Annotated in this window: 109 protein-coding genes, 4 tRNA genes and 2 pseudogenes (2 of these 115 only partly in view); 30 read left to right on the top strand and 85 right to left on the bottom strand. The window is 41.1% G+C overall.

All coding sequences use genetic code 11. From position 1 onward, the window contains the following. The 9 genes from WKV44_04670 to WKV44_04710 all read left to right on the top strand — a co-directional run. Positions 1-281 carry the end of an ATP-binding cassette domain-containing protein gene (locus WKV44_04670; GenBank protein MEM5947832.1) on the top strand. 517 nt of this gene lie to the left of the window's left edge, so the window shows 281 of its 798 coding nt (coding positions 518-798); its start codon lies beyond the left edge, outside the window; its stop codon occupies positions 279-281. Between the two features lie 11 nt (positions 282-292). Next, on the top strand, positions 293-1,273 hold the full coding sequence (locus WKV44_04675; GenBank protein MEM5947833.1) for an MlaD family protein: 981 nt from the start codon (positions 293-295) through the stop codon (positions 1,271-1,273). Next, on the top strand, positions 1,274-2,221 hold the full coding sequence (locus WKV44_04680) for a tetratricopeptide repeat protein (protein MEM5947834.1): 948 nt from the start codon (positions 1,274-1,276) through the stop codon (positions 2,219-2,221). It begins immediately after the preceding gene. 3 nt (positions 2,222-2,224) lie between these two features. Further along, positions 2,225-2,449 carry a hypothetical protein gene (locus WKV44_04685; GenBank protein MEM5947835.1) on the top strand — a complete coding sequence of 75 codons (225 nt, stop codon included), beginning with the start codon at positions 2,225-2,227 and terminating at the stop codon, positions 2,447-2,449. Then, positions 2,446-3,348 (top strand): M23 family metallopeptidase, encoded by a 903-nt coding sequence (locus WKV44_04690; protein ID MEM5947836.1) that lies wholly within the window; start codon positions 2,446-2,448, stop codon positions 3,346-3,348. Before WKV44_04685 ends, WKV44_04690 begins: the two co-directional genes overlap by 4 nt. After that, positions 3,345-4,310 carry a hypothetical protein gene (locus WKV44_04695; protein ID MEM5947837.1) on the top strand — a complete coding sequence of 322 codons (966 nt, stop codon included), beginning with the start codon at positions 3,345-3,347 and terminating at the stop codon, positions 4,308-4,310. Before WKV44_04690 ends, WKV44_04695 begins: the two co-directional genes overlap by 4 nt. 179 nt (positions 4,311-4,489) lie before the next feature. Beyond that, a complete protein-coding gene (locus tag WKV44_04700) occupies positions 4,490-7,012 on the top strand; it encodes a PBP1A family penicillin-binding protein (protein MEM5947838.1) in 2,523 nt (840 codons plus the stop codon). 52 nt (positions 7,013-7,064) lie between these two features. Then, positions 7,065-7,463, top strand: coding sequence for a ParB N-terminal domain-containing protein (locus WKV44_04705; GenBank protein ID MEM5947839.1), 399 nt, complete (start codon positions 7,065-7,067; stop codon positions 7,461-7,463). A 137-nt stretch (positions 7,464-7,600) separates the two neighbouring features. Then, positions 7,601-8,104, top strand: a complete 504-nt coding sequence (locus WKV44_04710; protein MEM5947840.1) for a hypothetical protein — start codon at positions 7,601-7,603, stop codon at positions 8,102-8,104. Positions 8,105-8,247: 143 nt separating this feature from the next. On the opposite strand, the gene pyrB is transcribed toward WKV44_04710, so the two are convergent. After that, the gene (pyrB, locus tag WKV44_04715; GenBank protein MEM5947841.1) at positions 8,248-9,819 is read right to left on the bottom strand and encodes an aspartate carbamoyltransferase; all 1,572 of its coding nucleotides are present in this window, start codon (positions 9,817-9,819) and stop codon (positions 8,248-8,250) included. A 206-nt stretch (positions 9,820-10,025) separates the two neighbouring features. Between pyrB and WKV44_04720 the strand changes: the two genes are divergently transcribed. Genes WKV44_04720 through WKV44_04730 form a run of 3 tightly spaced genes read left to right on the top strand, consistent with a single transcriptional unit; the run spans position 10,026 to position 13,374 of the window. Continuing rightward, complete coding sequence (locus WKV44_04720; GenBank protein ID MEM5947842.1) at positions 10,026-10,862, top strand: RsmB/NOP family class I SAM-dependent RNA methyltransferase; 837 nt, start codon at positions 10,026-10,028, stop codon at positions 10,860-10,862. Positions 10,863-10,896: 34 nt separating this feature from the next. After that, on the top strand, positions 10,897-11,370 hold the full coding sequence (locus WKV44_04725) for a small multi-drug export protein (protein MEM5947843.1): 474 nt from the start codon (positions 10,897-10,899) through the stop codon (positions 11,368-11,370). A gap of 3 nt (positions 11,371-11,373) precedes the next feature. Next, positions 11,374-13,374, top strand: a complete 2,001-nt coding sequence (locus tag WKV44_04730; GenBank protein MEM5947844.1) for a UvrD-helicase domain-containing protein — start codon at positions 11,374-11,376, stop codon at positions 13,372-13,374. Between the two features lie 12 nt (positions 13,375-13,386). Here the strand turns inward: WKV44_04730 and WKV44_04735 are convergent, their stop codons facing one another. The 3 genes from WKV44_04735 to WKV44_04745 are packed head-to-tail and all read right to left on the bottom strand — an operon-like array spanning position 13,387 to position 16,066. Then, positions 13,387-14,298 (bottom strand): diguanylate cyclase, encoded by a 912-nt coding sequence (locus tag WKV44_04735; GenBank protein ID MEM5947845.1) that lies wholly within the window; start codon positions 14,296-14,298, stop codon positions 13,387-13,389. A 49-nt stretch (positions 14,299-14,347) separates the two neighbouring features. Further along, positions 14,348-14,785 carry a response regulator gene (locus WKV44_04740; protein MEM5947846.1) on the bottom strand — a complete coding sequence of 146 codons (438 nt, stop codon included), beginning with the start codon at positions 14,783-14,785 and terminating at the stop codon, positions 14,348-14,350. A 15-nt stretch (positions 14,786-14,800) separates the two neighbouring features. Then, the gene (locus WKV44_04745) at positions 14,801-16,066 is read right to left on the bottom strand and encodes an ATP-binding protein (protein ID MEM5947847.1); all 1,266 of its coding nucleotides are present in this window, start codon (positions 16,064-16,066) and stop codon (positions 14,801-14,803) included. A gap of 90 nt (positions 16,067-16,156) precedes the next feature. On the opposite strand from WKV44_04745, the gene WKV44_04750 reads away from it, so the two are divergent. Further along, positions 16,157-16,702, top strand: a complete 546-nt coding sequence (locus WKV44_04750) for an NUDIX domain-containing protein (protein ID MEM5947848.1) — start codon at positions 16,157-16,159, stop codon at positions 16,700-16,702. On the opposite strand, the gene WKV44_04755 is transcribed toward WKV44_04750, so the two are convergent. Beyond that, positions 16,684-16,769 (bottom strand) — tRNA-Leu (locus WKV44_04755). The two genes, WKV44_04750 and WKV44_04755, sit on opposite strands and share 19 nt — an antisense overlap. A gap of 55 nt (positions 16,770-16,824) precedes the next feature. On the opposite strand from WKV44_04755, the gene WKV44_04760 reads away from it, so the two are divergent. Next, positions 16,825-17,589: a TatD family hydrolase gene (locus WKV44_04760; GenBank protein ID MEM5947849.1), complete on the top strand. Its 765-nt coding sequence runs from the start codon at positions 16,825-16,827 to the stop codon at positions 17,587-17,589. 38 nt (positions 17,590-17,627) lie between these two features. On the opposite strand, the gene WKV44_04765 is transcribed toward WKV44_04760, so the two are convergent. From WKV44_04765 to WKV44_04780, 4 genes are all read right to left on the bottom strand, one after another. Further along, the gene (locus tag WKV44_04765; GenBank protein MEM5947850.1) at positions 17,628-18,329 is read right to left on the bottom strand and encodes a flagellar filament outer layer protein FlaA; all 702 of its coding nucleotides are present in this window, start codon (positions 18,327-18,329) and stop codon (positions 17,628-17,630) included. An 11-nt stretch (positions 18,330-18,340) separates the two neighbouring features. Then, a complete protein-coding gene (locus WKV44_04770) occupies positions 18,341-19,120 on the bottom strand; it encodes a flagellar filament outer layer protein FlaA (GenBank protein MEM5947851.1) in 780 nt (259 codons plus the stop codon). 341 nt (positions 19,121-19,461) lie between these two features. Beyond that, positions 19,462-19,534 (bottom strand) — tRNA-Pro (locus WKV44_04775). A gap of 29 nt (positions 19,535-19,563) precedes the next feature. Continuing rightward, a tRNA-Asp gene (locus WKV44_04780) sits at positions 19,564-19,637 on the bottom strand. Positions 19,638-19,770: 133 nt separating this feature from the next. Between WKV44_04780 and WKV44_04785 the strand changes: the two genes are divergently transcribed. Further along, the gene (locus WKV44_04785; protein MEM5947852.1) at positions 19,771-23,151 is read left to right on the top strand and encodes a hypothetical protein; all 3,381 of its coding nucleotides are present in this window, start codon (positions 19,771-19,773) and stop codon (positions 23,149-23,151) included. Between the two features lie 89 nt (positions 23,152-23,240). Here WKV44_04785 and miaA read toward each other — a convergent pair whose 3' ends face one another. From miaA to WKV44_04900, 23 genes are all read right to left on the bottom strand, one after another. Continuing rightward, positions 23,241-24,179: a tRNA (adenosine(37)-N6)-dimethylallyltransferase MiaA gene (miaA, locus tag WKV44_04790; GenBank protein MEM5947853.1), complete on the bottom strand. Its 939-nt coding sequence runs from the start codon at positions 24,177-24,179 to the stop codon at positions 23,241-23,243. Beyond that, on the bottom strand, positions 24,166-24,360 hold the full coding sequence (locus WKV44_04795) for a DNA-directed RNA polymerase subunit omega (GenBank protein ID MEM5947854.1): 195 nt from the start codon (positions 24,358-24,360) through the stop codon (positions 24,166-24,168). The genes miaA and WKV44_04795 overlap by 14 nt, the downstream gene beginning before the upstream one ends. A 161-nt stretch (positions 24,361-24,521) precedes the next feature. Further along, positions 24,522-25,046: a (d)CMP kinase gene (gene cmk, locus WKV44_04800; protein ID MEM5947855.1), complete on the bottom strand. Its 525-nt coding sequence runs from the start codon at positions 25,044-25,046 to the stop codon at positions 24,522-24,524. An 11-nt stretch (positions 25,047-25,057) separates the two neighbouring features. Next, a complete protein-coding gene (locus WKV44_04805; GenBank protein MEM5947856.1) occupies positions 25,058-25,924 on the bottom strand; it encodes a YicC/YloC family endoribonuclease in 867 nt (288 codons plus the stop codon). After that, on the bottom strand, positions 25,921-27,426 hold the full coding sequence (gene murC / locus WKV44_04810; GenBank protein ID MEM5947857.1) for a UDP-N-acetylmuramate--L-alanine ligase: 1,506 nt from the start codon (positions 27,424-27,426) through the stop codon (positions 25,921-25,923). Before murC ends, WKV44_04805 begins: the two co-directional genes overlap by 4 nt. Before the next feature lie 178 nt (positions 27,427-27,604). Beyond that, entirely contained in the window at positions 27,605-29,680 is a 2,076-nt protein-coding gene (fusA, locus tag WKV44_04815) for an elongation factor G (GenBank protein MEM5947858.1), read from the bottom strand. 273 nt (positions 29,681-29,953) lie between these two features. Beyond that, positions 29,954-30,415 (bottom strand): hypothetical protein, encoded by a 462-nt coding sequence (locus WKV44_04820; GenBank protein MEM5947859.1) that lies wholly within the window; start codon positions 30,413-30,415, stop codon positions 29,954-29,956. After that, positions 30,375-30,560 (bottom strand): hypothetical protein, encoded by a 186-nt coding sequence (locus WKV44_04825; GenBank protein MEM5947860.1) that lies wholly within the window; start codon positions 30,558-30,560, stop codon positions 30,375-30,377. Before WKV44_04825 ends, WKV44_04820 begins: the two co-directional genes overlap by 41 nt. Continuing rightward, entirely contained in the window at positions 30,520-30,918 is a 399-nt protein-coding gene (locus tag WKV44_04830) for a YraN family protein (GenBank protein ID MEM5947861.1), read from the bottom strand. Before WKV44_04830 ends, WKV44_04825 begins: the two co-directional genes overlap by 41 nt. Beyond that, entirely contained in the window at positions 30,915-32,054 is a 1,140-nt protein-coding gene (locus WKV44_04835; GenBank protein MEM5947862.1) for an HD-GYP domain-containing protein, read from the bottom strand. The genes WKV44_04830 and WKV44_04835 overlap by 4 nt, the downstream gene beginning before the upstream one ends. Beyond that, complete coding sequence (locus WKV44_04840; GenBank protein MEM5947863.1) at positions 32,051-32,323, bottom strand: EscU/YscU/HrcU family type III secretion system export apparatus switch protein; 273 nt, start codon at positions 32,321-32,323, stop codon at positions 32,051-32,053. Before WKV44_04840 ends, WKV44_04835 begins: the two co-directional genes overlap by 4 nt. A gap of 1 nt (position 32,324) precedes the next feature. Then, positions 32,325-33,236, bottom strand: a complete 912-nt coding sequence (locus tag WKV44_04845; GenBank protein ID MEM5947864.1) for a hypothetical protein — start codon at positions 33,234-33,236, stop codon at positions 32,325-32,327. Further along, a complete protein-coding gene (rplS, locus tag WKV44_04850; GenBank protein ID MEM5947865.1) occupies positions 33,237-33,596 on the bottom strand; it encodes a 50S ribosomal protein L19 in 360 nt (119 codons plus the stop codon). Then, positions 33,574-34,332 (bottom strand): tRNA (guanosine(37)-N1)-methyltransferase TrmD, encoded by a 759-nt coding sequence (trmD, locus tag WKV44_04855; GenBank protein ID MEM5947866.1) that lies wholly within the window; start codon positions 34,330-34,332, stop codon positions 33,574-33,576. The genes rplS and trmD overlap by 23 nt, the downstream gene beginning before the upstream one ends. Beyond that, entirely contained in the window at positions 34,332-34,844 is a 513-nt protein-coding gene (rimM, locus tag WKV44_04860) for a ribosome maturation factor RimM (protein MEM5947867.1), read from the bottom strand. The genes trmD and rimM overlap by 1 nt, the downstream gene beginning before the upstream one ends. Positions 34,845-34,848: 4 nt before the next feature. Continuing rightward, positions 34,849-35,082, bottom strand: coding sequence for a KH domain-containing protein (locus WKV44_04865; GenBank protein ID MEM5947868.1), 234 nt, complete (start codon positions 35,080-35,082; stop codon positions 34,849-34,851). A 9-nt stretch (positions 35,083-35,091) separates the two neighbouring features. After that, positions 35,092-35,346 carry a 30S ribosomal protein S16 gene (rpsP, locus tag WKV44_04870; GenBank protein MEM5947869.1) on the bottom strand — a complete coding sequence of 85 codons (255 nt, stop codon included), beginning with the start codon at positions 35,344-35,346 and terminating at the stop codon, positions 35,092-35,094. 20 nt (positions 35,347-35,366) lie between these two features. Next, entirely contained in the window at positions 35,367-36,698 is a 1,332-nt protein-coding gene (gene ffh / locus WKV44_04875) for a signal recognition particle protein (protein ID MEM5947870.1), read from the bottom strand. Between the two features lie 65 nt (positions 36,699-36,763). After that, entirely contained in the window at positions 36,764-38,158 is a 1,395-nt protein-coding gene (locus WKV44_04880) for a hypothetical protein (GenBank protein MEM5947871.1), read from the bottom strand. After that, on the bottom strand, positions 38,155-38,538 hold the full coding sequence (locus tag WKV44_04885) for a hypothetical protein (GenBank protein ID MEM5947872.1): 384 nt from the start codon (positions 38,536-38,538) through the stop codon (positions 38,155-38,157). Before WKV44_04885 ends, WKV44_04880 begins: the two co-directional genes overlap by 4 nt. Next, a complete protein-coding gene (locus tag WKV44_04890; GenBank protein ID MEM5947873.1) occupies positions 38,519-41,305 on the bottom strand; it encodes an AAA family ATPase in 2,787 nt (928 codons plus the stop codon). The genes WKV44_04885 and WKV44_04890 overlap by 20 nt, the downstream gene beginning before the upstream one ends. Before the next feature lie 204 nt (positions 41,306-41,509). Further along, complete coding sequence (locus WKV44_04895; protein MEM5947874.1) at positions 41,510-46,153, bottom strand: SpoIIE family protein phosphatase; 4,644 nt, start codon at positions 46,151-46,153, stop codon at positions 41,510-41,512. Then, positions 46,150-49,134 carry a hypothetical protein gene (locus tag WKV44_04900; GenBank protein ID MEM5947875.1) on the bottom strand — a complete coding sequence of 995 codons (2,985 nt, stop codon included), beginning with the start codon at positions 49,132-49,134 and terminating at the stop codon, positions 46,150-46,152. The genes WKV44_04895 and WKV44_04900 overlap by 4 nt, the downstream gene beginning before the upstream one ends. A gap of 126 nt (positions 49,135-49,260) precedes the next feature. Between WKV44_04900 and WKV44_04905 the strand changes: the two genes are divergently transcribed. After that, positions 49,261-50,508 (top strand): UPF0164 family protein, encoded by a 1,248-nt coding sequence (locus WKV44_04905; protein ID MEM5947876.1) that lies wholly within the window; start codon positions 49,261-49,263, stop codon positions 50,506-50,508. Here the strand turns inward: WKV44_04905 and WKV44_04910 are convergent. Beyond that, positions 50,505-51,290: a hypothetical protein gene (locus WKV44_04910; protein MEM5947877.1), complete on the bottom strand. Its 786-nt coding sequence runs from the start codon at positions 51,288-51,290 to the stop codon at positions 50,505-50,507. The two genes, WKV44_04905 and WKV44_04910, sit on opposite strands and share 4 nt — an antisense overlap. Continuing rightward, entirely contained in the window at positions 51,283-52,206 is a 924-nt protein-coding gene (locus WKV44_04915) for an ankyrin repeat domain-containing protein (protein ID MEM5947878.1), read from the bottom strand. The genes WKV44_04910 and WKV44_04915 overlap by 8 nt, the downstream gene beginning before the upstream one ends. 95 nt (positions 52,207-52,301) lie before the next feature. Here WKV44_04915 and WKV44_04920 point away from each other — a divergent pair, with 95 nt between their 5' ends. Further along, on the top strand, positions 52,302-53,837 hold the full coding sequence (locus WKV44_04920) for a hypothetical protein (GenBank protein ID MEM5947879.1): 1,536 nt from the start codon (positions 52,302-52,304) through the stop codon (positions 53,835-53,837). Positions 53,838-54,007: 170 nt separating this feature from the next. On the opposite strand, the gene WKV44_04925 is transcribed toward WKV44_04920, so the two are convergent. The 7 genes from WKV44_04925 to folD are packed head-to-tail and all read right to left on the bottom strand — an operon-like array spanning position 54,008 to position 60,139. Beyond that, positions 54,008-54,973 (bottom strand): SPOR domain-containing protein, encoded by a 966-nt coding sequence (locus tag WKV44_04925; GenBank protein MEM5947880.1) that lies wholly within the window; start codon positions 54,971-54,973, stop codon positions 54,008-54,010. Then, positions 54,909-55,196 carry a hypothetical protein gene (locus WKV44_04930; protein ID MEM5947881.1) on the bottom strand — a complete coding sequence of 96 codons (288 nt, stop codon included), beginning with the start codon at positions 55,194-55,196 and terminating at the stop codon, positions 54,909-54,911. Before WKV44_04930 ends, WKV44_04925 begins: the two co-directional genes overlap by 65 nt. Continuing rightward, positions 55,197-56,519 carry a tRNA (N6-isopentenyl adenosine(37)-C2)-methylthiotransferase MiaB gene (miaB, locus tag WKV44_04935; GenBank protein ID MEM5947882.1) on the bottom strand — a complete coding sequence of 441 codons (1,323 nt, stop codon included), beginning with the start codon at positions 56,517-56,519 and terminating at the stop codon, positions 55,197-55,199. Positions 56,520-56,527: 8 nt separating this feature from the next. Further along, positions 56,528-57,784: an IMP cyclohydrolase gene (locus WKV44_04940; GenBank protein ID MEM5947883.1), complete on the bottom strand. Its 1,257-nt coding sequence runs from the start codon at positions 57,782-57,784 to the stop codon at positions 56,528-56,530. Beyond that, positions 57,781-58,464, bottom strand: a complete 684-nt coding sequence (locus WKV44_04945; protein ID MEM5947884.1) for a hypothetical protein — start codon at positions 58,462-58,464, stop codon at positions 57,781-57,783. Before WKV44_04945 ends, WKV44_04940 begins: the two co-directional genes overlap by 4 nt. After that, the gene (folE2, locus tag WKV44_04950; GenBank protein ID MEM5947885.1) at positions 58,451-59,245 is read right to left on the bottom strand and encodes a GTP cyclohydrolase FolE2; all 795 of its coding nucleotides are present in this window, start codon (positions 59,243-59,245) and stop codon (positions 58,451-58,453) included. Before folE2 ends, WKV44_04945 begins: the two co-directional genes overlap by 14 nt. A 3-nt stretch (positions 59,246-59,248) precedes the next feature. After that, complete coding sequence (folD, locus tag WKV44_04955) at positions 59,249-60,139, bottom strand: bifunctional methylenetetrahydrofolate dehydrogenase/methenyltetrahydrofolate cyclohydrolase FolD (GenBank protein MEM5947886.1); 891 nt, start codon at positions 60,137-60,139, stop codon at positions 59,249-59,251. 109 nt (positions 60,140-60,248) lie between these two features. On the opposite strand from folD, the gene WKV44_04960 reads away from it, so the two are divergent. Together WKV44_04960 and WKV44_04965 are read left to right on the top strand one after the other, a co-directional pair. After that, entirely contained in the window at positions 60,249-60,887 is a 639-nt protein-coding gene (locus WKV44_04960) for a hypothetical protein (protein MEM5947887.1), read from the top strand. 11 nt (positions 60,888-60,898) lie between these two features. Continuing rightward, positions 60,899-61,966: a hypothetical protein gene (locus WKV44_04965; GenBank protein MEM5947888.1), complete on the top strand. Its 1,068-nt coding sequence runs from the start codon at positions 60,899-60,901 to the stop codon at positions 61,964-61,966. A gap of 107 nt (positions 61,967-62,073) precedes the next feature. Here the strand turns inward: WKV44_04965 and WKV44_04970 are convergent, their stop codons facing one another. Together WKV44_04970 and map are read right to left on the bottom strand one after the other, a co-directional pair. Beyond that, the gene (locus WKV44_04970) at positions 62,074-63,543 is read right to left on the bottom strand and encodes a Do family serine endopeptidase (protein MEM5947889.1); all 1,470 of its coding nucleotides are present in this window, start codon (positions 63,541-63,543) and stop codon (positions 62,074-62,076) included. A gap of 23 nt (positions 63,544-63,566) precedes the next feature. Next, the gene (gene map / locus WKV44_04975) at positions 63,567-64,310 is read right to left on the bottom strand and encodes a type I methionyl aminopeptidase (protein MEM5947890.1); all 744 of its coding nucleotides are present in this window, start codon (positions 64,308-64,310) and stop codon (positions 63,567-63,569) included. 356 nt (positions 64,311-64,666) lie between these two features. Between map and WKV44_04980 the strand changes: the two genes are divergently transcribed. Continuing rightward, positions 64,667-65,290 carry a histidine phosphatase family protein gene (locus WKV44_04980; GenBank protein ID MEM5947891.1) on the top strand — a complete coding sequence of 208 codons (624 nt, stop codon included), beginning with the start codon at positions 64,667-64,669 and terminating at the stop codon, positions 65,288-65,290. Continuing rightward, on the top strand, positions 65,274-66,125 hold the full coding sequence (locus WKV44_04985; protein MEM5947892.1) for an MBL fold metallo-hydrolase: 852 nt from the start codon (positions 65,274-65,276) through the stop codon (positions 66,123-66,125). Before WKV44_04980 ends, WKV44_04985 begins: the two co-directional genes overlap by 17 nt. 51 nt (positions 66,126-66,176) lie before the next feature. Here the strand turns inward: WKV44_04985 and WKV44_04990 are convergent, their stop codons facing one another. From WKV44_04990 to WKV44_05005, 4 genes are all read right to left on the bottom strand, one after another. After that, positions 66,177-67,190 carry a diacylglycerol kinase family protein gene (locus tag WKV44_04990; protein ID MEM5947893.1) on the bottom strand — a complete coding sequence of 338 codons (1,014 nt, stop codon included), beginning with the start codon at positions 67,188-67,190 and terminating at the stop codon, positions 66,177-66,179. A 282-nt stretch (positions 67,191-67,472) separates the two neighbouring features. Further along, positions 67,473-68,396 (bottom strand): ribosome small subunit-dependent GTPase A, encoded by a 924-nt coding sequence (gene rsgA, locus WKV44_04995; GenBank protein ID MEM5947894.1) that lies wholly within the window; start codon positions 68,394-68,396, stop codon positions 67,473-67,475. Next, positions 68,396-69,259, bottom strand: coding sequence for a glutamate racemase (gene murI, locus WKV44_05000; protein MEM5947895.1), 864 nt, complete (start codon positions 69,257-69,259; stop codon positions 68,396-68,398). Before murI ends, rsgA begins: the two co-directional genes overlap by 1 nt. Then, positions 69,195-69,473, bottom strand: coding sequence for a hypothetical protein (locus WKV44_05005; GenBank protein MEM5947896.1), 279 nt, complete (start codon positions 69,471-69,473; stop codon positions 69,195-69,197). The genes murI and WKV44_05005 overlap by 65 nt, the downstream gene beginning before the upstream one ends. Positions 69,474-69,522: 49 nt before the next feature. Between WKV44_05005 and WKV44_05010 the strand changes: the two genes are divergently transcribed. Then, positions 69,523-70,131 (top strand): pentapeptide repeat-containing protein, encoded by a 609-nt coding sequence (locus tag WKV44_05010; protein ID MEM5947897.1) that lies wholly within the window; start codon positions 69,523-69,525, stop codon positions 70,129-70,131. Beyond that, positions 70,128-70,697: an MBL fold metallo-hydrolase gene (locus WKV44_05015; GenBank protein ID MEM5947898.1), complete on the top strand. Its 570-nt coding sequence runs from the start codon at positions 70,128-70,130 to the stop codon at positions 70,695-70,697. Before WKV44_05010 ends, WKV44_05015 begins: the two co-directional genes overlap by 4 nt. 36 nt (positions 70,698-70,733) lie before the next feature. On the opposite strand, the gene WKV44_05020 is transcribed toward WKV44_05015, so the two are convergent. Genes WKV44_05020 through WKV44_05030 form a run of 3 tightly spaced genes read right to left on the bottom strand, consistent with a single transcriptional unit; the run spans position 70,734 to position 72,866 of the window. Beyond that, the gene (locus WKV44_05020; protein ID MEM5947899.1) at positions 70,734-71,678 is read right to left on the bottom strand and encodes an RluA family pseudouridine synthase; all 945 of its coding nucleotides are present in this window, start codon (positions 71,676-71,678) and stop codon (positions 70,734-70,736) included. Between the two features lie 4 nt (positions 71,679-71,682). Beyond that, positions 71,683-72,180, bottom strand: coding sequence for a hypothetical protein (locus tag WKV44_05025; GenBank protein ID MEM5947900.1), 498 nt, complete (start codon positions 72,178-72,180; stop codon positions 71,683-71,685). Continuing rightward, the gene (locus WKV44_05030; GenBank protein ID MEM5947901.1) at positions 72,177-72,866 is read right to left on the bottom strand and encodes a YggS family pyridoxal phosphate-dependent enzyme; all 690 of its coding nucleotides are present in this window, start codon (positions 72,864-72,866) and stop codon (positions 72,177-72,179) included. The genes WKV44_05025 and WKV44_05030 overlap by 4 nt, the downstream gene beginning before the upstream one ends. A gap of 348 nt (positions 72,867-73,214) precedes the next feature. Between WKV44_05030 and WKV44_05035 the strand changes: the two genes are divergently transcribed. Then, entirely contained in the window at positions 73,215-73,532 is a 318-nt protein-coding gene (locus tag WKV44_05035) for a hypothetical protein (GenBank protein ID MEM5947902.1), read from the top strand. 13 nt (positions 73,533-73,545) lie between these two features. Here WKV44_05035 and aat read toward each other — a convergent pair whose 3' ends face one another. From aat to WKV44_05085, 10 genes are all read right to left on the bottom strand, one after another. Beyond that, positions 73,546-74,286, bottom strand: coding sequence for a leucyl/phenylalanyl-tRNA--protein transferase (gene aat / locus WKV44_05040; GenBank protein ID MEM5947903.1), 741 nt, complete (start codon positions 74,284-74,286; stop codon positions 73,546-73,548). A 16-nt stretch (positions 74,287-74,302) separates the two neighbouring features. Then, positions 74,303-76,603 carry an AAA family ATPase gene (locus WKV44_05045; protein MEM5947904.1) on the bottom strand — a complete coding sequence of 767 codons (2,301 nt, stop codon included), beginning with the start codon at positions 76,601-76,603 and terminating at the stop codon, positions 74,303-74,305. 8 nt (positions 76,604-76,611) lie between these two features. Continuing rightward, a complete protein-coding gene (locus tag WKV44_05050) occupies positions 76,612-76,956 on the bottom strand; it encodes an ATP-dependent Clp protease adaptor ClpS (GenBank protein ID MEM5947905.1) in 345 nt (114 codons plus the stop codon). Beyond that, positions 76,937-77,257: a hypothetical protein gene (locus WKV44_05055; protein MEM5947906.1), complete on the bottom strand. Its 321-nt coding sequence runs from the start codon at positions 77,255-77,257 to the stop codon at positions 76,937-76,939. The genes WKV44_05050 and WKV44_05055 overlap by 20 nt, the downstream gene beginning before the upstream one ends. Positions 77,258-77,277: 20 nt before the next feature. Then, on the bottom strand, positions 77,278-79,296 hold the full coding sequence (locus WKV44_05060) for a tetratricopeptide repeat protein (protein MEM5947907.1): 2,019 nt from the start codon (positions 79,294-79,296) through the stop codon (positions 77,278-77,280). Continuing rightward, the gene (locus tag WKV44_05065) at positions 79,296-79,964 is read right to left on the bottom strand and encodes a tetratricopeptide repeat protein (protein MEM5947908.1); all 669 of its coding nucleotides are present in this window, start codon (positions 79,962-79,964) and stop codon (positions 79,296-79,298) included. Before WKV44_05065 ends, WKV44_05060 begins: the two co-directional genes overlap by 1 nt. Before the next feature lie 2 nt (positions 79,965-79,966). Continuing rightward, positions 79,967-80,725, bottom strand: a complete 759-nt coding sequence (surE, locus tag WKV44_05070) for a 5'/3'-nucleotidase SurE (GenBank protein ID MEM5947909.1) — start codon at positions 80,723-80,725, stop codon at positions 79,967-79,969. Next, positions 80,722-81,873, bottom strand: coding sequence for a galactokinase family protein (locus WKV44_05075; protein MEM5947910.1), 1,152 nt, complete (start codon positions 81,871-81,873; stop codon positions 80,722-80,724). The genes surE and WKV44_05075 overlap by 4 nt, the downstream gene beginning before the upstream one ends. A gap of 108 nt (positions 81,874-81,981) precedes the next feature. After that, on the bottom strand, positions 81,982-82,674 hold the full coding sequence (locus tag WKV44_05080; protein ID MEM5947911.1) for a 5'-methylthioadenosine/adenosylhomocysteine nucleosidase: 693 nt from the start codon (positions 82,672-82,674) through the stop codon (positions 81,982-81,984). Between the two features lie 126 nt (positions 82,675-82,800). Next, entirely contained in the window at positions 82,801-84,867 is a 2,067-nt protein-coding gene (locus WKV44_05085; protein ID MEM5947912.1) for an adenylate/guanylate cyclase domain-containing protein, read from the bottom strand. A gap of 170 nt (positions 84,868-85,037) precedes the next feature. On the opposite strand from WKV44_05085, the gene WKV44_05090 reads away from it, so the two are divergent. Genes WKV44_05090 through WKV44_05105 form a run of 4 tightly spaced genes read left to right on the top strand, consistent with a single transcriptional unit; the run spans position 85,038 to position 88,027 of the window. Continuing rightward, the gene (locus WKV44_05090; protein ID MEM5947913.1) at positions 85,038-86,003 is read left to right on the top strand and encodes an amino acid--tRNA ligase-related protein; all 966 of its coding nucleotides are present in this window, start codon (positions 85,038-85,040) and stop codon (positions 86,001-86,003) included. A gap of 52 nt (positions 86,004-86,055) precedes the next feature. After that, on the top strand, positions 86,056-86,619 hold the full coding sequence (gene efp / locus WKV44_05095; protein MEM5947914.1) for an elongation factor P: 564 nt from the start codon (positions 86,056-86,058) through the stop codon (positions 86,617-86,619). A 14-nt stretch (positions 86,620-86,633) separates the two neighbouring features. After that, positions 86,634-87,563 (top strand): cysteine synthase A, encoded by a 930-nt coding sequence (gene cysK, locus WKV44_05100; GenBank protein ID MEM5947915.1) that lies wholly within the window; start codon positions 86,634-86,636, stop codon positions 87,561-87,563. Continuing rightward, a complete protein-coding gene (locus WKV44_05105) occupies positions 87,560-88,027 on the top strand; it encodes an Rrf2 family transcriptional regulator (protein ID MEM5947916.1) in 468 nt (155 codons plus the stop codon). Before cysK ends, WKV44_05105 begins: the two co-directional genes overlap by 4 nt. Positions 88,028-88,142: 115 nt before the next feature. Here the strand turns inward: WKV44_05105 and WKV44_05110 are convergent, their stop codons facing one another. The 14 genes and pseudogenes from WKV44_05110 to WKV44_05175 all read right to left on the bottom strand — a co-directional run bounded on the left by WKV44_05110 (position 88,143) and on the right by WKV44_05175 (position 100,804). Then, positions 88,143-88,637, bottom strand: coding sequence for a hypothetical protein (locus WKV44_05110; protein MEM5947917.1), 495 nt, complete (start codon positions 88,635-88,637; stop codon positions 88,143-88,145). A gap of 283 nt (positions 88,638-88,920) precedes the next feature. Then, a pseudogene (locus tag WKV44_05115) lies at positions 88,921-89,095 on the bottom strand (helicase-related protein). Positions 89,096-89,114: 19 nt separating this feature from the next. Further along, entirely contained in the window at positions 89,115-90,746 is a 1,632-nt protein-coding gene (locus WKV44_05120) for a type I restriction-modification system subunit M (protein ID MEM5947918.1), read from the bottom strand. Next, entirely contained in the window at positions 90,743-91,885 is a 1,143-nt protein-coding gene (locus WKV44_05125; protein MEM5947919.1) for an AAA family ATPase, read from the bottom strand. The genes WKV44_05120 and WKV44_05125 overlap by 4 nt, the downstream gene beginning before the upstream one ends. Positions 91,886-91,888: 3 nt before the next feature. Further along, positions 91,889-93,160, bottom strand: a complete 1,272-nt coding sequence (locus WKV44_05130; protein MEM5947920.1) for a restriction endonuclease subunit S — start codon at positions 93,158-93,160, stop codon at positions 91,889-91,891. Beyond that, positions 93,153-96,119, bottom strand: coding sequence for a type I restriction endonuclease subunit R (locus WKV44_05135; GenBank protein MEM5947921.1), 2,967 nt, complete (start codon positions 96,117-96,119; stop codon positions 93,153-93,155). The genes WKV44_05130 and WKV44_05135 overlap by 8 nt, the downstream gene beginning before the upstream one ends. A gap of 26 nt (positions 96,120-96,145) precedes the next feature. Next, positions 96,146-96,355, bottom strand: a pseudogene (locus tag WKV44_05140) (DUF6079 family protein). Between the two features lie 20 nt (positions 96,356-96,375). Then, complete coding sequence (gene brxF, locus WKV44_05145) at positions 96,376-96,879, bottom strand: BREX-3 system P-loop-containing protein BrxF (GenBank protein ID MEM5947922.1); 504 nt, start codon at positions 96,877-96,879, stop codon at positions 96,376-96,378. 35 nt (positions 96,880-96,914) lie between these two features. After that, on the bottom strand, positions 96,915-97,145 hold the full coding sequence (locus WKV44_05150; protein ID MEM5947923.1) for a helix-turn-helix domain-containing protein: 231 nt from the start codon (positions 97,143-97,145) through the stop codon (positions 96,915-96,917). Positions 97,146-97,571: 426 nt separating this feature from the next. Next, a tRNA-Asn gene (locus WKV44_05155) sits at positions 97,572-97,644 on the bottom strand. Between the two features lie 63 nt (positions 97,645-97,707). After that, the gene (gene amrS / locus WKV44_05160) at positions 97,708-98,574 is read right to left on the bottom strand and encodes an AmmeMemoRadiSam system radical SAM enzyme (GenBank protein ID MEM5947924.1); all 867 of its coding nucleotides are present in this window, start codon (positions 98,572-98,574) and stop codon (positions 97,708-97,710) included. Next, positions 98,571-98,885 carry a hypothetical protein gene (locus WKV44_05165; GenBank protein MEM5947925.1) on the bottom strand — a complete coding sequence of 105 codons (315 nt, stop codon included), beginning with the start codon at positions 98,883-98,885 and terminating at the stop codon, positions 98,571-98,573. The genes amrS and WKV44_05165 overlap by 4 nt, the downstream gene beginning before the upstream one ends. Before the next feature lie 244 nt (positions 98,886-99,129). Continuing rightward, positions 99,130-99,858: a PilZ domain-containing protein gene (locus WKV44_05170; protein ID MEM5947926.1), complete on the bottom strand. Its 729-nt coding sequence runs from the start codon at positions 99,856-99,858 to the stop codon at positions 99,130-99,132. Between the two features lies 1 nt (position 99,859). Further along, positions 99,860-100,804 (bottom strand): hypothetical protein, encoded by a 945-nt coding sequence (locus WKV44_05175; protein ID MEM5947927.1) that lies wholly within the window; start codon positions 100,802-100,804, stop codon positions 99,860-99,862. A 36-nt stretch (positions 100,805-100,840) separates the two neighbouring features. Here WKV44_05175 and mfd point away from each other — a divergent pair, with 36 nt between their 5' ends. Next, positions 100,841-104,227 carry a transcription-repair coupling factor gene (mfd, locus tag WKV44_05180; GenBank protein MEM5947928.1) on the top strand — a complete coding sequence of 1,129 codons (3,387 nt, stop codon included), beginning with the start codon at positions 100,841-100,843 and terminating at the stop codon, positions 104,225-104,227. A gap of 171 nt (positions 104,228-104,398) precedes the next feature. Here the strand turns inward: mfd and WKV44_05185 are convergent, their stop codons facing one another. Beyond that, complete coding sequence (locus tag WKV44_05185; GenBank protein ID MEM5947929.1) at positions 104,399-105,667, bottom strand: FliG C-terminal domain-containing protein; 1,269 nt, start codon at positions 105,665-105,667, stop codon at positions 104,399-104,401. Positions 105,668-105,892: 225 nt separating this feature from the next. Between WKV44_05185 and WKV44_05190 the strand changes: the two genes are divergently transcribed. After that, positions 105,893-107,011: a TRAM domain-containing protein gene (locus WKV44_05190; protein MEM5947930.1), complete on the top strand. Its 1,119-nt coding sequence runs from the start codon at positions 105,893-105,895 to the stop codon at positions 107,009-107,011. 139 nt (positions 107,012-107,150) lie between these two features. On the opposite strand, the gene WKV44_05195 is transcribed toward WKV44_05190, so the two are convergent. The 10 genes from WKV44_05195 to WKV44_05240 all read right to left on the bottom strand — a co-directional run. Beyond that, positions 107,151-107,543: a hypothetical protein gene (locus WKV44_05195; protein MEM5947931.1), complete on the bottom strand. Its 393-nt coding sequence runs from the start codon at positions 107,541-107,543 to the stop codon at positions 107,151-107,153. 2 nt (positions 107,544-107,545) lie between these two features. After that, the gene (locus tag WKV44_05200; GenBank protein MEM5947932.1) at positions 107,546-108,172 is read right to left on the bottom strand and encodes a hypothetical protein; all 627 of its coding nucleotides are present in this window, start codon (positions 108,170-108,172) and stop codon (positions 107,546-107,548) included. Continuing rightward, positions 108,172-108,405, bottom strand: coding sequence for a hypothetical protein (locus WKV44_05205; protein MEM5947933.1), 234 nt, complete (start codon positions 108,403-108,405; stop codon positions 108,172-108,174). Before WKV44_05205 ends, WKV44_05200 begins: the two co-directional genes overlap by 1 nt. Positions 108,406-108,695: 290 nt before the next feature. Next, on the bottom strand, positions 108,696-109,223 hold the full coding sequence (locus WKV44_05210) for an adenine phosphoribosyltransferase (GenBank protein MEM5947934.1): 528 nt from the start codon (positions 109,221-109,223) through the stop codon (positions 108,696-108,698). 61 nt (positions 109,224-109,284) lie between these two features. Continuing rightward, the gene (gene tsaD, locus WKV44_05215; GenBank protein ID MEM5947935.1) at positions 109,285-110,307 is read right to left on the bottom strand and encodes a tRNA (adenosine(37)-N6)-threonylcarbamoyltransferase complex transferase subunit TsaD; all 1,023 of its coding nucleotides are present in this window, start codon (positions 110,305-110,307) and stop codon (positions 109,285-109,287) included. Then, positions 110,304-111,221, bottom strand: coding sequence for a divergent polysaccharide deacetylase family protein (locus WKV44_05220; GenBank protein MEM5947936.1), 918 nt, complete (start codon positions 111,219-111,221; stop codon positions 110,304-110,306). The genes tsaD and WKV44_05220 overlap by 4 nt, the downstream gene beginning before the upstream one ends. A 231-nt stretch (positions 111,222-111,452) precedes the next feature. Next, positions 111,453-112,925, bottom strand: coding sequence for an ATP-binding cassette domain-containing protein (locus WKV44_05225; protein ID MEM5947937.1), 1,473 nt, complete (start codon positions 112,923-112,925; stop codon positions 111,453-111,455). Further along, the gene (locus WKV44_05230; protein ID MEM5947938.1) at positions 112,925-113,713 is read right to left on the bottom strand and encodes a hypothetical protein; all 789 of its coding nucleotides are present in this window, start codon (positions 113,711-113,713) and stop codon (positions 112,925-112,927) included. The genes WKV44_05225 and WKV44_05230 overlap by 1 nt, the downstream gene beginning before the upstream one ends. Beyond that, positions 113,697-114,488, bottom strand: a complete 792-nt coding sequence (locus WKV44_05235; GenBank protein ID MEM5947939.1) for an ABC transporter permease subunit — start codon at positions 114,486-114,488, stop codon at positions 113,697-113,699. Before WKV44_05235 ends, WKV44_05230 begins: the two co-directional genes overlap by 17 nt. 102 nt (positions 114,489-114,590) lie before the next feature. After that, on the bottom strand, positions 114,591-115,343 hold the 3' end of the coding sequence (locus WKV44_05240; protein ID MEM5947940.1) for an ABC transporter substrate-binding protein. It continues 837 nt past the right edge of the window; 753 of the gene's 1,590 nt are visible here — the last part of the coding sequence; the start codon falls outside the window, past its right edge — the gene reads right to left on this strand; the stop codon is at positions 114,591-114,593.

Consider the following 115,343-nt stretch of genomic DNA (forward strand, 5'->3'; position numbering starts at 1 on the left):
CCGTTGATGCTGCAGTCTCCGAAAGAATTATCAACTATCTCAGGAACTATAAAAATAAAGCTACTATGGTTATTTCTACCAATGATCCGGCAATTTGCTCCAAGCTTGCGGATTTTCTTATAGTTTTAAAAGAAGGAAGGATAGTAGAAACAGGAGATTTTGATACTGTGATAAGAAGCGATAATCCGGATACAATAGAAGCGCTGTCCGACGTACTCAGCCTTGCATCTACTTATGATAAGGATATACTGTCCATGCTCGGAGATGACATAGATGACTGAAGGAGCTTATTATGAAGTTTAGAATAAGGTTTGCATCGCAGGTAGTAGGTTTTTTTCTCATAGCTGCACTGGCTGCAATGGTTGTAGTGGTTGTGTTCCTTGGCATCAATCAACGCTGGTTTGCCAAGAACTATAAGTTCTTTACCTATTTTGCAAGTGCAAACGGAATAAAAAACGGCATGGGCATAAACTTTAAAGGTTTTGCAATAGGCAAGGTCACAGATGTAACCCTAGACGAAGACAATCGTGTAAAGGTTTCTTTTTATATAGAAGACAGATTTTACAACAAAGTATATCAGCATTCCGTACTTGCTCTGCTAAGCAATCCTCTGGGATTGGGAGGCGGAATTGTTTTTTATCAGGGCAAAGAAGAAAGTCCACCTATCCCGGAAGGAAATTACATTCCTTCTCTTGATTTTGAAGATGGACAAAAACTGGTAGAAAGCGGATTGGTTGATGTACCGCCAGGCACGGATGCAATAAACAGACTGTTGGCACAGATAGAGCCAATACTAAAAAACCTGGACAAGGTTCTTGTATCCCTTAACAGCACGTTAAATACAGTTGACAGCGGACTCAAAGGCAATTCTCAAATCGCTCTTGGGCAGGCTTTAAAAAATGTCGCACTCATGTCGGAAAATCTTAAGACCCTATCGGACGACTTATCAAACGCATACGGAATTATTCCTCGGCTTCTTGGTGCAGAAGGCTCTCTTGCAAAAATTTTAAACGACAATATGGAACTATATAACAAGATAAATACAACTTTAAATAGCCTGCAGGAAAGCATGGAAAACATAAAAACCCTTACAGAATTTCTAAAGGATTCCAGACCCCAGATAAGTGGTATATTGGAAGAAGGTAAAGACGCAATAAAAAAGGGAAAAGAAGTTCTAGAAGGAGTTAGAAATAACCCTCTGATACGGGGTGGTGTGCCAGAAGAACAAACACAGGAAACACGGCTTGATGCGATAAGAGATGAGGAGTTTTAAATGAATATGATAAAAAAGGTATGTTTATCAGGATTTGTTTTTACTGTTATTTTACCTCTTATTTCCTGTTCTTCTACTCCTGATAAACCTGACGGTATATATGATACAAGAAATAGAGCAGCAGAATATCTGACTTACGGCTGGAAACATTATAACCAGGGATTTTATTCCAAAGCAGAGGATTTTTTTCTGCAGGCTTTAGAGAGTAATCTGCTCGTAGATAACATCTCGGGAGTGATAAAAAGCTATATTGCACTGATGCAAAACTCCATAGCTCAAGGCAAAAAAAATGCTGCAGAAGACTACCTTGCCAGAGCTGAAGAATGGCTGAGCCTTACAGAAGAAGCAGATGTTACTTTTGAGTACCGTGCGGCAAAAGGACAGCTACTCACATATCAGGGTAAGTATGAAGAGGCAAAAAAAATCCTCTTGGCAGCTTTAAGCTCTTATCCTGATGCAGAAAAGAAACTGCCGTTAAAAACCTCTATGGTTTTTAACACCCTAGCAATGATAGAAAAAAATACAGGCAACTACGAAAAAGCACTGGAATATGCAAATACATCGATAGAAATTGATAAGAAAGAAAAAAACTTTACAGGACTGGCATCTTCTTATTACATAATTGCCGCAGTCTATTCCAGAAAAGGAGACATAGCAGAGGCCATAGAAAATCTAAATATATCTCTTGATAACGATAAAAAGGCAGAAAACAGCCCTGGCATAGCCAATACACTCTTGGCTCTGGGCTCTCTCTACTATAAACAGGAAGATAAAGAAACTGCATATATATACTATAAAAGATCACTTATGATATATCTGCAGCTAGAAAATAATCTCCTTATATCAAAGGCTCTAGAAAGATGTATAAATACGGCAGAAGAAATAGACAGAAAAAAAGAGCTATCTTGGCTCATAAATCTAAGAGAAAAATATCCTACTTCGGAGTGACAGATGAAACAGCTAAAAAAATCTTTAAAAAGAATAAGCAAAACGGTTCTTGATGTTATAATGCTTGCCGTTGGACTTATAATCATAGCCTTTATAATATCCTACGGACTTTGGTTTGCAGCCTCTAAGTCTCCCAGGATATTTTCTGCCTCTGTAGTCATATTAACAACAGGTATTATAATATATATGTTTATAAAAAAAATAATAAGAAAAAAGCAGGAAAGGTGATAATCACAAAAAAGAATATTTATTATGCTGCTCTTTTTTCACTTACAATCATATGCAGTGCATATGCACAGTATCCTATTATAAAAGAACTTTCCTCAGAGGACCCTGTGTTTAAACAGTTGGAAGCAGATATTGAGCTTTTTTATAAGTCAATATATCAAAAAGCCGTCGATTCCCCTGCTCTTGTCTTCTTTACTTACACACCAAAGCCGGAAGAAAGCCTTATAGATATCTCATCCATAATAAACATAAGCTATGACACCATAGCCAGTCTCAACCATATACAGCATCCGGAAGAGTTGTCGAGTCTAGGAGAAATAATAATACCAAATAAGAACGGTTTATTTATACCGGAAAAGGAACAAAACGAATTGGAAAGATATCTTAAAAAACGAGAAAGAGAAACATCAGGAGAAGAAATAACCATAATCAGAAATAAGAATAAAGAAAAATTTGCTTTTTTCCCAAATGATATATTTACTCCTATGGAAAGGCTTTATTTCTTGGGAGTTTTCTTTAGATTTCCCATAGAAAACGCAAAGATAACAAGCTTTTTTGGCCATAGATTAGATCCTTTTACAGGAGGAAACTCTTTTCATCATGGGATTGATGTGGCAGCTCCCGTCGGCACAAAAGTGTATCCGGCTCAAAGAGGAATAGTGGAAACTACTGGAAAAGATTCTGTTTTAGGGTTATATATAATCATAGAACATCAAAACGGATATAAAACCCTATATGCACACCTTGGAGAAATATTTGTAAGGAGAAATCAAGAAGTAAAGACAGATACCGTAATAGGAACTGTCGGTATGACAGGTAAAACGACAGGTCCGCATTTACATTTCGGCATAAAAACCGGAATAGGATGGAAAGACCCTCTTCAGGTTATAAAAAAATGAAAAAAACATTGATTTTTATTCTTATGGCTATAGCATCTCTTAACATCTATGCTGATAGTCTAAGAACATTAAAAACTAATATAATCGTTATTGATAAAAATACTCCTGTTGAGACAATCATCAAACTGGAAGAAGCACTTGTTATAAGACTTCCTGATAACATAAACATGCTATCAGGAATAGAAATAAAAATAACCATGCCGTCTCTTTTGAGAAATATACAGGGTATTGCAGCGGCAATATATAATAACATAAAACCTGCTCCCCAAGAAAATATCCTCACCTATACGGCAGATAGATTTTTCTTTAAACTCCTTCCTGTCGGAGATGATATAACAATAATAATCCCTTTTGAAAGCGATCAGGAAAGCAGCAAAGGCTTGGGGATATTCCCCACTGCTGTAGTAGATACCAATTCTTTCCCTGTTGCACTTATTCTCTATCCTGCAACCAAGGGACTGCCTGCCAATATAGAAAAACAAAACTTTATAGTGCATATAAGACCGCTTATGGGAAACAAGGGATATCTAGACCTAAGGTTAAAAGGACTTTCTCCTGCAGAAAGGATTCATTCAATAATAGAAATCGATGGAAAACCTGTAAAGTATGATAATAATCCTATATTGTTGGAAGAAGGGCTGCATTCTGTAAGAATAACAGGTCCTTCTTTCTCTGATATAGAAAAAACCTTTGCAATAGAAAGCGGAAAAAGCACCACTTTGGATATAGAAATAAAAAAGGAATATCCAACCCTCTTTATACAGGCTCCTGATATAGCCATGATTATTTTGGACGGAAAACCTCTAGAAGATTTTTATAACAATCTTATTCCCATAAAAAAAGGCAAGCATTCTATTATTATAAAGCTCGGAGATTTCTCAATAACAAGAGAATTTGAAATAAGCGATAATAAGACTTATAATATCAATATGATAATGGATATAGTTATTCAAGAAGAATAATTTTTTGTAATTATTGTTAAACAAAATTGTTTTTATAACGATAATTACTGTGTCGGTAATGTCTATAGTTCCCCTCCCAGACACTATGATTTACCGACTAGCCGAAAGGTCAGCCACCATGGCTGACCTTTTTTTATATACTTGACAAAGACAGAGTATAAACATACTTTAATTTATCTATGGCTAAAATAAAAAAGACCGGACTACTCAAGATACTGCTTTATTTCTTAATTTTGTGGGCTATAGGAATCGGAACCGCACTCGGTATTTCTCTTGCTCAGACCATAAATATAGAAACATTTGAAGATGTAGGTAAAACAAATATTTCTTTATCTAGCAAGCTTCTGGATAAAAATGACAAGCTAATAACAGAATATTTCTCCGAGCAAAAAAGAGAACTTGTATCCATAGATAAATTACCCAAACATCTTATATATGCTCTTCTCACCAGAGAAGATCAGGAATTCTACCATCATAACGGATTTAGCTTTAAAAACACTATGCGTGCTCTTATAAATATCGTTCTGGGAAGATATGTATCAGGAGGAAGCACAATAACACAGCAGGTTGCTGGTACTCTATATGCAGATAGAAACGAGTTTAGCTTATCAAGAAAGCTCAGAGAGCTTTGGTGGGCCTTTCAGCTAGAAAGGAATTTGACCAAAGATGAAATATTGGAAATATATTTGAATACTGTATATCTTGGACATGGTACATATGGCGTTGAGGCTGCATCTCAGTTTTACTTTGGTCATTCCGCAAAAGATTTAACCCTAGCAGAGTCAGCTGTACTCGTAGTACAGTTATCAAGCCCTGGCTACAACTCTCCTATCAATCATCCGGAGAGAGCAAAACTACGACAATGGGCTGTCCTGGAAGAAATGGCAAAACTGGGATACATAACAAAAGAAGAAGCAAAACAATCGTATGATAATTTCTGGAAAAATTTCAATTACACCAGAACTCAGAACAGCTCTGTATTTGTAGAAAAACAGGATAAAGCTCCCTATTTTTCGGAATATGTGAGACAGCAACTAGAACAAAAGCTTCTGGGAACATTTAATATATACAAAGATGGTTTCACAATTCACACTACATTAAATTTGGATTACCAAAAACTTGCAGAAGAATATTTTACAGAAGGGCTGGAGCTAGCAAACAAGAAATTTAAAAGAAATCAATCTACTGCAAATATAAGCACAGAAGAGAAGTTTATCCCCATACTCGATATGCTTGCCATAAGTTTTGATATGCCAAAACTTTCCTCGGGAGAGACCAGAAGGCGTATCAAGGCAAAAAAATATGCTACTAAAGAATTATTGCCTCTCCTGGAGACAACCGCAGGATTATTTAATCTGGAAAACATGGGCAAGCTTATAGAAGACAAGAACCAGAAGATTCTGCAAGAACAGAAAAAAAATTCAGTAGAAGGTGCACTGATAACTCTAGAAAATGATACTGGTTATATAGTAGCTATGATAGGTGGAAGTAAATTCGGTCCTCTCAATCAGTTTAACAGAGCAGTACAGGCTAAAGTCCAGCCAGGATCATCTTTTAAACCTATATATTATTCCGCAGCTATCAGCAGTAAGAAATTTACACCAGCAACACTCATATATGACGGACCTGTAGTATTTTGGAACGATGACGGAACGCCTTACAAGCCTCTTAACTATCGTGGAGAATGGAAAGGTTATGTGACAGTAAGAACTGCTCTTTCTCATTCTATGAACGTCCCCTCTATAAAAGTACTGGATGCAGTGGGTTTTGATGCGGCTATAGATAGAGCAAGCAAACTTCTTGGTATCGATGACCCTGTAGAAATTGCAAAGACCTTCCCAAGAAAATATCCTCTTGGGCTTGGTATTATCAGTGTAAGTCCGATACAGATGGCAAGAGCATATGCAATTTTTGCAAATCAGGGAAAGGAAGTTAATCCTGTTGCAATAAGATATGTGGAGGACAGGTCAGGAAAGATAATCTGGGAACCAGAAAAAGAACTTAGAGAATCTCAGAAGAAAAAAGGTGATAGTATATATGTAATAAGCCCTCAAACTGCATATATAATGACAAGTTTGCTTCAGACCACCGTGGAATCTGGCACTCTCAGATATGCGAGAAGTCTGGTTGGCGGATTCAATATGCCTATGGCCGGTAAAACAGGTACTACACAGAACTGGTCGGATGTATGGACAGTTGGGTTCTCTCCGTACTATACGACTGCTGTATGGTTTGGCTTTGACCAGCAGGGACATTCTCTTGGAGTCAATCAGACAGGTGCAGTAACAACAGGTCCTGTTTGGGCAAAATACATGAAGGCAATACATGAAAATCTCCCTCCCAAGGATTTTAAGATGCCCACAAAAGGTATCGTAAAAGTAAAGGTTACGGAGCATGGTCTTTTACCTCCTCCCGGATATCCGGAAGATAAAATAAGAGAAGAGGTATTTATTGCTGGTACAGAACCTAAGGAATTCGATAAAATTGTAGAGTTTCAGAAAGAACGAAATGAGATAACAGAACAAAAGATTCTCAACTCTGTAATAGAAGAGGATTTGTCGCTTGATACAAGTCCGGATAGCCTCGGGCTTGAGCTGGATCCAGAATTAAAGGCTATATTAGAAGGAAGTGTTGAGGGCAAGGATAACGCGGGAAATACGTTACCGGATGATAATCCTGATTATAATCCTTTATTAGATTAAAATTTATGTTTTTTATCTTCACCAACAGCCTATAATTTTATATTATTAGAGTATGCAGGTTGATATAGAAAAGATATACATTCCAGCCAGGATAAGAAAGGATATCGGAGATATAACTCCTCTCAAAGAAAGTTTGCAGAGATTTGGCTTGTTGCATCCTATAATCATCAATCGCGATTTTGAACTCATTGCTGGCTATAGAAGGCTTATGGCTGCAAAAGAGCTGGGATGGAAAAAAATAGAGGTTAAGGTTCTTTCTCTGGAGGATGAGGCACAGAAGACTCAGCTTGAGATAGAAGAAAATACAACCAGAAAACAGCTCAACCTGCAGGAGGAAACTGACGGGTATCTACTTCTAAATTCTCTTCAAAATCCTTCTTTCTTCACTCGTCTAAAATTATGGTTTAAAAGGCTCTGGAAGAAAATAATACGCTGGTTTAGAAAGAGATAGACAGACAAAGTAATATTTCTATTTTTTCTCCACTTTATAGCAGTATAATGTTATAATTATATGTAGATTATGTTCCCGGAGGTGTTTATGAGACGGGAACTTTTTGTAATCCTATTTTTTTTACAGGGCTATCCGTAATGGCTAGTGATTTTTCTTCTGATGAGCTTTATAATGAGAGGCTAAGTAATGTGCGTTCTTCTTCCGCATGGGTAGGTGCTGCGGCAGGGACTGCGGCTGGTATGATTAATATGTGGCTTACTATCTATGACAGAGGATTTGACGGTGCCATTGCTCTAACGACAATCCCTCCTGTTTTTATCGCTGCTTTTGTGGGATATTTTTCTACTCAGTGGGCTGCTGTCAATGTCACAAAAAACTGTTCGTATCTTTTTATGGGTTTTCTACAGGGCATTTTCTGGGGTGCTGTGGATGGGGTTATTATTGCTTTTTCTGCTTATCTTCCGCTCTTTATTATTGGTGAGCTGACAGGTACGATTAATTTTAACTTTGATAATAGCACTTTTTATCCTCTGCAGCTTCTAGGAACCACTGTCCTTGGTTCTGTTCTGTATGGAGGAGTTTATGGTGCTGTCTGTGGAGCTGTAGGCGGTCCAGTGATAAGTCTCTATATGCGTATCTAGCTGCTCTTATAAATGTAGTCCTCGCAAAATAGTTATCTATATGGTCGCTTTTACGCTGTATTTTTATTATGTGCCACAGGCAGGCTTTGTCCGTGCTTTGCCCCTTGGGTTTACAGCAGAGAGCACGGACGAAGCCGTTCGGGCTATTTCCATATTGTGTCATAGCTGTGAGGTTTTTCGCAAAACTTACAGATAAAAAGGTCACTTGTAGAACGGTAAAACTCTGGTATTACGTGCTCGTGCAGAGCTGGATTGGATATGCAATCCTCGTTTTTACAGGAGATTTCGTCCAGGTTGTATATGCGCGGCGGCATCTTTATTCTGAATTTTTTTATGACTCGTGAGTCTGATATGATGTTTACTGTGCAGCCTGGTGCAATTGCACCTAGCATTTTTATGTGTTTTGCATCAAAGAAGTCCATGTCCGGCAGAGAGATTATGCCCTTGTGCTCGCCTGTCCGAAGTGACTGGTAAACGCCGTGGGAGCTTATACGGTTGAGGTTTAGAATACGTCTAATTTTGTCAATGTGGCTCCATATATCGGCCGGGCTTCTACCCATGCCAATGTGGTCGATAACAATGCCTTTTTCTACGGGTTTTATGCCTACTTTGTACTCCGGTTTTTTTCTTGCAACAACGGGCACTTCTACTACAAAATCATCGTCAAATCTAGGCAGCTCCCTTGTTTGTCCCTCAAAATCGTCACCCAGTTTGCCTGCAAGCATTGCCAGAAGGATTGTGCGGGTATAAAAGCCATTTATCGATTGGCGGTCCCAACCGTTGAGTGGAAGATGGTCAAGAAAGTGTGGTATCGTAGGTCTTTCTCTGTGTCTGGGGAGAGGATGATAAAAGCGGGTTCCAGGAGGAAGCAAATCAATATATTTTTCTGCAAAAGTAACTGCAGAGCGCAATTCTTCTTCTTTCTCAAGAACATGCTCCCCCATTCTTTCCAGCTGTAGGCGGGTAAAATACCAGATGGTAGCTACATCTTTCTGAGAAAGATAAGCATCTATAGAAGGAAACTGTCGCACATCAAAGCCGGCCTCGCACATGCGTTTTACATAATGTTCTGGCATAGCAATATCAGAAGGAGCAATCAAATCAACCTTAACGCTGTCAAAAACCCCAAGTCCATCCACTTTAGAATGCACTGTCCTTCCGTGGAACAAGTCGCCAACAAGCGCCACATGTATGTGCGATCTATCCCAGCCCTGATGCTCAAGAAAAGAAAACTCATCCAGAAACTCTTGTGTAGGATGCTCATGCTTACCATCTCCCCCATTAATGAAAACAGGCAAATCCCGGCCTACGGATGACGCATACTCGGACATAACCTGCTCAAGCCAACGACAAAGCCCCTCCTGCCTAGAACGAGTTACAATAATGCTGGAGCGATTATAACCCACGAGCATCTTAACAGTATCAGTTATACTCTCCTTCTTGTTAAAAGAAGAAGTCATTACATTAAAATCATTTACAACAATATCATGAAAAGAAGCAGCATTACGGAAAGACTCCTTTGTCCGCGTACTATCCTCAAGAAAAAGCAAATAAACATTCATACCCCTGTCAACAATCCTAAAATCGGACAAATCCTCTCCACTCTCAAAACGCCTCTTAAACTCCATAGCCTTGGAATACATATAAAACTGCTCATCTCTGCTCAAATCACGCACAGTAGCTACTGTCCTGCCCTTAAACGGATGAGGACTCATATACACCCCCTGTAAAAGTCACACAAATACAGTATGCCTTAACACACAACATAGGTCAAGTTAAATATCCCGATAATACCGAACGGCGAATCCGCAGATAACAAGTAAACAGCAACGGATTCGCCTGCCTTCGGCAAATAAATAAAGAAAACAGAAGCATTCACTAGCCTTGCAACAAAAGAGACAACACTATAAAATCAGCAAAAATGGCAAAAAACAAAAAGACAGCAGAACAAGAATTTTATACATATTACAGAGAACTATACCACCAGCGCTGGGAAAAATTAGAAAGCGCAATAAAAACACTGGAGAACTACTATCCTATAAAAATAGGGAAAAAAGAATATTACATTGACAAAGCATCGGCATACCCTGTGATAGCACTCAACATACAACAGGGAAACAACATTCTGGACATGTGCGCAGCACCTGGAGGGAAAACACTGCTCATAGCAGAAAGACTTAACGGAACAGGAACTCTGACCGCTAACGAAAAATCCCCCGCAAGAAAAGCAAGACTAGACAAAGTACTATCAGAACACCTCCCGGAAGAACTAAGGAAAAACATACACACAACATGCAGAGACGCAGAAAAATGGGGATTATATCAACAAAACACATATGACAGAATACTTGTGGACGTACCATGCTCATCGGAAGCCCACCTCATAAAGAATCCTAAAGAACTAAAGAAATGGACAAAGAGTCGAAGTAAAAACCTTGCAATAAAACAATACGCAATACTATCATCAGCATTTATGGCACTTGCAAAAGGCGGATACATAGTCTACTCTACATGTGCACTCTCACCATTGGAAAACGACAAAACAATAGAAAAACTAATAAAAAAACACGGAAAAAAACTCAGAATATTGGAGCTGCAGAATACAACAGACATACCAAAACAGATAAAACTGCAACTCATAGAAAAAACAGAATACGGATATCACATACTCCCTGATAAAAACAAAGGAGCAGGACCAATATATTTTTGCATAATAGAAAAGACAGAAGAGACACAGGCACCTGCAAAAAAAAGATAAAATACGTACACTTATATAAAACACAGGAGAAACAATGACAACAACACTTGTTATAACAGCGATTCTTGCTCTGGCACCCATATCAGAACTTAGAGGAGCAATCCCTTTTGCCATAGCACGAGGAATAACACCATGGACAGCATACATATACTGCGTTCTACTAAACTCCCTAGTTGCACCTATAACATTTATATTCTTATCTACAATACACAAACTAATGCTAAAACTGACCTTCTATAAAAACTTTGCAGAAAAAACACTGGAAAAAGCAAGAAAAAAACTTGCCCCAAAAGTAGAAAAATACGGAATGTGGGGAATAATGATATTTGTAGCAATACCCCTGCCAATAACAGGTGCATACACAGGCACACTAGGTGCTTGGGTACTGGGAATACCATTAAAAAAAACAATTCCTGCAACCACATTAGGAGTAACAATATCAGGAATAATAGTTACAGCAGTAACACTGAGCGGAATAGAAATCTTACAAATCTTTATAAAAAAATAGCATATGATAGACTATAAAAAAGAACTCAACCCAGAACAATATCAGGCAGTAACAACAATACAGGGCCCCGTACTCATAATAGCAGGTGCGGGAAGCGGGAAAACAAGAGTCATAACATACAGAATATCATACATGCTAGACTCCCACATACCGCAGAAAAACATACTTGCACTTACCTTTACCAACAAAGCCGCAAAAGAAATGTGGGAGAGAGTTAGACAACTTACGGGGAAAAAACTTACAAACCTCACAGTAAGCACGTTTCACAGCTTTGGTGCGCAAATACTGAGAGAAAAAATACATCATCTGGGATACAGACCCAATTTTAGCATATACGACACTCAAGACCAGACAGAACTCATAAAACAGTGTGCAAAAGAAACCAACCTGCATCCTGAGCTATTAAACATAGGCCTTATAAAAAATATAATATCAGGCATAAAAACAGACCGCATACAGTGGACAGAAGAAAACGAAGTATATCAACAAGTGTTTCTGGAGTATCAGGCACATCTCAAAGCATACCATGCCGTAGACTTTGATGACCTAATAGTACTACCCAACAAACTTTTTTCGGAACAACCCAATATACTGGAAGAATACAGAAACAGGTACAAATACATAATGATAGATGAGTTCCAGGATACATCAATTCTACAATACAACTTTATAAAACAGCTAGCAGAAAAGAACAGAAACATCTGTGTCGTAGGAGATGATGACCAATCGATATACTCATGGAGGGGAGCCAACTATCAAAACATAATGCTCTTTGAAAAAGACTTTCCCGAAAGAGTAGAAATAAAACTAGAACAAAACTACAGATCAGTACAGACAATATTGGAAGCAGCAAACCACCTTATATCACATAACACCAACAGGAAAGACAAAAAACTCTGGACAGGAAAAGAAGACAATAATAAAATTCAGCTGATATTTGTGGATGACGAAAAAAAAGAAGCCGAGTTTATAGCAGAACACATAAGAACAATAGTATTAAAAGAACGAGCAGCATATCATCAGATAGGTGTTCTTGTAAGAACCAACAACCTCATGGCAACACTTGAGAACACACTTCTTCAGAACAACGTACCCTATAAACTATCCGGTGGTAAAAGTTTTTTTGAAAGAAAAGAAGTAAAGGACATAATAGCATATTTGAGAGCTATATTAAATCCGGATGATGATATAAGCATCCTGAGAATAATAAACACACCAAAACGTGGTATTGGAAGACAAACCATACAACACATAGGAGACATCGCAACAGAACAAGGAATTTCCATATATTCCGCAATAAGTTCCATACGATATGCAGAGGACAGCCCGGTATCTAACACCATAAAGAAAACACTTGATGAGTTTATGGCAATAATAGAAGATTATAACTACAGACTCAACAATACAGGCTCAATTGCAGAAACAATAAGAGAACTCATAGATGACATCAATTATTTTGAATATTTACTGGGAGAATACAGAGACAACGATAACATAGCCAGATATAAATACCAGAACATAATGCTCTTTACAGACCTGATAGAACGCTGGGAAAAAGACCCAGACAATCTCAATCCAAACCTGTGGTCATATCTTACCAAGATTAGCCTCTCAAGCAGAGAGGATAATACAGAAGAATCCGAGAAAGGCAAGGTCAACCTGATGACAATCCATGCTGCAAAAGGCCTGGAATTTGACCATGTTTTTCTTGCCGGAGTAGAAGATGGCATAATACCACATCAGAGAGCAATAGAAGACGATCCTTCAAACATAGAAGAAGAAAGAAGATTGTTTTATGTTGCAATCACACGTGCAAAACAAAAACTGTACCTGACAACCTGTAAAAAAAGAAAAATAATGAGAGAAGAAAAAGAGCAAACGCCATCTCCATTTCTGGAAGAAATGCCTCAACACCTTATAACAAGCGAAGAACCATCACAAGAAATGACAGAAGAAGAAGTTGACAAGCTGTTTGCAGACCTTAAGAAAAGATTTTCTGAGTAATAAAACTGACTTTTATTTATCTCTTTCTCTTACGGATTTCATTTTTTTTCTTATCTTTTTATCGTTATACATACTGGAATCAGCAGCCTTCACAAGGCTGTCAAGATCCATATCATCCTCTGGTCTGCATATTGCTATTCCGGCGCTTACTTCCACAGGGATATGAAAACCTCTTTTTGCAGATTCCTTATGCAATTCTACTCTCAGAGTATTTATCTTGGAATCCGTTTTTGACATATCCCTTCCAACAGTCATAATAATAAATTCATCTCCCCCAAATCTGGCAATAAAATCAGAATCTCTAAAAACCCTCTGTAAAACGCCAGCAATAAGTTTTAAAGCCCTGTCCCCTTCTGAATGTCCATAAGTATCATTTATTACCTTGAGATTATCCATATCCATAAAAAATATGGAGAGGATTTCTCCTCTTCTTCTTGCAATTCTTCTCTGTGCATTAAAATGTATCTCAAAACCTCGTCGATTTAATAGCCCTGTAAGCGGATCTTCTATCGCAAGCTCCTGTATTTTTTTATAGAGAGAAAATCTCTGTATAGAATACCTTATTGTTTTTACAAGCTCTCCGGAAGTAAACTTACCCTTTACAAGATAATCTTGAGCACCTGCCCTCACTGCATCATCTCCTGTATTGTCGTCATCAAAACCAGTCATAACAATAACAGGGATATTAGGAAATCCTTCTATAATAGTTTTAAGCCCTGCCAATCCGGATGCATCAGGAAGATTTAAGTCAAGGATTATCACATCAGGATTCTTCTCCAGTATTAGAGCTTCTCCCTCTTCTATACTGCTGGCATTATAAAGCCTTGACTTAAAAGAAGGTTCTCGCTCGAGAAGTTTTTTTATAAGAATAATATCCTCGTCATCATCTTCTATATATAATATTTTTATCCTCTCTAATAACATACAAGCCTCATAACGCTACTGTTTATACTGTTTTTCTTTATTATATTATTCAAGGCAACTCCACAATCTCAAACCAGTAATTACTAAGATTTATTACTATCTCTACAAGTGAGGAAAAAGAAATCGGCTTTTTTATAAAAGAATTAACCCCCAGATCATAAGTACGCAGTATATCCTCCTCAGCTTTGGAAGTTGTAAGGACAACAACAGGAATACGCTTGAGATTAGCATCCTTCTTAATTATCTCCAATGCCTCTCTTCCGTCAAGTCTGGGCATATTAAGATCAAGAAGTATAAGTCCAGGTTTTTTTTTGCCTTTAAGATGCTCATACCTACCCTCACACCTTAAATATTCAAGCAACTCCTCACCATCACGTACTATATCTATAGGATTTGCAACTCGAGCTTTTTCCAAAGCCTTTTGCATAAGAAGTATATCCTCTTCATCATCATCGGCATAAACAATTCTGACAAGTTCCTCTTTCATAAAATCTCCCTTTAACTAATTTATTTTAAAAGGCAAATAAATGGAAAAAGTGGTTCCTCTACCTTCTTTGCTGATGACATCAATATAGCCGTTATGCCTTTCGACTATACGTTTACATACCGCAAGACCTATACCGGTTCCAGACTTATCCGATTTACTGCTCAACCTCTGAAAAATCTTAAAAATCCTATCTTTATATTTTTCGTCAAAGCCCATGCCATTATCAGAAAAATCAATCCTGAGCATATTTTTATCTTCCGAATTAGAGGTCTTTATTGTTATTACCGGATTTTTCTCAGGATTCTTGTATCTAATAGAATTGGCAATCAGATTCTGAAAAAGCTGCCTTAGTTGAGAAGGATCGGCTTCTATGACAGGCAACTCTTCTTCTACTGTTATGATAGCATTGGACTCTTTTATAAGCATAGAGAGGCTGTCCTGTACATCTGCCAAAATATCCATAAGATTGACAGCAACAAAATCTCCCCCTCGAGTGGTTATTCTAGAATATACGAGAAGATCCTCTATAAGAGTTTGCATCCTGTCCGTTGCGGATACTATTCTGTCAAGATAGAACTTTGCATCGTCTGGAAGCTTATCTCCGGCTTCCTCTACAAGGAGATCTGCAAAAGCGCTCACCTTTCTAAGAGGTTCTCTTAGATCATGAGAAGCAATATAGGCAAAGTACTCAAGGTCCTTATTGGAAGATTCTGCCATTCTTAGAGCGCTTTTAAGACGATTTTCTGTTTCCTTTCTGTAAGAGATATCTTCAAAAACAGCTCCTACCAATGCTTCATTGACAGGAAAGACAGAAATCTTTAGCCATTTATTTATCTTATCATAATATACCTCAGCATAAACAGCAGTCTGTCCTTCCCTAACCTCATGCAACAACCTGTAAAACTCTTTGAGCTCTCTTAGAGCACCTATTTCTCTATCCTTTATATCTATTCTTAGACTGTTTCTATCCTCAGAAGAAAACAGCTTGACAAAAGCACGATTATACCCTAGAAGCTCATCTCCTTCCTCTGAGGTTCTTATAAAAATGATAGCTTCATTAAGATGCTCAAAAATCTTCTTGGAAAACTGCCAGACTGTAGCGTTATTGATTTTACCGACACCGGAACTAGAAAGAACATCAATAACAGAATCAACGGCATCGGCAAGATCCTTATAATAGGGAGAAACTTCTCCACATCTGTAGCCAAACTCTCCTCTAGCTGCCATTGTGAGGACTTCTATTATTCTTTCTAGATCTTTTTTCTCGCATATATTTTCCATACTAATATAAGTTTAATAGATAGAAGAAAAAAATCAAATGTATACAAAGAATATTGACAATACATAACAAAATACCACATCATCGTGAAGATGATTTTTACACCTGTTATTTATATAGAAAATAAAAGATATACCTTAAAAAGTGGAGTAAGAAATATATGGGATTATGCTACTTTTAATAACAAAAAAATTGAAATTCATAACCTTTCTTGCAGCGGATGCAAGAAAGTAAGCGCTGCAATACTTATAGACCCGCAGGGTAGAATCCTAATAGCAAGAAGAAACTACGGAAAACATAAAGGAGTGTGGGAATTTCCCGGCGGAAAGCTAGAAGGAAAAGAAAATCCAGATATTGCCATAATAAGAGAGATAAAAGAAGAACTTGATATAGATGCAAACTATCCGCTTCTTTTTGATATAAGCATGCAGGGAAAAATCGTTTTATATTCTTTTTTTTTAAAACTGACAAAAAAAGATATTTCTAGCACGGATCATGATAAAACAAAACTGCTTTATCCCCATGAAATCTATAGATACCCTCTATTGGAACTGGACAAAAAAGTAACAGACCATATTATGGAAATCATAAAAGAAGGATATGATATAAAATGGAAACATGCCGAAGACCGGACTTGAACCGGTACGGTCCTTACGGACCAGGGGATTTTAAGTCCCCTGTGTCTACCAATTCCACCACTTCGGCATGTGTTATTTACTATACATACTTGACTTGAGTAAGTCAAGATAAAGGAGCAGATATGCTTATAGACTCACATTTCCATCCTGTTATCATGCAAGAAAAAGGATTAAATATGACAGCTATTTTCTCTGAGATGCAAAGGATGGATACAAAATATGCTATTGCCATTGCCACACATCCAACAGAAATACAAATTATAAAAAACATATGTAATACTCAACCATATATCTACTATGCAAGCGGGATATACCCGTCATTCTGTACGGAAAACTATGATATTATATTGGAAGAACTAGAAAACCAGCTATCAACAGAAAAAATCCTGGCCATTGGAGAAATAGGACTGGACTATTATCATAACTACGGAACAAAAGAAAAACAAAAAAAACTGTTTAAAAAGCAGCTTCTGCTGGCAGAAAAACATAGAAAGCCTGTAATATTACACATACGGGATTCCTTTGAAGATGTATTTATCTGCCTCAAAGAGGCAAAATTATCATCCGGGGGGATTGCCCACTGTTTTTCCGGCAATTATAAACAAGCAAAGACTCTTCTTGATATGGGTTTTTACATATCCTTTGCAGGAAACATAACCTATAAAAATAATACATATCTTACGGATGTGTTAAAGAAAATACCCCAAGACAGAATACTTATAGAAACAGACTCGCCTTTTCTTTCTCCCCTGCCCGTGAGGGGGAAACCAAACACCCCGTTAAATACAGCTTATATAATGGATTTTATATCTGATAAGCTAAAGATAAAAAGGACTTCTATTGAAACACAAATAATAAATAATTTTAAAACGCTATTCAAACTATAATAAAAAAGGGCTGCCAACGCAGCCCTGTAACAATCCAATCACCAATTATCAGCCATGTCATCCTCATCCCTTACTTCTATTGGGAAGAGATCTGTAATAGCCCGTAAATCATCAAAATATACATAATATCTTCCGTAAGTCTCCATCATATCAGCTTCTATTATAAAGCCCTTGATTCTTATCCCTGACTTTTGGCCATAGTGAGAATCCTGCTGTACAAGTGTTGTGGGCAAAGGAACAGTAAGGCGTTTCCAGCCAGTAAAATTAAGCTTACCCATCGTAAGGATAGCAGTATTGCCAAAGGCATCCTCAAGCCAAACCTTAAGAACATGATTAAAGTTTCTTCCTATTACCCATACAGAGAGAGTCTTAACGATACCCTCAACAGCTATGGGTCTGGACGGCTTTATAAGAATCTCTGCAGGACCTCTATGAAAGAAAGAGGCCTTTACACCAAGAACAAACTTATCAGGCTCCGAAATACCAGCGTCTTGCTCTGCCTGGATAGGCTGCTTGTCCTTGGGAGCGCCCTCAAACCTACGCATAGATACAAGCCCCTGGTCTAGAGGCATATAAACAGACCAGAACCCCGGATTCTCAAACTTATCAACAGAAATCTCCTGCAGCTTCTGCTGAGCAGTATCAGTACCAAGCTTGCTGGGATCAATCCCGTCAAGATTTTGAGCAAAAACAGGTATCACAAAACAAACAATAGCAAAAACTATGATTAATCTCTTCATCGTCTATCTCCTTATTTTCCCGGAGCCGGTGCATTCTGCCAGAGCTCCTTAACCTTATCAGGATTACCAAGAAGCTCACCGTCAAAACCGGACTCATAAAGGTCTGTAAGAATCTTTATATGATCGATGTACACATAAAAATCATCGACCTTTTCCTCGGGAGTAGTCCATATAACCAGCTTTAACAGGGAAAGCTGTTTGAGAGCAGGAACATACTGCACAGCCTGCTGAATATATCCCGGGAAAATAACCCTCAGATTCTTCCAACCCTTAAACTTGATAGACCCAAAATCGAGCACATGTACCCTTCCGGTGTAATCCTGGATATGAGCCTCAAGAGTATAATTATGATTGGAACCCCATACCCATAGATCCAACTGCTGAACTCTGCCAGGCAAAGTTATGGGAGAAGGAACAAACTGGCCATTCTCCTCTTTTACGGGAACAAGCTCGACATAATTATATCCCTTAAGATCAAACTTACCGTGCACACCCAGAGCCCTGAGAGTCTTCCCCTCCGGGGTATCTAACATCTTTGCCAGTTCTTCCGGAACAGTCTCTACAAAAGCAATCTGAGGATACTCAATAGTCCCCTGATCGGTCTCCTCAACAGTGGCATACTTACTACCAATTGCTATCCAGGCATGAGAATTGGGCTCCTGCCCGGTAGGATCATCAAAAGTCTCAATCACTCGTGCCTGAAGATTCTCTGTAATCTCGTCAGCCGCAACTCCCGCAATAAAAACCAGGAGAAGCAACATCATAATGGAGAGGTAAATCCCTCGTTTCATCCTTATGCTCCTTTTGCCAACGCTTATACTAGTTGAATTATATTTCTATCAATTTCCTTTGTCAAATACTTTTCCTTATCTTTACGGCAAATTTGGAAAATATGAGAAAATACGCAAAAAAATAATACCGAACGGCTTTCCCGCACACAAAGAAGCACAAAAAGACTGGTACGGGAAAGCCTGCCTTCGGCATATAAAGAGGAAACCCACCTGTCATGTTTGCTACTGCAAAAAGCAGCACGGGAAGAGCACAGCGAATCCCGTGCGTTCGGTATAAAATATAAAAAAACTAAGAAGAGATTTATATACAGTACTGTATAATCAAGAATAAAGACTTGGAGTCGGGCTGGCGGGATTTGAACCCGCGGCCTCTTGGTCCCGAACCAAGCGCGCTAGCCTCTGCGCTACAGCCCGATAAAAAAAAATCCCCCCATCTGGGGGGTCGGGAGCGACGGGACTTGAACCCGCGATCTCCGGCTTGACAGGCCGGCGCGATAACCAGCTTCGCTACGCCCCCTTAAGTTGAGCGTAATATAAACTATAATGTAAAACATGTCAATATAAAGCGGATTTTTTTTATGACAACTTGACAAACAGAGATAAAAGAACGATAATATTGTTATCGTTAACAAAAAGATACAGGAGTTACCATGACAAATTTGGTAAAAGGCAAATTTTGTAAAATTAATAACAAAGAATACTACGTGATAGAAAATTATAAGAACATGCAGCCTTTTTTTATGGCGTTGGCTTCCAGTAGCGACGTATGGTGCTTTTTGTCTACAGAAGGCGGACTTACTGCAGGTAGAAAAAACGCAGATAATGCGATTTTTCCATATTATACAGAAGATAAAATACGGGATAATAGTGAGAATACAGGCAGCATAACAGTCATACGGGATATTGAGTCAAAAAGGATATGGATGCCTTTTTCCTTAAGATATAACGATATATATAATTTGAGTTACAACTTGTACAAGGCTGCGGATAACACGGCAATATATTTTGAAACAATAAATCATGACCTTGAGCTTTCTTTTATGTACGGCTATACAAGCAGTGCAAAATATGGTTTTGTCAAACACAGCATTATACGGAACACAAGTAAAGGAAAACAAAGAGATATAGAAATTCTGGACGGACTGCAAAATATTCTTCCCGCAGGCGCAACTTCTCAAGTGCAGAATGAGTTTAGCTGTCTTCTTGATGCATATAAAAAATCAGAACTTGAGAGTCCTTATCTTGGTATATACTGCCTGAGCTCCATACTAACTGACAGAGCAGAACCTAGCGAAGCCCTTTTTGCTACAACCTGTTTTACCACACTTAAGCCAGAGCTGATTCTGTTGTCATCTGATAAGGTAGAAAATTTTATACAGGACAGTTCTATTACAGAAGAAACAGATATAAGAGGAAAACGCTGTGCATATATTGCAAAGAAACGCATAAGTCTTGAAGAAAGCAGCGAATGGTACTTTGCTCTGGATATCAATATGACCCACAGCAAAATAGTAACACTCCTAGAAGAGTTGGAAGATATTAGTTCAACAGAAGAAAAGCTCAAAGAGGATATAAAATCCACAGCAGACGAGCTTGTGCATATAGTAGCAATGGCAGACGGTATACAGATAGGAGAGGATAAAAAAGCAACAAGCCATCACTATGCAAACACGCTATACAATGTAATGAGAGGCGGAATATTTATGGATGGCTATGACATAGATAAAGACGACTTTAGCCACTATGTAGCAATTCATAATAAAAAAGAATATTCCATACACAAGGAGTTTCTTGCAGACCTGCCGCAAAGGATGAGCAGAACAGAACTCATAGATCGTATAAAAAATCTTAACAGCAAGGTTATGACAAGACTTGCTTCAAGCTATCTCCCTCTGTCTTTTAGCAGAAGGCATGGAGATCCATCAAGACCATGGAACAGATTTTCCATAGAGATCAAGGATAAAAACGGCAAACAGATAAAAAACTACCAGGGAAACTGGCGTGACATTTTTCAGAACTGGGAAGCACTTTCTCTATCATATCCAGAATATTTGGAGGCATTTATACACACATTTCTCAATGCTACAACAGCGGATGGGTATAACCCCTACAGAATAAGTTATGATGGCATAGACTGGGAAGTTCCTGAGCAGGACAATCCCTGGGCAAATATTGGATACTGGGGAGACCATCAGATAATATATCTCCTAAAACTTCTGGAATGGTATGACAAATACAATCCCGGAAAGCTCTCAACAATGCTCAATCAAAAACTATTTACTCACGCCAATGTACCCTACAGGATAAAACCCTATGCAGAAATATTAAAAAATCCTCAGGACACTATTGTTTTTGACTGGGATGTACAGAAAAAAACCATCCAAAAACAGCAAGAACTTGGAAGCGACGGAAGGCTTATACTTGACGAAACAGGAGAGCCAGTCACTACAAGCCTAGCAGAAAAACTTCTCATCTTGGCTCTTACAAAGCTAGCCAACCTTATCCCTGGCGGCGGTATATGGATGAACACGCAGCGTCCAGAATGGAACGACGCAAACAACGCACTTGTAGGAGCAGGAATATCCGTTGTAACTCTGGCATATCTAAGAAGATACCTGGTATTTTTAAAGAAAATATTTGCAGATACAAAAACAGAGTATAAGGTGTCATACGAGCTTGCGGTATTTATTAACAGGATAAAAGAAATATTTGGCACATATGATCCCGTAACAACGCAGGCAGAAAAAGAAAGAGCCCTTTTTATGCAGTTTGCAGGGACAGCAGGAGAAGCTTACAGAGAAAGCATATACAACGGCCTATCTGGCCAAAACAGTCTTGCAAAAACAACAGAAATACTAGAACTAATAGACAAAGCCCTGGAACATGTGGAATACAGCCTCAAAGTAAACAAGAGAGAAGACGGACTATACCATTCATATAATTTGCTTATAACAGAAAAAGATAGCGCAAGAATCAGACATCTCTACCCTATGTTAGAAGGACAAGTTGCAATACTTTCTTCCGGCATGTTAAGTCCCCAAGAGAGTATAGAAGTGCTGGAATCACTCAGAAACAGTGCACTTTTTAGAGAAGACCAGCACTCATACATGTTGTACCCAGATAGAGATCTACCGCGATTTATGCAGAAGAACAAACTCTCTCTAGAAGAAGCAAAAAAGATTCCAATCATAGAAAAGATGTTTGCCAACAATGACTACAGACTCATAGAACCGGACAAAAAAGGCTACGCTCATTTTAACCCAGAATTTAGAAACAGAGAATGTCTGGAAAAAACCTTTAAAGAAATACTGCGGGAAGAAACATACTCTGCTTACGCACAAGATCTGGAAATGCTAGAAAAACTATATGAGCAAACATTTGACCACAAATCATTTACAGGACGCTCAGGCACTTTTTTTGCATACGAAGGGCTTGGTAGCATATACTGGCATATGGTATCAAAACTCCTTTTGGCAGTACAGGAAAATATAGAAAAAGCAGAAGGCACAACAAGAAAAAAACTTGCGGATATCTATCACGACATAAGAGCAGGACTGGGCTTTTCAAAAGACCCGCAGACATATGGAGCCTTTCCAACAGAACCTTACTCACACACACCGGCACACAAAGGAGCACAACAACCAGGAATGACAGGGCAGGTAAAAGAAGAGCTTTTAACACGAGCAGGAGAACTCGGTATAAAGATAGAGAACAGACAGCTAACATTCTCCCCTTATTTGCTCCCTGCAAAAGAATTGCTCACAAAAGAAAAAAGCACTAGCATAATCTGTAACCAAGGAAGACTAACGATAAACATCCCAGAAGGAGGATTTGCCTTTACAATCTGCGGCACCCCTGTAATCTACTCGACAGGAGATATCCCGGCAATAACAATAGAATATGCGGATGGCAAGAAGACAATAATTGCAGGGACAACATTGGACACGGAAACAAGCAGTAAAATATTTATGCGAACAAATAGCATAAAAACAATTACATGCACGATACAGAAAGAAAAACTTTATCAATAAATTATACCGAACGGAGGGAGCGCATCACTTATACAGAGTAGTAAAAATTGCGCTCACTCCTGCCTGCGGCATTATGGTTGCCAAAAAAACTATGATAGATATGTGGTCAAAGCATGCTCTGCGAAATCCTTGATATCAGATACCACAGAGATATTCTCTGGATGGTACCATCTTACATCCCCAAAACGCTTAAAAAAAGTGAGCTGTCGTTTTGCAAAATGCCGAGTATTCTTCTTGATTTCTTCTTTTATAAAATCCAGGGGAGCACCTTTATTAATAAAAAACTCCCTGTATCCTATAGCCTTAAGAGCGGGGGAATCAGCTGTATAACCTTCTCTGGCAAGGGCTTCTACCTCTTCTGCCAGCCCGGATACAAACATATTATCCACCCTCAGGTTTATCCTCTGATACAACTCTTCTCTGGGACGCATAAGCCCCAAAACATAAAAAGAATATTGGGAACGTCTCTCTCCGCACACTCCAAAAGAAGAAAGCTTTTTTCCTGTCTGCTCGATAACCTCAAGAGCCCTGGATATTCTATAAACATCATTTTTTCCAATCTTTTCCGCAGCCTGTCTATCAATATCAAAAAGTTTTTCCCAAGCTAATTGTGCTCCATGTTCTTCTATAAAACGCTTTACCCTCTCTCTTACTGTAGGACTTGCCGTAGGTGTCTCCGGAAGACCATATATAAAATGACGCAAATAATAGGCAGTTCCTCCGGCAACAATAGGTATTTTGCCTCTTGCTGCAATTTCTTTGGCACAGTCGTCTGCAAGCTGCACAAAATTGCCTACCGTATATTGCTCATCCGGGAAAAGTATGTCTATGAGATGATGCTTGAGCTTTTTTTGCTCTGATAAAGAAGGCTTTGCGGTACCTATGTCCAAGCCTTTATAGACTTGGTATGCATCCGCACTTATTATTTCTGCTATATCATAAAGATTATCGATAAGAAGGGATGTCTTTCCTACACCGGTCGGGCCAAGAATGACCACGACCGGTATTGGCTTGTTATTTTTCTTCAAGCTGGAACTGTACTTCCTTGGTTAATACTTGTTTTAAACTGAGAGAAACTATCTTGGAACCAACTTCTTCTACTTCTTTGCCTTTAAGGGATGCTAGCTGAGAAGCTCTTTTTATCGCGGCAACGCTAAGCTCATAAGCATTGCCTTTATAATCTATAAGCTCTGACAATGGTATTATCATGTTATTACCTCTCCTATTGTGTGTTAGAATAACAAAAATGTGTCTTGCTGTAAATATGCTTATGTATGTTGAGTGCTGTCAAAGCTGATTATTATGCTTTTCTTCTGCCGGAGGCAGCGCAGCCTGCAACAGCGGGCTGCGCGTTCGGTATAAAAATGTTTTCAGACTTTCCAGCGTTTTTTTGCTTCTTGTGTAATGATGTCTTTTATCATTTTGGGTGTCATGTTCTCGGTGTCTATTATGATGTCCGCTACTTCTTGGTATTTTTCTATGTCTATACCGTACAGTTCTTTGTATCTTTTGCTATCGGATATATCGCGTTGCTTTGTTCTGTTAAACACGTCCTTAAAGTCTCCACCTTCTCTTTTGCGGATTCTCTGTGCACGTACCTCGGGGGAAGCATAGAGATATACTTTTAGGGCTTCTTTTGGAGCAAGCCATATCGCCAGTCTTGAGCCCAGTACGCAGTTTCCCTCCTCAAGAAAGTCTTTTTGCTTGTTGTCAAGGTAAATGTCCCAATCAAAGCTTTTGTTAGCTTCTTCCATTATTTGTTCAAGTGTTACGCCTTTTTCTGCTGCAATGTTCCTAAATGTATAGTTTATCCACTTGAGGGATAGTTCTTCTGCTACTAGTCTGCTCACAGTGGAGTTACCACAGCCGCTTTTCCCTGATATCGCTATTATCATATCTTCCTCCGCTATTCTATGTTTCTGAGCTGTTCTCTTATGTTTTCAACTGCGTCTTTCATGTCGACAACTTTCTGGCTTATTTCTACTATTGTGCTTTTTGAGCCTATTGTGTTTATTTCTCTGTTCATCTCCTGGCAAAGAAAATCAAGCTTTTTACCCACCGGGATGTCTGAATCCGCCAGTTCTTTAAAAAGTTTTATGTGTGCCTCAAGCCTGGATATTTCTTCGTTTACAGAATACTTGGTAAGGAGCACGGCCAATTCCGCAAGCATCCTCTGTTCGTCCACAGCACCGGATAAAAGCTCCTGCATTCTTATAGTAAGCTGCTCTTTAAACATGGCTTCCAGCTCTGCTGCTCTTGTTTTTATATTTGCAAGTCCGTCTTCTACATGAGTAAGCTGAGATAGTATATCTCCTTTTGTGGCTTTTCCCTCCCTTTCCTTGGTTTCTATAAAGTCATACATGGCCTTATCGAGAACAGGCGTAAGGAAATCCATAAACTCATCTGGTGACAGATCTTTTTCTGTCTTGAGAAAGCCACCTACGGTAATAAGATTGTCAAGAGTTATTTTACCAGAAAGCTTTCTCTTCTTTTTTATCTGATAAAAGGCAGAAAGATAGGCATCCAGAAGCTCATAATCCACATTAACGTTTATTTTTTCTTCCAATTCTTTTACTCTTATATAAACTTCTACCTTTCCTCTTTGTATTCTAGTGCTGACAAGTTTCCTTACCTCCGGCTCTATCATACTAAAATAGGAGGGAAGTCCTACAAAAAGCTCCATAAAGCGGTTGTTATAGCCTTTTATTTCTACAGAGACATTCCACCTGTTATTGGCTGCTTCTTTATATGCATAGCCTGTCATGCTTCTCATATATTTTTGTCCTCCAAGTTAGAATAATACTTGTAAAGTTCTCTTCCTAAAATCCAGTTGTTTCCTGCACCCATAGTGATAAAAACATCCCCTGGTTTCAAAAGCTCCCTGCAAAGTCCCATGGCATCCATAACCTCATGCGAGTAATAAACAGCATCCTGTCTTTCTTTTACTCTCTCATACAGGTCTTTTCCTGTTATGTCTCCGGATTTTTCCCTGGCCGAGGCATATATCTTATGAAGTATGACAATATCTGCGTCAGTAAAGGATGCAGCAAAGTCATCAAGCAGTGCCTTTGTCCTGGAATAAGTATGGGACATAAAATCAACGACAATTCTTCTGCCGGGATAAAAAGAACGATAACCTGCAATTGTAGAGCGTATTGCAGTGGGATGATGGCCATAGTCATCAATAAACAGAATTCCCCCAGTTTCCCCTACAACCTCGCTTCTTCTCCTGGTTCCGGAAAAAGCAAGAAAAGCTGCAGAAAGCTTGTCGTAGTAGTCTTCTATAAAGCTGTCAAAAGACTCAGAAAACCCAGCCTTGACAGCAAGGACACTGATAAGCGCAAGGGCACCAACAGCATTCTCAATCATATGTTCACCTGGTACCTTTAGAGAAAAAGAAAATCTGTCATTGACAGAAAAACGCTGCATACCTGCAAGTTGTTCTGTGCCACTGATTCTAAAAGAAGCATCCCCAATTTTACCGTAGGAAATGAGATTTATATCTGTCCTACTACCAGAAATATGTTTTGCTACAGAACATGCTCCAGCATTATCCGCACAATAAATGAAAAAACCGTTCTCAGGCAATTTCATAGTATAATCTATAAAAGCGGATTCTATGTCCTTATAATCCTTAAAATAATCGAGATGATCAGGCTCAACGCTTGTAAGAAGAACACAGGAGGGAGAAAAGTGCATAAAGTGCCTTCTATACTCACATGTCTCTGCAATAAAAAAACTTGCCTTCTTTTTGTCAAAATGGATTGACGGAGAAGAAAGAACATTATAAGAAGGTCCTATAGTAGCCCGACCTCCCCATAGAGGCACTGCGCTGCCTGTAAGCGAGAGCGCAGGCAGTCCAATGGCATTGGCAAGAGTACCGGAAATAGCCGTAGTACTTGTTTTACCGTGTACGCCAGAAATACCACAAGAAAAAAAACCCTGAGAAAATGCGCCTAAGGCTTCAGGATAAGAGACAAGCGGTAGCCCTAATTGAGCTGCTCTAACAAGCTGAGGATGAGAAGACTTGTCGTATGCTGCGGAAAAAACAATACAGTCCCATGAAGAATCAATCCACTCAGAAGAAAAATCACGTATACAGACACCGAGAGATGACAGTATCTCATCTGTATAAAAGGGCTCATCCACATCGGAGCCCTCCACAAAGGCACCGGAAGATACACACAACTCCGCAAGAGCCGTCATTCCGGTACCCTTAATACCTACAAAAAAAAGTCTGGAAGAAGCAAGTGATGACGGTAAAAACAAATCCATGCAAAATATTAAAAAAAACAGAAAGCTATTTCAAGTAACACATAAAAATAAAAAATACAAAAACACCTTTCTCTGCACAGCAAAACAGGCAAGAAATCCACATATCATTTTCTGGCAAGACTTTTATGCCCAAAAAACAAAAAGGGGATGCTAAGGCATCCCCCTGTCATTTTGCAACTTATCCTGCAACAGCAGCCTCTGCCTCCTTGGCCTTCTTTATGATATCTTCTGCAATTCTTCCCGATACAGGCTCATAATGGTCAAATTCAAGCTCAAAAGCACCCGTGCCAGAAGTCATGGACTTTAGATCAATTGCATAGCGCAGCAGCTCTGCCTGAGGAACAAGGGCATCAATCTCCACAATACCTCCACCAAGAGGCTCCTGTCCAAGCACTCTGCCACGCCTACCGCTGAGATCAGAAAGAATATCACCCACATACTGTTCTTCTATAAAAACCTTAAGCTTCATAACAGGTTCAAGCAAAACACAAGCAGCCTTGGAAAGAGCCTCCTTGAGAGCCTCTTTTGCGGCAATCTTAAATGCCATCTCGGAAGAATCCACAGGATGCTCCTTACCATCAACAACCTTCGCCTCAAGGTCAACCACAGGATAACCGGCAAGTATACCGGACTCCATGCCTTCCTTAACCCCCTTCTCCACACCAGGAATATATCCCTTGGAAATGGCACCACCGTGAATCGCATTGACAAAATTAAAATTCTCACCACGCGGCAAAGGAGCAATTTCAAGTACAACCCTAGCATACTGACCATGTCCACCTGTTTGTTTTTTGTGCGTATACTCCGCAGAAGCAGGCTTGGTAAGAGTCTCTCTGTATGCAACCTGAGGTGTCCTTGTGTGGACATCTATTTTATACTTTTCTTTAATTTTATTGAGAATAATATTGATATGCAGCTCACCCATACCAGAAATAACAGTTTCCTTAGTCTCGGGATTATAGCGCATAACAAAGGTTTTATCCTCCTCAGCCTCTCTGTGCAACAACTCACCCAGCTTATCCTGCTCTTTTTTGGAACCAGCCTCTATCGCAAGAGAAAAAATAGGCTGTGGCAGAGCAAGAGGAACAAAGGTAAAATCGATTTCCTTTTGAGAAACAGTATCGTTGGTCTGAAGAGATTCCATCTTGGTAAGCACAGCTATATCTCCGGCTCCCAAGCTATCTGTCTCTGTAAGCTTCTTTCCTAGAGCGGTAAAAACCTTGGCAACTCTTTCTTTTTTATGTTCCCGTTGATTAAAAATCTCCATACCAGGAGCAATAGAACCTCTAACAATTTTTATATAAGACAGCTTACCGGAAAATTGATCATAAAAAGTCTTAAAAACATAACCACAAAAATCTCCCTCAGAAGAAATAGCAAGACTATCTTGCTCACCATTTTTTAAAATAGGCTCCTCAATAGAAAGAGGAGAAGGAGCAATTTCACTCAATACATTAAAAAGGTCATTGATACCGGAGTGATTGATTGCAGAGCCACACATAACAGGAACAAACTTATTATCCTTAAGTCCCTCCATAAGACCTCGCTTGGCCTCCTCCAGACTCAGTTCCCCCTCTTCAAAATACTTCTCTGTAAGCTCATCATCACCCTCGGCAGCAGCCTCAATCATTCTAAAATGAGCCTCCTCGGCCATATCCTTGTATTCTTCGGGTATATCAATCTCTTTTTCCTTACCATTCTCCATAACGTGTGCCCTCATGGTAAGAAGATTGATAACACCCTTAAAATCTGATGCCTCACCCATAGGAATAGTTACTGGGATAAATGTCTTTTTAAACCTATCCTCAAGCATCTCCATGGTATCTGCATAGCTTGCATTATCTATATCCATCTTATTGATAAAAATCATTCTAGGCATATTTCTTTTATCAAGGCGCCTCCAGAGCTTTATAGTCTCAATCTGCACCCCGGCTTTAGCACCCACAACAACAAGAGCACAATCAGCAGTTCTAAAAGAGGAAACAACCTCACCAATAAAATCTCCCGACCCCGGAGTATCAAAAATATTAACCTTATGCCCGTGCCACATAAAACTGCAAAGACTGGTCTTTATGGAAAAACCATTGGCAATCTCCTCAGGCAAAAAATCGCTAACAGTCTTGCCGGACTCAACAGTCTCCGGCCGGTCAATAATACCGGCAGACTTAAGAATATGTTCCATCAGCGTAGTCTTGCCAGTACCACCATGCCCTACAATAGCGATGTTTCGGATAATATCCGTTGTCGTTCCCATAGCGTGCTCCTTTCTTGGAGAAGAATCCCCGTTGATAATATCTTTATCTACTATAGGAGTGTAAACTAAGAGTTGTCAAGGAAAATATTTTTTTGGGAAAAGAATAAGAAATTATATCGAACGTCGGGATTGCACCATCCCAAGTAAAGCAAACATGCAATGAGCAATCCCTCCTGCCTGCGGCATAAGTACAAAACAAAGAATTTACTGTTAGGCTCCTGCCGTAGGCAGCATGATGGCGCAAAGCGCTATCATGCGTTCGGCATAAAGATGTTAGGATTCTGTATCCAGAACAAGATTAACACTTATATCTTTTTTCCAAGCCCCTTTATCCTTGGGCTCAAACTCTATTCTTTTTTTTATAAAAAACCTCACAGGGCTTGGAGGCTGTTTCATTATTACTATGCCAAAAGCACCATTACCCAGATAACAAAGCTCTTCATCTTTGCCAAGAGTCTCGGTCTGTTTGATCATATTTACAGCACACTCAAAGTGTATGGGCTCACCACTATCCTTATGCGCTATAGTAGTATAAACATCATATATCAACTCTCCGCAGACAGAACACGTAAGACTGGGTATTGTTTTTTTTGTATTACTAGTTTTGACCTCTTTGTCCCGATCATCCACTTTTTTTGAATCTAAAACAGCAAAGTTATCTTTATTGTTTTTAGTATCTCGCTTTTCGGACGTATTACCTCTGTACTTCTGATGCGATTTCCTTCTCCTGCTCATTTATAAAACCCCTGTGTTCTATAAGCTCGACAGTTATAACTGCAGCTATCCTGTCTATAGCCTGATTGAGATATCTCTCATCATCTATCATTTTTTTGAGATGTTCAATCCTCTTGGGGTCTATTTTCCTTGCTATACGTACCATCTTCTAATATCCCGTCAAAAGCTCCGACAAGGTGCTCCACTTTGCCGTGTCTTATAAAAATGACATCAAAACGCAAATCCACATCTTCCTCGGAAAGCCCCTCGCTGTAAAGATACTCAAGAGCAGTATAACATATCCGTCTCATTTTCCCGGACGATATGGATAGACAGAGACTATCTTTATCGTAAGCACTCCATGATTTAACCTCGACAAAGACAAAACAATCTCCATCCTTAGCTATAATATCGACCTCTCCGCGAGAACCTATAAAATTTCTTTTAAGAATTTTAAGCCCTTTTGACCTAAGATAGACTTCCGCAGCATCTTCTCCGCTGTTTCCAAGTTCTCTAGTACTCATGCAGGAAGCTTGGAGCGTATCTCGGAAGGCTCAACTACCTTAACTATAAAGACAGACTTACTTTTCTGCAGATTAAGAACAGGACCATTATTGGAAAGGAAATCCTTGCCATTCTCATCTATCAGTATTCTAAGCTCTGGTCTCAGCGGGGACTCGGTACTGGTATCTACAACAACACCCACAGCACCATTATTAAGAAGTACAATACTGCCAAGAGGATAAATACCCATTGTTTTTATAAACTCTTTTACAATATCCGGGTCAAAGCGCCTTCCGTTATCTCCTAGAATTGTTCTCATAGCAGAATAACCTGTAAGAGGACTTCTATAAGGCCTCTCGCTTATCATAGCCTGAAAAGCATCTGCTATTGATACTATGCGCGCATACTCAGATATGGAAGCAGACTCCAAATTACGAGGATAACCATTACCATCCCATCTCTCGTGATGCTGTAGAGCAACAAGTGCAACATCCTCAGAATAAGAAAGCTCATTTCTTATAATCCTGTAAGAATATACTGTATGAGCCTTCATCTGCTTGTACTCCACATCTGATAAAGAAGAATCTTTGCTCAATATTGTGCCAGGCACCCTATACATACCTACATCATGCAGAAGAGCTCCTGTAGCAAGTGCAATCTTTTTATGCCTTGGATAATCCATAGTATCTGCCAGAAGAAGAGAAATGAGAGCAATGCTTACAGCATTGGCAGGAAGGTCGTAAGACTGTATACCACTATAAAGTACAAAGTGTATAACATCACGCTTATATACATCTATAACCTTTACCAAAGAATCTACAACAGTATCAATTTCTTCTCTCTCTACACGTTCTATCTTGGCAATCTTATCAAATATCTTTGCAGTCTTTGCAATATTGCTTTTTAAAAGCTCATATATTTCCTTCTGAAAATCAGTCTGGAACGAAGAAATCATAAGCAAAATATCACTTGCATTCTCAGGATCAAGGATTTCTCCGTCAGAAAAAACCTCCGATATACCCCACTTTATAAGCTTCTCTATATCCTTCTTTTTTAGAGGGATATCCTTGGGAAGAAAAAGGTTTTTTTCATCAAGATAAACAGGCTGTGTAAATCTTATACCGGGTTTAAGCTCAGACACCTTTATCTCTCTCATAGCATATCCTTTTTACTTTTTTCATTTATAGTATATACAAAAGCAAAAATGCTGGCTACTGCCTCATACACCTCCTCGGGGATATAAGAACCAGGCTTAAAAAGCTCATAAGCCTTGTCAGCTATATCATCTGACACAAGCTCAACATTCTCTCTCTTTGCTATATCTATTATCTTTTCTGCAAGCATTCCTTTACCCTTTGCAATGACAAAAGGAGCAGGCATTGTTTTATCATAAGAAATAGCAACAGCAATATTTTTTTCTGCCATATCATACCCTTATATCAACAGATGCAAAGGCATCCATACTTATAAAAGCCCCATCTACAAAGGTATAAGCTTCCGATTCATAAAAAAAGGAGTCATAACCATTCTTCAGAAGCTGCTCTTTTAAAACCGAGAGCTCCTGCCCGTATCTCTCTAACACCATTTTCGGCAGACTTGCTTCTATTTTTTTTACAGGTTTTAAAAAAATAGCAAACAAAAACTGACCGGCCACTGTGTCTATATCTATTATATAGTATTCCAGACCTTTTTTCTTTACACAGGCCATCTTTGCAGGATTGTTGTCATTGGAAACTCTTATAGGCACAGTCCAAAATATATCATCTCCCAAGCTAAGACTGTTAAATACAGCAATAATATTCTCATTATTGGAGTTATCAAAAGCAGGGAAAGAGATTTCGTACTTAGATTTTGACCTTGCACCTGCGGAAGAAAAATATTTTTTTAACTTTGCAATCATATGCCTTATATTCTCTGTATCCTGAGACAAGCCTTTCTTCATAAACATTAGAATAGCATTGAGGTCAAACAAATCCATCCGTCCAGAATCAAAAAGCTCGTAAAGAATAGAAACAACAGAAGAAGAAAGATTAATTTCCGATTTGTTAATAAGTTTTAATAGTAAAGATAAAGAGTATCCTACCTTATTATCAGAAGCAGGAAAAGTATCAAGAAGCCTGAGAAGAAGAACATTCTCTTTTTGCTCTACAACAGCCTTATAGCACTCGCCTGCAGACAGCCTGATACCGCTTTTTACGGAAAGTTTTTTTCCAAAAAGGTTTATTATATATTTTCCATTCTTGTTATCGGATAAAACAGAAAAGGATACGACACTACCCTGCCGTATCCTTTTGTTATCAAATAGAAGTCTGAGTTCAGGTGTAAACCTGATTTGCATTTACTTGGACTTTCTCTCAAGTTTTTCCTTAACCTTTGTTGCTTTTTTACCAATACGATTTCTGAGATAGTAAAGTTTTGCCCTTCTTACAAGGCCCCTTCTTACAACCTCTATCTTCTGAATTCTGGGAGAATTTATAGGAAAAATTCTCTCAACACCCACACCATAGGAAATCTTACGCACAGTAAAAGTCTTTCTTACACCACCATTTCTCTTGGCTATGACAATACCTTCAAAAATCTGGATTCTCTCTGTCTCTCCCTCTATTATGCGGAAATGAACACGTACTGTATCACCAACATTAAAATTCTCTCTATCCTCTTTTATCTGTGCAGCTTCAATTGCCTGAATCTCTTTCATTTCTGCGTCCTCTCTCCTCTAAAATGTTTTCTAAAATAGCCTTCTCTTCTTCTGATAATGCCTTATTATGTAACAAATCCGGCCTTCTGTCCAGTGTCCTCTCAATACTTTTTCTTAATCTCCACTGTCTTATATTTTCGTGGTGTCCGGATAGCAGTACATCTGGTACAGGTACCCCTTTAAAAACAGCAGGTCTTGTGTAATGCGGGTACTCAAGCAACCCGGAAGAAAAGCTTTCTTCTCTTAGAGACTCATTGGTAATTACTCCGTCTATAAGACGTATAACAGCATCCACTATTACCAAAGCAGCCAGCTCACCTGCAGATAGAACATAATCGCCTATGCTATACTCTTTTATATCATAATAATCGATAATCCTCTGATCTAATCCTTCGTACCTTCCACAGAGGAAAACAAGCTCTTTTTCCTTGGAAAGCTCATAAGCAGTACTCTGATCAAAGGGTATTCCTGCAGGAGAAGGATATATGATGACAGGCGTTTTAAGGTTTTCTGTTACTTTCTCCAGAGCCAAAGAAACTGGCTCCGGCTTCAATACCATTCCTGCTCCACCTCCATAAGGCTCGTCATCACAAGTCCTATGTTTATCCAGAGCAAAATCCCTTATGTTTACAATATCCACGGAAAAAATATCTTTTTCTATGGCCTTTGCAGGTATTGAGTTGGTAAAATAAGGCCTTACTATCTCAGGAAAAAGAGTAAGAATATTTATCTTCATCATTCCAAAATCCAGGGAGCCTTAAGTTCAATAAGCTTATTTTCTATATTTATATTACCTATAAAATGGTCCTGAAAAGGTATTATAACCTTATCTCCAGAAAGCCTGACAACCTCCATAAGATTTGTATTAGAAGTCTCAATGACCGATGATACAGTTCCTATTATGGAGTTTGTATCTCCCTCCAGATAAATCTTACAGCCTATAAGATCAGCTATATAATACTCATTTTCTCTACAAGGAGCAGCTTTTTCCCTGGGAACAAGCACCTCATAACCCTTATACCTTAAGGCATCTTCCCTGGTATTTAGTCCCTCTAATTTTATTATTATTACAGGATGAATCCCGGAAACTTTTTCTATCTTAAAGATGTATTCCCTTTTACCACGACGGAGAGTGAGCTCCGTCAAACCGTAAAAATGCTCACTCTCCCCCGAAAAACTGCAGACTCGGATATTTCCTCTTACCCCGTGGGCAGATTTTACATATCCTATAGCCAGAAAATTATTCATATCCTCAGTCAAGGATTTCTAGAAGTATCCTCTTTCCGGTCTTTGTGGCTGCAGCATTAAGAATAGTTCTCACGGCCTTTGCAATGCGTCCGTGCTTACCTATTACTTTACCAACATCGTTAGGGTCCACTTTGAGTTCCAAAATAGTGGACTTTTCTCCCTCAATAAGAGTTACTTCCACACTGTCAGGATTATCCACAAGGGATTTTGCAATGTACGCTACGAGTTCCTTTTCCATGTTGTACTCCTATTTCACAAAGATGTTCTTCTTATTGAGAAGGCGCTTTACCGTATCAGAAGGCTGAGCACCATTCTCAAGCCATTTTTTAACCTTGTCTTCTTTTACGACAATCTGTTTCTCTTCGTCCTTTTCGATAGGGTGGTACAGCCCTACCTCATCGAGGACACGACCATCACGAGGGGTCTGAGAATCCGCTACTACTATACGATAGTAGGGACGCTTCTTGGTACCAAACCTCTTGAGTCTGATTCTTACACTCACTGGAATCCTCCTGGTAATATCTATCCCATCCACTGGGACATCATTGATTGTTGTGCGTTCTTATTCTTGACCATCTTCTTCATCATAAGACGCATTTTTTCAAAATTTTTCAAGAGGCGGTTGACCTCATACACAGAGGTTCCGCTCCCTTTTGCTATTCTTTTTTTCCTGGAAGGTCCAATAATCCTAGGATTATTGCGCTCTGCCAGGGTCATTGACAATATTATAGCCTCTTCTTTTTTTAAAGCCTTTATATCGATATCTTGAGGAGCAACAGCTCCCTGCATCCCAGGTATCATCTCCACCAGAGACTGCAGATTACCCATTTTCTTGATTTTTTGAAATTGTTCAAGATAGTCTTCAAGCGTAAATGTAGCTTTTCTTATTTTTTTCTCAAGTTTTTCTGCTTCTTCTTTGTCTGTTACTTCCTGAGCCTTCTCTACCAGACTTACGACATCTCCCATACCAAGAATCCTGCTAGCAATTCTGTCCGGATAAAAAGGCTCAAAATCTTCTGTCTTTTCTCCTACACCTATAAACTTTATGGGAGCCTTTGTAATTGTCTTGATAGAAAGAGCCGCACCACCCCTTGTATCAGAGTCAAACTTGGTAAGAATGACGCCTGTTATATCTATGCGCTCTTTAAAAGCCTTTGCAACATCAGCTGCGCTCTGACCTGTCATTGCATCAGCTACAAAAAGAACTTCATCAGGTTTTGCCTCTTTTGCAACAGCCTCAATCTCACCCATAAGAGCATCATCAACCTGATGTCTTCCTGCAGTATCAATTATAGCAACATCATAAAGGCCTTTTTTTGCCTCTTTTAAACCTGCCTTTACAACCTTAACAGGATTATTATTTTCTCTGTCGGTATATATAGCAACACCTATAGCAGCAGCAAGAGTTTCCAACTGGTCTATGGCAGCAGGACGCACAAGGTCAGCTGCTATGAGTATTGGTTTTCTTCCCTGTTTTTTTAAAAGGTTTGCAAGTTTTGCAGCACTTGTTGTCTTACCCGAGCCTTGTAGACCTGCAAGGAGTACGACGGAGAGAGTATCGGGACCCTTGAGCTGCAAGTCCTGCTTCTCATCACCTAAAAAATGTATAAGTTTATCATTGACAATTTTTATAAACTGCTGTCCTGGAGATACGGAGCGCAGGACTTTCTCTCCCTTTGCCTCTTCTATTGTCTGATTGACAAAGCGACGTACTACTCGAAGATTAACATCCGCATCAAGCAGAGCAAGTTTTATCTGCTCTACAGCTTCTTCTATATTCTTATCGCTTATAGTAGCTTTTCCACTGACTGTTTTTATGACATCCTGAAATCGTCTGCTAATATTCTCAAACATAAAGTAAATCTCCCAAGTCTATTATATATACTCAAGCAACGTACAAATGTCAATATGGGATTTATTTATCTTACATAGAAATAATGCCTTTCTATGGCCTTCTTTTCTTTTATTGCATAAGAACGCAGCTCAAAATAAGGATAATCAGCTATTAGCTCTTCCAACAAGGAGTATGCCTGTTTTATTTTATCCTGACCTTTGTACACAAGAGCTCTGTACAGGAGATAATAAGGCATAAGCTCATTCCCCAATTGCTCTTGCTTCACAAGCGAAAGTAAATAAGAAGCCTCATCAAAAGAGGAATTGTCCAGCATTATTTTTGCAGCATCCAAAACCGTAGGATAACTATTTTTTTCATAATAGGTTATATAACTGTAGTATTTTTTTATAAGCTCAGGATTTTTACTATTGACACCTATAAAAAACAATCTTGCAGCTATATCAGCAAAACCAGGCTCTGTGTTTTTTACAGTTTTTAAATATTCCAGCAAGGTTTTCTCGGCTTCTTTATACTTCTTCTGTTCCAGAAGGCTGTCTATGGCAACAATATCTGGCTTATCAACAACAGAAACAGAAGAGGACACAGATGTATCCACAGGAGAAACAGAAGGCATAGGAGAAGGAGTTGTCTCCGGCACTCTGTCAGAAGCAGAAGCATTCCCCGTATCCGTCAGGTTAAGCACTATCTCCTTTGTTCTCATTGTAGCATCATAGGGATTTTGCTGCTGAAAGAACAGGATATATTGGCCGAAAGACTTTGCCTTAAACTGAAATATGGTAGTGGAAGAAGTTGGCACCCTAGTATCTAACTCTATCGCTCCCTCATTCTGAGTTCCCGCATAAATCCATCCAGTACCTTCTAGTACTATGGGTATTCTCTCAGAAAATGGCAGAGTCAGATTATCCACCTCATCTGGTTCAAAAGAGGTCGTAGCCATCACAGGAGTTGGAGTTGGAGTTGGAGTTGGAGTTGGAGTTGGAGTTGGAGTTGGAGTTGGAGTTGGAGTTGGAGTTGGAGTTGGAGTTGGTGTTGGTGTTGGTGTTGGTGTTGGTGTTACAGAGCCAGATATGTCGCTGGACTTATCATCTGTAGCATGTGTGGTATTGTCTGCATTTTTTGTATTCTTATCAACACCAGAAGGACTTACTTCTAAAGATGCGTTGGGTGATGTTTCCTGTATTGTTATATCTCCTGTTGTGTCACTAGTGTATGCAACACTACTTTCTCCCTCATCTACTGCTGTATTTTCAGAGGGAGCTACAGATGTAGTGTTTTTATCTATGTTTGATATTATATCATAGCCGGATACATCGGTAATAGAAATATAAAGAGACTCATCCGACACATCAAAACTCATATCAATATCATCAAGATAAGGTATAACAAAAAGCTCCTGAGAAAAAGCTTCTTGCAACAACAGGAGAAAACAAACAAGAAATAATAACAACCTCTTTGTCATCTTATGTTTTCCAAAAGTTTTTCTATATCTTTATCCAATGCATAGTCCTTTTCTTGATGCATGTCGATAACAGCAGACCACCATCTTGAGGCCTCTTTCTGAGACCAGACATCTCCCACATTTCTTACCTTAACATGCCTTATGGAAGAAAGTTCCTGCCATATATCCGGTATTATCAACGTATCGACAGAAAAAAAATCAGCATAAGGACTGCTGTCCTGCAGCACAATTGCCTCATCAGTATTCTCCACAGCAGTGGATTTTTCTGATAAAATAATAAAACCAAGCCAAATACAAAAGGGAATTGCTATCAAAGCACCTGCTGCTATCCATAAATAGCGGGGTTCTTCTCCCAGTATTTTAGACAGGAGTTCCCTCACGCTCTTCCTCCTGGCTTATCCTTATACTTATCACCTTGGATACACCAGATTCTTCCATGGTAATACCCACAATGCTGTCCGTACCGGAAACAGTCTTTTTATTATGTGTAATAACTATAAACTGCGATTTACTGCTAAACTCCCTCAACATATTGACAAATCGTCCTACGTTTCCCTCGTCAAGTGCAGCATCTATTTCGTCAAGGATGCAAAAAGGAGAAGGCTTTACCATATACATGGCAAAAAGAAGAGCAACCGCTGTCATAGATCGTTCTCCTCCTGATAATAAACCTATGTGCTCAAGCTTTTTACCTGGAGGCTGTGCAAGAATACTTATCCCGGAAGAAAGAGGATTGTCGGGATCCACAAGCTTTATTTCTGCCCTTCCACCACCAAAAAGTCTTCTGAATATAATATGAAAGTTTTTCTTTATCTTTTCATACGCATCTACAAACAGCTCCGAGGATTCCTTGCGTATCTGAGTAACAACACCTTCCAAATCGCGTTCTGCCTTCTCAAGATCTGCAATTTGAGAGGTAAGGAATTCATATCTCTCGCTTATCTGTCTGAACTCCTCTGTAGCCATAAAATTGACATTTCCAAGAGAGCGTATTTCCTGTTTTTGTGCGGCTATTCTGGAAGAAAGATCATCTGGAATATCTATGTTTTTAAACTCATCTAAAGAACGTCCGTGTTGTTCTTTAAAAAAACTTTTTATGGCCTCTATCTCTCCCCTAAGTCTGGTAAGTTCTATTTGAGCTTTTTCCACTTCCTGCTGATAGGAAGAAAGTAGCTCTACAGAAGCTTTGAGCTGCTGTTCTCCGGAAGAAATGGCTTTATTTCTTTCTCTTATACTTTCTTCTACGGCTTCTATCCTTTTTTTAAGCTCATCTTCTTCTTTATCTATACGAAGTTTTTCCTCTTCTAGGGCAAAAATCCCCTCTTCTACTGCAAGCTTTCTGTTCTGAGTCATCTTCTGCTCTTCCTCAAGAGCAGCGGCAGTCTTTCTGGTCTCTTCAAAATCCCTCTCAAATCCTGCTATGGTCTCGTCAACAGCCTTTTTTACCTCATCTAGCCTTGCAAGAGACACATTGAGTTCCTCAAGAGTGGCTCTTCTTTCTGCATTTTTTTCATGACAATCTTCTATCTCGAGCCTCAGATAAGAAATCCTGGACCTATTATCCTGTATTTTTCCCCTGACATCCTTAAGAGCCTCATCTACATTTCTCTTCTTTGTTATAAAGCCCTCTGGAGAAAGAAAGTCTTCAAGAAAAAGGGGCTCTGTCTCAACATACTGCCTGTACAGTTCTTTTATCTCTGCCAGAACCTCATCAAGCTCAGACCACAACTCTGGACCAATACCAGAAAAATCACCTACTCTTTGTGCATCTTCAAAACGCTCTTTCTTTCCCCTGAGTATTATGGAAAAACGCTCAAGCTTATTTTGGAGCTCCTGTTTTAATCTTCTGCGGGCAGGTACGGAGAATCCAACCTGTTTAAGTCCCTCGTCAAGCTTACTGACAATAACATCCGTAATCTCCGTAAGCTCTCCCTGAAGCGCCCCTAGCCTCTTTTCTAAATCTTCTATCTCTTCTTCTCTCTCCTTTATCTCAGACTGATAAGATTCTATCTTCTGCTCAGTAAGAGCAATAGACTGTTTAAAAGAATCTACATTCCTTCCTATCCTACTTATTTCCTCATCTGCTCTTTCTTTTTCTTCCTGTTTTTCTACTATTGAGCGCTTTATACGCTCCATTCTATCATAGAGTCCTTTTATACGTATCTTATCCGTTTCTATCTTGCCCTCTATCTCTCCTAGCTGCTCTGATAGAAGTCGTATCTGTGACAGCACACTGTTTCTCTTAACCTCAAGGCCGTACAAAGATTTCTGACAGGAAGAAAGCTCAGCTTCCATGGAGTTCATAAAATCAAGACTGTCTTCCATGGACTCATTGAGCTTATCTATCTTAGCCTTAAGCTCATCACGGTTTTTTCTGGCATCATCAAGCTTTTTTTGCGCCCTATCGCTTTGTTTTTCTAACCCTCTCAACTTATTGACAGCTTGAGCCACCTCAAGTCTAAAAAGTCCCTCTGACAGTTGTCTGTATTTTTCCGCTTTATCAGCCTGTTTTTTTAGAGAATCATATTGTTTTTTGACCTCGGAGAGTATGGACTCCACATGCTCCATATTCTCCCGCGTTTTTGCCAGCTTATGTTCCGCCTCCTTTTCCCTTGCCCTATACCGTGTAATTCCGGCAGCCTCCTCAAAAACATAGCGTCTGTCCTCCGGCTTGGTAGAAAGAATCTGGTCAATCTTTCCTTGTTCTAGAATAGAATAAGAGGACTTGCCAATGCCTGTATCAAAAAAAAGCTCTCTTACATCCTTAAGCCTTACCTGCGCACCATTGATAAAATATTCATTCTCACCAGAGCGGTACATGCGCCTTTTTACCTCGATCTCTGCAACATCAAGAGGCAACACCTTCTCATCATTGGAAAATACAAGAGAAACCTCTGCCACATTAACAGGCTTTCTATACTCCGTACCATTAAAAATCACCTCTTCCATGGAAGAAGCACGCAAACTCTTATAAGCCTGTTCACCCAACACCCACTTAAGAGCATCTACAATATTACTTTTTCCGCAGCCATTGGGCCCAACAATAGCCGTAGCACCCTCGGCAAGCTCAATCCTAGTTCTATCCGCAAACGACTTAAACCCAAAAAGCTCAATAGACTTTAAAACCACAAATCCCCTCTCAAACACGTTTTTTACATCATACCAAGCACAAAGCCTGCTGTAAAGCAATATAAAACAAAAACATTATACCGAACGTCGCCCCTGCGCCAAATAAAGCAAAGAGAAACCAGGCGCAGGGTCTCCTGCCAAAGGCAAATATGGGGAAAAATCAGTCTTTGTATTGTCTGCCGGAGGCAGTGCGGGACGCAACAGCGTCCTGCACGTTCGGTTTTATTTCTTTCTTTCTATTGCAAATACGGTAAGATCGTCATACTGTTCGTCCGACATAAGGTTCTTAAAGAGCAAATACTCATGACGCTCGGGATCCGGCACAGGGTCAGAAAAATACTGATTGTATGCAAGAAAGGTATTGCGCAGATACTCGTCTATGGCTCTGTCGACCACTACAGGCTCCTTGGGTTCTACTCCAGGCACCCTGTAAACACGAAAGACCTTCTCTACAGCAAGCAGACCAAGTACTATGTCCTTTGCGCCGCCATTGAGAGAAGAAAAATCAAAAACAAGCTGCTTATCCTCAGGGTCCATAAGACGCTCAAGCTTATATTGCCGCCTATGCTGAATACTGTTAACTATCTGCTTTATCCTCGTAAGGCCAAACTCCTCCGTGCTTTCGCCGGGATTCATTCCCTCGGGTACTCTTCTTGCTCTTATGTCCTCTTCTGTGATTGTGTAGGGGTTAAAATTCCTATCCTTAAGAGCACGGTTTGCTTCTTCTAAACCGTCTGTGAAGAGTATGAGAACATCGCCTGGATTGAGACTAAGCTTAATCTGCTTAAAACCGCCCTGCATGTCCACCAGGCTGCTGTCAAAGACTCCGGCAGCAGGAGCGGTAGGAAGACGTATTTCCTTGATGCTTCTGTCTTTACTGCTGTAATAATGCAACAGAGTATCACCTGCATTGGTAAAATACCCTACGCCAGTTCTCTCGTTATACAATCCTACAGTCATGGCTGCAAAACGGCCTTTAAACTCTCTTCCAGCTATAAGGTCATTTATCTCAGAGAGCATGGTATCAAGGTGTACTCCGTCCCGTTTTATATTTACTTTTTGACAATAGTTGAGAAAGACCGTAGCGACTTCTACCATTATAAGAGCTGCCGGAACTCCTTTTCCCGCAACATCGCACTTGATAAAGGCATAGTGCTCAGCATCCAGTTTCTGATAATAGAAGTAGTCCCCAGATACGCCCTTGGCTCCCTCATAATACCCGAATATGGATACACGCTCTGTCTCCTCGTGTGCCGTAGTCATTTTCCTACCACTTTCGTCTTTTTCCAGAGGAATAAACATCTTCTGAACTTCTTTACCAACTGTAAGATCCTTGCTGGCAGCGGCAGCTTTTACAAGCCCCTGGGTCATTTCGTTGATGGTGTCCGCAAGAAGAGCAAGCTCGTCTTTTGACTTGAGCTCTATAACATGATTGGCAAGCTTTTCTTTATCCTCTGTGTCTCTTATTACTTCCACGCCTGCAACAAGCCTCTTTATAGGCCCTACTGTTATTGCAGAGAGTATAAGAGCACCAACTATTCCCAAAATTACCGCAATAAGGGTAATTAGCGCTGTTATTTTTATAAGAGTAGCCCTCGCACTTTCAACCTCTTCTATAATTTTATCCGTACTTACCGCAAGTCTTACCATACCATGCACATAGTTATTCTCACCGCTTACTCTGTACATAACCGGTTTGTAGAAAACATAGATTCTCTGATTATAGTCTATCCTTGTCGTATCAAAGTACGGCTGACTCTCAACGACAGAAGATATCTCAGAAAGAGTTTTTCTTAGCTGAGTATCCAGCTGTCTTATTGTCTGCTGCAAATCGGCAAGCTTTTTCTGCGACTCGGCATCTGTCCTGAGTGCAAGGTTGAGAGCCTGTCTTCCGAGACTTTCTATCTGCTCTGGCAAATCAGCAAGCGCCTGACTTGCTTTTTGGTTAAGTTCCTTGGTCAGTTCTTTTCTTCTTTCTGTTATCTCATCCGTAAGTATTGATTGACCGGTAACAAGCTCCGCACCGTCAATCTTCTCCGTTATATTTTCATCGTTACTGGCCCAAACAATTTCTTGTGCATTGTCTGATGTTGAGTCAAATCCGGTTATAGTAGCATACACAGCTTCTTCCATAGCAGATATCTGGCTGGGAAGCTGTAGGAGTTCTAGGGTACTTCTAGAAGGAAGATATGTCCTTGCACCTGTTGCAAGGCTTTCCAGGAGAACTTCTGTACGGTTCTTTAATCCCCTGGTAAGGTTTTCCTCCTGAGTGGATATCATATACAGCCCCAGAGGAATAGCTACAAGGAAAACAACGGCAATAACAAGCAGAGTAAAAAACAGAGTAAACTTGACCCTGAGGCTGGTTCCGCGTTTTTTCATACGCGCTACCTCTCTTTGTATTTTTTTATCATGTGGCAACTCAGATCCGGCAACAAGCGCTCTTATATCAAGTAAGATACTTTGTCGCTCTCGGGTTGTTATTATAACTTCCCTTGCTGCAAATAAAGCAAGAAAAGCAAAAAGGAGGAGAAGCAGAATCACAAACACTTTTCTGTAATCTATAATATATTTTTGCTCTTCTACAGTTAGAGGCATGGCAAGATTGCCAAAATATCCGATTTTAACGGTTCCTCCCGGTTCAAGTGCGATTAGAGGACGTCTGCTAAGATATAATCCTCTAAGAGGATGTATTACCCCCACGTAATATTGCCCTTCTTCCGGATTATCTATCTTTATCCCACTTATTCTTCTGTCGCTATCTACGGAAAATTGACCCTCAGAAAGCGTAAATACATAGTCGTAAGGCTTTAGTCCGTCCTTATCAAGAAAAACAGTATCGGCATATCCACCTTCTGCAAAACCTCGTCCATATATGGTTATTGTAATCTCTCCTGTTCTAGACTTATCGGACGTTAGATAAGTGACATACGTTACGGGGATATATTTATTGAGTTTAAATACTATTGTCCTGCTTTTTCCTGCATTTCCTACAGAATCAAAAGCCCTAACAGAAAATGCCCAAATACCATTATCAATATTGTTATATTTTACCGTATTATTCTGAGTCGTTACATAAACAGGAGGTTCTTTTATTTTTGCAATAAAGGCACTTATAAGATTCTTTGAATCATAGATGCTATCAAAAGAGGCCGGTGTATTGATATCTTTTTTCCTCATAAAAAGCTGTTTGTCATCTTCAGAAAAAGTCTCTCCAATATAGGCAAGAATTTCATTGGGAATGCTTTCTTCTGCTCCAAGATATGTAAGGCTTGTGGAATAGCCTTTGATATTTTCTTCTGGTGGCTCCCAACTAAGAGTAAAGGTATTGGATTTGAGATATCCATTTTCATCTTTCTCCGGCTCTGAGAAAACTACAGGTTCGGGAGGTGTTGTATCAAGAACATAAGAAAATATCTTCTCTTCCGACCAATTGCCTGCATAATCCTGTGCAATTATCTTAAAATACCATTTACCATCCTCGTCAGCATTGACAGTTGCTGTCTTTGTGCTGCCAAGGTAAGAAAGCACATGGGGCACATGCTCTGCAGGGGAACGAGTCCAGATATAATTGTATCCGGCAATACCGGAAGAATCCTCAGGAGGTATCCAGCTTATCTTAAGACTGCTTACTCTGGATTTTGCTCCCTCTGTAATCGGAGGTATTATCTTGGGAGGATTCACAGTTCTGTCAGGTTTTAGCATAACAATCCTGGAAGAGCTTCCCTTATAGTCCTCCCAAATAAGAAAAAGCTCCTGATTCCAGTTGAGCACATCGGGAAAAAGCGCCCTGTAACCTGCAACAGAGAGGTCTTTTTCTCTCCATACTATACCGCGCTTTTCGGCAAGGATTACATGCTCTTCTCCTCTTCTGTTATCAAACCAAAGGAGATATTCTTTTCCTTTATAAGAAAAAAGCCTGGGAGCCCTATGTATATAGTCAGTAGAGCTAACCCGCTGCGGAGGCTCCGCAGGATATCCAGAATCTTCCAGTCGCATAATATATATAGCCGGATTTCCATTTCTATAGGCTCTTTCCCATGTTACATACAAACTGCCATCTATTACAGCCAAGCTAGGTCTCTGGTTATCAAAATCATCAAATCTGGCAGAAGTATACTCCGGATCAGCTTGTTCTGTAAGAGGAATAGCGGAGGACCATGATAATCCTCCATCTTCACTTACCTTACAATAAAGCTGATAGCTTCCTCTCTCGCTTCTACCCGCAGACTGAAATACTACATAATCCTTGTTGTTATGAGATATATGGTATGGAAGAAAATTGAGTTCCAACTCCGTATTGCTTTCTAGTTGAGTCAATGGACTCCAGACTATGGCGTCTGATGAAATAGAATAGAAAAGGCTTATGGAATCCGTCACAGACTGACTGATAAAAAGAATATAACCATCATCAGATTTCAAAAACAATCTGGGACCTATACCGACATCAAACTGGGCCTTTATATCCGAGCTTAAGAAGGTATTCCCTTTATCCTTAGATACAAAAACTCTTGTGAGGTTTCCCTTGAGATTAACAGCAAAAACAATATACCCTTTTTTATCAACAACTAGCGAATAAAACGAAGTCTCATCTCCTTCAAAAGGTATACTTATAAGACTGCTTTCATCCGACCATATCTTGCCATCTTCCGATACAGAATAAAATATAGTAGCTGTTTTCTTTCCTGATTCATCCATATAGAACCTTTGCCAGGCTATAACAGCAATCCCATCGCCATAAGCCACCTGAGAAAACCTCGCGTTATCCTTTGCAAAAGAGACGGGAGCTTCCCAATAGAGTGTTTGAGAATACAGATAAGAAGAGAATAACAGAAAACAGAAAAACCCCAGGATTTTTTTTATCATATTCTGGATTCTATCCTCTTTTTTAATTCCAGAAGTGGTGGATAGTTCTTGGCTCTTTCATCTTCCAACAGTTTTCTTACAATTGCAAGAGCCTCATAGAAACTTCCTTCTGTAAACTTTTGTTCTGCATCCTTATACAGCTTGAGAGCATAACTCGGAAGCACAACGGATGTTTGTCCTCCCATTGCAAGCTGAATACGGTCTTTGAGAGATATTGCTTCTCTATTATCAGGATCAAGCAAAACAGCCTGATTAAGCTGTTCCAGAGCTATGGGGAAATTAGCTCTATCATTTCTGTTGTATATGGCAAGAGCATTTTTGTAGAGTTCTTTTGCCCGGGAAATCTTTGCCGGATCCGGAGGTGGTATTCTTATACCAAGCTTTATCTCGGCCTGATATATAGCATTGGCAAGTCCTGGAAAATCAGGCTTGATTTCCCGCAAATCCTTTAAGGTGGCATAAGCCTCTTGAGGCGATTCATCCAGTTGTGCAACCGCTTCATTAATTTTCTCTTTGAAGAGGCTGTCAAAACTATCCGGATTCTTAAGCTGTTCTATACGCAATAGTAAAAGGCTTGCATCCTGATTTAGGGGAAAAGCCATTCTAACTCTGAGAAGATTCTCGGTAGCCTTATCAAGCAGCTTGCCACCCTCTTCTTGCTTACCCTGCTTTATCAATGTTTTTGCCTGAGTATAATTGGCTCTGGCAAGATTTAAAAGCTGAGTGATTTCCGTATAAAGTGGATCCGTATCAAGAACGGTTCTGCCTCGCTGAATAGAAAGAGCAGCCTTAACAAACTTAAGCCAGTACTCCACTTCTGGGTTTTCCTCCGGTTGTGTAACAGCCCATCTTGCCCTAGCTGTCAAGAGAGTCCTTTCTGCCTCATCAAAATTACCTCTAAGATAAAGTTCTCTGCCCTTTTCTATGAGACTACGTACCTCCACTATAACCTTCTGGTTTTCCGCTTTTACAATTGCATCCGACAAAGCGAGAAGCCTTTTATCCATGGATTCCCTGAGTGCCTTATCTTCTTTATAAGAAAGCGATGTAGAAAACAAGTCCCCTGCATCTTCCAGAAGATTTCTTGCATCTTCATAGTTTTTGAGATTTATAGCTCTCTCCGCTTCCTCAAGTTTTCTCTCTGCTTCATTTCTATATCTATCCGCATTAAAAACAGCTGCACTGGCTTGTTTTTCGAGATTAATGATATTGTTATCAAGTTTAATAAGATAATCTAATATGCTGTCCAGTTTGTTTATATTATCACTTATGATCTTACTGTTTATAAACTCTTCTCTTTGAGACACAAAAAACTTTTTTAAGTTTTCTATATCAATTATAAGTTCTTTTTTTCTCTGTTTTATTACCTCTATGTTTTCTATAGCCTTGTCAGGATATTTTGCAAGTATTGTTTCTTCTTTATCTCCAACAAGTATAACTTCTTCTTTTCCCCTGATAAGATTCTCGCTCTCTGTAATAGTATCTGATATTTTTTTCTGTTCTGTCTCGCTAACCGCAACATCAAGAGAACTTATTTTTTCATTTAGTCCTATTGCACTTTTTGTAAGCAAATTTAGTTTTTTAATAAAAATCGGTTTTATTATTTCGTATACAGACTGTGCCATTCGGGATAAAACATTTCCGTAAGAAGCAAGAAGCTTACTTTCTTCATCCTTAAGTTGAGATAAAAGAGAATAGACCTTTAAAAACTGGTCTTCTATCAGAGAAAGATAGGATTCAAGCTTATCTCTATCAGAAGACTCTGTAATATCTATCTTATCAAGAGAATATAGGGAGGAAAGAATGGCTATGCTGTTTTTTACAGCCTTTGCTTTTAAGATGTAAGGCCAGATATTGACAACATTATCAGACAGACCTTTTTCAAGTTTATTTTCTCTTACAACATAAAGCCCTCCCCAATCCTTTTGCAAAGAAAGAACAAGAGAAGACAACCTGTTAACATCACTTATTGCAGAAACAGCAGAATCAAGAACTTTTCCGCTTGCAACAGAAAAATAAGAATCCATAAGCTCATCAAGAGTAGAAATTATTGTAAACATATATGAGTTTATGTATTGGTCAAGAGCTCCTGTGATTCCATCTTTTATATCGGTATTTACACGTCCTGTAACATATCTTTGCATAAAACCCAGAAAAAAGTCTTCTCTGTCCAGATTAAAACTGTTTATAACGTTTATATTAGTAGCATAGATATAATTACCTATATTTTTTACAGCAGCTACCTTGCTTATAAAGTCAGCAAGAACAGAGGAGAACTCCAGATAATCCTCTGCAACAACCTTGTATTCACCCTTTTTTTCCTGTTCAAGCTTGGTAAAAAAATCATTATAAGCCTGATTAAGAAGAGTATATTTTCCTTCTATATCATCAAGAAACACATTAAGATTATCAAGAGCAACTTTCATGCCGTTTTTTATGATATCTCCATAATCACTTGCAAAAAACTCTTCTCTATATAGTTCAAAACCCGTCCTATATAGAGAAATTGCGTCCATGTATCGTTTATCAGATATATAAGAAGCTGCTTGATTCATAATCCTAAGAAATTCCTCCTGATTATAAACAAATCGTGCAGTTTCCTTGGCCTTTCTTATAAGCTCCTTGGTAGCGGGATTGGGATCAGCATCCATTTTTTCCATTTCCGCTATTATTTCCAGAGCCTTTTTTACATCTTTTTCCACATATAAAACATCTATCAATTCCTGATACAAAACATTATAATCACTTCTTATTTCTCTGATTTTCTGCATGAGAGCTTCTCCCTCGTCAAAGCGGTCAGGATTATCTTCTATTTCTTTTTGTATAAGTTCTATAGCTTGATTGTATTTCTGCTCTTCTATGAGTTTTTCTGCTATTTTAAGCCGGTCTTCTTCCTGCCCGCCCATAGAGAAAGAAGGTATTGCAGAAAAAAATAAAAAGAGAACAAAAAAGATATATCTCAATTGCCCTTTTCCAATCACAGGCCTTTTCAACTCCTAATAAAATCAGAAAACTTTAATAAATATCTACTATAAAATATAGCAATTATTTCCGCAGCATAGCAAAATATGGAAGTACTTGTAAAAATATAGTATACTAATAATAGAATGAGTAATAGGCGATATATCCTCATAATTTTTTTTATCGGCATAATTTCTACTTTTCTTTCCTCTCAAGATTTCTCCAGCACATATGGAAGTCTTGCAGAATATCTTTCTGCTTTGGAAGATGAAAACACAGGGCTAACAATATTTCCCATATTAACAATACCTCTCGGTGGAGAATACCAGGCAATGGGAACTGCCTATACTGCAGTAACAAGGCATACTGCGTTTATGGATTCCAATCCTGCGGCGACAGCGGCAAGTCCTTTTACAGAGTTGACTCTATATCACAACAATTGGATAGCAGATTCCAATCTGGAAGGCATAACATATACAGTAAGATATGATGATTTTGGCTTGGGCTATGGAGGTAAGTTTCTATATGTCCCATTTACACAATATGACTCCTGGGGACAACGAGTAGCAACAGGATATTACAGCGAAATAATGAGCGTATTTAATGCTTCGTACAACTTTTTTTCTTCTTATGATTTTTTTGGGCTTGCAGCAGGAATAAGCTCCAAGGTGGCCTTTAGGAGTATCCCCAGAATCTTCTATGAGAACCAGTCAGCTATGGCAATAATGGCGGATATAGGAATACTAAGCAAGTTTAACCTTTTTAAGTTTTATTCATCTCGGAGCAAAAACTTTTCTGTGGGCATAACAGTAAAAAATCTGGGATTGGAGTTTCTAGCACCAACAGGAGAACCTCTTCCCACATCCTTTACAAGCGGAATAGCATATTCTCCCATACGACCGCTTCTTATTACCTTTGATTTTTCTTTGCCTTTTAATCTTATACAAGATGTAGCTGCAGAATCATCTTCTTATGCCACAGGTATAGTTGTAGATATAACTAATTTTCTAACAATGCAGACTGGCATTCTTATTAAGGGAGGTAATCCCAGGATAAGTATAGGCAGCCTGGTAACCCTAGGACAGATAGAAGTCCAGACCAATTACACACTGGATATGACAACCACACTGACACCGCTGGATAAAATGAGTATAACTCTAACATTTAATCTGGGAGATGAAGGCAGAGGAGAAAAACAAAAACAAGTTGATAAATACTATCTGCAGGCATTGGATAGTTATGCAAAGGGAGATCTGGAAAAAACAATAGAGCTGTGCGAAAAAGCCTTAGCCATTGATCCAGATTTTTCCCCTGCACAAAAAACACTAAAAATAGCAAAAGAAAGCGTGGAACTTCAAAATAAGATGCTGGAACTTCAGCAGATAGAACGTTAGACAGTCCTTATATTTAAAACTTCTCTATCCGCTTCCAAGGCTGCAAAATAAAGGCTCAACAAAAAAGCATCTTTCTTGTCTAGAGAGAGCAAAAAAGCCCTCACAGCAAAATAATCTTTCTTTTTATATAACTTCTTCATTACAGAGAAATTCTTCTTATGCGGATTTTTTGAAAGCATAACCTCAAGATTATTTAAAAGACTGGGGAACTTATCTTCTTTCTGCTTTTTTAAATCAGATATATTTAAAATAAAATCTTCCCATTTTTCAAAATCAGAGGTCATGAAGTTGTTAACAGCTTTTTCTACATCAGAAGTAAAAGAAGACGGAAAAAACTTTATGGAATCGATACGTTTTATAAAAAGGGATTTACGCTCAAGCACCGGATATGCAGACCTGTCTTTTCTATAAAGATAAAAAAATACAATGACAGAAATAACAACAGCACCAATAAACTCATCAACAAAAGGAATAGGATCGCGTATAACAAAACCCAGAAAAAAATAAACAACAACAAAAACAAGAGAAGCGAGTAAGAATCTGCTTAAAAAAAACTTTTCTGCAACCCATTCTCGTATATAAGAATCAGCGAGGCCATACATCCAGTTCCTAAAAGCAGCAAGGAAAGCTATATCTGGCTCAGAGCCATAGAATACACAAGCATCTTTTTCTTCCAGACTGGCAAAAATCTCTTGATCATAAAAAGGATGCACGATAAGAGAGTACTTTCCTAACACATCAAAATGAAAAATATCAATCACAGAATTCTTATCATCAGCCATTGTCAGCCATCTTCTCCTTTAATTTGTCTACAAGGTCAGGATATCTAAAAAGCTCAGCATACTTTAATGCTGTCATGCCCAAGGCATCTACCAGGCGGATATCCGCTCCGGCATCTATAAGTCTGTTTGCAACATCCAGAGCCCCCTGACCTATGGCAAGAATAAGAGCAGTTTGCCCGTTCTTGCTCTGGATATCAAGATTGGGGGATTCCTGTAGTAACCTGTTGACTATCTCCAAATTACCATCTCCTGCCGCATCCATAAGAGGGGTATTATTTCTGTCCGGTGCTATTTTATTGACATCGGCACCGTGAGACAGAAGAAAATCCACAACATCCAGGGAGCGGACCCTTACGGCATGAGAAAGCGCAGGAATTCCGTTTTTATCACAAGAATCGGGAGAGAATCCCAGTATTATAAACTGCTTGAGAGCCTGTATATTTTCCTGCTTTACACATTCTACAAAACCGACATTGGATACAGGGATATTAAGTTTTTCCAAAACATCTCTGGCTTTCTTCATATTCTGCTCAGATATCCAATCGTCGCGACCACGCAAAATTGCATTCTTAAGATATTGTATGGAAGGAATCCTCTCTATGCCAGAGAAAAAAGAAGGAACAGTCAGGGAAGAGGAATCAGCAAGGTAATAGACATATTTTGCTTTTGCCGAGCAAAAGCCGGCAAGAAAATACAGCCAGGATAATTCGTCGGTGTGCTGACCTACTGTGCGAGGAATAATAAGCAATATATGGGTACTGGCATTGAGCACAGATATAAGTCTCTCTGCTGCATCGTCTTTCCACCACGGATGTATCCTATAAGCATTGGCAGAAATACCTATATCAATAATAGCTTTTAACACCTTTTTTGCAAACTCATCATCACCAGGATGAAAAAAAACGGCAAGTCGCATATAACACAACCTCTTTAAAATATTTTACTATAATGGACAACTGTCCTGCAATCCACTTGCCCACAAGGCTTCTTTTAAATATGCTCTAAGATAGTATGGATTACATTCGCTTAGTACTTATATCGTTACTTTTTGCTCTTCCTATTATACTAATTCCCATTTTTATGAGATTTATAGTAAGCAGTATCATATTATGGAGAACAAGAAAAAGGTTTTTTCCCATGGAAAACAGCTATTTTGAAGAAGGTTGGCAGAAAAGCGATACTGCTCTCATCAAAAAACTGGAACAATATATAAAAAGCCGTGTGAAAACATATATTATATTGGATATAAATCCCGCAACGGATTTGGAAGAAATACTTCTACAGATAGAAACCCACTACAGAGACAAAACAAAGAAGCAAAAAAAGAACAACGCTTCGGAAACAGAAGAAAAATTAAGCTATTCTTTCTCATTACTTAGGATTCTGGAGTGCCTATACATTGCTCAGGAAGATTTTATAAGCAGAAGCTCAGATAAGCTCTGGTTTAAAATAATAAAAAAATCAAAACTCATATGGTTTTACAGGACGAGGTATTTTCAGATATTTACGGCAATAATAAACAGGTTTAAACCATTAAAAATTTTGTGGCAGACAAGAATACTGGGAAAGGCTCTGGCCATAACTATATTTCTAACCTTCTTCCCCATACTCGGACTTCCTGCAATAATCTTCTACAGTATTCGTTCAATAATAACAAGCGTATTTTTGGAAGGTTTTTTCAGATTTTTTTATGCTGCAATACTTTATCAGATAAGCTACTATGGACTTTTTTTGTACGGAAGAGATAACCCGCACATAGAAGAGAGATTGGCAAAAATATCCCAGGACACAATAAAAGACATAAGCAAACAAACGGAGGAAAAAATAAAAAAATTGCTTACAGAAGGTAAACACAGCCAGTACTATGAAAAAGCAATAGAAATATATAAGACATCACTTACAACAATGGATATACCACAGGACGAATTGTTTGCAAAAAGAAGAGCACAGAAACTTGATTTTATGGACAGAATAAAAAACACGGCATTTGACTTCCTTAACTCCGCAGGCAAAGCATACAAAGAACTCCTTATACCACCCACACAAAGCATAAATGATCTGGAAAAAATAAAACTCCTATATAAAAATATCAGCTCTATCTATGCCGCGGGGCTGGAAGAGCCAATATACAACATGAGAATAGGCAACATCCTGGAAGCACTGGAAATAAGCACAATATATCTTCTTAATACCCTGAGAAATATTCCCGGCGGCAGACTTGCTGCAAGCAAAATAACCTTGGAGTTTATAATAACTCTCAAAAACACAAGCGAACACCCTGTAGTAAAAAACACAACAGAAATAATAACTGGCAACTACAAAGGCCTTGCCTTAGGAAGGAAGTTGGGTGTAATACAAAAAGGCATAAGAGGCATACAAAAAGCAAGTAGAATAGCAGTAGAAGCCATACTTCCCGTAGCACTGCGATTTCTACAGGATATCATAAGAAAAGAACTATACCATAAAGCAGGAAGAACTCTTATCTACTCGTGGGAAAAATCTGCCCAGAAACAAGCTCCTGATTTTTTGCTAAGACAAAAAGATTAAAATAAATTATACCGAACGTCGGGACTGTGCCTCATAGGCAAAAAAGAAAAATAGCACAGTCCCTCCTGCCTGCGGCTGATATGGGCAAGATAATTTACAACTATGTTTTCTTCTGCCAAAGGCAGCGCGAGGACGCGCTGCGTCATCGCGCGTTCGGTATAAATCATTTATTAATAGAAGATTATAAAGGATTCCAAGCCTTTATTTTTAAGCTCTGTAAGAAGATTCTGCGCATTTTCTCTGCTGTTTTGAGGTATAATCACCCGGTAGTATCGTTTACCGGCAAACTCTATGGGGACAACTTCTGTATCAATATTATACTTGTTTTTGACCTCATCGGCATAGTGCTCAGCGTTTTCTTTGACGGAGAAAGAACCCAGTTGGAGCGCAACATGGAGATTTTCTTCCGCAGTGGTTTGTGAGGGAGAAGGCTCAGACTGCTCCGGGGAGGGTTCTGATGAGTGATTCTTATTATCATAGTCAGAAGAAGTGAGCTCGATGGAAGGCTCATCGCCTGTGTTTTGAGGTGGTAGTAGTATGCCTTGAGGAGGATACGGGAGGGTCGTACCGTAAGAGCCCTCAATAAGGTTTTGCGCAAGATGGGTCTCCGGCGAATCGGGGAAATTGTTCTTGAGAGCATCAAGGAAAGTCTGCGCATCATTTTTTTGTCCGGATACCACCTTGAGAAGGACTGCAGTATAATATATGTCCGGCTTTGCAGATGGCAGTTTAACAAGAGAAGAAAGAATAACGTCAGCCTCTTCAAATCTGTAGGTAGCTATATATATGTGTGATAAAACAAGCAGGGCTTTTGCCTTTTTGTCAGAAGATGCTTTTGCATCGCCCAGGATATCTCTTATAGTAAGCTCTGCGTTTGCAAAATCTCCTGTCTCATAATAAAGTCTAGAAAGTCTTATCGCTGCATCAGTACTGTGGGATTTTACATACTGCTCTTTTGCAAGAGAAAGAGCAGCCGCAATATCCCCCTTGAGTTCCAGGTTATCCTCCAGACTTTCCTCGCTATTTTCTGCAAATGCAGGTAAAAGAAAAAGAAAGAATAAAGCAAGCAGTCTATATATTTTTATCTCTCGGAATATCTGCTTCCTGATTTTGTAATGGTAATTGTCTTTTTGCATTTTTATTTTGCCCTTTTTCCTTGTTTCGGCCTTTTTTCATAAGAGTAAAGGGCAAAGAAAAAAGTATTCCCACTATAAAAGAAAAAAGTATGGGGAAGAATACAGGAACCTGGCTAATGGTATAAAAACCAAGAGAAACATCGGTTTTGTTGTCTAAGTTGAGCCCTATAAAAAAGAGCAGCAACACCATAAGTATTATAAACAATATAAGTTTTGCGTTCATTTATACCTCCCTGGCCTTAAACGTATTGCCCTCAAGTGACAAAATTTCTACTGTTGTAAAATCACCTATTTTTGACTTATCTCCTGCAAATACAAGCATCTCATCCTGCTCTGTTCTGGCAAGAAGCTCTCTTGCATCTTTCTTGCTGACAGACTCCACCAAAACTCCAAGCCTTTTTCCTATTTTCTTCTTTCTCCAATTATATGATAGTTCTTTCTGCAGCTCAATTACTTTTGCAAGTCTGTGTTTTTTTTCTTCTATCGGTATTGTGTCTTCCCACTCATAAGCTTTTGTGCCCTTTCTAGGATTGTAATAATACATGTAAGAATCAGAAAACCCTGCTTCCCTCATAAGAGAGAGGGTCATTTCAACATCATCTTCTGTCTCACCAGGAAAGCCTATAAGAATATCCGTTGTGATTGATATATCAGGCATGGCTTTTCTAAGCATATATATAAGGCTCATATAATGAGAAGAGGTATATCTTCTGTTCATTCTCTTAAGAATATCGTCAGAGCCATGCTGTACGGGAAGGTGTATGTGCCTGCATATTGCCCTATTTTCTGCCATCACATCCACTATATCCTGACTAAGGTCCTTGGGATGAGAGGTTAAGAATCTCAGCCATGGGAGTTCCGGAAATTTTTCACATATTTTATTAAGAAGAGAAGCAAAATCAAGAGTTTTGCTGCCTTCTGTATATCTGTAAGAATTAACATTCTGACCGAGCAATGTTATCTCTTTTACTCCATCATTAAGAAGTGTTTCTATTTCTTTAAAAATATCCGAAGGATTTCTTGATATCTCCCTACCTCTCACATAGGGAACAATACAGTAGGAGCAGAAATTATTACAACCGTGCATTATAGGGACAAAGGCTTTATAGGCAGAATCACTGTGATGTATTTTTTCAAAAGAATACTCATCCTGCTCTGTAAGAAGAAAATCATGTAACAAAGTAAGGTCTTCTTTATTGCTTGTAAGAAGCTCAACAAATTTCTTTTTATTAAAGGTCCCTACAACAACATCCACCTGAGGGAACCGTTCTATTATTTCTTCTTTTAAGCGTTCTGCCATACAACCCATAAGTGCAAGCTTAAGATGGGAGTTTCTCTTGCTTTTGAGAAAACCATAGAAACCAAGCCTTCCTTCTATTCTCTCCTCTGCAGTTTCTCTGACAGAACATGTATTGATAACTGCAATATCCGCATCCTCCGGACCGGAAGCTTCCTTCCAACCGGCATGTTTTAGCTGTCTTATTATCGCATCGGATTCTGCCTTGTTCATTTGACATCCGTACGTCTCTATCCAATATTTCTGCATAATGTCCTCTAATGCCTAAAACACCTCTGTCCTGTAAATACCATTGTTACATTTGCCTCGTTACAAGCTTCTATGCTCTCAAAATCTCTAAGAGAGCCTCCAGGCTGAACAACTCCTGTTATGCCTTCTTTTATTCCCACATCCACTCCATCTCTAAAGGGAAAGAAAGCATCCGATACCATGATACTTCCTTTTATACCGCCGTTTTCTGCCTTGACCTCTTCCCAAATTTCCTGCTTTTTTCTCTCATCGTCAAACATATTCCAAGGAGTTTTATATTTTTCCCAACAGAGTCTGTCCGCCATCTTGGTATAAGCTTTATCGCGTGCAATCATGGCAACCCCAACCCTGTCCTGTTCTCCTGTGCCTATGCCTACGGTAACCCCATCCTTGACATATATGACAGAATTGCTAGTAACACCCGTCTCAACAAGCCAGCCAAAAAGCATATCATCAAGCTCTTTATCCGTAGGCTTTCTTTTTATTGCATACTTCTGTCCCTTATACTCTGTCTCTGCAGGCAGGAAATCTTCTTTGCTCATAACAGCAGAGCGAAAAGACCACTGCATTATAATTCCACCATCAATAAGGGCTCTAGGTTCTATAAAACGCTCATCTCTAAAATCTATAAGTCTGTTAATATTTTCTATACGCATTATTCTCAGATTTTTCTTTGTCTTGAGTATTGCAAGTGCAGCTTCTGTATAATCAGGAGCAACCACAACTTCAGAATAGGATTGGGTGATAAGCTCAGCTGTTTCCTTATCCAGAGTAGTATTTATAGCAATAGCTCCGCCAAATGCAGCAACCCTATCCGCAAAATAGGCCTTATGATAAGCTTCTGCTGCCGTAGAAGCTACGGCTACTCCACAGGGATTATTATGCTTGATAATCACACAGCAGGTTTTATCCGGAAAATATTTTAATATATTGAGTGCGCTGTCCACATCTGTAATATTTATCTTTCCGGGATGTTTCCCCGACTGAAGCAGCTCTATGTCCGATGCAAGATACTTACCTGGCTGTATAATAGAAACCTGTCCCAGAACAAGATTGCCATTTACCAGCTTATAAAGAGCAGCAGGCTGATCAGGGTTTTCTCCATAACGCAGCCCTTTGACCTCTCCGTCTATGTTCCATACTGCTTTTTCGTAAAAAAGAGTCTGTCTTTCTCCATTTTCTATAAAACTTATTTCCATGGATTGAGGAAAAGGGTCATCAACCATTATTCTGTATATTTCCTTGAGATTTTTTTTCTCGCTCATACATCCTCCGAATATGGTGATTCTTCAAAGGAAGAAGCTTTTTTTATAAGAAAATCACTTATAGCAGCATCATAACCTGCTGTTCTTTTAAAAGTTTCTCCTGCAAGCTCAAGCCTCATCTCATAACTTAAGGCTCCATTGTTTTTTTCTATATCAGATAGCACCTTTTTATACTGAGATATACTCGATACGGAGGCCACTCTTAGAAAATTTTTGGCAGATGCCCTGAGCATACAAGGGCCTCCTATATCTATGTGTGTTCTTCCGTCTTCTAAGCTCGCGTTTTCATCAGAAACAGTCTCTTCAAACGGATATAGGTTTACAACAACCATATCGAATATAACAGAACCTGTTCTCTTAAGATCATCTTGATGCGCAGGATTGTAAGTCTCAGAAAGAAGCCCCATGTATATTTTAAAATCCAAGGTTTTAACAAGTCCTCCCTGCATCTCCGGCTGTCCGGTATAATCGGATACAGCAATAAGCCTGTTTTTTGCATCTTCCGCAAGGATTTTTTCTATGGCTTTATAGGTTCCTCCAGTAGAATAAAACCTTATATCAGGGCATAAAGACACAAGTCCATTTATAAAATCTTCAAGTCCACTTTTGTCAGCAACACTTATAAGAACATTCCTGACAGAAACAAGTCTGTCTATTTTTTTTACTCTATTTAGGTCCATGTGCGTTCTCCTTAATACATCTTTCTATACATGCATATGCATTATGATTGTGTATACTTTCCATATTTTCCGCTTCTACTTTAAACCAGGGAAAATCAGAAAAGTTTTCCACTCTCAAGACGACCTCTCTTGCAACATCCTCTACAAAGCGGGGGTTATCATATCCGTGTTCTGTTATAAATTTTTCATCCTCACGCTTTAGAAGCGAAAAAATACCAGCAGAAGCAGAATTTTCAACAAGTTCTATGAGATCTTCTATCCAGAAAAATGGTCCAAGCTTTACAGTAAGCCTGACCATCCCCCGCTGATTATGCGCACCATAATCGCTAATTTCTTTGGAGCAAGGACAAACCGTATTAACAGGAACTTCTATACTAACCCAGAAGTCAGCATGATTGCCCTTAGTCTGTCCTATATATTTGCATTTATACTCCATATAACTTTTCTGTCCTGTTACAGGAGCTGATTTTTCTATAAAATAGGGAAATTCTATCTCAATAAAAGCAGATTCTGCCTCCAGAGCAAGTTTTACATCCTTTAACATTGAGATAAAGCCCTTCATCTGTATGTCTTTGTAATGTTCGTTAAACACCTCGACAAAGCGACTCATATGTGTTCCCCTAAAGTGATGGGGAAGATTGGCATACATGTTTATAGTGGCTGTAGTATTTTGATAGTTATTCTTTTTGTCGAGAACCGTTATAGGGTATCTCAGTCCTCTTATTCCGACCCTGTCTATAGGGATATTTCTGTCATCATAGCTGCTCTGAGTATCAACCAAAGCTTACTCCTTTATAGAGTTGGCCTTTTTTACTGCAAGCACTGTATTATACATAAGCATAGCCCTCGTCATAAGCCCTACCCCTCCTGGTACAGGCGTAATCCAGGAGGCCTTCTTAGAAACGGAATCATAGTCCACATCGCCAACCAATCTATAGCCTCTAGGATGTTCTTTATCCTCTATTCTGTTTATTCCAACATCAATTACAACAGCACCCGGTTTTACCATATCAGCATTGACGACACATGGTCTGCCAGCTGCAACTATGAGAATATCTGCCTGCAAAGTATAATCGGATACATTGGGAGTAGCAGTATGGCATACTGTTACTGTAGAATTGCCGGGATTTCTCTTTTGCATCATGAGATTGGCTATTGGTTTACCTACGATATTGCTTCTACCTATTATAACAGTATGCTTCCCTTTGCTTTCTATTCCTGCATATTCCAGCATCTTGATAATGCCAAAAGGGGTACATGGCAGAAAAGCATCCTGTCCTATAACCATTTTGCCAACATTTATAGGATGAAATCCGTCCACATCCTTATCAGGTGATATTCTTTCTATTATTGCCTGTTCCTCTATATGAGAAGGAAGCGGAAGTTGCACAAGGATACCATGTATATTGACATCACTGTTAAGATTATCAATGAGAGCACATAGCTTATCCTGACTTGTAGAAGCAGGAAGAATATGCTCATAGGACTTTATTCCTATTTTTTCCGCATCCTTTTTTTTGCCATTGACATAGGCTATACTTGCAGGGTCATCACCAACCCTGATTACGGCAAGGCCCGGAGTTATGCCTTTCTCCTTTAAGAACGCAACTTCTTTTTTTAATTCTTCTAGAATTTTTTGTGATATTTCTTTGCCAGAAAGGATTGCTGCGGACATGCTTTACTCCTGTGTATTTTTTACGTAAGATGTCTATACTGGTTTGTATCATGTTTTGTGCTATAGTTTCAATAAAGTATGATAACAGAGATTATAAAAGAGGTGAGAAATGAAGAAAACTTTGCTACTTGTCCTACTAGTTATGATTTCCACAGGTATGTTTGCTCAAGAGAGCAGCCCTGCCATAGAAACACAACCCTCCAGCAAACCAAGTATAGAGGCGTTTCCTCGTCCCAGACTGGGTGATCAGATGCTCTCTATCAGTGCAGGCGGGCTTTTGCCACTATTTTTTCAGTTCACCAAGGATTTTTCTACAACCCCTACAAATCTGTCATTTGGCGGTTTTGGCGGAATAAAATGGGCAGGATATCTTGCAGAATCACATCGGCTTGGTTTTGATTTTGGCGGTGCATTTTCCTCCAGCCCCAATGGTAGAATGCTGTATATGGTCCCTGTATTGTTTGCTTATGATTATATGCTATATGCTTTTCCTTTTGAGGCTCCCATACATGCCAGCATGGGTGTAACTTTTAACAGTCTTGGAGATTTATTTCATATAGATCCTGTTATAAAGATAGGCACAAGCTTTTTGTACGATTATGCGCCTGATTGGAGTTTTGGTATCAATGTGCATTATTGGTGGATTATGCAGCTCTATACGGACGACCCCGATTCTCCGCCGCCTTCTCAGTCAGCCTTTGGTAATTTCCTTGAGCTTTCTCTCGTGGCAGAATACAGGATACGATAAGGAGTTTATATATGAAGAAAAAAATACTTTTTACATCTTTAATAATCTTTTCTCTTCTAGCTATTTCCTGTGCAAAAGGGACAACAGGACTTTTTTATAGTCTCTCCATAGAAGAAGAGATTACGGATAATTCCGATTTATCCAATGATATATCCGTAGCTGATATGACTGAGAGCTCATCATACATATTTATAAACACATCTTTCTCTGTTTTTTACAGGACAATAAGCGGAACAGACTGGTCAGAGCTCAGCTTTCCATCTGATATGGATATTTGTACAGCAATTAGTGTATATAATGACGGTACAAATGAGTATCTTTATGCTGCTTTTTCTAATGATTCTCTCTCTGACAACAAGCTCTATAGAGTAAGTGCAACAAATGTTTCTTCTTCCTGGGAAGAAATCTGGAGCAGCTCGTCGGACAGGATAACATCTCTGTTTTATGTATATGACGGTTCTACTACTCATTATCTTTTTGCCAACAGGCAAAGCTCAACAGATCATGCTCTTATTTATTCTACAACAGGGGCTGCATCCAGTTTTACAGGCACCACTGCAATCACAGCATCTCAGACTCCTGTAATAGGGGTTGTATATGATGGAAGCAACTTTTGGGCAGCAACAAGAGATAAGCTTTTCTCCAACTCTACACTTGCAAATCTGGGAGATACTGCTGTCTCTGATACTGCACTTTCTTCCATAGAGAAATACACGGCTATCGCCCTAGAGACAAGCAATGTATACGTAAGTGGTGTGGATACTACAACATCAGGAAGTGCAGAAAACTCGTATCTTGCTATGTACAATGGCTCAGAGTGGCAGGTTGCAACTTATGAGTCCGTATGGATAACTTCTATAGCCATATCGGGTACAGAGCTCGTCGCAGGACTGGGAAAAGGTATCAAAACAGGTAGTGATATAAACAGCCTTACAGAACCCGGAGGCAATTATCTTTCTACCGGTCTGGATGATATCTATATTACAGAGCTTATGTTTGTTGGCTCAGATCTGTATGCTGCTACTGCATCAAACGGTCTTTGGAAAAGAAGTTCTTCTTTGGACTGGAGTATAGAATAAGGGCTCCATAAGAGTTTATACAGACAGGGGGCAGATATTCTGCCCCCTATTTTTTTGCCATAGGCAGAGACACAGTTTTTTTCAGTTTGTGTCCCGCTCGATCTTTTTTATATGTCCAGCTTTATCTGTATTTCCATACCTTCACGCATTATGCTTAGCTCGAGATTCTTTGAGCTGCTTTCCGATATTATTTTATAGAAGTCTTTTATAGTTTCTGTCCTTTTGCCGTTGACTTTTGTTATTATGTCTTCCACCCTAAGGCCACCTATTGCAGCCTTGCTTCCCTGTTCTACAGAGACTACGATTATGCCTTTTGCTTTTTTCTGCTCTTCAGGAAGCTCTTCTTTTATCTCATCCGTAAGCGGAAATACGGAAAATCCCGGATAAAGTTTTTTGCTTAGCTGTCGTATTGTCTCTTCTTTGGAGCGTTTTCCTATTGTTACTGGTATGACTTTTTCTTCTCCCTGTCTTATTACTGTAAAGTCTACTTTCTGACCTGCCAGAAGGTCGCCAACTTCCAGCACAAGCTCATCGGAATCGCGTATGGCCATGCTTCCTACTTTTGTAATAAAATCTCCGGGTTTTATACCACTCTTATCGGCCGGGCTATCGCTAAAGATCTCAAACACAAAAGCGCCTTTTTTTGTTGCAATCCCCATATCTTCCAGTATTGGATCAGAGGGGTCTGCAACGCTCACACCAAGCCAACCGTATTCCACAGAGCCTTTCTCTATGAGATCTGCTATGGCTTTCTTAATATTGTTTATGGGAATTGCAAATCCAAGACCTATGCTACCGCCAGTGGGAGATGTTATCCAGGTGTTTATGCCAATGACTTCTCCTCGCAAATTAACGAGTGCTCCGCCAGAGTTTCCCTTGTTGATTGCAGCATCTGTCTGTATAAAATCGCTTATATTACCGTCTGGACCTCCACGGCGGTTAAGCGCGCTTACTATACCGGCTGTAACAGAAAAATCAAAGCCAAAGGGATTTCCTATTGCAAGCACCCAATCACCCACATGCAGGTTGTCAGAATCCCCAAGCTTTGCGACCTGTATATCGCTATCCTTGCTCTTAAAGGATATCAAGGCCAAATCTTTTCTCTCGTCTTTTCCCACTATCTCAGCAGGATACGTCCTGTCATCATAAAGCCTTATTGTTATCTTATCCGCATTGCCTATCACATGATTATTGGTTACGACATAGTATGTGCTGCCTCTTTTTTCTACGATAACACCGGAACCGAGAGCTTCGGACTTAAAAGGTTTCTTGGGACTACCGTTATCTGGCTGATCAAAGAAAAAATCAAACCATGGCGTACCATCACCTGCCTCTGGCTGATCCTTGGTTTCTACAACGCTTATCTCAGTTACTACAGGCAGTGCCCTCTCGGAAACTATGCGAAAAGAATTCTGCAGTCCCTCCAAATCCACAAGGCTGTCAGTACTCTCTGCATTTACCGTATTGGCAGGTTTTATCTGAGTGGAGCAAGAAAAGGCAAAAAACATGGCAAGAGCTCCTATAAGGGCACCCATCAAAATCAAGTTAAACGACATTATCTTTTTTATTCTGCTCATAAATCCTCCTATTATCTTATATCTTACATCGTAAGTATTTCTATACTGTCTTCCAGCACAGCTATCGTATGTTCAAAATGAGCGGAGAGGCTGTTGTCCAAAGGTACAACGCTCCAGCCATCACCCAGCACCTTTACATAATCAGAGCCAAGGGTAAACATAGGTTCTATGGCAAGCACCATCCCGGGAATAAGCTTGGGATTGGGACCACGTCCAACATAATTGGGGACCTGGGGTTCTTCATGAGGAGCAAGCCCAACGCCATGTCCACAAAACTCTCTTACAACACCCAGCCCGTGTTTCTTGGCATGTGTGTATATGGCACGTGAGATATCGTTGATTCTACCACCTGGCTTTGCGGCATCAATCCCCCTATAGAGACTTTCTTCTGTAACAGCAAGCAGCTTACCAACCTCCGGCGAAACCTTACCCACAGGAACAGTTATAGCAGCATCGCTAAAGAAGCCATTATAATCTATACCACAATCTATACTTACTATATCACCTTCCTTAAGCGGTTTGTCATTGGGTATACCGTGTATAACCACCTCATTTACAGAAGAGCATATGGCCGCAGGGAAATCCATATATCCCAAAAAAGCAGGCTTACCACCAAGCGATGCAATCTCTCTACGTGCAAGCTCATCAAGCTCTGCCGTACTTATCCCAGGCGCAACAGCACCGCGCAGAGTAGCCATAACACTGGAAAGCATCTTACAGGACTGCCTAATCCCTTCTAACTGAGTTTTATTTTTGATACTTATCATCACATCTCCCTAAAAACAATTACAATAAAGATAACCCAATCCTCACAAAAAATAAACAACCTATTGCATACACAAAACAAGACATAACAAAAAGCATAGGAAATTATTGTTTTTATACCGAACGTCGGGAGCGCGCTGTATAAAGAACAGATAAAAAAGATGCGCTCCCTCCTGCCTGCGGCACATACAAAACAAAAAAGACATAAACCCCATTTTGCCGAAGGCAGCGCATGGCGAGCAAAGCGAGCATATGCGCGTTCGGTAAAATTATAAAAAATATTTGAAAACACCTTTTTTATATGTTAATTAAGAAAAAAGAGATGATTTTTTTATATTTTACTTGTAAATTATGAGATATGTTACAAGCAACACGAGTTTTTTTCATACGGCATGCAGACTGTGATATCAATGTATATGCGGGTGCAAGAAGCAACCCGCCCCTGTCGGAAGTAGGGAAAAAACAGGTAGAGGCTCTTTCTTTTTGGGCAAAAAATGCCGATATTGATAAGGTCTATTCTAGTCCGCTTGTGCGGGCTATGGATACGGCAAAGGGTATCGCAATGGCAAAGGGATTGGAGGTTAATCCCATAGATGCTTTAAAAGAGCTTGATTTTGGAGAGTGGGAAGGACTTTCTGCCTCCGATATTCCCGCGGAAGAGAGAGAGAGATGGTATCATGAGCCTCTTACTACAGCTCCTCCAGGTGGAGAAACCTTGACTGAGCTTGCAAAGAGGGTACTTTCTGCTTATAGAGATATAACGGATTCCAATGTGGGGAAAAATATAGCTATTGTTGCTCACGGCGGGCCTTTGCGTACCATAATATGTAGTATACTGGGGCTGCATCTTTCTTTTTTATGGAATTTTGAGCTTGCACACGCTTCTGTTTCTGCAGCGGATATCTATCCCAACGGGTACAGCTTGCTTGTATTTTTGAACAACACGTATTTTAGGGAGGGGTTTTTTGATAAAAAAGGTTAAACTTGATAAAAATCTGGAGCTAAAAACAAAAGGAGAATTAAGACTGGTTTTTCTTGGTACAGGGAGTGCCTTTAGCAAGAAATTCTATCAGTCCAATCTGCTTATTGTCAAAGGAGACGATCATTTACTTGTAGATTGCGGTACGCGCTGTCCCGAGGCCCTTGCTTCTTACGGACTGAGCGTTGATAAAATAGAGCATTATGTTTTTACACATTCCCATGCTGACCATATAGGCGGAGTAGAGGAGGTTGTTCTTGTAAACAGATATTTTGCAAGGAAAAGACCTCATCTTTATATGACAAAAAAATATCAAAAACTTTTTTGGAACGAGTCTATAAAAGGCGGCTCTGCCTACAGCGAAAAAAAAGGCTGGAGACGTTACCTTACTCTGGATGATTTTTTTGTTATCCACCAGCCAGAGCTTATGCAGCGCAAACCAAGACCTATGTATTCTTTTAATGTAGGAGATATTGAGATTATTCTTTTTAGGACACGGCATATCCCGGAACAAGCCCGCTCTTGGAGAGATTCCGCATGGAGCACAGGGCTTCTTATTGACAGAAGGGTACTTTTTTCCGGAGATACTCAGTTTGATCCGGATATGCTTGAGTTCTTTGTCTCCTCTTTTCCCATAGAGACAATTTTTCATGATTGTCAATTCTTTACAGGTGGAGTACATACTTCTCTTGATGAGCTTTCTACTCTGCCCCGTCATATAAAAAAGATGATGTATCTTGTCCACTATGGAGACACTGTAGATAAATACAGGGATAAAGTAAAAGAAGAAGGCTTTGCTGGCTTTGCAGAAGAAAATATAGCTTACTTTTTTTCCTGATTAACTGTGATGGCAGCACCTTTATCGATTAAGCTGCTGCCATAATTATTGTTATGCCAAAACAGAGATAACATCGCTTATTATCTTTATCTCAACCGGAAAATCATCTTTTGACAACCACCAAGCTTCTCCGTCTTCCTGTACGGGAAGAAGCCTGTCATAGTCTATTGTAATATGTCTGGCACTTGCAGAATAGACTCCTGTCTCTTTTATATGCTCTCCTGCATATATTTTTTTCTTGAGTTTTAATCTATCTGCAAGGCTACAGTTCTTGACTGCGCATATATTATTGGTATCGGGCAATATTCTCTTGCCGTTTCCATAAGTTCTGCTGCCAGAAGCTCCTATGGCAACAAGAAGATACTCATCTCTCGTGATCTGTTTCTCCAGATTGATGCCAAGCTCTGCCTGCGGATGAATCTTGTGATAAAACAGTGTGGACATATCCGCTATAAGCTTGTATGTGTCGCCGGGAAGATAAGGCTTTACACGGTTAGTAACAAGAGAAATATAGGCATCGATTCCAAAGCTTATGATATTGCATCCATATCGAAACGTCCTGTCTTTTGCCCCTTTCATGGCATAGAGAGGAATTTTGCCAATGCTGTTGCTTGTTGCAAGCTTATTGAGAGCAGATAAAAAATCCGGAGCATCCGCAGCATCGTTGCCGCTTCCCAGAGGGACACGCATAAGAACAACATTCTGCCGTTTCTTTTCCTCTGCCTGCATTATACCGTTGACTACCATATTATGGGTCCCATCGCCACCGCAGCTAAGTATAAGTACATTCTCCTCGCTTCTCTGGCTTATCATGCGTGCAAGCTTCACAGGTTCTGTTATGTCTGAAGACACATGGGCCGCAAGCTTTAGCTTGCTTTTTTCCACTGCTATAAATGATTTTTCTGCATTATCCAGTACTCTCTTAAGCCTCCCGGCTCTGGCAATTGTACCACTTGCAGGATTGATTATAGAATAAACCTTATAGTCCAAAAAGAAATCCGATGCTCGCAGAGCTGTTTGCAGAAGTCTCACTAGCCTGTTGATTTGCGTCTCTCTGTTTCCCATGCTTAAGACTATATGAGCCTCTACCAGACAGTCAAGTTTTTTATCAGGCAAAAACCAACATGCCAAAAAAGTTTTAATCTTTTATACCGAACGTCATCCCTGCGCTACATAGGGCAAAACAAATAGAAGGCGCAGTGATTCCTGCCTACGGCAGATGAGGTGCAAAATAAAACATAAATATAAAAAGCAACATACAAGTATAGAAAAATATGCGCCCGCATGCAGGCAGAGCCCACAGGCTCTGCCGTTCGGTCTATGCTTTTAATAAAGGGAGATAGCAAATCAGAGTTTTTCTAGCTCAAGTATATCGTTGTAAAGCCTCACATAGCTGTAATACCTGTCCGCATTTAGTGTCCCGGATTCTACGGCAGCTTTTACAGCGCATCCGGGCTCGTCTATGTGAACGCAGGAAGAATACTGACAGTCGCATGATAATTGCGCTATGTCTCTGTAAAAAAATCTAAGCTCGGAGGAGTCAACACCGTATGGGATAAAGTCGCGCACGCCTGGAGCATCCGTTATGTCCATGCCGTCATAACAGAAAGAACGGGCAAATATTGTAACATGAGAACCCCTGTTATATTTTTTTGATATCTCTCCTGTCTTCTGGCTTGCCTGCGGGTATATGGCGTTTATAAGACTGGATTTCCCCACACCTGATTGGCCCACAAAAAGAACACGCTTATTCTTCCAGATATCAAAACAGTCACTAAGGCCTATTCCTGTAAGTGCAGAGACTCTTCTTACAGGATAGCCAAGACTTTCGTAAAGCTGGAGAATATTTTCTACATTATCAGGTATTCCAATATCAGTCTTGTTTAGAAGTATCATTGCATCGCAGCCCGGCATAAGCTCTGCTTCTACAAGGATTCTGTCTATAAAACGCGGACGAAATGGAGGATTATCAGGAGAGCTTATGCAGACCACTATATCCAAGTTGGCAGCTATGGTTTGAGGCTGTTTTTTTTTGATATTATAGCGCAAGAAGGCATTCTTTCTCTCTAATCTGTTTTCTATATAGCCCTTATGAGACTCTATAGAATCATAAAAAAAAGATACACGGTCACCCGGAGCAAGAGGATTATAACCTCCTACAGAATCGGATAGAATCTTGCCTCTTATCCTGCATTCAAATACTTCTCCTGTGACATCCTCCTCTATAGTAAAAATATTGTTGATACCGTATCTTACAATTCCTTCCGGCATTACAGCTCTCCACAAAAAGACAATCCCAAATCCTCAAGAAAACGCACATATTCTGCATTATAGGAGTCTTTGCCCGTATGATAAAATTCTGTCTTTGTATTCTCACAACAGAATTTTTCCTTGCACCTTATATAACGCAGTATCCGCTGCATCTGATGACCTACACCATCCCTTGAGTCTATTACGGAGACATTTGGGCCTGCAAGCTCTGAGATTTCTTTCTTAAGAAAGACAAAATGCGTACATCCCAGCACTATTGTATCTGCACCGTGTGAAGAACAATAATCCACCTCACTCTTTACGGCAGCTATCTTCTGATCTTTGTCCGCAGTAACAAACTCTAGCTCCACAAAATCCACTATACCCTTTGCGGGCACTCGCAGCACCTCACAATCAAATGCAAACTCATCTATGAGAGCCTGGGTATACATATCCCTTATTGTTCTTTCTGTTGCAAGAACACCTATTATCCTGTTTCTGCTCACGCTTGCCGCAGGTTTGATAGCAGGCACAACTCCGACAAAAGGAATCTCAAAAGTATCCCTGAGCGCTTCTATCGCAACAACAGAGGCTGTATTGCAGGCAACAACTATCAGCTTGGGGTTAAATTGTTTTATGGCATTGTCGACAACTTCAAGAATGATTTTTTTCAATTCTCCGGCCGTCTTTACTCCATAGGGAAAGTTTTTTTTATCCGCTATATATATAAAATGCTCGTTTTTTATATTTTCCATAGCCCACAGTAGATACGGGATACCACCCAGACCGGAATCAATAAAAACAACAGGTCTGCAAAAATCATCCAAAGAGGTCATCAAGCGCTTTGCGAGCTCTTCTTCGTTTCTCTTCCTGTTCGGTAACATCGGCAACATCCTTGGGAGAAAAATAAGCACAGAAATTTGCAATCTCTTTATCGGATACAGGCTCAGGAATGGTCTCCCTGCACTGCCAGTGGGCATCCGGATCATAGAAGCGGCAATTTTTGCACACTTTTGCGTCCCTGCCACAGGAAGGACAGATAGTAGTCCTGAAAACCTTATCCGCAGTAATATCTGCGCCACAAAAACTACATTTCATAAAAAATATTGTAATTGTAAAATCATATAAAATAAAGTATGCTATGACTATGCCTAAGATTTATAACTGCTCGTATCCCGGATGCAGCAACATAACCTGTCAGGAAGATGGTTTTTGCCTGGGGCATAGCAGCCGGGAAGAAAAAGAAAAAGCAATTGCAAACATAAAAAAGCTGCTCAGCGAAAAAAAAAGAATAGAAGGCGTCTGCATGTCCGGCATAGACATATCAGAACTTGAGCTTTCCGGACATGATTTCTATGACTGTGTTTTTCTCGGAATACGTGCGGAAAATATGTCAATAGAAAACGCAAGCTTTAATTTATGTTTTGGTGACTACAGTGTATTTAGAAACTGCATTTTTAAAGAGATAAATACAAGATTTTCCAGCTTTTCCGGCTCTTTTTTTGAGCACACTGTAATAGAGGATTCCAATATTTTGCAGACCAATTACAACGGTGCTACCATAAAGGATAGTGCCTTTAAAAGCTGCGATTTATACCACAGCCGTTTTATTAGCTCAAAGATATTTAAGAGCAAATTTTACGACTGCAATCTAAAAAGAACATATTTTTTAGAATCCAAACAGGAAGATGTTAAGTTCCCTTATTGTAACGTAGAAGATGCTTATTTCAAAAGAGAGGAGAAATTCCTTATATGAAAGTACACGCTCATTTTTCTCTTCCCGGTTTTTCCAATACATACATACTCGGACACGAGGATGGAGGAGATGCCATAGTAATAGATCCAGGGACATTTGACGAACATATGCTCAATTATCTGGAAAATAACAACTATTATCTTAGGTACATACTTATAACCCATGCTCACAAAAATCACTACGACGGGATAAGAACCATACGCAAGATATACGACGCAAAAATATATAGTAATAATATCAATATAGAAGGTATTCCCTGCAGCATCATACAAAACGGAGGGAGCATAAACCTGGGAGAAATAACAGTCAATGCGGTATCCGTACCTGGACACAGCAGAGATTCTCTTGTCTATCAGATAGAAGACATGATATTTACAGGAGACTCTCTGAGTGCAGGAAAACTTGGCAAACCCATAGACTCTTACGGAAAGGCTCTACTTATAACATATGTAAAACAAAAACTCCTAAGCATGCCGCCATATCTGAGGATTTTCCCCGGTCATGGACCTCCTAGCCTTGTCCGTACAGAAAGAGAGTACAACATAGATATAAAAACCAACAAGTAATATAAACACAGTAATAGCTCAAAACCTACAGGCTAATTATCTGTACCTTGCGGAAAGAGTTCTGAGGACTTCTTTAAAACGCACAGGAAGAGGAGCTCTAAAGCTGGCAATCCTCTTTTTATCTGGCAGGGGAATGGTAAGTCTGTATGCATGCAACATGAGCGTAGCATCCGGGAAAGAAGAATCGACTCTGGAATAAAGCGGATCACCAAGAATAGGGCAGCCTATATGTGCCATGTGTACTCTAAGCTGATGAGTCCTTCCCGTATGAGGATATAAAGCAACCAGAGAGTATCTGCCATAAGAAGATAATACACTGTAGAAAGATTGGGAAAACTTACCTCCCTCGTCATGCTCAGTCAAAATAAACTTTTTTCTGTTGCTGCGGCTTCTTCTGAGCCATCCCTCTATTGTGCCGTTTTTTGCAGAAGGCAGCCCTTTTACAACTGCAAGATAGATTTTTTTTACCTGCCTTTCCCTGAAACAGGAAGAAAAAAACTCTTGCGATGCCTTATCCTTTGCTGCAAGCAAGACACCGGAGGTATCTTTATCCAGTCTATGAACAATACCTGGCCTAAGGTTATCGACATCATCAAAACCTTCTTCTTCATACTCTAAACCAGCAGAGAAATATCTGTATGCCAAGGCATTGGCAACAGTTCCCTCAGGATTCCCTGCTCCAGGATGAACCACAAGCCCTTGAGGCTTGTCTATAACAATGCAAAACTCATCCTCATAGAGCACACTGAGCTCTATATCCTGCGGCACAAGCTCTGTATGAGGTACAGGCTCCAAAATGCCGCTTATGGAAAGCCCAGCCACAAGTTTTTTTGACAACTTACATGGTTTTCCATTGACCACAAGACTGCTTACCCTCTGTTTGACTTGATTTCTAGATATTCCCAGACGCGAGGCTAGAAATTCATCCAGTCTGAGCCCCTCATCAATAAGAGAAGAAGAAAAATAAAAAGGAGTTCCCATCCGTCTACTCCTCAATACTGGAAAAATAAGAAGAAATCGGCATGGATATACCAAAGTCAAAAGAAAACGTATAATCATCAGAATACGATAGATTATCAGCAGAAGATATAACAGAAAAAGAAGAAAGAGAAGCAGAGTCGTTTGAGAAAGAAGAATATACGATAAGATTATCCACAAGCGCAGCAATAAGAGAGAGTACTGCAGCACCAAGAATAATGCCCTGATGCTCCGCATCAGAAAAATCAGCCCCTCCGGGCGGACCAAAAGGAGCTGGGGCATAAGAATAATCAAAACCACTATTGGCATAGCGATAAAAAGAATATCCAAACTGAGAAAAGAATAAAGAGAACGGAAAAATTCCAAAACTTATAATCTCAAATCTCCTCAACCTGACAGCCCACAAGGGAAACTCGCCATCAGAATACGGCTCATAATCTGGATCTGCAGAAAAGACAGGAAGAGAAACGCAAATGATAAGAAAAAAAAGCAAAAAACGCCTCATCCTCTGTCTCCAAAAAACAAACTGCCAATTCTGAGAAGAGTGGAACCCTCCTCAATAGCAATCCTATAATCGTTGCTCATCCCCATGGAAATCTCACGCCAATCAAAAGCAGGAAAATCCCTCTTGCATCTGTAAAAAATTTCCCTAAGTCCAGAAAAGGTTTTTCTTATCACACTCTCATCATCAGTATACGGAGCCATAGTCATAAGTCCCACAGGAACAACGCTGGTACAACCTGCAGCAAGCTCCACAGCCTCGCAAAGCTCATCATAAGAGGAAAACCCATGCTTGGACTCCTCCCCAGAAACATTCATCTCAAACATAATCTCAATCCTTTTTGCCAGAGAAGCCGCATATCTATCAAGCACGGAAATCACAGACAATCTATCAATAGAATCCACAGAAGAAAAAATCTCCGCAGCCTTCTTTGCCTTATTTCTCTGTAGATTACCAATCAGATGCAACTCCACATCAGAAGCAAAAAAATCCCGCTTTTCGATTGCCTCTTGCACCCTACTCTCGCCAAAAACCCTTATTCCCGCTGCATAAGCAGCCTCAATTGCCCACGGTCCGTGAAACTTGGTCACAGCCATGACCCTAACCGACTCAACACTCCTTCCTGCTCTTATGGCAAGAGAGGCAACCTCATCCGTAAAACGCCTGATTTTATCTGTCACATCCTGCATAAAAAAAGTATAACATGCAAAAAAACCATAAAAAAGCCCCTTTTATAAAAATAAACCGAATGCAGGATACGCTCCCCATACAAAGAAACAATGCAAGACAATGCGCGCATCCTGCTGCCTTTAGCGAGAATTACGCAAAGACAGAGCAAAAGATAATTCTATAACGCTCCATGCTGTGCAAAAAAGAACGCCAAAGGCAGGCTTAGCGAGCCCGGCATAAAAAATAAGCTTATCCGGCGAGCTAAAGCCGTTCGGTATATTTTTGTGTTATAATAGAAAGCAAAAATTATATTGATATAAATCTTGCAAGCGCGGATTGAGTGAATTATCATATAAATAGAGGGTGTAATGTACGCAAGACATGGCAGAAAATACTTGCTAGCAAAAAAACGCTGGGAATTGATACGGCTCTTACAGTACGATACCGATTTCCTAAAGACATCATTCAAAATTCTGAGCAGGCTACTGGTACTTTATCAGGACATGTGCCTTAGACTGCCATATATAGAAAAAGAAGAACAAAAACAGGAGATGGAAGCCATCAATCAACTTGCCGAAAAATCCAACATAGAGTTTCTATTACATGAGATTCCAATTGTTATGAAAGAATTGGAAGATATCACACAGTCTCTCAACTACATGCGGATTTACTGCAAAACTTTCTGACACAAGAGATAGGTCAAAACTCCTGGGATGATAAAAGATTACCTATAAGCCTTATATCCCATTTTTTTGGCATAAAGGTACTTTTTACACCTACCTTAAGCTCCTTTAAAAACCTATTTCTAGATATAGTTACAGCTCCCATCGACACAAGATGAGGGGTTTCCACCTGACAGTCTATAAGGCTTATCCCTTGCATCTGCCAGATTTTTTTTGACATAAGGAAAGCTATCTTTGAGGCATGAGGGACAAGAGAGAACATTGACTCTCCAAAAAAAACAGAACCAATAGAAAGACCGTAGAAACCTCCTATAAGACGATCATTATGATAAAGTTCTACAGAATGAGCATAACCAAGTTTGTGCATTTCTTTATATGAATTGAGCATTCTATTTGTTATCCAAGTGCCTTTTTGCCCAACTCTTTCTATGCGTGCACAATTTTCTATCACAGAAGAGAAATCCGTATCCGTAACAAGAACATATGTATTTTTTTTTGTTTCTCTTAGAAGTCTTTTGGATACATGCTCTGAGCCCGGATAAAACACACACCTAGGATCAGGTGACCACCATATTATATTCTCTCTATCAGAATTAAACCAGGGAAAAGAACCTCCTATGTATGCAGAAATAAGCATCCCCGGACTAAGGTTGCCTCCTACAGCAACAAGTCCATCTTCCGCATATATCTCAGGATCCGGGAATTCTACAATTGTCTTATGATCCAGCTCTCCAATATCCGGTATCCATACAGGCATAATAATAGCAAAAACCCTATTCTGTTTTTAGAACAATATCATCAGATTCTACGTATATAAAAAGCTTCCCGCCTTTTTCAAGAGAACCAAATAATAGCTCGTCAACAAGAGGAGAAGTAATCTTCTGCTCGATAAGCCTTGCAAGAGGCCTTGCTCCAAACTCCGGAGAATATCCCCTCTCAGCAAGCCAATCTATTGCCTCATCGCTCACTGTAAGTTCTACATTCTTCTCTGACAGCATAATACGCAGCGTATCCAGTTCTTTATTAACAATCTTTCTAACAACTTCCATAGGCAGACGTTTAAAAACAATTATATCATCCAGCCTATTTCTAAACTCCGGAGTAAATATTCTCTCCACTTCTCTGTTTATACTATCTTCTTTTACAACATTGTTGCCAAAACCAATTAGAGACTGCCCTAGCTCTCTTGCTCCAGCATTGGAAGTCATAATTATGATGATATTTCTAAAATCGGCTTTTCTTCCTGTGTTATCCGTAGCAGTAGCATAATCCATAACCTGCAGAAGAAGGTTAAATATATCGGGATGAGCTTTTTCTATCTCATCAAGAAGCAAAACAGCATGAGGATTTTTTCTCACAGAATCAGTAAGAAGGGCTCCTTCATTATATCCAACATAGCCAGGAGGAGAGCCCAGCAATCTAGAAACACTATGTTTTTCCTGATATTCGCTCATATCAAAGCGCAATAATGGGATAGACAGAATATCGGACAGACTTCTTGCAAGTTCTGTTTTTCCCACACCAGTAGGTCCCACAAAAAGAAACGAGGCAACTGGCTTATCCTTTCTGCCAAGCCCTGCTCGAGACCGTTTTATAGCATCTACTACCTTTTTTACAGCCTCATCCTGACCAAAAAGTCTTGAGCGTATGGCATCCATCATCCCTGCCAAGTTCTTTTTCTCAGAATCTCCGGCTCTTTTCACAGGAACACGGGCAATAAAGGATACAAGCTCTTCTACATCTTCCGGCAAAACAGGCACAGGCTCTGTAACATCATCCCCTTCTTTATATGTGCGCATATGTATTCTGGCACCCAACTCATCCATAACATCTATGGCCTTATCAGGTTGGAACCTGTCATTTATATATCTGGAAGAAAGCTCTACTATATTCTTGATAATATCATCATCGTATATAACATTGTGATGTTTCTCATAATTAGCCTTAAGCCCTCTCAAAATCTCTACTGTGTCATCAAAAGAAGGCTCAGGTACATCTACCTTCTGGAATCTTCTGAGAAGAGCAGTATCTGCTTCCATAAATTTTTTATATTCCTGATAAGTAGTACTTCCCATACATCTGAGCTTTCCAGAAGCAATAACAGGCTTTAACATATTGGAGGCATCCAGATTGCTGCTCATAGAGGAGCCAGCACCCATTATAGTATGAATCTCATCTATAAACAGTATTGCCTTTTCTTCTTTTATGAGCTCATCGATAATTGCTTTAAACCTCTCCTCAAAATCTCCTCTGTACTTAGTGCCGGCTATTATCTGTCCCATATCAATACTGTAAATTCTATATCCCTTTAAAAGAGGAGGAACTTCATCGTGTGCTATCTTAAGCGCAAGACCTTCCGCTATTGCTGTCTTACCTACTCCGGCCTCTCCTACAAGAACAGGATTATTCTTGATTCTCCTGCAGAGAATTTGCATTACTCTCTCCAGTATATCCTCACGACCTATTATAGGGTCTATCTCTCCCCTTTTTGCTTTCTCCACAAGTTCTATAGAAAAAGAAGACAGGATTTTTCTCTTTTTCTCCTTCTTCTTATCTTCCTGTGATTCCGATGTTGCAGTCCTCTCATCCTCAGATTCGCCGTTATAGTCATCTGAGATATATGCTTTTACAGTATTTACAGCATTTAATAATCTGTATTCATCAACACCTGCTTCTCTTAAGACCCTAGAGGCATAACAATCATCTACTTTATATATCGCAACTATAAAATGATCCGACCTGACTTTCTGGTGTCCTGCTCCCATAGATATTGTCTGAGCAAGGTATATGACCTTTTTAAGATTCTCAGTAAACCATAAACTTATCTCCCCATCAGTATTCTTATGGGATGTCCTTACAGGTATATATTTTTCAAGGTAATTGCCTATAGAATATAATACATCTCCAGAATTGACTTCTAAAATCTCAAAAAAGCCAATCTCATCATATTTTTTTGCAAGCTCATAAAAAATATGCTCAGGGGTTATATATTCGTGCTGCTTTTCCTGAGCCAGTTTTATGGCCTTATGAAAAGAGGACAACAACTCTTCAGTAAAAAAATCTTCCCAATTCATACTTGCTCCTAAGCAGGCTCCATTGTGCACCTTAGAGGAAAATTATTCTTCTTAGCTTCATCGTGCACCCTAGAAATTTTTGTAACAGCTATATCATAGACATAAGAAGCAATTCTTGCACTGCCTTTATTATGTATAGTCATCATAAGTTCTGTAGCTTCCAGAGGATTCTTATCAAAAACACTCATAAGAACATTAACAACAAAATCCATAGGAGTATAATCATCGTTTAACATAACTACCCAATACAACTCAGGCTCTGTAATTTTAGGTTTAACACTTACAGAAGCCTCCTCATCAGGAGAAAAAGCCATAAAAACCTTAGTATCCTCTTTATTTATCAACATGCTCATAGAATCCCCCATATCTGTAAAAACTCACATAAGCACAATCAGGAGGCATATGCCTGGCAAAAAGGGCATGAAAAATATTAACTTTTCTGCAAGTCTTACACACCTCAAAACGCCTCTCATAAACAGTACACAAATTGCTATCAGTATCAAGATACTCACATGGCCTGTCATAATCAATAAAGAGCGTCCCATCAGGATAAACACTTCTTGTATAACAGCACTTGCCACATCTGTTACAAAGCTCTTCCCAATTTCCTCTACCTTTTTTTAAATAATATAACAAAGCATCTATATTCTTCATAACACCTATTAATATAAAAATCATTGAGCAGGAGCAAAATATCCTGACTCATCCCTTCCTGACCGTGTAAAGAAATGTACTTCTGCCTCCACAGGTATATAAGCCCTACCAAAATCAGAATTGCTATAGGAAGTATACTTAAGAACATATCGCCCGGAAAGTTGGGAGTATATCATAGACACAATAACATCCATACCTTTGGGATATGATGCCGATATAACTCTACCACCAGTCTTCTCCGCAAGATAAGAAAGCTCATCAGGAACCTTGCCATTATTAAGAGCAACGACATAAAAACTAATCTCATTCTGTATAAAAAGTCCCAAAACAGCATCAACACTGACATGAGAAAAAGCCTGCCTACCCAGAACACCAGAAGAAAAGAAAACCACAGCTCTTTTTCCTCTGGCCTTCAATACTGTAAAGGCAGCCTGCACAAGAGCATCCTCTATATCCCAGTCAGCAGGGAAAGCACCGGCTACCATATCAGAAGGAAGAATGCTATTTTGAGAATCATTCTTTGCAATAATAACAGGAGTATCCTTTGCAGCATAAAGAGATATTCCTCCCTTTCCAGAAACTGCATGCAAAAGTTCTGCTACAACATCCTTAAGCCTGTCAGAGTATCTCACCATAGAAGGAGAATGCTCCATGACAAGAGAAACATCTATCCTCTTTGTTTTATTAGCAGAAAATACAAGCTCAACATCTCCCAGCCCCTGACCGTTTTCCGTTATTATAAAGCTCTTACTAGGAATACCTACAAAAGGTTTGCCATACCTATCCCTTACACTTACATCTATCATAACCTCTGGGAATTTGCTTGCATCCACTCTCTCTATATCCACATATATTCCGCCATATACAGAGGCGACATCCACAAGATGATGAATAAGATTGGTTTCTATATCAGCAGCAATAATATCTCCGTTAGGTGTAAGATCTATTCCCATAAGATGCCTTGCACCTATTTGAGCTATATTTGCAATCATACCTGTAGAAGGAACATAAAGAAGTAATTCTCTGCCATTTGAGATAATAAACTTGTCTGACTCATATACAATAATATCCTCAGGAGAATCTATAAGCCCTTCCACCTCTTTTCTTACAAAATTACCATAAATATCAAATACAACAAGCCCCTTTAAGGAAGCATCAAGGACATAGACCAGCCCATCATGCACAACAATTCCTCTTGGCTCGGACAGCCCCTCAAAACCTTTAACCCTGCCCCCAAAAGACATCAAGAACTTACCTTCTTTTGTAAACTTGCTTACCCTTTTATTTCCCTGTTCTGTAACATACAAGTATCCATGGCTATCCATAGCTAGATATTGCGGTCCTAGCAAATTCCCGTCACCACGCCCTGTTTCCCCTATTATTCTTATCCGCTTACCAAACCTGTTAAAAACAGAGATTCTATCAGCCATAAACTCCGTAATATATACCAACCCATCCTCATCCTCCAACACATCAAAAGGAGCACTGAGCCCAGGAAGTTCTCCCTTTAACATATCCACAGAAGAACCAGAGCTATCAAGCAACAGGACAGAATTACTACCCATGGCAGAAACCCAAACCATACCATCCTGTCTTACAAAGACACCAGAAGGACTGTAAAAAGTCATAATCCCTTCATTTATCCCGCTTTGCGAATAAGCAGAAACAAAAGAAGACTCTCTATCCTCATAAGGCAGAACACCAATCCAACGCCTTACGGTATCGTATTTATACTGCAAATAAGGAGGAACCGGTGACAACTTGGACAAAGAATATTTCCACTCTGATAAAGCAGGCTTATAATATCCACTTCTAAGATATGCCCTTCCAAGCCAGACATGCATATTCACATTATCCGGTTTTAAGCTGATAGCTTTTTGAAACGACAAGATAGCCTCATTAAAAAATCCCAGATGAAAAGCCCTAACGCCCCACCTAAACTCATCCTGAGCCTCAACAGCCTTTAAATCCACATCCTGAGCATGCAAGAAAAAAGAACAAGAAAACAATACTAAAAAAACAATCCAAAACTTTTTCATTATAACTCCATGATAACACGATAATGCTCATTAACAAGAGGATGGTCTGGTAAAAGTTTTCTTGCCACACGTATAGCAGCTTGAGCATCTCTCTTCTGACCATTCTTATACAACGCCCAGGCATAAGAATCATGATAAGCAGGATTAGAAGGAACCTTATCAAGAGCTCTGCGACAATACTTTATAGCAAGAGGCAGTTTTATTCCCTCCTCTGCAAGTATATATCCCATAGAATTAAGCGCAGAAGGATTATCAGAATCCATAGACAAAGCCTTATCCAAGGCCTCAAGGCTATTTACTGTATCGCCCTGCATATACAACACATGTGCAAGCGCAGCGTACACACTAGCAGAAGAAAAACCCTCTTCTATCACCTTTGAGAACTCAAGCTCAGCAAGCTTAAAACGCTCAGTGATAGCATAAATATATCCCATAAGCATTCTTGCCTGGTATCTCTTAAGAGGATGGGAATCAGTAGTGAGGACCTGTTCTAGATAAAGAAGAGCCTCTTCATACTCCTTCATCTTGGCATAACAAAGGCTCATATAATAAGCAATCTCAGAAGGCTTAGCCTCAAGAGTATCACTCTTTAAAAATTCCTTAATAGCCTCCGGATATTTACCTTGACGATAAAGCTCCTTACCATTTTCAAAAGGATTATCAACCATAACTACCCCTCCCGATAGTTATTAACAAGCTCAGAAGCTTTCCAATGAACCTGAGGATGAACAAAAACAGGAGAAACAGACACATCGCCCCTGTCAACAACAACACTATCCAGCTCAAGGTGTTCATCATATCCTGACGCATCAACAGCAGAAACACTTACACCTGTGCCATAAACAAGAAAGTACTTGGAAGAATCCACAGAATCCATAATTTTAACACTATCAGTATAGATACGACGCGACGGACGAGTAAAAACAAGCCTACTATCAACACCAATATCAAAAGCATTGACATTAAAAAACATATCAGGAATCCATACATCCAGAAGAGAAGGAAAAACCTTATAAAAAAAACCTGCAAGAGAAGAAAAATCATCAGAAGAATAATCTGCAAGAGAAACAGCAAAAGCAGGAATCTCCATAAGAACAGCCTGCCTGGCTGCAGCAACAGTACCGGAGTATATGATATCCGTTCCAAGATTGGGACCCTTGTTGATACCAGAAACAACAACATCCGGCCTTGTCTCCTTATCCATACATGCAATAACAACACAATCCGCAGGAGACCCACTACAGGAAAAAACATTATCCCTTATCTTCTTTCTTCTAACAGGCTTGAGGAGAGAAAAAGAATGTGACATACCACTTCTCTCCCCATCAGGAGCAATAACAACAACATCAGCTACAGAAGAAAACACCTCATAAAGAGCCCATAACCCCTTGGCATCAATACCATCATCATTGGTAAGTAAAACTCTCATAACCTGGAAACAACCTCAACACCATCAGAAGGAAGCGAGACCATATAAGACGGAACAAATCCAAAAATTCTCTCATATTCATCTAGCTTTTCTTTATACTCGGGAATAACAGCCCTATCCATAAAAGCAACAATACTACCGCTAAACCCTGTTCCCACAATACGGGACCCGTAAACATTGGAAATCTCATAGCACCTTTTGGCAATCCAATCAAACTCAGGACTGGAAACCTCAAAATTATCCCTAAGACTCTCATGAGAACGAGACAAAATCCTGCCAAATACAGAAAAATCCCCTCTCTCCACAGCCTGCAACGCCTCATTAACCCTGGTAACCTCCTCCAGAATATGAATACACTTCTTACGCATCCCCTCAGGAATACTCCCCAGCGCAGTCTTTAATCCAAGCACAGGAAAATCAAGCAAAGAACGCTTATCCTTTTCTTTTAAAAAATTCTTGAGAAAACCCGGGAACTCATCATCAAAATCCCCATACTCCTCCGACAAAATATGCTCGGGAACATTGACATCAACAACAAGAAAAACCTTATCCTGCATATCAAACGGCACAACAGAAACAGCATCCTTCCTAGAATCAGTAACAACAAGATTTCCGGGAGAAGCATTAAGCATGGTAAAAAAATCCGCACGCCTCGGAACGGTCTCCAAAAACTCCTCTTGACCCATACGTATATAGGATACAAGCTCCTCATCAGAACAAGAAATACCAACAAGCTCCCTTATAGCAAAAGCAAAAGCCATCTGCATAGCACTGGAAGAAGCAAGCCCCACCTTCATAGGAATATCAGAATCAATAGTAACCTCAAGCCCGCAAGCAGGCGCTCCCTTTTCTATAAAAACAGAATAAAACCCCTTAAGATAATTGGACCACCTATCTTCCTTCCTGTACTTCAAATTGGGCACACTAGTCTTCTTTCTCTCATTGAGAGAAGCAGAAAAAAACCTGAGAGAACTATCACGGCGTCTTGAAACAGCAACAGCACACCTAAGGTGAGAAGCATATTGCACAACAGGACCACCATAGTCCTCCGTATGCTCTCCCAGAAGACTAACCACAGCCGGCGCAGTGACCACAATCTCCGGGAAACTCCCATATTCCTCTTTATGGAGTTCCCTTATATCCGTCATACCGTGCCCCTCCTAAAAATCTTTATCATATATTACAGTAAAAGGGACAAGAGTTCAACAAAAAAACTATTCCTTTACAACACAAAAGAATCAAGAAACCAGCAACACCTACCCCCACCTGTCAAACAAAAACTCAAGCGCCTCGGCAAGATGAGAAGAAGACCTATTAAGAAAAGCAGAAAAATCATCAGGCGCATTACCATCCGCATTATCAGAAACAACCCGCAACAAAACAAAAGGCACAGCATTTACCCTGCAAACAAGAGCAACACTAGCACCCTCCATCTCAACAACATCACCCTTAAGCTCCTCTGTAAGATAAGGCATTCTTGCTCTCTGCTCACCCGCAATAAACTGGTCGCCAGTCAAAACACGACCAAAATGAACCCTTCCCCAATCAGGAGAAAACCCTCTCATCTTATCAACCAAACCCTTATCCGCCTCAATAAACCTATACACAGTATAAGGCACCCTGCCCCGCTCTATCCCCATAGCAGTCGCATCAAGATCATGCTGTACACAATCCAAAGACACCACAAGATCACCCACACAAAGAGATGGATTAACAGACCCCGCAATCCCCGTAAAAACAACAGCCTCTGGCCTATACTCCTCTATAAGATGCTGACACACCATAGCAGCCAGAACCTTCCCTACCCCGCTCTTAGCCACCACAAGCTCAAGATTCTTATATCGCATCCTGTTTACAGGCACACCATTCCACTCATCACCATCCACAAACTCAAAATGCTCAGAAAAACATGCAAGCTCCTCTCTCATAGCACCCAGGACAAGAATCATCAAAACACCTCCCTAAAACACAACAATACCGAACGGCAGCCCTGCGTTGCTTGGCTGCCTGCCTACGGCAATAATAGTACAACAAGCATAAAAAAATAAAGAATATCTTACAAACTAATACAAAAACTAAGAATTAAGCTTAAGATAACCATCCCAGCCCTCAGGAACCCCAGAATCCTTCAGACTCAAAGCCTGACGCAAATACACACGCGAAGGAATATCAGACGGAACAGACTCCAAAACCTTTCTAAAAAGCTCAATAGCAGTATCAAAATCACGCTGAAAAAAAGCAAACATACCCTGTTCAAAAAAATCATAAACAGAACGTAGCTTTTGCTCCACAAGGAACTCCCTATCATTAAGAACCTGAAAGACAGACACAGCAGCGGACTTTCCCTTAACCATAACCTTACCTAGAAAACGCAGATGAATATCCGCAGGATTAGCAAGCGACATAACAACCTGCTCAGAAATAAGAATACTCGTACCAAAAGCCTTGGTAAGACTCTCCAACCTTGCCGCAATATTAACAACATCAGAAATAACGGTAGTATCCATCCTAAGCTCCTCACCCACAGTACCAACCATACACAAACCACTATGGATACCAATACCAGTACGCACATGAGGCCAACCCCTTGCCTCATACCTTCTATTTAACACAGCAAGCTCCCTCTGCATCTCAAGAGAAGCAGCAAGGGCATCATCAGCATTATAGGGAAAAATAGCCATAATACCATCACCAATATACTTATCAATAAAACCATTATGCCGCCTTATAATGGGACCAATACAATCAAAATAACCATTAAGAAACTCAAAACTCTCAGAAGGAGTCAGCTTTTCCACAATACTGGTGAAATTCCTGATATCAGAAAACATAAGAGTAAGCTCAGTCTCCGTCTGATCACCAAGATGGACATCCTTTATAGACCCCTTATGCATAAAAGCCAAAAACTCCTGAGGCACAAACTTATAAGAAGCCTCGTACAACTCCTTCCAGTTCTTTTCCATAGCATACTTTTCTTCTATAAGAACCTGCAGTCGCTTAAACTGAATCAAAGTAAGCAAAACAATAAACACAAGAAAACCGGCAGGAATAACATTGAGAGAAAACCAATTAGAAGGAATAAACCCCAGTCCCCTTAGACCAAAAACAACAATACTCAAAATAAGAAGCACATAAGAATAAAGAAGCTCCCTACCCAGAAAAACATTCTTCCCATTGGCACGCAAAACCAACCACAAATTGGGAATAAAAGACAAAATCCCAGTTATAGCAAAAACCTTGACATAAAATTCCGGCTCCGTAAAAAAAGTAAGAACAATAAAAAACAACGCAGCCACCCAGAAAGGCATAAAAATCCAAAAAGAAACAAAATCAGACTTCTCTCCCTTAAAGAAAAAAATCATAAAAAAACCAAGAGCAACAAGCCCCAGAACACCACATATAACATAAGCATGAAACAGCGAGATAATATTCTTAGGAAAAAAGAACAAAACAAACCCATCCTGGATGGACTGAAAACCCGCATAAAACACAATAAAAAGAGATAAAAACAAACTGGCAATACCATCCGATTCTCTCTTGTAAACATAGAAGAAAAAGAAATTAATAAAAGCAGCCAGAAGAATAGCACCTATAAAAAGCCCTTCTAGAGAAACCTCTTTGGAGGATTTCACCCTGTAAACATCCTCCTTATAAACATACAAAGGAAGCCTCAAAGTCCCCTGGGTATCAATTCTCAAATACATCCTATTCTTCCCATAATGCAACAACACCGGAAAAACAGGCCGGTAAGACCCCACATAAGAATCATTACCATAAACTACCCATTCCCCCTTATCATCTTTTACATACAACCTAACATCATCAACAAGACTATAATCCAAAACAATAAGAAAAGACTCCGATCCCTCTCCGGTATAGTCCAGATCAAGAGAAAACCACATAGGATACCGTTTAAAACCAAAAGACACATCTCCACCCGCAGAAACACTCTTAAAAACATAAGAAGTAAGAGAAATAACATCCTTTATATCAGCCTTACCATCCTTATCCTCCCAGTAAGAAAACCGCCCATCCACACGGATTACAGTATCTGTCGGCGACACAACTATAGACTCTGCATATAAAAAAACAGACATAAAAAAAAGAACAACAATAACAAGAACAATCTTAAGACCCCTCATAACACTCCCACAAAATAAATATTATACGTATTCTGCAGTTTTCTCAACAAAAAAATAAAAAAACTCCATAAGATCCAATATCCCAAAAAAATCACTCATAAAATATTTACACATACAAATCTTTTCCCTATACTATCCCAATATCAATAAAAACAAAAAACAGAAAATACATGATAGACAAAACCACAGCAAGAATAAGATCACAACTTCTAAGAACAATACGAGAATACTTCTATAAAAACGGATACATAGAAACAGACACCCCGATACTCTCTCCCACACTCATCCCAGAAGCCCATATAGAAAACTTCTCCACAACATATATAGACACACAAAATAAAGAACACACACTCTACCTCACACCATCACCAGAAATATGGCTAAAAAGACTGATAGCCCAAGGATATGACAAAATATATCAAATAACAAAAAGTTTTAGAAATACAGAGACCCTTACCACACATCACAATCCAGAGTTTACCATGCTTGAGTGGTATACCATACACACCACTCATACAGAACAAATACAAATAACACAGAACATGTTAAAGACAATAGCAGAAGAAATCCCATGTCCTATCCTTAAAAAAAATATAGAAATAATAAGCATGGAAGACGCCTTTAAAAAACATGCCGGCTTCTCTCTCCTGGAGAACTACGAGCACAAAAAACTACAGAAACAAGCAGAAAAACTCAACATGAACATCAATACAGATGAAGAATGGGAGGACACCTTCCACAGAATTTTCCTTACCCACGTAGAACCTTACCTGCCACAAGACAGACCAATTGCACTTACAGACTATCCAGCAGACATACCATGCCTTGCAGAAAACCTGCCGAAAACACCATGGAAAGCCAGATGGGAACTATACATAAAAGGCATAGAAATAGCCAATTGCTATCAAGAAGCAAGAAAAGAAGAAGAACTCACACAATTCTACCTCAACCAAGCAGACAAAAAAAGCCATAGCAAAACACCCGTAAAACCAGACAAAGAAATAACAGAAATATCAAAAAAAATGCCACCCGTAAGCGGAGTTGCACTAGGAATAGACAGATTACTTATGATAGTAAGCAACAAAGAGGACATTAGGGGGGTGATTTTCTTTCCATTCTTTGATAAAATAGTATGAAAATACAACATTTTTTTATAATTACATTATTAACACAGGAAGGTTTTTACGTATGATCAAAGCAGGAAACATAGAAAAAGGAATGTATTTACTCTTCAAAGGTGAACCCTACCTTGTAGCAGAAAGAGAGTTTGTAAACCCCGGTAAAGGCGCAGCATTTGCCAGACTCAAACTCAAGCACGTAAAATCAGGACAAGTACTGAGAGAAACAGTAAAAACAAACGAGACAGTAGAAGAAGCACATATAGAAGAAAGAAAAGCACAGTACATGTACAGTGACGGAACAGCCTATCACTTTATGGACAACCAGACATACGACCAGTTTGAGATACCCATGGCAGGACTAGAAGACAGAGCCAACTATATGAAAGAAGGCGACAGCTTTGACATAGTTTTCTGGAACAACGAGCCAATAGACATAAAACTTCCGCTAAAGATGATTCTGGTCGTTACAGAAGCCCCAGAGGCAATAAAAGGCGACACAGTAAGCAACGTAACAAAACTCGTAACATGTGAAACAGGCCTCAAGGTAAAAGCACCAATCTTTATAAAAGAAGGCGAGAAAATCCTTATCAACACAGAAACCGGAGAATACGTAGAAAGAGTAAACAACTAAAAATCGGAGACACAATGTCAAAAGATCCTGTCATAAAAAATATAGACAAACTCACGGGAAACACCCCACTCTATTATATAAAAAGCCTGTCAGAAGAAACAGGCAACAACATATATGCAAAACTGGAGTGGTATAATCCCACAGGCTCTGTAAAAGACAGGATAGTATCATACATACTACAAAAAACAGAAGCAGTCGGGCACATAACCCCCGGCTGCACAATAATAGAACCCACAAGTGGAAACACCGGAGTAAGCCTTGCAGCATACGGCACAGCAAAAGGATATAAAGTCATACTCATAATGCCGGACACTGCTCCAGTAGAAAGAAGACAAGTACTCTCTGCACTAGGAGCAGAACTTATAATAACCCCCGCAGAGCAGGGAATGCGCGGCTCCATAGAAAAAGCAGAAGAACTATCAGCAAGCATAAAAAACTCCTTTATGCTGCATCAGTTTATAACACCAGCAAACCCAGAAGCACACTATGAAACCACAGGCCCAGAAATATGGAAACAAACAGGCAGTAAAATTGACATACTCATAACAGGCATAGGAACAGGCGGAACAATAACAGGCACAGGCAAATACCTAAAGCGCAAAAATCCTTATATAAAAATCATAGGCGTAGAACCCGCAGAATCCCCTGTGCTAAGCGGAGGAGAAGCAGGAAGACACACAATAACCGGCATAGGAGCAGGCTTTATACCCAAGACACTGGACATAAAAATACTGGACAACATAATAACCATAAAAAGCACAGAAGCAAAAGAAGCCGTAAAACTAACAGCAAAAAAAGAAGGCCTACTTATAGGACCATCATCAGGAGCAAACATAAAAGCCATAGAAAAATACTGCAAAGACAACAACATCAGAGGCAAAAACATAATAACAATATTCCCGGATAGCGGAATATCATACCTTTCTACAGGACTATACAGATGAGAATAACAACAAAAGGCAGATACGGATTAAGAGCACTATTAAACCTTGCAATGAGTGCAGAGACAAAACCAGTACCAATAAAAACAATAGCAGAAGAAGAAGGCATATCACCCGAGTTCTTGGAACAAATATTCTTTAAACTGAGAAAAAGCGGCATAATAGACTCTGTCCGCGGCCCCGGAGGCGGCTTTATAATAAAAAGACCATTGGAAGAAATTAGCATAAAAGACATATTTGATGCAGTAGAAGAAGACCTTGGCATAACACCTTGCACAGAAGACGAGACAAAAACAGGCCCAGAACTCTGTAGCAAAGCAGAAACATGCCTACTCCATGGTATATGGCAAGAAACAGCCACTCATCTGAGAAACTACTTTGCATCAATAAGCCTCAAAGACCTCATAAGCAAAGCGCAAAAAGAACTCTACGATAACATCCAGAGCGGACAAGACTTCTCCATATAATAACCAGAGCACACAAAAAAAGGCATGACCCCATGTCATGCCCCAATACAAACAAAAAATACCGAACGCTTTCCCGCTAACGCGGTCAAGCTGCCTGCGGCAAAAAAACACAAATTTATTGCGCCTTTTGCAAAATATTTTTCAACTGTTTTGCAACAGAAATCTCAAGCTCATAAAAAAACTTTTCTGTATTTTCAATTACAGAAATAAACTTGGCTCTACCAGCCCTTGCATCTTTCAACAAATCCTTGAGCCTTTCATAAAAAGGTTTAAAAGCATTCGCCATATCTTTATCAGGCGAAAATAGGGGAAAATATATTTCTATTTGAGACCTCAGTACTCTTTCTGTTTTTTCAAGCAAAAAAATAGTTTTTAAAATATTATTATCAAGCATATTCTGCGTTGGATTTTCTCTTAACTCTTTACCAATATCATAAAACTCTTCTATGCGTTCCTCAACAAATCTTAGAAAATCTTTTAAGTTAGAGACAGCATACATGGCTAATTTTTGTTTCCTGGATTTGCCATGAGAAAGCAAAAACGATATCGCAGCACCAATAATAGAAAGAGAAGTAGCAATATCAAGCCCTATACTAATTTTATCAAGCATTAAAACCTCCTAAAAAAAATAAATTGATCTTATTATTTTATAAAATTAACCAATTTGTCAATAAATTAAAATCGCTTATGTCGTTAGTTTTATGTATTGGGATGCTATCTTTTCATTTCATATCACTTAATCAATGATAACTCCATAGCAGCCGATTCACCACCAGATAGGTCTCCTCGCCACGGTCCCAGAGCGAGCAGAACTTGGATTAGCAGGCATAGCGAAAGGCTATCATGTCCTCAAACAGAATCAGCTCCAAGCCCCGTTCTCGGCTCCCTTAGAGGACACGGTATTCTAGCAAATCCTCGAACACGAAATTGATGGCGCCCACAGTAAAGGTATAGCCGATGCGGTCCCCCCCGGCCGATACGTTGTTCCAGGCGCATCGGGTTCCAGGGGACGTCATAGTTGATGACCACATGACAAAACTGGAGGTTGAGACCCTCACCACCGGCGTCCGGGATGTGCCATCGGTGTTCATGGCAAATCAGGTAGCCCGAGCTCCTTCAGGAACTCGTTGTGCCGGGCCCGGGCGGCATCGATTTTTTGCGCAAGCTCGGTAAGCTCATTGTGTACTTGTGTCAAGTCCACCTCGGGCTCGGGCTTGGCCGTGCTCACATAGCGGGTGATGTTGAGGTTAAAGTCGTTCTCCGCGATTTCCTCCATGCTCACACGGCGGGAGACGAACAGAGCGCCGTTTTCGAGCTCCTCCTTCACCTCGCGGCGGAACTGGTAGGTCTCGACGATCTTGTCGATGTGCTCAGGCAGCAGGCGGTTCTGGCGCTTGCCCTTCTCGTAGAGTTCGGCGGCGTTGATGAAGAGCACATCGTCGAACTTCTTGCATTTCTTGAGCACGAGGATGCACACCGGGATGCCGGTGGAGTAGAAGAGATTGGGCGCAAGCCCAATCACGGTGTCGATATTGCCGTCTTCGAGCAGCTTCCGGCGGATCTTCGCTTCTGCGTTGCCGCGGAAGAGCACGCCATGGGGCAGGATGATCGCCATCGTGCCCTCCCGGTGCAGGTAGTGGAATCCGTGCAGCAGGAAGGCGAAGTCGGCGGCGGACTTGGGTGCGAGGCCGTAGTCCTTGAAGCGGAAGTCGTTCGCCAGCTCCTCGGTGGGATTCCAGCTCAGGCTAAAAGGCGGATTGGCCACCACCGCATCGAACTCGATCTTCTTCGCCGGGTTCTCCTCGCGCAACAGCGGCCACTCGTTTGTGAGCGTATCGCCGTGGAAGATCTCGAACTCGGTGTCCTTGAGCCCGTGCAGCAGCATGTTCATGCGGGCCAGGTTGTAGGTGGTGATGTTCTTCTCCTGCCCGTAGAGCTTGCCCACGCCGTGCCTTCCCATGCGCCGGCGCACGTTCAACAGCAGCGAGCCGGACCCGCAGGCAAAATCCAGCACCTTGCCGAGCTTCTCCCTCTTGCCGTTCGCCGGGTCCTGGGCATCGAGCGAGACAATGCCCGAAAGGATGCTCGAAATCTGTTGCGGGGTGTAGAATTCGCCGGCCTTCTTGCCGGAACCTGCCGCGAACTGGCCGATGAGGTACTCGTAGGCGTCGCCCAGAAGGTCGCGATCGGTGGGAAACTCGGCAAGCCCCTTGTCGATGGTCTTGATGATGACGCAAAGCCGGTCGTTGCGCTGCTTGTAGTCCTTGCCGAGCTTTTCGGAATCGAGGTTGATCTCCGAAAAGAGTCCTTGGAAGCTGCTGGCGAAGGATTCGTTTTCGATGAACTTGAAGCCCTTTTGCAACGTGTGGAGCAGCTCCGTATCCTGGGTGCGGGCCTGCTCGGCGATGCTGCTCCACAGGTACTGGGGCTTGATGACGTAGTGCACCTTGCGGCGCATCACGTCCTCAAACATCGCAACGTCGTCCGGATTCTCTTCGTACCAGACGGAAAGCGGTGAACGGCGGTCGTCCTTGGGGAGCTCGGGCCAGTCCGCGCCCAGTTCTTTCTTCGCCGCCTCCTCGTAGTTGTCCGAGAGATAGCGCAGAAACAGAAACGCCAGCATGTAGTCGCGGAAGTCGTCGGCGTTCATCGCGCCGCGCAGCTCGTCGGCGATGGCCCAGAGCGTCTTGCCCAGGCGCGTTTGATCTTGTTCGGTCATGCAGTTACCTCCTCAGTTACCGCTTCAGGAAAAAGCTCGGGGTTGAAGCGGTAGTTGTTCATGAAGTCGTTAAGGATCTTGCGAAAGATCGCTTTGTTCTCTTCCAGCATCTCCACAGGCTCGAAGAGCGAATAATTGCCGTGGCTCAGAAGCTGGACATAGCGATGGTGCAGCTCTTCGTCCTCGTCGTCGGGGTCGCGTTTGATGATGTCCCCGAAGTGGTTGAAGCCGTGGAAGGTGGCGGTCCTCTCCAGGATGCTGCGCAGGATGTTGAAGTGGTAGGTGTAGAGCCGGCCGGACTCAGCGGCCTTGTGCAGCTCCTTGAGCATGGCCACGTGATAGAAGCGGGGCGTGTCATTTGTGTGTTGCAGCTCGAACTCGGATCCTCTCGTTCTGAGAAAGAGGCAAAGCCCGGACCCACGTCGAATCTGGTTGCGCCATTCATTGCAAAGAACATTGAAAAAGAGTGTGTGATGGGAGGAGATAACGGTCTTAAGACGATCCTGCCGCTTAAGCATATGCACAAGATGTGCGGCCACGGCGATGGCGTTGTTCTCGTCCAGTGAGGAGATGGGATCGTCGATATATAGGTATTTCACCCAGTCGTAGGCCTCCTGGCCGTCGATGGCGAGCTGGGCGATGGCGAGGAAGAAGCACCAGATGAACATGTTCTCCTCGCCGCGGGAGACCTTGATGAGAACCGGCTCCTCCTCACCGTCGTCGTTTTTCACCGTTTCCCGCCAGAAACGGACGGTTCCTGCTTTGTAGTCGATATCGAACTGAAAGTCCGCATAGCGGCCCAGGAAGCGGCGGATGCGGCTTTCCATCTCCAGCTCCTCGAGGCCGCCGAAGAAACGCGAGGCGGTGTTCATGCGCAAGACACGCTCGCGGTCATGCTCCAGATCGTTGTCCCAGAAGAACAGGTCCTCGGTGAAGGCGTTGAAGTAGAGGGTGTCGCGGGCGACGGTCTCGCCCTCGGCGTTGCGCTGCTTGCCCTGCTCCTTGAAGGCCATGGACAGCCGCGTCTTGCCGGTGCCGTTGTAGGCGAAGATGAGCGTGACCTTCTTGTCGAGGCTGCGCAGGTGCCGCGCCACGGCGTCGAGTTCTTGGAAGGTCTGGATGCTATCCTTCGCCGCCATCGTTTACTCGACCTCCTGCGGGAAAAGTTGCTGCAAGAGCCCCTTCTTGTGGGCCTTGAGGGCGTCGAGCCGCTTCGCCTGAAGCTCGATCAGCTCATCGAGCGACGACAGACAGTCGGCAATTTTTTGTTGTTCCATTCTATCTCTAGGGATGGGAAGAATTATGCTGAAAAAATCATCCGCGCTGATATTCAATAATCCATCACTTCGTGCAGAACTGGTGATGAACTTAGCTAATTGAATTCCATGGAAGTTGTTCGCAAAATAGCCAATGAAAAACTCTGACACGTATTCCGGTTTAAATTCGAAACAATAAAAAGCGTTAGGCACAGCTACTTCATCGAATTCGCGTAGCTGATAGATGGCACCTTGAGGAAAAGTCTTTGAATTGCCTTTGTTGTACGCAAATTGCCCATTTTTTAATCTGATGTAATTGTGGTATTGGTGCCCGGCAATTTCTCTTCCGAACTTTTCTTTTTGAGAGACGAATCCTATTCCTGCAGAGATGCTAACGGCTACTAATCGGCGGTCACCGACTCTCTCTGTAATTCTGTCAGCCACATCCCCCAACCGCTTCACCTCCCACGGGCCGGCGTTGCGGAACTCGGGGAAGCGCAGGCGGGGGGTGGTTTCGCCCTCGCGGGGGAAAAGCTGCTGCATGAGGCCCTTCTTGTGGGCCTTGAGGGCGTCGAGCCGCTTCGCCTCCAGCCCGATCACCTCATCGAGCGACGACAGGCAGTCGGCGATTTTTTGTTGTTCGGGAACTGATGGGATGCGTACTTGAAGTAGTTTTACTGTATCGGCGTTTAGGTTTCGGACTCCCCCACCAGCAGCAGCATCTTGGAAGTATTTTTGACAAGTAGGCGAAAGAATTTCGTAATATAGAAATTCATTTTCTATATCGTGGCTGATATCCTTAATTGCAAGCCACCCATCATGAATGCAAGCATTTATTTTTAAAATATATGGTCGTCCAAAACTCATCGAGTTGGACATAATCAAGTTTCCGGGATACACCTCTCTTGTTTTAGAGAGCCCAGAAGGCTTTATCTTCTCTTCAGTAGAAAAAACGTATTTTGAGTCTTCTCGTAAATCACCAATCTTGAGCCAACTTAGCCCTTGGTCATTTTTCGTTAGGTATTTATCAATTGGTCGTGGTGATCCGCCACGGACAACATCGGCTACCTCCTCCAACCGCTTCACCTCCCACGGTCCGGCGTTGCGGAACTCGGGAAAGCGCAGGCGGGGCACAGCGGTTTTCTTCTTCTCAGTCATGTTCATACACCTCCAGACCTGAAATTTCCTTGCCCTGGGCGAGCTTCTTGAGCAGCGGCGCAAGGTCCTCCATCAAGGCCAGCTCCTTGTGCGCCCGCGCCTTCCAGCCCAGCCCCAGCGGAGCCATGAGGTCGGTGAGGGCGTCAGGGTCGAAGATCATGCGGTGCAGGATGCCGTCGATGAAGGCTTGCAGCGCGTCGCGGTCGAGGCCGTGCTTTTCGGCAATCTCGGTGACCTGTCGCGCATACTTTTCGGACTTGAAGCGCTCGTAGCCCGCGCGGATCTCCTGCTCAGTGAGGCCCTGGCCCTCTTCGAGGGTGCTGACGTATTCGATGATCTCCTCGCGCTCCTCCAGAAACTTGGCGTTGGCCCGCAAGAGCCCCACGAGCTGATCGCGGGTCATCTTCTGCTTTTTCGGCCCCTTGGCGCTGAAGCGGGCGATGAGCTTCATGATGTAGTCGTAGTCGATGAGGGCCGAGTCGAAGAGCACGAACTCGAAGTCGAGCTGCTGGATCGGGTCGTCGGGGTCGGCGGTCCTGGCCTGCTTTTCCCTGAGGCGGGCGGCCACGTCCAGATAGACGCCCTGGAAGGCGCGGAGGGTGTCTTCGGGCAGCAAGTCCTCGACATCGGCGCGGGTTGCTTCGTCCAGATCCGTGTACTGGTCGAGCTGGGTTCTGTAGCGCTGCACCTCCTTGAATCGCTCGATGAAGCCGGCGCGGGCCTCGTCGCCCCGGAGGTTCTCCACCTCCTCGGGTTTGCAATCCAGTCCCTGCGATTCCATAAACGCCCGGAGTTCTTCGACGGCATACTTGAGCTTCTTTGCCACCACCGGCGCCGGATCCACCAGCCAGATCTCGCGGGCCCGTGCGCCGGCCTCGCCGGAAAAGAGCGTGATGGCCTCGTCCACGGCGTCCTTCTGGGCGCGGAAGTCGAGGATATTGCCGTAGGGCTTGGAGTCGTTGAGCACGCGGTTGGTGCGCGAAAAGGCCTGGATGAGACCGTGGTGTTTCAGGTTCTTGTCCACATAGAGGGTGTTGAGGTACTGCGAGTCGAAGCCGGTCAGCAGCATGTCCACCACGATGGTGATGTCGATTTTCTTCTCGCGCGGCAGGTCCCGGTTGGGGTATTTCTGAGCCTTGATGCGGTTTTGGATGTCCTGGTAGTAGCCGTCGAAGGTGGAAAGGTCGAAGTTGGTGCCGTATCGGGCGTTGTAGTCGGCGATGATCGCCTTGAGGGCCTCCTTCTTCTGGTTCGGCTCCTTCTGGTTGTCGGCCAGCTCCTGGGGCAGGTCTTCCTGGAGCTGGGCGATGTCGCGGTTGCCGTCGGCCGGCGGCGAGAAGACGCAGGCGACGTTGAGCGGCTGGAAGGTCTCATCTTCGGCCTGCCGCTGGGCCTGGATCTCCTTGAACAGCTGGTAATACTCGATTGCGTCGTCGATGCTGGCGGTGGCAAGCAGGGCGTTGAAGCGGCGGCCGTTGGTGGCGGCGTCGTGCTTGTCCAGGATTGCCTCAACCACCTTCTGCTTGGCGAGCGTCTCGCCGGGCTTGACCGGTGCGCCCTCGGGCTTGTAGTAGTCCACGTGGAAGCGCAGCACGTTGCCGTCGTCGATGGCGTGGGTGATGGTGTAGGCGTGGAGCTGTTTGCCGAAGACGTCGGCGGTGGTGACCATGCGCGCCTCGGTGCCTTCGATGGTCCTGTAGGTGGCGTTCTGATCGAAGATCGGCGTGCCGGTGAAGCCGAAGAGCTGGGCTTTCGGGAAGAACTCGCGGATGGCCCGGTGGTTTTCGCCGAACTGCGAGCGGTGGCACTCGTCGAAGATGAAGACGATGCGCTTGTCGCGCAGGGGCTTGAGGCGCTTGCGGTATTCGTTGCGGTGGTTGGCGTCGAGCGCCAGACCCAGCTTCTGGATGGTGGTGACGATCACCTTGTCGGCGTAGTCGTCGGAGAGCAGCCGCTTCACCAGGGTTTCGGTGTTGGTGTTCTCCTCCACACAGCCGGGCTGGAAGCGGTTGAATTCCTGCCGGGTCTGGCGGTCGAGGTCCTTGCGGTCCACCACGAACAGCACTTTTTCGACGTCGGGGTTGTCCTTGAGCAGCGTCGATGCCTTGAACGAGGTGAGCGTCTTGCCGCTGCCGGTGGTGTGCCAGATGTAGCCATTGCCGCGGTGCTCGTGAATGCAATCGACGATGGCCTTGACCGCGTAGATCTGGTAGGGACGCATCATCATCAGCTTGCGCTCGGTCTGGATGAGCACCATGTAGCGGCTGATCATCTCCGCCAGCGTGCATTTGGAAAGGAGCGCCTTGGCGAAGTTGTCGAGATGGGTCACTTTCTCGTTGTCCGGCTTGGCCCACCGGTAGATGGGCAGAAACCGCTCGTCGGCGTCGAAGGCGAAGTGTTCGGCGTTGTTGTTGGCAAAGTACCAGGTCGTGCTGCGGTTGCTGACGATGAAAAGCTGTATGAAGCAAAGCAGCGTATTGGTGTAGCCGTTGCCCGCATCCTGCTTGTACTCGACGATCTGCTGCATGGCCCGGCGAGGGCTGATCTGGAGCGACTTGAGCTCGATCTGGACGAGCGGCAGGCCGTTGACGAGCAACATCACGTCGTAGCGGTGGAAGCTCGATTTGGTGTTGATGCGCAGCTGATTGACGACCTCGAACTCGTTCTTGCACCAATCCTTGAGGTTGACGAGCTGGTAGTGCAGAGGCGTGCCGTCCTCGCGCTCGAAGGTGTTGCGGTGGCGAAGGCGCTCGGAGCAGGCGAACACGTCGGGGGAGACAATCTCGTCGAGGAGCCGAGCGAACTCGGCGTCCGTGAGCCGGACGCAATTGAGCGCCTCGAACTTCTCGCGGAAGTTCCGCTCCAGCGCTTCGCGGTCGCGGATGTCGGGGCGGTGGATGTATTTGAGGCCTTTCAGCTTCTCTATCAGCTTGTTTTCAATGTCATGTTCCTTTGTCATGCCCGAGCTCCTTGGAGTGGCATCGCGCCGTAGTTGCCCACGACAAGCAGCCCTTTGTTATCAAGGGGCTGGTCGAACTGAAGCTGGGGGATCACAAGGCCGGTCAGCTTATCGGCCATCTCGTCGGAGATGACATAGGTGCTGACCAGCTGTCTGGCGATTGCGGCCTCATCGGCATCCCGTAGCTGGACTACGGACTCGATGGGCTCGAATTGGATCAGGTCTCCATATCTCATTGCACATCCCCCTTTTCAGCTTAGATTCTTGTTTCCTTCATGTGTCTGCCGCTAGGCAGGTCCGGACTGGCCACCAGAAAATCGCAAATCGGGTAGCGACGGTATTCGGGGTGGTCCGCCGCGGCGTAGGTCATGTGACCATCCACGATGGATCCGTTCCAGGCGGCCACGACCGTCTTGTTCCGGGACAATCCCTGAAGCAGACGCAAAGGATCCTGCTTCAGGTGGACATCGAAAAGGATCTCGATGTTGTCGAGCAAAACCAGCTCGCCTGTGGCTTCACCCACGATTTCGCCCAAGAGCCGCGGTAGCTGCAGAGCCCGCCTCCGTTCGGTCAGGTCCAGCATCCGGCGAGACAGCTCGAGATTGACGTTGACGAGCGGTGCGGAGGTCGAGGCCGACACCTCCTGCAACGCGGACGTCTTCCCGCTTCCCGCCGGGCCCACCATCAGGATCAGGCGGTGATAGAGCTCGCGAGCCTCGCTGATCTTTCGCAGGACCTGATCCGCCAAGGGCTCCGCCATTACTCGTTTCCTCCGTATTTGACTCGGGCATTCCCTCACCTTCCGGGCGCACCCTTGGTGCGTCCAAATCGGCTGTCTTGCCGATTTGTCGTATCGCCGTGCGTCTCTTCCAACCATCGGTCAATGGCTTCCTTTCGGAAGTGCCAATGACGGCCAATCTTCTGGCACGGGACTTTGCCTTCCCGACGATCTTGTAAAGTGTCGATTTCGATCTCTTCGGACAGGCAGGAAATTATTTGATGGTCAGGAAGTCGCCTGTTTTTCATCCATCATAAGCACTCTCATGGCCTTTACGCCAGATTTCGTATCATTGAACCTCTTTTATTTAACGTAGTTTATAGTCAGTAATAGTTGGTGTCAATATATTTTTTGCTCACTGTTTATGGCTCGCACCCTCATGACCTAAAAATCGTCTGTCCTGACGATATGTCAAGATAATCTAAACTCATGCGATTTCCGCACACGAGAGCTCAGCAACCGCCCGATGAGCTGTCCTATACCGGGCTACCTATCAATAGACAGTTTTAAATGTCAGGTGGGTACACCGACTACAACAACGTGGGTTGCTATTGTACTCCGCAAGTCTTATCTCTAAACGGAAAATCCAAGAGAAAAACAAATGCCCTGCCGGGTCATCCCGGCAGGGCCATGTGTTAACTAAGAACCAATAGAGTTGACAGCTTTAAACCTAGCTCCCCCGGACGGACTCGAACCGCCGACCTAGTGGTTAACAGCCACCCGCTCTACCGACTGAGCTACAGGGGAATCTTGATGTTGGTGAGACTATATAATATTTTTTTGCTCTTTGTCAATATGTTTTTTTAAATTTTATATATTCCCCGGATAGACATGCCTTAGATATTTTTTTGCAATATCAACGGCAGCGAGCACGCGGGATGGCGGTGTTGGTGGTTGTGTATAATGATAGCGCGGATAGTATGCTGTAAGATGCAAGGGGATATCATCCCTTATAGCGGCAACCCACTTTGCAATATCCCTGATTTCCTCGTCGCTGTCGTTTTTACCTGGGATAAGAAGAGTGGTAACCTCCACATGGATTTTTTTTGCCGCCTGCAAGATAAAAGCCTTAACCGGCTCTATCTTTCCCCTGATAAAAGAAGAATAAAAATCAGCATTAAAACTCTTGAGATCAATATTGGCAGCGTCCATATGCTCCAGGATATCCTCCGCAGGAGCGGGATTGATATATCCGTTGGTAACAAGCACATTCTTGAGCCCTCTTTTCCTTGCAAGGCGGGCAGCCTCTGTTATAAACTCAGCATGAATAAGCGGCTCAGAATACGTGTAGGCAATCCCCATAGACCCCAGAGCGATTGCCCTGTCAACCAGCTCTTGCGGCTCAAAGAAAGAAAGAGAAGACACAAGAGAAGCAAACTCAATAGAAATGCTGTAGTTCTGACAAAAGGGACAGCGAAAAGGACAGCCCACAAAGCCCACGCTCATGATAACAGAACCCGGAAAAAAATGATATAGCGGCTTTTTCTCAATAGGGTCCATTGCGATAGAAGAAATCATGCCATAATACGGAAGCATCAGTCTGCCCGCCTGATTTCTGCGCACTCCACAAATCCCGATCTTTCCCTCGGCAATAACACAGAAATGCGGACAAAGCTCACATCTTACCTTGCCTTCATCCAGCCTGGTATAATAACTTGCCTCAAAATCAGTTCTCATTCTTTTCCTACCAGAAAAGGCCTCAGCTCCACCCCCACACTGCCTTTTTTAATCCACACAGTAAGCTCACGAGCCATAACACCGTTCTCACCAGTAATAGCCGCCTCGGAATCTATGTGCAGAATATTTTCTATATAAAACTCCAAAACCCGTCTAGAATCAGAGTCAACATATAGAAGAACTTTCTTAGAATCGTAAGGATGCTTCTTTATAATCCCTTTAAACGGCAGTGCCTCAAGCCTATAGTTGCTGTGACCAGGAATCTCGGGCAAAAAAGGCTCTGTTACGTCAAGATACTTGTTAATTGCCATATTATAAGAATATAACTGGCGTATTATGCTGTCAAGAGAAAACATATTTCATACCGAACGGCTTTGCCTGTGCCAAAATAAAGCAAAGCTGGCAAGCATGGCACAGACAAGCCTGCCTACGGCAAATATATGGCACAAAAGCGAGCAAAACACTGTGCCTGCCGCCGGAGGCAGCACAATGACGCCGTGCGTCATGTGCGTTCGGTATGATTTTATAAAATATTCAGCTGGGTAGAAAAAGATACTAGGATAAAACGCTAATCTCATTATCTATAGCAGCTTCCAGAAAATAGTCCTTGATTGATTTTTTGAGCTCGTCTGTAGGGGCTATAAAAGCCAGATGAAGCCCGTCTATGGTAGAGATAACTGTGCAATCCACATTAAACAGCTTATCGCCCACGCGCAAAGAACAGTGTCTGAGAAGGCTTTTCTCGCGTATTTCCAGAAGAACTGAGGTGTCATAGGGCAAAAATCCAAGGCCTTCCAGAGATATGTCCAGAATCTTGCCAAAGACAAGCATGTGTTTATCAGGATGAGAGAAAAGGAAGCCAACTTTGTCGATGGATTGGGGAATAAAGCGCGGAAAACGCCTACCGTCAGGGAGCTTTCTGTATCTTGCAATCAGTTTTTTGACTCGCTTTATCTGAGCTGCATCGTTTAAGCTGCTGTCTACAAAGGCACGTATTCCCAGGGCTGTGGCCTTGCTAGCCTCCTCTTGATCAAACTTCTCACCGGTTAGAAGGATTATGGGAGCATCATGGATTTCTGTGCTTTTGATATAGCTGGCAAAGGTCTTCCAGTGTCTGGGAAAGTCCTCCGCATTAAACATGATAATATCAGGTGACATTTCTTCCAGATTGTCCATGGCTTTAACAGGGTGCCAATACTGGATGATTTCTATTCCCTGAAGTATCAGCTTGTTGATGAGAAGTTCCTTTATGTCATCTCTGTCCGATATCAGAAGTATCTTCATGCTATTCTGTTCCCATATTATGGACGTTATAGTCTGTTATGTACCATATATTATCTTTTTTCTTCAGCATGTAGGTGTATTCTTTTACTTCTTTATATGTACCATAGTCAAATTTTTCTATAACGACAACCTTTCCTTCTTTTTGTGTATATTCTGTTTTTACTATCTCATATTCCTGAGGTATCACTATTATATCTCTGTCAACAACACTGGATGTTAGCTCTTTTCTAAACGTATCAAGCATTCTGAGCCGTTCTTCTTCTCCCGCTTTAAGATATGCTGCTTTTCTGCTTCTATCTCTCATAAATAAGGACTCTATGTCCATGTACAAAAAAAATCTTTCCCATTGGTTTTTCTGCCTTGCTTCTATAACGTTTTTTACAACCATATCTGGGGGCATAGGTTGTGCCGTAAGTATTTCTCTAGTCTGCTCTTCTACTCTGATTTCCGCTTCTCTTAGGATATCCATGCCGGGGTGTATTGTAACAAGGATTCTGTTGGACTTGATAACAAGGTCTTTGTTTCCCAACTGAGGATAAAAAAGAGCCTGTACCACATATGTTCCCGGCTGGTCAAGCTGTCTGTAATCCCTAAGATCTTCTATCACGGCATATTCTTCTCCAGGCAGAAGCATTATCTCTCTATAGAATACGGGTTGATTTTGCAGCCTGTGCGTGATAAAAAAGTCTGACTCAGCAACACGGGCATTGGACATTGTCCTTATGTCAAAGTCAAAGGAAAACAGCTTCCTGTCTGCGATTTTAAAGGATATGCCCTTTGCACTATTGTTGGTAAGTGTTATCTTTACCATCAGGCTGCTGTCGGGGTAATATATGGCCTTGTCATACAGCCTTATGCTGCAGTCAAGACCGCTTAGGTCTTGCTCCTGAGCCCCCAGGGTTGTAGTGAGCAATATGAGTAATATCGGGAGGAATGCTTTTTTCATAGTTTACCTTCCTATTTTGTATTATTTTCGGAAGTTATGGAAGATTCCTTATTTTTAAAAGACATATTTTCTGCTATTTCTTCTCTTGAGGGCTATAAAGAGGCCGTAAAAAGGATAAATGCAGGGGTGTTCCCTGTAGATATCAAGGGTTTGCATAGTTCTGCAGTTGATTTTTTTATCGCAAGGCTGCACTCTCTTGGCTTAAAGCTCTGTCTTGTATTTACTACGGATAAAGAAGCAGAAACTGCAGGTTCTGCTTTATCTGCACTTGGGATAGAGTCCGCATTTTTTCCGGACTGGGGAGTTCTCCCGTATGGAGAGGGGCTCAGGGATAATGCTCCTGTTTTTGGAAAAAGAAGCGAGGTTCTGGCAGAGCTTTCTGCAGGTTCACACGATATAGTCCTTACATCGCTGAGGGCTTTTCTAACGCCTCTTCCTCCTCAGGAAGAGTATAAGAAGAACATAATCATCATAAAAAAAGGCAGCAATATAAATCCTCAGGCTGTTGCTGATAATCTTGTGTCCATGGGTTATCTCAGGGTACCACGGGTTTCTCTCAGAGGAGAGTTTGCTCTAAGAGGCGAGGTGCTTGATGTATATCCACCGGGCATGGATGAGGCTATAAGAATTATCTTTGAGTTTGATACTGTAGAGAAGATAAGCCTGTTTTTGCCTGATACCCAACGTACGGACAAAGAAATGGAAGAGGCTGTCATATATCCGCTAAGAGAGCATATATGGAAGGATGAGCATATACGAGCGCTTGAGAAATCTCTTGCAGAAGAATCCGTAAAACTGGATACAAGCCATATAACAGAAGAACTTTCTGTCAGAGGACATTTCTCAGGGGAAGAGATTTTTTATCCTCTTGCATACGATAAACCGTCAAATTTGACAGAATATCTGCCGGACAATGCTATTGTTGTTATGGTACATGCAGAAAGACTGATAAGAGCAGAAGAAGCGCTTATAACAGAATACAACAGTCTATATAAAAGAGTACGCCATCTTAGGCCTTATCCGCATCCAGAAAAAATACTCCTGCCTCTAAGACAGCTCACACACAAAAAAAGGTTCATAAGACTCAACTCCATAGACAGCCCACAAGGCTCTATAACAATCAATACAGAAGGTCCTAGAGCATTCTTTGGCAATGTCAATTTTTTTAAAGAAGAGCTGCAAGGCCTTATCAAGAATAAATACAGAATCTACGTAATAACAGACTCCAGAGTACAGAAAGAAAGGCTTGCGTTTCTGCTCAAGGATTATCCAGAGATAAAGATAGAACTATCGGATGTTCCTGCAGGTTTTATACTACCAGATAAAAAGATAGCTGTTTTCCATGAGGATGAGATATTTGGCAGGAGAAAGCGCGTTGCAAGCTCCGTAAAAAAGACAAGAAGCACCCCTATAGACAGCTTTGTCGAGCTTTCTGCGGGTGATTATGTTGTGCATGTGCAGCACGGCATAGGGCGTTTTTTGGGCATAAAACGCATGAAGATAGGCAACAATGAGAGGGACTATCTTCACATAGAGTATGCAGGCTCAGAATATGTATATGTGCCCATAGAGCAGGTAAACCTTGTACAAAGATACATAGGAAGCTCCGACTCTGAGCCAAGGCTGGATAAGATAGGAAGCAGTTCCTGGAAAAAGAGAAAAGAGCAGGTAAAAAAATCCGTAGAAGACCTTGCAAAGAAGCTTATACAGCTGTATTCCAAGCGTTCTACTGCCAGAGGCTTTGCCTTTCCTCCTGATACGGAGTGGCAAATGCAGTTTGAAGCGCGCTTTCCTTATCAGGAGACAGAAGACCAGCTAAAATGTATACAGGAAGTAAAAGAAGACATGGAGTCCCCAAGACCTATGGACCGTCTTGTCTGCGGCGATGTAGGATACGGTAAGACAGAAATAGGCATGAGAGCAGCCTTTAAGGCTGTCATGGGTGGAAAACAAGTAGCTTTCCTTGCACCAACAACCATACTTGCAGAACAGCACTATGAGAACTTTCTGGAAAGACTGGAGGGGTTCCCCGTACGAGTGGAGATGCTATCAAGACTTGTGCAGCCTGCAAGACAAAAACAAATTCTGCATGATTTAAGAGAAGGAAATGTAGACATACTCATAGGAACTCATAAGATACTTAGCAAAAACGTGCAGTTTAAAGACTTGGGGCTTGTTATTATTGATGAGGAACAGCGTTTTGGCGTCAAGCATAAAGAAAGACTCAAGGAACTTAAGAACTCGGTAGACTGTCTCACACTGACAGCGACACCAATACCGCGTACGCTCCATATGGCTCTGCTTAAAATACGCGATATATCCGTACTGGAAACCCCACCCCAAGAAAGGTTGCCAATAGAAACATATATAGAAGAGTTTTCCGAAGAGAGAATAGCAGAAGCAATAAGAAAAGAAGTACAACGCGGAGGACAAGTCTTCTACCTGCATAACCGCGTGGAAACCCTGCATCAGATAAAAACCTTTCTGGAAAACATAGTACCAGAAGTACTTGTGGAGATTGCCCATGGACAGATGAGCCCCAGGATACTGGAAGACGTCATGCACAGGTTTATACACGGCGGTTTTCACGTGCTTGTCTCTACAACCATAATAGAAAACGGAATCAATATACCCAATGCAAATACAATCATAATAGATAGAGCAGACATGTACGGTATTGCACAGCTGTATCAGCTCAGAGGCCGCGTGGGGCGCTCGGACAAAGCAGCATACGCATATCTGTTTTACCCTGCGCAAAGACAGATATCCGAGCTTGCAGAAAAGAGGCTGCAAGTAATAGCAGACCATACAGAGCTTGGAGCAGGTTTTAAAGTTGCTCTCAAAGACCTGGAAGTCCGCGGTGCAGGAAACCTTCTTGGACGAGAGCAGAGCGGCGACATCCACTCCGTAGGCTTTGACATGTACCTCAGACTCCTGGACCAGACAATACGCGAGATGCAAAAGCAAGGAGAAGAAAGCCCGGAAGAAACCTACATGGAACTCCAGTACACAGGATATATCCCGGACACATACATATCGGAAACACAGGAAAAAATGCTGATATACAAAAAAATAGTCTCCGTCGACACACTGGAAGAGCTGGAAGCACTTGGACAGGAGCTTGAAGACCGCTATGGCCCTATGCCACCGGAAGTCTCAAGCCTACTTGGGATATCGGAGCTAAAGATAATCGCCGGCAAATTGTACATAACAAGCATAAAAGAACGCGCCGGCAAAATCACCATAGAGTTTGGCAAAGTTTCTGTCATATCACCAGACAAGGCGCTTAGGCTCATACGAGAAAGTAACGGCGCAATCAAACTAGACCCCACACATCCCAACAGAATAGAAATAACGCTTGACAACATAGGTCTCAAGGAAAAAACAGAATATCTTGTGATAAAGCTGAGCACTCTTTTATAAAATAATACCGAACGTCGTGACTGCACACTGTCATAGCCTTATGCCAATAGGCAGCACAGGCCGCGCCTTGCACGGGCTGTGCGTTCGGTATAAAAAGGAGTGCAGTCACTCCTGCCTGCGGCAAATGCAATGTGTAAATAACAGGATAAATATAATGTAAAACACAAAGGATTATTCTACATACTCATCAGATTCCAGAATAATCTTCCCGTCGCGGACACGCTGTCTGAGCAGACCAAGAAACTCGCGGGTTATCTTATCCACTTTACTGCGCTTTACTCCGCCAAGACGCATGTACTCATCCGATACCATATTGCGTCTGCGCTCGGAGAGATTCTTGAGAATGCGGGATTTGTATTCTTCTGGTTTTCCCTTGAGAAAAAGGGCTATTTCATCGTTGTCAAACTCCCGTAATAAATCTGCAAGTTCTCTATCCGGGATTTGCATAATGAGGTCAAGAGTGAGGAGTCGCTCTTCCAGACGCTCTGCAAGCTCTGGAGACTGCTCCCTGAGGCGAGCAAGGAGTTCCTCCTCTTTTTCTATAGGCGTGTTTTTAAGAATTTCTGTGAGTATATCCATACCGTTTATTTCCTGCTCACTGACATCACCCATATTATGCAGTCTATCACGCAAGGCAAGCTCTATTCTCTCAAGTATATCCGCATCAAGCTTTCTCTTCTGAGCCATATATTTTATGGCCTTTATACGCACATCGTTATCCAGCTTGACAAGCACCTCCGATGCCTTTGCTGGAGGCAAAAAAGGCAATATTGCGCTTATTACGGCAGGGCTTTCTTTTTTTAGAAGAAGAGCAATCTGTGAGGCAGGAATATTGGCAAGAAAAGAAAAAGGCTTGTACAAGCCTGCCTCAAAAAGCTTTGTGCTCATATCTCGTGCTTTCTCTGGACCAAAAGCTTCTTCCAGAATTTTAAAGGCAACATCGGCACCACCACGAGGTCCTGCAGCCTCACGGGCAGCAAGGTTAAAGGAAGCTAGAACTTCCCTAGCCTCTTCCGGTTTTATGACAGGAGTTTTTGCTATCTCCCTTGCAATAGCCTCCACAAGCGGCTCATCAAGATAACTAAGAATCTCTGCAGCCCGTTCCTCACCCACAAGGATAAGAAACCTGGCAATAAGTGCAAGTTTTTTTTCCCGGGATGCACCTGATAATGCACCATCTTTGTCTGCAACCAGCTTGGCAAAAGCATCCCTGACAGCAGCAGAATCGTATGTCCCGCCGGTCTGTTGCATCATCTTATTATCCAAAGGTGAATTATCTTTTCTTATATTACGGGAAGACTGTCCATCAGAAGCACTTGAGGATTTATCTCTCAACAAGTCTGATTTTCTATAGGCAGCCTCAAGATGGGGAGGAAGTTTCTCCTCTCCTACCTTTTTTATGCGAGAATACGCAGATGCACGCTTCTTATTGATATCCATGCACACACATAGTAAACCCAAGACCTAATAGCGTCAATAAAAGAAAAAGAAAATTATACACGGATGACTCAACGCAAACTATCTTAGACAAAAAGAAAACAAGTTACTGGATACAGCAGATATCAGTACAAAAACAACTTCACCCTCAAAAATAAATTACAGGTATAGAATAAACAAAAACGCTCAGAGGATGAAAAAGAATCTCAAAACATGTTATCATAAGCTATGCAAAACACAGTAGAACTTACAATAGAAGAGCTTGCCCCACTTGCAAGAGGGATTTCCAGACACGAGGGGAAAATAATATTTACTGACTACACTCTTCCAGGTGAGAAAGTTCTGGCTGTCATAAAAGAAGAACACAAAGATTATGCAACAGCAGAGCTGATAGAAATTATAACTGGCTCAGCACACAGAGTAAAGCCACACTGTCCCCATTATGGCATATGTAAAGGCTGCAATATGCAGCACATAGAATACCAGCATGCACTAGAATACAAAAAAAACTGGCTGAGAAAACTTCTTACTGACAATAAACTTACAGATATACCGCATATAGAGACAATAAGCTCAAGTCCGTACGGATACAGAAACAGGTTTCAAATTCATATAGAAAACAAAAAGCCAGGATACAGAAAAAAGGATGGCAGGCATTTTCCTATAAACCAGTGTCCCATCCTCAATCAGGCTGCAGCCCCAATATTTTCTGATGATTTTTCTGATATTCCGAATAAAAAAAGGCTCAATCTTTTTTGCCATAACAACAGACTTTACGGGAGAAAAGGAGCAGAAGACTTCTCCGTTACTATGGCAAACAGAACATACTACGGAAGAACTGATTTGTTTTTTCAAAGTAATACAGAAGTCTTAGAAAAATTAATACAATGGATAGAAGAAAAAACAGAAAATATGTCTCCTTTATCCGTATGGGATTTATACTCCGGCTCAGGACTGTTCTCTTCTCTTTTTGCAGATCGTGCTGAGTCCGTAAAACTTGTAGAAGAAGTAACAGAGTCGCTTGCACTGGCAGAAAGACAGCTTGGTAAAAAGGCAAATTATTATGCAATGACAGTAGAAGAGTTTTTCTCTTATCCTGCGGCAAGCAAGCCGCCAGATCTTATCATACTAGACCCTCCACGCTCAGGGATTTCTAAGAGCGCAAGGAAGTCTATAATCAAGACTGCATCACCTACTCTGCTGTATATATCCTGCAATCCCGCAAGTTTTGCACGTGATGCCGCACAACTCATAAGACATTCTGGCTACAGGATAAAAGATATAGTGCTGTGTGACTTCTATCCGCAAACACACCATGCGGAGATTGCATCGATACTGCAAAGATAATAGACAATGCAGGGATACAAAGCATAATAAGGGAGAGTAATAACAGCACAGGATAGCCCACTCCTTGTAAAACCGCAATAACACCTGTGTGCTGGGTTATGACTGTAACAGGTAAAAAGTAGAGCTCAAGAGAAAAACATTAACTCAAAGACAAATCCCCTACTATCTTATATACCTCACCATCCTTAACCACCTTGAGCTTTCTCTCCGGAAACTCCTGTACAAGAAGAGCCTGCAGCCTTTCTACAGCCTCAGAAACTATCTTTTCTCTCAAATCACCATCTACATGAGATAGTGTTGCAATCCTAAGCTCTAGAACATAACCACGACCAAAGTCACTGCCAAAACCTGCAGAAAAGCTGGCTCCAACACCAAATAGTCCATCCTGAGAACTGTCGCAAGTCTCTCCGCGTGCGGGCCTGCTGGGGTGACGAGGGAAAAGTCTGCCATAACGGTCCTCAAGCTCCGTATCAATCCTGTCAAACACTGCCTTAAGCCTTTTCTCAAAATCGATAAGAACAGGATGCTCCATCCCTACCACCTTACAACAAGCGTATCGGGAATCTTACCAAGAATTACATCTGATATGGGAGCCTCCAGGGACACTGTCCTACCATCCGCAACCCCTGCAGAAGTATAAGAAACAGGAGCAAAGACCGTAATCTTGAGCTTAAAACCATAATCAGAAAAAAAGGTATTGATAAAATCAACTGTTTCCTTATCTTGGGGAATATCCTCTGGAGAAAACAACTTAAGTGACATCTCATATGAGCCATTGCTCTGTACAACAGTGAGCGTCTGCCCTCCAGCTGACAACCACTCAGACAGAGCATCCGGATTATCAAAAGCAAGTCTTGCAGAAATAACCATATCAGTATCAGTTGTCTTGCTGTCATAAGAGACAAGCCTTATACCATCAATCTCGCCAAGCTCCATCTCAAAGACCTCACGAGAGTACGGTACAGGTAAAAGAGGCTCATATTTGCTAGGGTCCGGAGGAGTAGAAGAAGCAGTAGTATTTACAAGAGCAAGAGGAACGGTATAAACTACATCCGCAGTGCCACTCAAATCCCGCTTAAACTCAATCTTAACATCCTCAGATATACAGGAAACAGACAAAAAAACAAGCAACAAAATAATAACAAGTTTAAAACTCCTCACTATTCCTCCTCTATAGCATTCTCGGTTATATCCTCATCCTTGGGAGTGACTTTGACATTCTTTTTCTTAGAAGACGATTCCACCTCAGGCAGCTTACCAACAAGAATCTTGGAACGAGAATTAACCCCCCCCAGATAAACCACAATCAAAAAGCCAAAGAAAAAAACAACAATAGCAACCCACACTTCCCAATGAGTAAGGACCTCAAGATACAACCGAAAATCCTTTAACATAACAATATATTATTACCAAAGAAAAACAAAAGCAACACCCGTATCAATAAACAATAATACCGAACGTCGCAATCGCACCCTATAAAGAAACACAAGCAGTACGGGCGCGATTACTCCTGCCACAGGCTTATAAGAGGAAAAACAGAAAGGCCCCCCTCAAAAACTTTTCTGCCAGTGGCAGCAGTGGACGCTCTTAGCGGACACTGCGTTCGGTATAAAAATATCCACTAAGAACTCAGGTATGTCTCACGCATAAAAAAACCCCGCAAAAGCAGAGCGTATTTGTACATCTACTCAGAATCGTATTCTATGAGGGTACGCACAGGAACATCACCAAGCTTCTCGCTGTAGTTTAAAAAAGGAAGCCCAATAGGTGCAAAGATTTCTTTGACACTGGCACCAGCCTCGGTAAGCAAATCAATGGCAGCTCTCAGAGTACCACCTGTTGCAACAAGGTCGTCCACTATAAGAAAAGTCTGTCCGGGACCCACATCAGCCTTGTGAATCTCTATGGTGTCCTGACCATATTCAAGATCAAAGGTTTTTGACAGGGTTTCTCCAGGAAGCTTGCCTTTTTTTCTTACAAGAATCAGAGGAAGAGACAATCTCTCAGCAAGGGGAGCCGCAAAAATAAAGCCACGTGACTCTATTGCAGCAATGGCGTTTATATCTGTATCCTTGTATGTCTCGACCATAGAATTGATGCAATAGGAAAATGCCTCCGGATTGGCCAGAATGCTGGTAATATCATAGAAAAGTATACCAGGCTTAGGAAAATCCGGAATCTTGCGTATGGCTGCGTCAAGGTCAAAGGCCATAAAAACTCCTTATATTAATCTCGCATAAGTTTAACTCATAAAACAGGAATATCTCAAGAGGCTATTTTGAAGAATAAGGTTTAAAATCAGGCACCCTGGCACTTACCCCACTCTCAAGCGAGTCAAAGCGCCCTCTTATCGCATACTCATAAGCAATGGCAGCAACCATGGCCCCGTTATCCGTACACAGCTCCATTGACGGGAAAAAAACTTCCCAGCCCTCATGTTTTTTTTCTGTCAGGACACGCCTAAGATAAGAGTTGGCAGCAACACCACCTCCCAGCACAACGCGCTTTATTCCAGTATCGTTTACAGCTCTATCAAGCCGCTTGAGAACCATATCTATAGCAGCTTTTCTAAAAGAAGCTGCTATATTCTCCGGACTAGACTCATATCCGGGATTTTTAAACTGCTCAAGCTGATAGACAACTGCAGTCTTAATGCCGGAGTAAGAAACATCATAGGTATGTTTATCCTTTTTTAATACAGAATCCGGAAAAGAAAAAGCAGTATCACAGCCTTTTTCTGCCATCCTGTCTATGACCACACCACCTGGATATCCCCAGCCAAAATGCTTGGCAACTTTGTCAAAGGCTTCTCCACAGGCATCGTCAATAGTCGTCCCCATAACCTCAAAATCGTCAAAGCTGTTGACCATACTTATTACTGTGTGACCTCCCGATAACAGAAGACCTATAAAAGGATAAGATATATCATATTCAAGGTGAGGCGCATACAAATGCGCCTTGATATGGTCTACCGCCACTAGAGGCTTTTCCAACCCCATTGCAAGCCCTTTTGCAAAGGAAAACCCTACGACAAGAGAGCCCATAAGCCCCGGTCTATTGGTTGCAGCAACAACATCTATATCGCAGGAAGAAATACCCGCTTCTTTTAATGCACGGTTATAGACATCCATTATCCATTCAACATGCTTTCTGGAAGCTATCTCAGGAACAACTCCACTGTAAGGCTTATGAAACTCTATCTGGGTTGCAATCACATTGCTAAGAACAGAGCGTCCATCCTTTACAACAGCAACAGAACACTCATCACAAGAAGACTCTATACCTACAACAATCATTCTTTTCTCAACCTCTCAACAATATCACCAAAGAACACGCCCCGTTTCAAAAAACTCATGTGAACTTCCTCAAGTATAGAAGGCAGCTCTTTTGACCATACATGGCCTATTGCAACAGCATACCCCCTTTCTTCTGCAATTCTTGCGGCATGTTCTAGAGCTTCCATTATATACTCTCTATCCTGCTTGTTATCAAGAAAGACATCACGCTTTAGAGAAGGAATTCCCATATTACGAGCAATATCGTAGGCAACACTGTCCGGCGTAGTCCTGCTGTCAACAAAATAAAGGTTATGCTGCAATAATATACTCAAAACCTGCTGCATGATTATAGGATCTCTTGTTATTTTTGAGCCCATGTGGTTGTTGACTCCCGATAAAAAAGGAATACCGGCTATAGCCTCCTCAGTAAGCTTTGCAACTTCCATCGCATCCATATCCGCAAGTATTGCCCCAGGTCCGGGATTGCTACCATTATCAGACTCCATAGGAAGATGGAGAAAAACCCTTTTACCAGCCTTTTTTACAAGACCTGCAATCTCCCTACTATATCTGAGATGAGGCAAAATAGAAACTGTAAGAGGAAAAGATAAATCCAAAAAAGGTTTAACTTCTTCAACAGAATACCCTGCATCATCCAGAATAAGATAGATATAGTTTTTTTTTGCCAAAGGCAAGGGAGACACAACAGGAGGCACAATAGGAGAAGGTGTTATCTCAGGATGAGGACTGTACAATGAAGAAGGCTCGGGAGACGCTAATACAACAGGCTGAGTCGCAGGACGGAGCATATACACAAGTGCTACTAGCAGCAAAAATATAATAATAGAAAAAAATACTAGCAGCCTGTTGAGCCTTTTTATCTTTTGTCGAGGAGTGAGTCTTTTTTTTCCGCTTGATTTTCTTTTACCCACAATTTTTTATTACATATTTTTGGACTTCCTACAAGAGCAAATGGACATCATGGTCTACTCTCCTGGATATCCAGATAAAACCTATACATAACGTAAGCCCTGTACCAGCATGGCAAAACAGAAACCGCACTATTTCCCAAAGAAGAGAAAGCCCATCCAATATAATTTATTTAATACCCCTACATACCCTGAGTAAGTCAGGGTGTGTAGGGTAAAGAAGCATATGAGGCATTACCTAAAAGCCACATGAGATATTATATCAGGGAAATCAAAACTGGTTTCTACAAAATATCTCAAATCAAAGTCTTCATGGGTCACAACAATTATAATCGTTTCATTTTGAGTAATATATTCGCCTATGACTTTCATAACCATCATTCTTGTTGCAAAATCTATATGCGCAAAAGGTTCATCAAGAAGCAGAACTTCTGGTTTTGAAGCCAATGCCCTGGCTATATCAATACGTTTCATCTCTCCAGAAGAAAGCGAATAAGGATATGCATCATAATGCAGGGGTTTTAACCCCACTTTTTCCATATAAAACAACATGGATTCTTCGTTTAAATGATCAGAACCCGCCATAGCTTCAGAAATTTGCTTAATAGATTCTCTAATCTTTAGATCAGGGAAAAAAGCATATCTAGAATCCTGTTGAACGACTGCCATACGTTTACGAAATGCAAGAAAGTTTTTAGGATCCCAACCATATTCATCAGGTTTAAGAGATATTAAATCTTGCTCATCCAGTAATATGGCTCCCTTTGTACCACCAATCAACCTTAAGATTCCCTTTATCATACTTGATTTTCCACATCCAGAAGGGCCTGTTATTCCATATATAGTGGATTTATTAAAAGAAACATTCAGATTTTTATATGCAACAAACTCTCTCTCACCAAAAATTCCTCTCTTAAAATAGGTCTGTGATACTTTTGATAAAAGTAGACCTGACGCTTTTGCACCAGAAAGGGTGATTTTTTCAAAGCCCTCTGTTTCCGGAAGTTTTTCCAGTTTTTTTAGTTTTGAATCTTCCAAAGCATATGCCTTATCTACATTTAAAAGATGTATAAAATCCAAATCATGACTTGCTATCAGAACTGTATTATTTTTATCAGACAATATTTCGTTATTAAGGAATTCTGCAAAAAGAGTTCTGAGGTTTCTATCCAGATTTACTGTTGGTTCATCCAACAGAAAAAGATTACCAATCCTGGAAAGCAATATCATAAGAGTAATACGCTGGAGTTCTCCTCCAGAAACCTCATCAGGGTATAATCTGGAAAAGGCATCAAAATCAAGATTAAAATATTTCTTTAACCTGCTTACTATTATATCTCTGGATTCCGGAGCCAGGAGATTACAGTTATGTTCTAAAGTTAAAGCAGGATTCATAACCTGAGCACTTTCTGCAGGAACAAAGATAACTCCTCTGCTCATAATTTCTGACCATGTATCTGCATCAGTCTTTTTACCATCAATATATGCAGGCAAATCATGTATATGCATAGTGCCATCAAGCCTAAAAATTGACAGAGGAATAAAACCTGCTATTGTTCTAAGAAGTACCGATTTTCCTACTCCGGTCTTGCCAACTATTACATTAGAAGAACCGACTTCCGGCTCAAAACACACAGAATCAAGGATTTTTCTATCTTTCAATATAATTGTAAAATCCTTTAACACAACAGGACGGTTGGTAAACACTACATAACCTCCTTTTTCTGATTGAGGACCAACAAGAAAGCTATGCTAACCGATGTTAACATCAAAGAAGGAATCCAAAACAATACAGGATTTCCCCACGCAAATAAGGCATCCCTATTAGCAGCTATAAGAGCTCCCGGACTATGATGAGCAGGAGTACCGTAACTACCAAAACCTAATTGAATAACAAAACCAAATGAACAATCAAGTACCAATGTCTTTAGAAGAATACCTGCTGCCATGTGGCGTATTGTCATAAGCATAGTATTGGTTTTAATCAAAACCGTTAAAATATGTGCTTTTGTGAAGCCATAAGAACGAAATGACAAACTATATTTCCTATGATATAGATCTCCCAAGGGTATAGCAATCTCACGTACAGCTTCTGGCAAAACGATAATTGTTGCTGCAAAAACAAAAACTCCCAGAGATGTCAAAGAAGATATATCAGCTGATTGTTGTGCTAAATAACCTGCCACAGGAGCATAGCAAAACAAAGCTATCAAAATGGATGGAATAGACTCTATCGCTTTAAAGAAACTGGATAAAGCTCTACCCAATGAATTATTTAGAACACTTAAAAAACCCAAGAAAATTGCTATGATAGAAGAAACAAGCAAAGTAGCTCCAAGTGTAAGAGTCAACTGTCTAAAAGAATCAAACAATAAAATTTTATATTTTTCTGGCAAAGGGAAAAACATGATATCTGTAGGAAACCACGATAAAATCAAAGGACTTAAAAAAATAAAACAAAAAACCCATATCAATTTATTATATAGCTTTTTCATACCACCTCGGATAAATAAGGAATAATACTGTTTTTACAATAAAAACAACAACGGCATTAACGCATAACAGAAAAAACACAGATGCTACAAGCAAATCTGTTTTTGATCCCAGCAATGCATCCAAAAGGGTGGTGCCTAAGCCAGGAAATGAAAATATAATTTCTGCAATAGTCACAGCACCTATGATAGCAGGCACCTTGCCGGCCAAATAAGGTAGAAAACTTGGCAAACTTGAGGAGAACAAATATCCTGACATAGTTCTAGGCATGGGAAAAAATTTACCTAAAGGCGCTCCTATTGTAGTAAAAACCTCAGAATATGTAGTATTAGCATGCCTTTCCATATCATGTCTTAAGAAAGTTATAACATCCCATTCCAAACCGCCTAAAAAGACAATAACGATAGCAATTATAGGCAAGGGTATTTCATTTCCTGAAGAATTGCTTAATACCCACAAACCAACAAACAGGGGCGTAGCAGCCAAAAAGCTAACTACACCCATGAAAATATTAGCAAACTTAGTATATATGTATTGTCCATGACGCACTGCCAAATATTTTGCAGTATTTATAAAAGAAGCGCCAAACATGGCTGTAAAAGTCAGGACAAACAAAGCAATCAATGCCAGAGGTAATGTGATAACTGCACCTGCGGCTATGATTTTTCCGGTAGTAAATCCAGGAGCTGCAGTAGATAAATCTTTAGCTCCTGTCAACATCAACCAAATAGAAGTAATAACCTCTATATAACTGTCAGAAGAAGCACCAATTGACAACAAGTACAATATTGTAAGTCCTATAGTCCCGGCTATGGTAAAGACTATGCCATGGATAATAAATTCTCGCACTATAAAGCGGAAAAATCTCATTTTTTACTCCTAAAAAGACCATTCTTCTACAGATAGAAAAGGATTATCAGTGGCAATATTTACATCCTTTAAGCCCTTTGTGTATACGTCTTTTTGAATTTTAAATAGAAAGATCGAAGGACTTAATTCTGCCATTTTTTTATTGATTTCCAACGTGAGATCCAACCAATCAACAACCTTAACTGCTTTTTCCCATTTTTGAAAAAGAGCATCCAACTCTTTATCCGAAATACCTGTGACATTCAATTCACCATCGGAAGTAAAATATGAACCAAGACTGGAGTACAGATTATCAAAACCTTCGCTATACGCCAAAGCCAAATCATAATTGTGATCAATAAATACCAAGCGATTAAAAACCTGATCTCCTGTTCGTTTTGGTTCGACTTCAAAACCTATTTGTCTTAACTGGTCAGAGATTGATGTTGCAACAGCCTCTCCAAAGTCACCAAGAGAATCAGGATACAAAAGGATAGCTGTTTTACCGCTTAGACCTGACACTTCTGCCATTTTTTTTGCTTTATCTAAATCCTCTGGCAAAAGGTCAGGCACAGGACTATTCATGTACTCCGGAATATTGGACATAAAAAGGTCGGCTGGGAAAACACTGGAACCTATAACAACACCGCTATCAGCATCTGTTACCCCTGGAACCAAGCTAGCCCTGTCAATTGCCTGAGCCATAGCTTTACGAGCCTCGGGATCTGTAAATTTCTTACAATTGATAAACACCTGGTAGAAAGCAAAGGGGAGATAAGAATT

This window comes from Spirochaetia bacterium 38H-sp, from assembly GCA_039023545.1.
Classification (GTDB): domain Bacteria; phylum Spirochaetota; class Spirochaetia; order Winmispirales; family Winmispiraceae; genus Rarispira; species Rarispira pelagica.

Bases quoted from the DNA above. Each gene is read 5' to 3' on its own strand.
- WKV44_04675 (MEM5947833.1), top strand. From the start codon at position 293: ATGAAGTTTAGAATAAGGTTTGCATCGCAGGTAGTAGGTTTTTTTCTC.
- WKV44_04680 (MEM5947834.1), top strand. From the start codon at position 1,274: ATGAATATGATAAAAAAGGTATGTTTATCAGGATTTGTTTTTACTGTT.
- WKV44_04685 (MEM5947835.1), top strand. From the start codon at position 2,225: ATGAAACAGCTAAAAAAATCTTTAAAAAGAATAAGCAAAACGGTTCTT.
- WKV44_04695 (MEM5947837.1), top strand. From the start codon at position 3,345: ATGAAAAAAACATTGATTTTTATTCTTATGGCTATAGCATCTCTTAAC.
- WKV44_04700 (MEM5947838.1), top strand. From the start codon at position 4,490: ATGGCTAAAATAAAAAAGACCGGACTACTCAAGATACTGCTTTATTTC.
- WKV44_04705 (MEM5947839.1), top strand. From the start codon at position 7,065: ATGCAGGTTGATATAGAAAAGATATACATTCCAGCCAGGATAAGAAAG.
- WKV44_04710 (MEM5947840.1), top strand. From the start codon at position 7,601: ATGGCTAGTGATTTTTCTTCTGATGAGCTTTATAATGAGAGGCTAAGT.
- pyrB (MEM5947841.1), bottom strand. From the start codon at position 9,819: ATGAGTCCTCATCCGTTTAAGGGCAGGACAGTAGCTACTGTGCGTGAT.
- WKV44_04720 (MEM5947842.1), top strand. From the start codon at position 10,026: ATGGCAAAAAACAAAAAGACAGCAGAACAAGAATTTTATACATATTAC.
- WKV44_04725 (MEM5947843.1), top strand. From the start codon at position 10,897: ATGACAACAACACTTGTTATAACAGCGATTCTTGCTCTGGCACCCATA.
- WKV44_04730 (MEM5947844.1), top strand. From the start codon at position 11,374: ATGATAGACTATAAAAAAGAACTCAACCCAGAACAATATCAGGCAGTA.
- WKV44_04735 (MEM5947845.1), bottom strand. From the start codon at position 14,298: ATGTTATTAGAGAGGATAAAAATATTATATATAGAAGATGATGACGAG.
- WKV44_04740 (MEM5947846.1), bottom strand. From the start codon at position 14,785: ATGAAAGAGGAACTTGTCAGAATTGTTTATGCCGATGATGATGAAGAG.
- WKV44_04745 (MEM5947847.1), bottom strand. From the start codon at position 16,066: ATGGAAAATATATGCGAGAAAAAAGATCTAGAAAGAATAATAGAAGTC.
- WKV44_04750 (MEM5947848.1), top strand. From the start codon at position 16,157: ATGATTTTTACACCTGTTATTTATATAGAAAATAAAAGATATACCTTA.
- WKV44_04760 (MEM5947849.1), top strand. From the start codon at position 16,825: ATGCTTATAGACTCACATTTCCATCCTGTTATCATGCAAGAAAAAGGA.
- WKV44_04765 (MEM5947850.1), bottom strand. From the start codon at position 18,329: ATGAAGAGATTAATCATAGTTTTTGCTATTGTTTGTTTTGTGATACCT.
- WKV44_04770 (MEM5947851.1), bottom strand. From the start codon at position 19,120: ATGAAACGAGGGATTTACCTCTCCATTATGATGTTGCTTCTCCTGGTT.
- WKV44_04785 (MEM5947852.1), top strand. From the start codon at position 19,771: ATGACAAATTTGGTAAAAGGCAAATTTTGTAAAATTAATAACAAAGAA.
- WKV44_04795 (MEM5947854.1), bottom strand. From the start codon at position 24,360: ATGATAATACCATTGTCAGAGCTTATAGATTATAAAGGCAATGCTTAT.
- cmk (MEM5947855.1), bottom strand. From the start codon at position 25,046: ATGATAATAGCGATATCAGGGAAAAGCGGCTGTGGTAACTCCACTGTG.
- WKV44_04805 (MEM5947856.1), bottom strand. From the start codon at position 25,924: ATGAGAAGCATGACAGGCTATGCATATAAAGAAGCAGCCAATAACAGG.
- murC (MEM5947857.1), bottom strand. From the start codon at position 27,426: ATGGATTTGTTTTTACCGTCATCACTTGCTTCTTCCAGACTTTTTTTT.
- fusA (MEM5947858.1), bottom strand. From the start codon at position 29,680: ATGGGAACGACAACGGATATTATCCGAAACATCGCTATTGTAGGGCAT.
- WKV44_04820 (MEM5947859.1), bottom strand. From the start codon at position 30,415: ATGAGCAGGAGAAGGAAATCGCATCAGAAGTACAGAGGTAATACGTCC.
- WKV44_04825 (MEM5947860.1), bottom strand. From the start codon at position 30,560: ATGGTACGTATAGCAAGGAAAATAGACCCCAAGAGGATTGAACATCTC.
- WKV44_04830 (MEM5947861.1), bottom strand. From the start codon at position 30,918: ATGAGTACTAGAGAACTTGGAAACAGCGGAGAAGATGCTGCGGAAGTC.
- WKV44_04835 (MEM5947862.1), bottom strand. From the start codon at position 32,054: ATGAGAGAGATAAAGGTGTCTGAGCTTAAACCCGGTATAAGATTTACA.
- WKV44_04840 (MEM5947863.1), bottom strand. From the start codon at position 32,323: ATGGCAGAAAAAAATATTGCTGTTGCTATTTCTTATGATAAAACAATG.
- WKV44_04845 (MEM5947864.1), bottom strand. From the start codon at position 33,236: ATGCAAATCAGGTTTACACCTGAACTCAGACTTCTATTTGATAACAAA.
- rplS (MEM5947865.1), bottom strand. From the start codon at position 33,596: ATGAAAGAGATTCAGGCAATTGAAGCTGCACAGATAAAAGAGGATAGA.
- trmD (MEM5947866.1), bottom strand. From the start codon at position 34,332: ATGAAGATAAATATTCTTACTCTTTTTCCTGAGATAGTAAGGCCTTAT.
- rimM (MEM5947867.1), bottom strand. From the start codon at position 34,844: ATGAATAATTTTCTGGCTATAGGATATGTAAAATCTGCCCACGGGGTA.
- WKV44_04865 (MEM5947868.1), bottom strand. From the start codon at position 35,082: ATGGAAAAGGAACTCGTAGCGTACATTGCAAAATCCCTTGTGGATAAT.
- ffh (MEM5947870.1), bottom strand. From the start codon at position 36,698: ATGTTTGAGAATATTAGCAGACGATTTCAGGATGTCATAAAAACAGTC.
- WKV44_04880 (MEM5947871.1), bottom strand. From the start codon at position 38,158: ATGACAAAGAGGTTGTTATTATTTCTTGTTTGTTTTCTCCTGTTGTTG.
- WKV44_04895 (MEM5947874.1), bottom strand. From the start codon at position 46,153: ATGATAAAAAAAATCCTGGGGTTTTTCTGTTTTCTGTTATTCTCTTCT.
- WKV44_04905 (MEM5947876.1), top strand. From the start codon at position 49,261: ATGAGTAATAGGCGATATATCCTCATAATTTTTTTTATCGGCATAATT.
- WKV44_04910 (MEM5947877.1), bottom strand. From the start codon at position 51,290: ATGGCTGATGATAAGAATTCTGTGATTGATATTTTTCATTTTGATGTG.
- WKV44_04915 (MEM5947878.1), bottom strand. From the start codon at position 52,206: ATGCGACTTGCCGTTTTTTTTCATCCTGGTGATGATGAGTTTGCAAAA.
- WKV44_04920 (MEM5947879.1), top strand. From the start codon at position 52,302: ATGGATTACATTCGCTTAGTACTTATATCGTTACTTTTTGCTCTTCCT.
- WKV44_04925 (MEM5947880.1), bottom strand. From the start codon at position 54,973: ATGCAAAAAGACAATTACCATTACAAAATCAGGAAGCAGATATTCCGA.
- WKV44_04930 (MEM5947881.1), bottom strand. From the start codon at position 55,196: ATGAACGCAAAACTTATATTGTTTATAATACTTATGGTGTTGCTGCTC.
- miaB (MEM5947882.1), bottom strand. From the start codon at position 56,519: ATGCAGAAATATTGGATAGAGACGTACGGATGTCAAATGAACAAGGCA.
- WKV44_04940 (MEM5947883.1), bottom strand. From the start codon at position 57,784: ATGAGCGAGAAAAAAAATCTCAAGGAAATATACAGAATAATGGTTGAT.
- WKV44_04945 (MEM5947884.1), bottom strand. From the start codon at position 58,464: ATGGACCTAAATAGAGTAAAAAAAATAGACAGACTTGTTTCTGTCAGG.
- folD (MEM5947886.1), bottom strand. From the start codon at position 60,139: ATGTCCGCAGCAATCCTTTCTGGCAAAGAAATATCACAAAAAATTCTA.
- WKV44_04960 (MEM5947887.1), top strand. From the start codon at position 60,249: ATGAAGAAAACTTTGCTACTTGTCCTACTAGTTATGATTTCCACAGGT.
- WKV44_04965 (MEM5947888.1), top strand. From the start codon at position 60,899: ATGAAGAAAAAAATACTTTTTACATCTTTAATAATCTTTTCTCTTCTA.
- WKV44_04970 (MEM5947889.1), bottom strand. From the start codon at position 63,543: ATGAGCAGAATAAAAAAGATAATGTCGTTTAACTTGATTTTGATGGGT.
- map (MEM5947890.1), bottom strand. From the start codon at position 64,310: ATGATAAGTATCAAAAATAAAACTCAGTTAGAAGGGATTAGGCAGTCC.
- WKV44_04980 (MEM5947891.1), top strand. From the start codon at position 64,667: ATGTTACAAGCAACACGAGTTTTTTTCATACGGCATGCAGACTGTGAT.
- WKV44_04990 (MEM5947893.1), bottom strand. From the start codon at position 67,190: ATGGGAAACAGAGAGACGCAAATCAACAGGCTAGTGAGACTTCTGCAA.
- rsgA (MEM5947894.1), bottom strand. From the start codon at position 68,396: ATGCCGGAAGGAATTGTAAGATACGGTATCAACAATATTTTTACTATA.
- murI (MEM5947895.1), bottom strand. From the start codon at position 69,259: ATGTTACCGAACAGGAAGAGAAACGAAGAAGAGCTCGCAAAGCGCTTG.
- WKV44_05005 (MEM5947896.1), bottom strand. From the start codon at position 69,473: ATGAAATGTAGTTTTTGTGGCGCAGATATTACTGCGGATAAGGTTTTC.
- WKV44_05010 (MEM5947897.1), top strand. From the start codon at position 69,523: ATGCCTAAGATTTATAACTGCTCGTATCCCGGATGCAGCAACATAACC.
- WKV44_05015 (MEM5947898.1), top strand. From the start codon at position 70,128: ATGAAAGTACACGCTCATTTTTCTCTTCCCGGTTTTTCCAATACATAC.
- WKV44_05020 (MEM5947899.1), bottom strand. From the start codon at position 71,678: ATGGGAACTCCTTTTTATTTTTCTTCTTCTCTTATTGATGAGGGGCTC.
- WKV44_05025 (MEM5947900.1), bottom strand. From the start codon at position 72,180: ATGAGGCGTTTTTTGCTTTTTTTTCTTATCATTTGCGTTTCTCTTCCT.
- WKV44_05030 (MEM5947901.1), bottom strand. From the start codon at position 72,866: ATGCAGGATGTGACAGATAAAATCAGGCGTTTTACGGATGAGGTTGCC.
- WKV44_05035 (MEM5947902.1), top strand. From the start codon at position 73,215: ATGTACGCAAGACATGGCAGAAAATACTTGCTAGCAAAAAAACGCTGG.
- aat (MEM5947903.1), bottom strand. From the start codon at position 74,286: ATGCCTGTATGGATACCGGATATTGGAGAGCTGGATCATAAGACAATT.
- WKV44_05045 (MEM5947904.1), bottom strand. From the start codon at position 76,603: ATGAATTGGGAAGATTTTTTTACTGAAGAGTTGTTGTCCTCTTTTCAT.
- WKV44_05050 (MEM5947905.1), bottom strand. From the start codon at position 76,956: ATGAGCATGTTGATAAATAAAGAGGATACTAAGGTTTTTATGGCTTTT.
- WKV44_05055 (MEM5947906.1), bottom strand. From the start codon at position 77,257: ATGAAGAATATAGATGCTTTGTTATATTATTTAAAAAAAGGTAGAGGA.
- WKV44_05060 (MEM5947907.1), bottom strand. From the start codon at position 79,296: ATGAAAAAGTTTTGGATTGTTTTTTTAGTATTGTTTTCTTGTTCTTTT.
- WKV44_05065 (MEM5947908.1), bottom strand. From the start codon at position 79,964: ATGGTTGATAATCCTTTTGAAAATGGTAAGGAGCTTTATCGTCAAGGT.
- surE (MEM5947909.1), bottom strand. From the start codon at position 80,725: ATGAGAGTTTTACTTACCAATGATGATGGTATTGATGCCAAGGGGTTA.
- WKV44_05075 (MEM5947910.1), bottom strand. From the start codon at position 81,873: ATGACGGATATAAGGGAACTCCATAAAGAGGAATATGGGAGTTTCCCG.
- WKV44_05080 (MEM5947911.1), bottom strand. From the start codon at position 82,674: ATGATTCTTGTCCTGGGTGCTATGAGAGAGGAGCTTGCATGTTTTTCT.
- WKV44_05085 (MEM5947912.1), bottom strand. From the start codon at position 84,867: ATGAGGGGTCTTAAGATTGTTCTTGTTATTGTTGTTCTTTTTTTTATG.
- WKV44_05090 (MEM5947913.1), top strand. From the start codon at position 85,038: ATGATAGACAAAACCACAGCAAGAATAAGATCACAACTTCTAAGAACA.
- efp (MEM5947914.1), top strand. From the start codon at position 86,056: ATGATCAAAGCAGGAAACATAGAAAAAGGAATGTATTTACTCTTCAAA.
- cysK (MEM5947915.1), top strand. From the start codon at position 86,634: ATGTCAAAAGATCCTGTCATAAAAAATATAGACAAACTCACGGGAAAC.
- WKV44_05105 (MEM5947916.1), top strand. From the start codon at position 87,560: ATGAGAATAACAACAAAAGGCAGATACGGATTAAGAGCACTATTAAAC.
- WKV44_05110 (MEM5947917.1), bottom strand. From the start codon at position 88,637: ATGCTTGATAAAATTAGTATAGGGCTTGATATTGCTACTTCTCTTTCT.
- WKV44_05120 (MEM5947918.1), bottom strand. From the start codon at position 90,746: ATGACCGAACAAGATCAAACGCGCCTGGGCAAGACGCTCTGGGCCATC.
- WKV44_05125 (MEM5947919.1), bottom strand. From the start codon at position 91,885: ATGGCGGCGAAGGATAGCATCCAGACCTTCCAAGAACTCGACGCCGTG.
- WKV44_05130 (MEM5947920.1), bottom strand. From the start codon at position 93,160: ATGACTGAGAAGAAGAAAACCGCTGTGCCCCGCCTGCGCTTTCCCGAG.
- WKV44_05135 (MEM5947921.1), bottom strand. From the start codon at position 96,119: ATGACAAAGGAACATGACATTGAAAACAAGCTGATAGAGAAGCTGAAA.
- brxF (MEM5947922.1), bottom strand. From the start codon at position 96,879: ATGGCGGAGCCCTTGGCGGATCAGGTCCTGCGAAAGATCAGCGAGGCT.
- WKV44_05150 (MEM5947923.1), bottom strand. From the start codon at position 97,145: ATGAAAAACAGGCGACTTCCTGACCATCAAATAATTTCCTGCCTGTCC.
- amrS (MEM5947924.1), bottom strand. From the start codon at position 98,574: ATGAGAACTGATTTTGAGGCAAGTTATTATACCAGGCTGGATGAAGGC.
- WKV44_05165 (MEM5947925.1), bottom strand. From the start codon at position 98,885: ATGGCAATTAACAAGTATCTTGACGTAACAGAGCCTTTTTTGCCCGAG.
- WKV44_05170 (MEM5947926.1), bottom strand. From the start codon at position 99,858: ATGAAGATACTTCTGATATCGGACAGAGATGACATAAAGGAACTTCTC.
- WKV44_05175 (MEM5947927.1), bottom strand. From the start codon at position 100,804: ATGAAAAAAGCATTCCTCCCGATATTACTCATATTGCTCACTACAACC.
- mfd (MEM5947928.1), top strand. From the start codon at position 100,841: ATGGAAGATTCCTTATTTTTAAAAGACATATTTTCTGCTATTTCTTCT.
- WKV44_05185 (MEM5947929.1), bottom strand. From the start codon at position 105,667: ATGGATATCAATAAGAAGCGTGCATCTGCGTATTCTCGCATAAAAAAG.
- WKV44_05190 (MEM5947930.1), top strand. From the start codon at position 105,893: ATGCAAAACACAGTAGAACTTACAATAGAAGAGCTTGCCCCACTTGCA.
- WKV44_05195 (MEM5947931.1), bottom strand. From the start codon at position 107,543: ATGGAGCATCCTGTTCTTATCGATTTTGAGAAAAGGCTTAAGGCAGTG.
- WKV44_05205 (MEM5947933.1), bottom strand. From the start codon at position 108,405: ATGTTAAAGGATTTTCGGTTGTATCTTGAGGTCCTTACTCATTGGGAA.
- WKV44_05210 (MEM5947934.1), bottom strand. From the start codon at position 109,223: ATGGCCTTTGACCTTGACGCAGCCATACGCAAGATTCCGGATTTTCCT.
- tsaD (MEM5947935.1), bottom strand. From the start codon at position 110,307: ATGATTGTTGTAGGTATAGAGTCTTCTTGTGATGAGTGTTCTGTTGCT.
- WKV44_05230 (MEM5947938.1), bottom strand. From the start codon at position 113,713: ATGAAAAAGCTATATAATAAATTGATATGGGTTTTTTGTTTTATTTTT.